Genomic DNA, 115,343 nt, shown 5'->3' with positions numbered 1-115,343 from the left:
GCGCAGTACCGCGTTGCGTTTTGCCGTTCCGGCACTGAGCAGCGGGATAAAAGACAGGCCATTATCAGAACCGGTTAACTGCGTGAGTTCCGGTTGCAGAAGTTCATCCAGCAGGGCTTCCTGTTCGCCGCAAAGCGCAGCACTGCGGGATACCACCTGCGCAAAATGCGGCCAGCGGGCATTCAGTTGCGGTAATACCTCATGACGCAGGAAATTGCGGTCATAGCGGATATCCTGATTGCTGTCATCTTCCACCCGGGAAAGGTGATGATACGCCGCATACTGCTCGAGCTGAGCACGGCTGAAGGTGAGTAACGGGCGGATCAGCAGATTACGGCCAAATGGCATCTGTTCCGGCATGGCGGACAGACCGGCAGGGCCGCTGCCGCGTTTTAAGGCGAGAAAAAAGGTTTCGCTCTGATCGTCCAGATGCTGGGCTGTCACCAGCACCTCATCCGGGGCGATCACATCACGGAATGCCTGATAACGGGCATCTCTGGCGGCGGCTTCAATCCCTTTTTTACGGGGATCCACCTGTACGCGGCACACCTGAAACGGAACAGACAGTGTCCCGCAGAATGTCCGGCAGTGCTCCGCCCAGCCATCCGCCAGCGGGTTTAATCCGTGATGAATGTGGACTGCCCGCAACCGCAGCGCAGGACGTTCAGCAGCCTGCCACTGCCGCAGAGCATGCAGCAGGACAACAGAATCAAGCCCGCCGCTCAGCCCCGCCAGTATTGCCTGCTGGGAGGCAAACACCCGGCGGAACACGGCAGACAGTGACTCACAAAAGGCAGTATCCACAACCGGTTATCAGCAGTAGCCGTAGCTCATCAGGCGCTCATAGCGGCGATTCACCAGCGACTCGCTGTCCAGTTTATCCAGCTCTGCCAGATCAGACAGGATCTGCGCTTTCAGGGATGCGGCAACCGCTTCATAATCACGGTGCGCGCCGCCCAGCGGCTCAGGGATCACATTGTCGATCAGTTTCAGTTCTTTCAGACGCGGAGCGGTGATCCCCATTGCTTCTGCCGCGATTGGCGCTTTATCCGCGCTTTTCCACAGAATAGAGGCACAGCCTTCCGGTGAAATCACAGAATATGTGCTGTATTGCAGCATATTCACTTTGTCACCGACAGCAATTGCCAGCGCGCCGCCGGAACCGCCTTCCCCGACCACAGTACAGACAGCCGGTACTTTCAGACGGGACATTTCACGCAGGTTGCGGGCGATCGCTTCAGACTGACCGCGCTCTTCCGCACCCACGCCCGGATAGGCTCCCGGGGTGTCGATAAAGGTGATCACCGGCAGATTAAAGCGTTCGGCCAGTTCCATCAGGCGCAGCGCCTTGCGGTAACCTTCCGGTGCCGGCATGCCGAAGTTACGACGGATTTTCTCTTTGGTTTCACGGCCTTTCTGATGGCCGATAATCATCACCGGACGACCGTCGAGACGGGCAATCCCGCCGACAATCGCTTTGTCATCCGCATATGCGCGGTCGCCTGCCAGTTCCTGAAAATCGGTAAAGATCAGTTTGACGTAATCCAGGGTATACGGGCGACGCGGATGGCGTGCCAGCTGAGCTATCTGCCATGCACCCAGGTCAGCGAAAATCTTACGTGTCAGTTCCAGACTCTTCGCCCGTAAGCGTTCAACTTCTTCGTCAAGATTGATATCGAGTGATTCATCCTGGCGGCTGACCGCGGTCAGCGAATCAATTTTCGCCTCTAACTCGGCAATCGGCTGTTCAAAATCCAGAAAATTAAGACTCATAATGTTCCTATTTTAGTCAAATTCTAATTCTACCTGCTCATTACCCAGCAGAGTCCGCAGATCTGTCAGAAGGGTATCGGTCGGAGTAACCCGCCAGGTGGCACCGAAACGCATCCGCGCTCTGGCATCGTCCTTCTGGTAATAAAGGTGAACCGGTATTGTCCCGGAGCGGTGCGGTTCAAGTGCACCGCGCAACCGGTGCAGCAGTTGTTCGTCAATTTGCCTGTCCGTAAGCGAGATAGCAAGCCCGCGTGCATATTTTTCGCGTGCTTCGCTGATATCCAGCAGTTCCCTGACCACCATTTTAAGCCCGCCGCTGAAATCATCAAAGCTGACCTGCCCGGAGGCAATCAGAATGCGATCCTGTTCAAGCAGGTGCTGATAACGTTCCAGTGCATCGGAAAATAGCATAATTTCCAGCCGGCCGGAACGATCATCGAGGGTACAGACACCAATCCGGTTTCCCCGTTTGGTGGTAATCACCTTAGAAGCCAGCACCAGACCAACCACCGTGGTCATCTGACCGCGGGGCGTCGGGTTAACATCTTTCAGGCGCAAGCCATGAGTATAGCGCTCAATTTCTTTCAGATAACGGTTTATCGGGTGTCCGGTAAGATACAACCCGAGCGTTTCCCGCTCTCCTTCGAGGATAATTTCTTCCTGCCATTTCGGAATATTGGCATAGGAACGTTCCACCTGTTCCGGCGCCTCCGCCAGTACCCCGAACATATCCGCCTGACCGGTGGCTTCCGCTTTGGCGTGCTGATCCGCTGCTTTCAGCGCATCCTCCAGCGAGGACATCAGCGCAGCACGATGCGGACCCAACCGGTCAAACGCGCCGGACATAATGAGTTTTTCCATTACGCGGCGGTTCAGTTTTTTGATATCAGTGCGGGCACACAAATCAAAGATATCCTTGAAATGTCCGTCTTTACGGGCTTCCAGAATCGCTTCAATCGGCCCTTCACCGACACCTTTAATCGCGCCGATACCATAGACTATCTCACCTTCATCATTGACATGGAAGTGATACAGCCCGCTGTTGATATCCGGCGGCAATACTTTCAGCCCCATCCGCCAGCATTCGTCCACCAGCCCGACAACTTTTTCCGTATTATCCATATCCGCTGTCATTACAGCGGCCATAAATTCAGCCGGATAGTGCGCCTTAAGCCACAGTGTCTGATAGGAAACCAGCGCGTAAGCGGCGGAGTGAGATTTGTTAAACCCGTAACCGGCGAATTTTTCCACCAGGTCAAAGATCTTCATGGACAGTTCGGCATCCACGCCGTTTTTCACTGCGCCCTCTTCAAATACCGAGCGCTGTTTTGCCATCTCTTCCGGCTTTTTCTTACCCATCGCACGACGCAGCATATCCGCGCCGCCCAGCGTATAGCCCGCCAGCACCTGGGCAATCTGCATCACCTGTTCCTGATACAGAATAATACCGTACGTCGGTTCCAGTACCGGTTGCAGTGACTCATGCTGCCATTCCACATCCGGGTAAGAGATAGCCTCGCGTCCGTGTTTACGGTCGATAAAGTTATCCACCATGCCCGATTGCAGCGGGCCGGGACGGAACAGTGCCACCAGGGCTATCATATCTTCAAAGCTGTCCGGACGCAGACGTTTGATCAGATCTTTCATGCCGCGGGATTCAAGCTGGAAAACCGCAGTGGTTTCCGAGCGTTGCAGCATATCAAAGCTTTTCTGGTCATCGAGCGGGATAGCCGCGATATCAACCGGCGGCTTACCTTTTTTCTCGTTGCGCGGGTTAATCATCCCCAGCGCCCAGTCGATAATCGTCAGCGTACGCAGGCCGAGGAAGTCGAATTTCACCAGACCGGCATATTCCACGTCGTTTTTATCAAACTGAGTGACCGGGTTATTCCCCTCCGGGTCGCAGTAAAGCGGCGCGAAATCCGTAATTTTTGTTGGTGCTATCACCACGCCACCGGCGTGTTTACCGGCGTTACGCGTTACCCCTTCCAGGATACGCGCCATGTCGATCAGCGCCCTGACTTCTTCATCAGCTTCATACACTTCGCCGAGCTGCGGCTCTGCCGCAAAGGCTTTTTCCAGTGTCATGCCCGGATCAGGCGGCACCAGTTTAGAGATCCTGTCGACAAACCCGTACGGATGCCCCAGTACACGACCGACATCGCGGATCACCGCTTTTGCGGCCATGGTACCGAAAGTAATGATCTGAGAAACCGCATCACGACCGTACATTTCTGCCACGTGATCAATCACGCGGTCACGTTTTTCCATACAGAAGTCGACGTCGAAGTCAGGCATGGAAACACGTTCCGGGTTCAGGAACCGTTCGAACAGGAGGTCGAACTCCAGCGGGTCCAGATCGGTGATTTTCAGGGAGTACGCCACCAGTGAACCGGCACCGGAACCACGTCCCGGACCTACCGGCACATTGTTATCCTTCGACCACTGGATAAACTCCATCACGATCAGGAAGTAGCCGGGGAAGCCCATCTGGTTGATCACTTTCAGTTCAATATCCAGACGCTCGTCATATTCCGGACGGCGCTGTGCACGCACTTCCGGGTCAGGGAACAGGAACGCCAGGCGCTCTTCCAGTCCCTCTTTCGAACGTTTGACCAGATAATCTTCCGTGCTCATATCTCCGGTCGGGAATTGCGGCAGGAAATACTCGCCGAGACGGATAGTGACGTTACAACGCTTAGCAATTTCGACGCTGTTCTGCAGTGCTTCCGGGATATCGGCGAATAACTCGCACATCTCGTCCTCACTGCGCAGATATTGCTGAGGGCTGTAGAGTTTCGGGCGTTTCGGGTCCGCTAATGTATAACCATCGTGAATAGCAACGCGGATTTCATGGGCGTCAAAATCTTCACTGCTGATAAAGCGGACATCATTGGTCGCCACCACCGGCAGGGATTTCTCTGTCGCCAGCTGTACAGCAGCATGCAGATAGCTTTCCTCATCCTGGCGGCCGGTCCGGATAAGCTCCAGATAGAAGCTGTCCGGGAAATGGGTCTGCCAGAATTCCAGCGCCTGATCCACCAGCACGCTGTTACCGCGCAGCAGAAATTTACCGACATCCCCTTTACGTCCGCCGGAGAGAATAATCAACCCGTCTTTGTGATTAACCAGCCAGTCGCGCTGAATGGTCGGCCCCTGCGCACCGTAGCCATTCTGGTAGGCTTCTGAGATAAGCAGGGTCAGGTTCTGATAACCGGTGTTATTGCGTGCCAGAATCGTGAGCGAAGCCAGTTCGTCACCCAGCAGTTCGCTTTCCATCAGGAAATCCGCGCCGACAATCGGTTTCACCCCGGCGCCGTGCGCACTGCCGTAAAATTTCACCAGCCCGCACAGGTTGGTAAAATCCGTAATCGCCATCGCCGGCATATTCATCGACGCCACTTTTTTGACCAGCGGCCCGGTTTTCGCCAGCCCGTCGATCATGGAATAGTCGCTGTGAATATTAAGATGAATAAAACGCGGTTCCGCCATTACGCCATCCTCACTGACTGATACCGGCCAGCGCACGGCGGACCGGGCCGAAACTGGTTCGGTGATGCTCTGTCACGCCATACTGCGCCAGCATCTCAAGATGCAGCGCCGTCGGGTAACCTTTGTGTTTTGCAAATCCGTACTGCGGAAATAGTTTATCCAGCTCCGCCATTTCACGATCCCGCGTGACTTTTGCCAGTATCGATGCCGCACTGATTTCCGGTACCAGTCCGTCACCTTTGATCACCGCCTGAGCGGGAACACCGAAATCCGGCGCTTTATTACCATCCACCAGCACAAATCCCGGACACACCGGTAATCCGGCCACCGCCCGCTGCATGGCCAGGAATGTGGCCTGCAGGATATTGATCTGATCAATTTCAGCGGCTTCCGCACGGCCGATACTCCAGTACAGTGCTTTTTCCTGAATTTCAGCAAACAGCCGCTCACGTTTCTTTTCGGTGAGTTTTTTGGAGTCCGCCAGACCTACAACCGGGTTTTGCGGATCAAGGATAACGGCGGCGGTCACCACCGCGCCGACCAGCGGCCCGCGGCCGACTTCATCGACACCGGCAATCAGTGCCGCGTCAGGATAAACAAAATCCATTAATTACTCGCTATATCTGATACGGCTTGTGCGGCCTGATTATCCGCATCAAGACGGATTTTCTGATGTAATTCCAGGAAGGTTTCTCTGAGTTTATCCACTGCCTCTCCGCCCTGCAACAGCGGCAGCAGTGCATTTGCCAGCAGATCGCTGCGGCACTCATCCTGTAAAAGTTCCGGTACAATTTCGCGTCCGGCCAGCAGGTTAGGCAGCGACACATACGGGGTTTTGACCAGCCGTTTTGCCAGCCAGAACGTAAACGGCTTCATACGGTAGCCCACCACCATCGGGCATTTTGCCAGCATGCACTCCAGTGCCGCCGTACCTGATGCCAGCAGTGCGGCATCCGAGGCAATCATCGCGTCACGGGCACGGCCGTCAAGCAGATGCACATCCAGTTCCGGTGCAATTTCCTGTTTGATAGCTTCAAATTCGGCACGGCGTTTCGCATTCACCAGCGGTACCACAATCTGTAAATCCGGCAGTGATTGCCGCAGCAGTTGCGCGGTTTTCAGGAAATCACCGCTGAGCATCGAGACTTCCGCATGGCGGCTGCCCGGCAGCATTGCCAGACACGGCGCGGACTGTTCCAGCCCCAGAGCATCACGCGCTGCGGCTTTATCCGGCTGTAACGGCAGTGCATCTGCCATGGTATGCCCGATAAAACGGCACGGCACATTGTATTTATCGTAAAACGCTTTTTCGAACGGCAGGAAAGCCAGCACCAGATTAGTCGCTTTGGCAATCTTAAAGACCCGGTTTTGCCGCCACGCCCAGACAGACGGGCTGACATAGTGGATCGTTTTGATCCCGGAAGATTTTAACCGCCCTTCCAGGGTGATATTAAAATCCGGTGCATCAATGCCGACAAAGACATCCGGTTTGAGTTCACGGAAACGCCGGGTGAGATCACGGCGGATGGAGAGCAGGCGCGGCAGGCGGCCAAGCACCTCCACAATGCCCATCACCGCCAGTTCTTCCATTTCATACCAGGTTTCACAGCCTTCCGCCTGCATCAGCGGACCGGCAACCCCCATGAAACGAACATCCGGATATTTTTCTTTCAGTGCACGCATTAACCCTGCACCGAGAATGTCACCGGAGGTTTCTCCGGCGACAATACCTATCGTGAGCGGACGAGGTGATACCGACATGGCAGCCCCCGCAATTACGGACGGATGATCCCGCGTTCAGCGGTATCCAGGAAGTCAGCGAACGCTTTTACGTGGACGTTTTCTTTCGCCAGTTCAGCTAACTGTACTTTGGCTTCTGCCAGCGTCAGATTACTGCGGTACAGAACCTTATACGCATTCTGTAACGCACTGATATCATCTTTATCAAAACCACGGCGTTTAAGGCCGATAGCATTGAGTCCGAAAGCGGTCACATGGTTACCCTGCGCGATTAAGAACGGCGGGATATCCTGTGCCACACCGGAACAGCCGCCGACCATTACGTGGGCACCGATACGGCAGAACTGATGAACAGCCGATAAACCACCCAGGATAACATAGTCATCCAGAGTGACATGACCCGCCAGGGTTCCGTTGTTGGCAATGATACAGTGGTTGCCGATCACACAGTCGTGAGCAACATGCGCATTGATCATCAGCAGGTTGTCGTTACCGATACGGGTAACGCCGGTGTCCTGCGCGGTGCCGCGATGAATAGTCACACTTTCGCGGATACGGTTACGATCACCGATTTCGACGCGGGTCGGTTCACCATTGTATTTCAGATCCTGGTTTATCTCACCAATGGAGGCAAACTGGAAAATCTGGTTATCGCGACCAATTTTGGTATGACCATTAATCACAACATGGGACTTAATTTCAGTCCCTTCACCGATCTCAACATCCGCACCAATACAGCAGAAAGGACCGATGGTGACATTGGCACCAATAACGGCACCGTCTTCGATAATGGAAGACGGGTGAATCCGGGCGGTTTTATCGATCATTTATTACCCCTCACGGCGGCGTGCACACATCATGGTAGCTTCGCAGGCAACTTCTCCGTCAACTTTCGCAACACCCGTGAAACGGGCAACGCCGCGGCGTTCCTTATGGAAAGTCACTTCGAGGATCATCTGGTCTCCCGGCAGTACCGGGCGTTTAAAGCGACAGTCATCAATGGCGGCAAAATAATACAGTTCACCCGGCTCTAATTTACCCAGGCTTTTGAACGCCAGAATGCCGGTGGCCTGAGCCATCGCTTCCAGAATAAGAACGCCCGGAAAAATCGGTTTGCCCGGGAAGTGCCCCTGGAAAAACGGCTCATTAAACGATACGTTTTTCACGGCACGTAAAAATTTACCTTCTTCAAAATCCAGCACGCGATCCACTAATAAAAACGGATACCGGTGCGGAAGAAGCTCTAAAATTTCATCAATTTTGAGAGTATGGTTGTCACTCATCAGAATACTCTTCCTGTCTCTTTGTCATATGTCTTATTAATAACACGGCCTGCTATACCCGTCACGCGGTTAGCAGGCCGCAAAAATACCGCAAAATGCGCTGTTATTTATCGTCGTTATCCAGCTGCCGTTCGACCGCCTTGAGGCGTTTATTCATTTCGCTGATATTCATCACCAGCGCGGCAGTTTTACGCCATGTTTTGTTTGGCTGTAACGGAATACCGGAGGAGTATACACCCGGTTCGGTGATAGGCCGCATTACCATGCCCATGCCTGTCACAACGACGCGATCGCAGATTTCCATATGACCATTAATGACGCTTGCTCCGCCAATCATACAGTTGCGGCCGATTTTCAGGCTCCCGGCCATAATCACGCCACCGGCTACTGCGGTGTTGTCGCCGATTATGACGTTATGGGCAATCTGGCACTGGTTATCAATGATAACACCATTGCCGATCACCGTGTTTTCTAATGCACCACGGTCGATAGTGGTACAGGAGCCGATTTCAACCCGGTCGCCGATAATGACGGAACCCAGCTGAGGGATTTTTACCCACTGACCGCGATCGTTGGCATATCCGAATCCGTCCGCACCGATAACGGTGTTGGAGTGAACCAGGCAGCCTTCACCCATCACAATCCCGTGGTATACAGTGACATTTGCCCAGATACGGGTTTTGGCACCGATTTTGGTATTCTTGCCGACAAACGAACCTGCGCCGATGATGACATCGTCACCCAGGACAACGCCGGACTCAATCACAGCATTCGCACCGACTGACACATTCGCCCCGAGTGAGGCTGACGGATCAATCACCGCAGACGGATGAATACTGTCAGCCGGAGCCGGTGTGGTATCCATAATCTGCGCCATGTGCGCATACGCCAGGTACGGATCTTTGACCACAAGGGCCGCAACCTGACAAAACGGTAAATCGTCTTCACGCAATACCACAGCACCCGCCTGACAACCGGCCAGTTTTTCCCGGTAACGGGCATCAGACAGAAAGGTAATTTGCCCGCTGTTTGCTGAATGCATAGGCGCGATACCGGTGATGACGAGACCGCCATCACCGTGTAACGTTGCATTCAACTGCTGAGCGAGATCAGCTAATCGAATGGAAGACATTAATTATTTAACCTGTTTCAGAACATCAGCAGTGATATCAATGCCGGAAACGGAATATGCAACCGCGTTAGCATCGATCACAACATCATATCCGCCTTTTGAAGCAACAGATTTCACTGCATCTTCAACACGTTTCATGACTTTGTTACGCTCTTCCATCTGACGGCGCTGGAAGTCCTGATCAAATGACTGGGCTTTTTTCGCGAAGTCAGCACGTTTGGTATCGAATTCACCGGCCAGTTTCTGACGCTCGCTGTCTTTCATGGACGCGCCGTCTTTCTGGAGTTTCTGAGCACGGGTCTGCAGATCTTTTTCTAAGCTCTGCAGTTCAGTACCACGGCTTTTGAATTCGTTTTCCAGTTGTTTTGCTGCCGCTTCACGGCCCGGCATTTTCTGGACAACTTCACCGATATTGACAACCGCGATCTTGTCAGCAGCCTGAGCAGCACCGGCAGACATCGCTAATACCATACCTACGCTGGCAGCAGTTAATAACTTTTTCACAATAAAACCCCTTAAACACCATTTACTGGTTGGATATTAAACCCAATGGTAAAGATTCCCTTTGCACACTGAGCGTACTGGTTATTACGTATGGTAACCCTGTACCGCAATTACCAGGTCTTACCGATATTAAACTGGAACTGTTCTGTCCGGTCACCCTGGTAGTCTTTGATTGGCTTCGCATACGAGAAGACCAATGGTCCGAGCGGAGAAATCCACTGGAACGCGACACCGGCGGAGACACGGATGTTCCCTGCTTTACTGTAATCAGGAATACCATACTTCTGCATGAGCTCAGTATTGTCCCAGTTGGTATCCCACACTGTACCGGCATCCATAAAGAGTGATGTGCGGACAGAATTCGTGTATTTTTCGTCGATAAACGGTGTCGGTGTGATCAGTTCCATACTGGCCACCGCCATTGCGTTACCCCCGATAGCATCACGGGACGGGCTGTCATTGCGTAACTTATCGGATGCTCCGTCATAATAGACCGCTTTCGGACCGATAGTATTGGAACGGAAACCGCGGACAGTACCGGAACCACCTGCATAGAAGTTCTCATAGAACGGCAGTTCTTTGCCGCCGAGACCATCACCGAAGCCTAAACGACCGCGGCCCATCACAACCCAGCTGCCGTTTTCGTCAATCGGGTAGTAACCGGTGGTATCTGCGATCAGTTTATAGTATTCGTTATCAGAGCCCGGAATCGTGACTTTCGCACTCACGGTGGATTTCACACCGGAGGTCGGGAAGTAGCCGCGGTCAAGGTTGTTATAAACCCAGGCGGTTGTAAACGTGAAGTCATCGGCACGGAATTCTGCACGATCTTTATAGTTCGGATCTTCACCCATTGAGTGCAGATAACGCCACATATTAACCTGCGGTTCCATACGTGACAGGGTGTTATGCACATAACCCAGACCTAAACGGAAAGAGTTATTTTCGTTGATCGGGAAGCCGAGCGTACCATCCACACCATAGGTTTTGTTGGTGTAACCGGACAAGTCCGCATCATCAGCACGGAAGTCGTTATAGAAGATACGACCACCGAGACTCACACCATCTACGGTGAAGAACGGGTCAGTCAGTGACAGTTCCGCGTAAGTGGAGTAATCGTTTTTACTGGCGTTAGCACCGACCTGATAACCGGTACCTAACCAGTTATCCTGGGTGACACCCACCTGGAAGCTGACGCCGCTTTCAGTACCAAAGCCCACACCAAAGTTCAGGGAACCGGTGTTACGCTCTTTGACTTTATAGACAACGTCGACCTGATCCGGCACACCCGGCACACGCTGGGTTTCCACCTCAACGGTTTCAAAGTAACCGGTACGGTTCAGACGCTCTTTACCGGCCTCGACCAGATCGTTACCTAACCATGCCCCTTCCATCTGACGCATTTCACGGCGCAGAACGGAGTCTTTACTCACGTCGTTACCGGCGAAACGGATCTGGCGGACATAGAAACGGTTACCGGCATCCACATTTACATGCAGAACCACGGTTTTGTCGGCTTCATTAATTTCCGGCTGGGTCATGACGCGCGGATATGCATAGCCATAGCGGCCGAGCATATTTTTGACATCATTCTCCATTTTGGTGACCTGCGCACCGTTATAGAGTGAACCCGGCTCAATCGCAGTCAGCTCAGTAATTTCAGCGGAGTGACCTGCGGTTTCACCCGCAACCTGAACACCGGCAATCTGATACTGATCGCCTTCGGTCACGTTGATGGTGATATAGATACCTTTTTTATCCGGCGTCAGGCTGACCTGAGTCGAATCGATATTGAATTTCGCGTAACCGCGATCCAGATAGAAGCTGCGCAGGGTTTCGAGATCACCGGCCAGTTTCTGTTTCTGGTATTTCTGGTCAGCCGCCAGGTTCCACCACGGCACATCATCGCGCAGCTGGAAACGGTTAACCAGTTCAGCGGTGGTAAACTGTGTGTTACCAACGATATTGATCTGCTGAATAGTTGCGGAAACCCCTTCCGCAAAGACGAATTTCACGTCAATACGGTTGCGCGGCAGTGGTGTGACAACAGCTTTTACTGTTGCGTTGTATTTACCGACGCTGTGATAGAAGTCTTCCAGTCCCTTTTCAATGTTTGACAGCATCGTCCGGTCAAGGGCTTCCCCGACGCGGATACGGGATGCTTCCAGGTTCTGTTTGAGCATGTCGTCCTTCACGGATTTGTTACCCGAGAAGGTGATATTTGCAATGGTCGGACGTTCCTTCACCTGAACCAGCAGTACATTACCATCACGCAGGACGCGGACATCCTCAAAGTTACCGGTCGCGAACAGTGCGCGAATGGTACGTCCGATATCCTCATCGCTTGCCGTGTCACCGACACGGACAGGCATGTTCAGTAATGCAGCACCAACGGCGACGCGCTGAAGACCTTCAAACTGAATGTCCTGAACCACGAATCCGTCTGAACCGTATGCAGTGAAGCTGCCAAGCAGCAGCGACGCTATGAGCAACTTTTTCATCGCCATCGTTGTTATGCGTTTTCCTTACCGGTCCCGGTCTTCCTTAATCAGAAGCGGGAGAAATCATTGAAAAGTGCAAGCCCCATCAACAGTACCAGTGCCATTACACCAATACGATAACTGAAGTCTTGTACACGCTCGGACACCGGCCCGCCTTTTATCTTCTCGATAAGCAGGAATAACAGGTGTCCACCATCTAAAACTGGCAGCGGGAACAGATTAATGATCCCTAAATTGACGCTGATGAGCGCCAGAAACATCAGATAATACACTAAGCCGGAATCGGCGGAAATACCGGCACCTTTCGCAATCGATACCGGACCGCTGAGATTATTCAGTTTTACATCACCGGTCACCAGCTTACCGATCATCTTCACGGTCAGATTCATTAACTGCCAGGTTTTCCCGGTTGCCTCGGCAACCGCTTCCACCGGCCCGTACTGATGCTCAGTAATATATTGCGGGTCGAGCGGAATCACCTTTAATTCGACACCGGCAAAACCAATTTGTTTACTGCCGCCGCTGTTTTTTATCTCTGTCGTGAGAGGAACATGAATATGTTCTCCGCCCCGCTCTATCAGTAAATCGAGTGTTTTTCCGGGACTATTACGTACAAAAAGCGTAAACGGCTGCCAGACGGTCAGCGGTTCCCCGCCTACTTTAACGATCCTGTCCCCCGGTTGTAAACCGGCTTTTTCGGCAGGCCCTCCCGGCGTCAGGACATTAATCTCATTACTGACCTGTGCAGATACCGGCATGATACCCAGAGACAGAACAGCGTCCTGTTTTTCCGGATCAAATTTCCAGCGGGTGAGGTCCAGACGTTTTTCCGCAGGCGCTGAGCCCGGTTCCGGAATCACATTCAGAACCGTGAAATCGTCGCCGATTTTACTGATCATCGCCAGACGCACACTGCTCCAGTCAGGCGTTTCGATACCGTCAACGGCATTTAGTTCCATCCCGGGCAAAATATTTGCCTGTTCTGCGACCGATCCCGCGCGGATATCCGCCACCACCGGGCGAACGGCCGGAACCCCGATCATAAAGACAATCCAGTACGCCACGATGGCTAACAGGAAGTTAGCAATCGGCCCTGCACTGACCACTGCCGCCCGCTGGCCGACCGTTTTGTTATTAAACGCCTGATGACGACGCTCCGGTGCAACCGGCTCCACGCGCTCATCCAGCATTTTGACATAACCGCCGAGCGGAATTACCGCGATGACAAATTCTGTTCCGTGTCTGTCTGTGCGGCGCCAGAGTGCTTTGCCGAAACCGACGGAAAACCGTTCGACAAAAATACCGCAGCGCCGGGCCACCCAAAAGTGCCCGAACTCATGTACGGTAACCAAAATTCCCAGCGCAATAATAAAAGCGGCTGAGTTCCAGATAAAAGTCATCATGCGTTTTCTGTCTGCTCCCGGTGTGCTTAAAAGCCGGAGAATACTAACAGGATCAGACCGGCAAATACCGGTACTGCCGCGGTCAGGCTGTCAATGCGATCCATTACGCCGCCATGCCCCGGGATCAGCTGACTGCTGTCCTTCACGCCGGACTGACGTTTAAACATACTTTCGGTCAGATCACCGAATACAGAAATCAGCACCACAATCACTGACACAATAATCAGATTTTCCGGCAGTGTCTGTAACGGCGAATAGTGACTGAATAACCAGGAAACCAGCCCGGCCGTGATCAGACCGCCTGCCAGACCTTCCAGGGTTTTGCCCGGTGAGACGCGCGGTGCCATTTTGTGTTTGCCCAGCAGACGACCGAAAGCATACGCACCGGAGTCAGCCGCCCAGACCAGCAGCATGACATACAGCAGCCACCAGGCGCCCTGATACACATCACCGCCCGCATAGCCCTGAGTGCGCAGCACCATCATACCGCTGTAAAACGGCACAATCGTTACCACACCGAAGATAAGGCGGATAATCACGGAATCTTTCCACAACGCGGCTGATTTCGGGAAACTGATCACCAGAAGCACTGCGCATACCCACCAGACCAGTGACGCCCACAGACTGCCCTGCACCGCAGCATCGGCCATCAGGTTAGTCATATCCAGTGTCAGTTGCCAGGCCGTCAGACCGGCTGCAAACACCACACCGGTGATAATACGCTGTCCGGCACCTTTCAGACCCGCAAATTGCGCCCATTCCCAGCCGGCCAGCCCGCATACGGCGATCACCACCCAGCCGAAATGTGCCGGCGCGAGCATAAACATCGCCAGCAGTACCAGCGGAATTAAAATAATGGCAGTAATAAGACGGTACTTAAGCAACATTTCCTCCCGGAGCCTGCTCAGACTGATCATCAGGTGTGGTTCCGCCGAAACGGCGCTCACGCTGTGTAAACGATGTTATTGCATTACTGAAAGCGTTTTCATCAAAGTCAGGCCACAGCACTTCTGTAAAATAAAATTCGGCATACGCAACCTGCCAGAGCAGGAAATTGCTGATGCGATGCTCGCCGCCGGTCCGGATCACGAGATCAATCGGCGGCTGATCATGAAGAGAGATATGACGGCTGATATCCTGTTCGCTGACATCTTCAGCGGATAATTCACCGCGCTGTACTTGTGCAATCACCTGTTTAACACTGTGGGTGATATCCCAGCGTCCGCCGTAGTTGGCGGCGATATTCAGTTGTAAACCGGTATTATTGGCAGTCAGCACCTGACCACGGCGGATACGCTCCTGCAGACGCGGGCTGAACCGGCTCACATCACCGATAACGGATAATCTGACATTATGTTTGTGCAGACTTTTGACTTCGTTATCCAGCGCAAAGACAAACAACTCCATCAGTGAGTGAACTTCCTGTTCAGGACGGTTCCAGTTCTCACTGCTGAAGGCATAAAGTGTCAGAGATTTTATCTGGTTTTTGATGGCAAAACTGACCGAACTGCGGACCGATTTGATCCCTGCGCGATGGCCGGAAACCCGCAATTTTCCGCGTTTTTTTGCCCAGCGGCCGTTGCCGTCCATAATAATGGCGACATGCTGAGGTCCCGGCTTTTCTGAGGCATTTTCACTGGATACTGTCACGCAAGTTAATCCTTTGAGGTATCGGTTAATACATGGCGTCAGACACAAAAACACCGTGCAGGTTCACGGTGTTGTCTCTGTTTGTCAGTGATAACGTCATAGTGTCGTTAACCGGTCATTAAAAGTCTGATTTACAGAAATCGTAACGCTGAACTATATCACTTGCGCTATTCACCGACAAACGCAACCCGTTAATATAAATTAATTACTTCGCGATTTTTCCGATTGATTTACGGGTCAGTTCCCGCGTTTGTTTATCAATAATAAGGACATCGTCAATCGACTGAGGTTCCGTAAACCGGTGATTTTCCACTACCATCCGGTTTATTTGCGCGATATCTGTGAAACGGATTTTATTTTGCAGAAATGCCTGTACAGTTTCTTCATTGGCCGCGTTCATCGCGGTTGTGGCCGCCTGCCCGTCATCACAGGCTTCAATCGCCAGTTTCAGGCACGGGTAACGGTTATAATCCGGCTCTTCAAAGGTCAGTCCGCCCATACGGGTAAAATCAAGGCGTTCAGCTCCGGCGGTGATACGTCCGGGATAACTCATTGAATAGCTTATCGGTGTGCGCATATCCGGCGTCCCCAGCTGTGCAATAATGCTGCCGTCAGTATAGCGGACCATCGAATGAATCACCGACTGCGGGTGCACAATAACTTCCATTTGTTTTGCTGATGCATTAAAGAAATAACGTGCCTCAATATATTCAAGGCCCTTATTCATCATCGTGGCGGAATCCACGGAAATTTTGCGTCCCATTGACCAGTTCGGGTGTGCACAGGCCTGATCCGGTGTCATATTCACCAGTTCAGATAAAGGCGTTTCACGGAACGGGCCGCCGGAGCCGGTCAGGATAACGGAATCAACACCTGCGGCATTCAGGTCAGCATGTCCCAGCGATAGCTGCACGGCAGACGGCAGGGACTGAAAAATCGCGTTATGTTCGCTGTCGATAGGAAACAGTTCGGCACGGCTTGTGCTCATGGCAGCAAAAAACAGGCGTCCGCTGGTGATCAGGGCTTCTTTGTTTGCCAGCAGAATACGTTTGTCCGCGCGGATCGCCGCAAGAGTCGGCAGCAGACCGGCCACACCGGTAATTGCCGCCATAACCTGATCCACCTCATCCAGCTGAACCAGTTCGCAAATAGCGGCACTGCCGCTGAGCACTTCTGTTGCGCTGCCGTGGAGTTTCAGCTGAATTCGCAATTCACCGGCGGCCACTTCATCGGATAACACCGCATAGCGGGGTTTAAATTCCAGACACTGTTCAAACATCGTCTGAACATTTTTTCCGGCTGCCAGAACCACGGCACGGAATAAATCCGGATGCTGACGAATGACGGAAAGTGTATTTTTACCGATAGATCCCGTGGAACCGAGAATTGCCAAACCTTTCATGATAAATACTCAATATTACTTTATCGTTATTTCGAATCGCAAAAGTATAGCACTTTGGTGAACGGAGAGTGAGAAGTCATTTCCGCGACTGATAAGTAAAAAAATAGTGCCCTCAGGCACTATTTCAGGCCGTTGACAACCCCGCAGGGATTGGCGACGACCGACAGAGGTTGTAAAAATAAACCAGGAAAATCAATTTATTGATTTTCGGCTGATAACACTTTCGACTGATAACACAAAGCAGGAAAAACCGCGTTTTATCCTGCTTTGTCAGCAATCTCATAGTGCCGTCAGGCACTATTTCTGTATGTTCTGTTCAGCACAGCATCCGGATCAGAATTCCATCAGCTCTTTTTCTTTTGCTGCCAGTGCATCGTCGATTTTTTTGATAAACAGGTCAGTCATTTTCTGAACGTCGTCCTGGGAACGATGGTCATCATCTTCACTGATTTCTTTATCTTTCAGCAGTGCTTTGACTTTATCGTTCGCATCACGGCGGACGTTACGTACCGCAATACGACCCTGCTCTGCATCACCACGGACCACTTTGATCAGGTCTTTACGACGCTCTTCGGTCAGCGCAGGAAGCGGAACACGGATAACTGTACCGGCAGATGACGGGTTTAAACCAAGGTCAGAGGCCATAATCGCTTTTTCGATAGCCGGTGACATTGAACGGTCAAATACGGTGATAGCCAGGGTGCGTGAATCCTCCACAACCACGTTAGCTAACTGGCGCAGCGGAGTCGGTGTACCGTAATATTCAACAACGATACCGTCCAGCAGGCTCGGAGAAGCACGGCCTGTGCGCACTTTACTGATTTGGGATTTCAGCGACTCGACGCATTTTTCCATGCGTTCCTGCGCGTCTTTCTGGATTTCATTAATCACGTTATGAGTCCTTGGAAACGGGTAATTTTTCAGACCGTGCCTGTCGCGCGGCCCGCATATAATTTTGGCGAATCGATGTTTAAATGATACCGTCAAATTCCGCCGGTGTCCCGGCGTTTAGTCACGCGAAATCAAGGTACCTTCGTTCTCGCCCATCACGACGCGGCGTAATGCGCCGGGCTTATTCATGTTGAAAACACGGATTGGCAGGTTATGGTCACGGGCCAGGGTAAAGGCCGCCAGATCCATCACTTTCAGTTCGCGTTCCAGCACATCCTGATAGTTGAGTTTTTCATACAGCACTGCATCCGGGTCTTTTGCCGGATCGGCTGAGTAAACGCCATCCACTTTTGTGGCTTTCAGAACCACATCCGCTTCAATTTCGATCCCGCGCAGACAGGCCGCAGAATCCGTGGTAAAGAATGGGTTGCCTGTTCCGGCAGAGAAAATAACCACCCGGCCGTGACGTAACAGACTGATCCCTTCAGCCCAGCTGTAGTTATCACAAACGCCGTTGAGCGGAATTGCAGACATCAGCCGTGCATTCACATAGGCGCGGTGAAGTGCATCACGCATTGCCAGGCCGTTCATCACGGTTGCCAGCATACCCATATGGTCACCGACAACACGGTTCATACCGGCTTCGGCCAGCCCTGCGCCGCGAAACAGATTGCCCCCGCCAATAACGACACCGACCTGAATCTGCAGTTCAACCAGTTCCTTAATTTCCTGCGCCATACGGTCAAGTACAGTCGCATCAATTCCGAAACCTTCATTCCCTTGTAAAGCCTCGCCACTGAGCTTCAGCAGAATACGTTGATAAACAGGTTTTGCATTGGTAGCCATGGTGTTCTGTCCTAAACAGATGAATTTATTGCCAGAGATACCCGGACGAAAGCCCGGATGATAAACAGGGGTACAACAGATAAAACAGAACCGCCTTCCGGCGGCTCTGATATGCAATGATTATTTGCTCATTGCCGCGACTTCTGCAGCGAAGTCAGCTTCAGCTTTCTCGATACCTTCACCCACTTCGAAACGGATGAATGCAGTCACGTCTGCTTTGTTTTCTTTCAGCAGGTCGCCGACAGATTTGCTTGGGTCCATAACGAACGGCTGACCGGTCAGAGAGATTTCGCCGGTGAATTTGTTCATACGGCCGGTAACCATTTTCTCTGCGATTTCCTGAGGTTTACCAGACTGCATTGCGATATCCAGCTGGATTTGTTTCTCGTGAGCAACAACATCAGCAGGAACATCTTCAGGTTTGGTATATTCAGGTTTGCTTGCAGCAACGTGCATAGCAATGTGTTTGATCAGTTCTTCGTTTGCACCGGTAGCAGCAACCAGAACACCGATACGTGCGCCGTGCATGTAAGAACCAACCATGTCGCCTTCTAAGATAGCAGCACGACGGAAGCTGATGTTTTCACCGATTTTAGCAACCAGAGTAACACGCTGTTCTTCGAATTTGGCAACGATAGCTTCTGCATCCGCAGTTTTCTCAGCCATAACGAAGTTCAGGATATCCTGTGCGAATGCCAGGAAACCGGTATCTTTTGCAACGAAGTCTGTTTCACAGTTAACTTCGATCAGTGCACCGAATTTAGCATCTGCGCTGATCGCAGATAAGATAACGCCTTCAGCAGCAACACGGCCTGCTTTTTTCGCTGCTTTTGCCTGGCCGGATTTACGCATGTTATCGATAGCTAATTCGATATCACCGTTTGCTTCAACCAGTGCTTTTTTACATTCCATCATACCTGCGCCGGTACGTTCACGCAGTTCTTTTACCAATGCAGCGGTAATTCCAGACATGTTATTTCCTCGATGAGCTCGCAGAAACTGTTTCTGCGGGGAGTTGTTCATATATCAGATGCGTATAGGGAGCCATGACGGCTCCCTAACCATTTGCAGCAATACCTGGTTAATAAGAGCGCTCAGAGAGCAGACTCAGATTATTCAGCGGCTAATTCTTCAGCCTGAACAGCCAGATCCTGTGAACGGCCTTCGCGGACAGAAGTCGCGACTGCGCCCAGGTACAGCTTGATTGCACGGATTGCATCGTCGTTACCGGGGATGATGAAATCAACACCGTCCGGATCAGAGTTAGTATCAACGATAGCAAATACAGGGATACCCAGGTTGTTTGCTTCTTTGATTGCAATGTGTTCGTGCTCAGCATCGATAACAAACAGAGCGTCAGGTAAACCGCCCATGTCTTTGATACCACCCAGGCTATTTTCTAACTTACCAAGTTCACGGGTACGCATCAGCGCTTCTTTCTTGGTCAGTTTGTCAAAAGTACCGTCCTGAGACTGTGCTTCCAAATCTTTCAGGCGTTTGATTGACTGACGAACTGTTTTCCAGTTAGTCAGCATACCGCCTAACCAGCGGTGGTTCACGAAGAACTGGTCACAGCTGATTGCAGCTTCCTGTACCGCTTCGCTTGCAGCACGTTTAGTACCTACGAACAGGATTTTACCTTTACGTGAAGCGATTTTGTTCAGTTCAGCTAACGCGTCGTTGAACATCGGAACAGTTTTTTCCAGGTTGATGATATGCACTTTGTTACGGGCACCAAAGATGAATGGTTTCATTTTCGGGTTCCAGTAACGAGTCTGGTGACCGAAGTGAACGCCCGCCTGGAGCATATCGCGCATGGAAACAGTAGCCATTTTAAACCTCTGTAAATAATAAGTTGGGGTTATGCCTCCACGAATCCCATGCTTCCGACTCCCTGTCAGCGTAAAGCTTCGGAGCACCCCGGCGCATGTGCCGATTCGTGTGTGTTATAACAGTTGAGTTAATTTAAGTTTCCGGCAACCGGGCAAAATACACGGAATGCCGGCGCGCTTTATACCATAAAAGCAACAGCGATACCACATTTTCTTCAGTTTTCATGCCGGCGGCGGCCTGCCGTCCGCCGGGTTTCCGCGCAATGATTGGCATCTTTTTCTCCGGCTGATAACATACCGCGACTCAGTACCAGTTTCCTAAGTAAAGCAACGGGGTATTCCCGGTTCGGATATCAATAATTATGGCAATCACAATCAAAACAGAAGACGACATCGCGAAGATGCGTGTCGCCGGTCGTCTTGCGGCCGAAGTGCTCGAAATTATCGCCCCGCATGTTGTGCCGGGTGTCAGTACCGGTGAACTCGACCGCATCTGCCACGAGCATATTACCGAAAAACAGCAGGCCATTTCCGCCTGTCTCGGTTATCACGGCTTCCCGAAATCTGTCTGTATCTCCGTCAATGATGTGGTCTGCCACGGCATTCCGAGCGAAGATAAAATCTTAAAAAACGGCGATATTGTGAATATCGATGTCACCGTTATCAAAGACGGTTTCCACGGTGACACCTCCGCTATGTTTATCGCCGGGAAACCGACGATTCAGGGCGAACGTCTGTGCCGCGTAACGCAGGAAAGCCTCTATCTGGCCCTGCGTATGGTAAAACCGGGTATCCGTCTGCGGACTCTCGGTGCCGCCATCCAGAAATTTGCGGAAGGCCATGATTACTCTGTCGTCCGTGATTACTGCGGCCACGGTATCGGTGAAGGTTTCCATGAAGAACCTCAGGTGCTGCACTATGACGGCGACGACGGCGGTGTGGTGCTGAAAAAAGGCATGGCATTTACCATCGAACCGATGCTGAATACCGGGGATTACCGGATCCGTACCATGAAAGACGGCTGGACCGTCAAAACCAAAGATCGCGGTTTATCCGCACAATATGAGCACACGCTGGTTGTCACCGATGACGGCTGTGAGATTATGACACTGCGCAAGGATGAAGAAGGCGCACTTTCCCGCATTCTCGTTGCACAGTAACAGCCCTGTTTCATGTCCGGCACACAGGCCGGGCATGATACCTCCCCGCCCGCCGGGACGCTGAGGAACGAACGGAATGACAACATCCCCCCGGAAATCTGCCGGTATCATTATCGCTGTTACCGCACTGATTCTGCTTATCATGCTGCTGCCGCTCTATTTTCTGACCAAATCATCCGGCTGGTGGCAGAAAGAATTTGTCGCGCGCGGGTATGCTGTCGGTGTGCTGATCCATCAGAATGTTTATGAACTGAATCTGTTTGATCTGGCCTTTACCAAACCGGCGTTTGATCACCAGTCCGTGTATGTTCCGGCCGGCAGTCTCAGTTCCTACTTCACACTGATTACCTTGTCTCAGCAGGTATTTCCGAACGCGAAAGACATTCTGCTGCCGACAGAAAATCCTTATTTCAGCGGACGGATCAGCATCTCAGCCCTGAATATTGATACTGCCGCACTGGCGACCGGGAGCAGACAATACCTGAATGCCGGAGAAAGCTACCGCATCACCCGTCTTACCGCACCGCCTGACCGGTCACTGTTCAGCTTCAGTACCGACGATAACGCACCGGAAATATTGCACTCCTCCCCGTATCTGAAAGATATCGTCAATCAGGGCATGTGCCGCACGGACGGACAGAGTAACGGCTGCGGGATTGCCGAAGATACTTATATTAATCTGAGTGATGTCCTGCATAATTACTTCCGCAGTAATCTGATCTACCGCGTGGATGACGAAAACAAACGCATTATTTTACAGTTTGTTCCGATCCCCGGCCCGGTACTGATATAACCCCGCCCGCCCGGCAAAAAACTGGTTATTTCCCCGCTGACGAAGTACCCTTGCAGCAGAACGCCTCTGCCACAAGGACTCCGTATGGACAATGCCCGGAATACCGCATCAGCCCTGAAACCCGCCTCACCGTTATCCTTTACCGATGATGATTTGCAGCTGCCGGTGCTGCGGGAACACCTGGAGCATTACCGCCGCTGGCAGGCCGGCGCCTTCCGTGAAGGTCATCCGGTTCATACCCTGCTGCTGACCCGCAGTGATTATATCGATCAGCTGCTGATCCGCCTGTGGCAGTTTTTCAGTTTTGATGATGTTCCGGATTTTGCCCTCGTCGCCGTCGGTGGTTACGGGCGCCGTGAACTGCATCCGCTGTCAGATATCGATATTCTGCTGCTGAGCAGAACACCGCTGCCGGAGGCACTTACACCGAAAATCGGTGAGTTTATTGCCGTGCTGTGGGATCTGAAACTGACCGTCGGGCACAGTGTCCGCACCCTGGATGACTGTATCCGTGAAGGGCTGGGTGATCTGACCGTCGCAACCAATCTGATTGAATCCCGCCTTATCTGCGGCACATTACCCCTGTTTCTGCAATTACAGCGGCAGATCTTTGATGACAGCTTCTGGCCGTCACCGCGCTTTTTTGCCGCCAAACTGGCGGAACAGAAGGAGCGCCACGACCGCTATCACAGCACCAGTTATAATCTGGAGCCGGACATCAAAAGCAGTCCGGGCGGGCTGCGCGATATTCACACGCTGCTCTGGGTGGCACGCCGCCATTTCGGCGCGACCTCCCTGTATGAGATGGCCGGTTCCGGTTTCCTGACTGATGCCGAACGGGAAGAACTGAATGAGTGTCTGGATATGCTCTGGCGTATCCGTTTTGCCCTGCATCTGTCCCTGAGCCGTTATGATAACCGCCTGCTGTTTGACCGTCAGCTCAGTGTGGCGGAACAGCTCGGCTATGACGGTGAACGCAATCAGCCGGTCGAACGGATGATGAAAGCATATTATCGTGTTACCCGCCGGGTGTCTGAGCTCAATGAGATGCTGCTGCAACTGTTCGACGAAGCGATTCTGCATGCCGGACACCACGACACACCCAAGCCCCTTGATACCGATTTTCAGCTATACGGCCACCGCATCGGGCTTATCCGCGATTCGCTGTTCAGTGAGGATCCCGCCGCCATTATGCGGATGTTTTACCGGATGGCCTGTGATGACACCATCACCGGTATTCATTCCGGCACATTGCGCCGGCTGCGCCTCGCCCGCCGTCACCTCAGCCGCCCGCTGATGGAGTACCCGGAAGCCCGGGAGCTGTTTATTGCGATTCTCCGCCATCCGCGCGGTGTGAGTGCTGCTTTTGTCCCGATGCACCGCCATGGCGTGCTGGGGGCGTATATGCCGCTGTGGGGTAATATCGTCGGGCAGATGCAGTTTGATCTGTTCCATGCCTATACCGTGGATGAGCATACGCTGCGGGTACTGGGAAAAATCGATACATTCGGGCGGGAATCCGAACGGGTGAATCATCCGGTGTGTGTGGATGTTTATCCGGAACTTCCGCAGCCGGAACTGCTGCGCCTGGCGGCACTGTTCCACGATATTGCCAAGGGCAGACAGGGCGATCATGCCGTTCTTGGTGCCGCAGATGCGCGGGAGTTTTGTGAATATCACGGCCTGAATGAAAAAGATACGGATTTGGTCAGCTGGCTGGTGGAAAAACATCTGCTGATGTCTGTGACCGCGCAGCGCCGCGATATTCAGGACCCGGAAGTTATCCGTACATTTGCCGCTGAAGTGCAGAGTACAGAGCGGCTCCGTTACCTTATCTGCCTGACCGTTGCCGATATATGGGCAACCAATGCCTCTTTGTGGAACGGCTGGCGGCGCAGTCTGCTGCGGGAACTGTTTATCAGTACAGAGAACCAGTTACTGCGCGGTGTGCACAATAAACCCAATCTGCGCCAGCGTATCCGCCACCACCGCGACCGCGCGCTTGCCCTGCTGCGCCAGGACGGGGCTGATGAGCAAAAACTGAATCAGTTCTGGTCGCGCTGTCATGCGGACTATTTTTTACGCCATACCCCGGAACAACTCGCCTGGCATGCCGGCGCACTGCTGAAAAATGATATGGCGTCCCCGCTGATCCTGATCAGTAATCAGCGCAGTCACGGCGGCAGTGAAATTTTTATCTGGTGTGACGACCGCCCGTCCCTGTTTGCCTCTGTGGTCAGCGAGCTGGATCGCCGCAATCTCAGTGTGCAGAATGCGCAGATTTTTACCAACCGCGACAATATGGCGATGGATTCCTTTGTGGTGCTGGAACCGGACGGCAAACCGCTCGCTGCTGACCGCCATAATACTATCCGTAAATCGCTGGCCGGGGCGGTCACCACCGATTATGTGCCGAATCACCGTACCCGGACAGCACCGGCCAAACTGCGCCATTTTGATGTGCCGACACGGGTAAAATTTATCCACAATAAACGCGGCCTGCGCAGTTACATGGAATTATATGCTTTGGATAAACCCGGACTGCTGGCGCAGGTCGGTCAGATTTTTGCCGGACTCGGGCTTCAGCTGCACGGTGCACGCATCACCACAACCGGCGAAAAAGTCGAAGATATTTTTATTCTGACGGATAAGGATAATAAAGCGCTGGATAAAAATATTCAGGAAGAACTGACTGAACGGTTGACAAAAGCCCTCAATTCAAAGGATAAAACAGAGTAAATTCATCAAAGCACCAGATAAAAGGAAACAAACACCGATGCAGCAATTACAGGCCATTATTGAATCCGCCTTTGAAGATCGCGCCGCCGTTACACCAGCCACCGCCACGCCGGCACTGCGTGATGCAGTTAATCAGGTGATTGAGTTACTGGACAGCGGAAAACTGCGGGTCGCTGAAAAAATCGGCGGCACCTGGGTGACACATCAGTGGCTGAAAAAAGCGGTGCTGCTCTCTTTCCGTATCAGTGACAATCAGGTGATGGACGGGGCTGAATCCCGTTACTTTGATAAAGTCCCGATGAAATTCGCGGATTACGATCAGGCGCGTTTTGAGCGCGAAGGGTTTCGTGTGGTACCGCCTGCGGCAGCCCGCCGGGGTGCATTTATCGCCCGCAATACCGTGCTGATGCCGTCTTATGTCAACATCGGTGCCTATGTGGATGAGGGCACGATGGTCGATACCTGGGCAACAGTCGGCTCCTGCGCGCAGATCGGGAAAAATGTGCATCTCTCCGGCGGTGTCGGCATCGGCGGGGTGTTAGAGCCGTTACAGGCCAATCCGACCATTATTGAGGATAACTGCTTTATCGGCGCACGCTCCGAAGTGGTGGAAGGGGTGATTGTGGAAACCGGCTCCGTGATTTCCATGGGCGTGTATATCGGTCAAAGCACCAAAATCTATGATCGCGAAACCGGCGAAATTCATTACGGCCGCGTCCCGGCAGGCTCCGTTGTTGTCTCCGGCAATCTGCCGTCAAAAGATGGCCGTTACAGCCTCTATTGTGCGGTGATCGTCAAGAAAGTGGATGAAAAAACGCGCGGCAAGGTCGGAATTAATGAATTGTTACGCACCATAGACTAATCTCAGAAATAGCGGATAATAACTCCGCTATTTTTTTATCCGTGCATCTTATCTTCCGTCATTTCCGGCGGAAACAGGACAGAATAACAATCAATAGGTGGCGCACATGTATGACAATTTAAAAAGTCTGGGAATTACGCATCCTGAAGATATTGATCGCTACACACTTCGTCAGGAAGCGAACAATGACATTCTGAAAATCTATTTCCGCAAGGATAAAGGTGAATTTTTTGCCAAAAGCGTGAAGTTCAAGTATCCGCGTCAGCGTAAAACGATTCAGGATGCACAGGGTTTCAAAGAGATTAACGAGATCAACAGCAACCTGCGTTATGTCATCGAAGAGCTGGATACCATTTGCCAGCAGACAGAAAGCGCAATGCCGGAAATCGATCTGAAGCGTAAGATCCTGGACGATCTCCGCCATCTGGAGCACGTGGTGTCCAATAAGATCGCTGAAATTGAAAGTGATCTGGAAAAACTGACCCGCAAGTAACCGGATGAAACAATGCCGCAGTGCTGTCAGGCTGCTGCGGCGTTATTTTCCGTCATCAGCTGACCAGCGCCGCCCAGGCCGTCAGCCACGGCTGAGCGAACTCTTCCGGTGCGTCAACCTCCGTGCCGTCAATTACCAGCATCTCCCCGATGCGCTGTGCCTGCTGCTCCTGCAATAACTCATCGAACTGACGGCCGCCGCCGGCAAAATGATCATAACTGCTGTCGCCCAGTGCGATAATGCCGTAGCGCAGTGACGGCTGATAACCGATGTCATCCCGCAGACCGGCAAACAGTTCGCGGATATTATCCGGCAGATCGCCCTGCCCGGTGGTGGAGGTGATCACCAGCGCCACATCCGTGAGATAATCTTTCCACTGTGACAGTTCCGGTTCATCAAATAACACCACTTCATGACCGGCCTGCTCCAGAATAGCCTGTGCTTCTTCACCCACAGCCAGCGAGTTGCCGTAAACTGTGCCGATAAAAATACCGATACGTGCCATTATCCGTCCTTTTTAATCAGTAAAATCAAATTATTAGCAAATCAGGGTAATGTCCAGCCCAGCTGTTTTGCCACCTGCTGCCAGGCGTCATCAAATCCCGCACGCAGCACCAGTGGTTCTCCGCTGACCGGATGTGTCAGCGCCAGCTCCGATGCGTGCAGCATCAGCCTGCGGCTGCCGAAATGTTCTGTGAACCCCCGGTTCTGACGCAGATCGCCGTGGGCGGTATCACCGATAATCGGATGCCGCAAATGCCGCATATGTCGGCGCAGCTGATGTTTACGTCCGGTTTCCGGTTTCAGTTCCGTCAGGGTAAAACGGGATGTGGGATAACGCCCGATAGCCACCGGACACTCCACTTTCGCCAGCGGGCGGTAGTGTGTCACCGCCGGTTGCGCCGGTTTTTCCGCCGCAAACTTATCAGCAATTTTATCCAGCTCCTCCACCAGCGGGTAATCCAGCGTGGCCGCTTCTTCGATCCAGCCGCGTACCACCGCATGGTAAGTTTTCTGCATTTCATGCCGCTCAAGCTGTTGTGACAGCAGCCGTGCCACATCAGACGACAGCCCCATCAGCAGGACGCCGGAAGTCGGCCTGTCCAGACGGTGAACCGGAAAAACATGCTGGCCGATCTGATCACGCAGAGTCTGCATCACAAACACCGTTTCATGGCGGTCAAGCCAGCTGCGGTGCACCAGCCATCCGGCAGGTTTATTTACCGCTATGATATGTTCATCCTGATAACAGATTTCCAGTAATGGTTTTTCCGGTAATAGCTTTTCCGGTAGTGACTTTTCCGGTAATGACGTGTCCTGCAATGATCGTGTCACGCGAAAATCCCGTCCAGTGCCCGTAAATGGTTAAGCAGCACCAGATAGCGTGCAGCCTGTTCATCCCCGCTGTAATGCTCTTCAAAATACGGGGCTATCTGAAAGGCAGACGGCAGTGCAGCGCCCTGCTCAATCATGGCGTACAGACGCGGGATAAGGATCCACTGTAACCACTCGTGGGCGTTCATGGTATCCACTGCAAACGGCAGTTCACTCTCAAATGCTTCTGCTGCCGGAGACTGCCCCTGCCACAGATCGACGGCGCGCATCTCGTTCTCTATATCCGCCAGGATCGCAGTAATCTGCTGATGTTTTGTCATAACCGAAACCTGTTTACGCTGTAAAATTTATTTTTCCGCAGCCGGTGCCGCTGATATCTGTAGCGTAACATTGAGGTCAGATAAGTAAAAATCAATTCCTGTCCGGAAGACATAAAAAGGCATAACGGGGATTTGCGGGGGGATTAAAAACGAGGGGGAAAAAATCCCCCTCGTTTCTAATAAAATAACATCCTGTCTCTGCTGAAAATACTTCCGTGTATTTTCGTCCGCTTCCTTACGAACGCAGACAGCATGCCGCAGACGGCAGTGACAGGCAATAATACCGGCGGTAAATCACGATGATAACGCAGAGTTAATTATCTGAATTTACTTATCATTTTCAGTAATCCGGGAATTTCCGGCAAACCGTATTACAGTCATTGCCGGTAAAATCCCACACCGCTGTCAGTGATATTTATGCCGGGCATACCGCTGTCAGCTGTGACAGAAACGATGCGGTATCTGCTGCCAGCACCCGCCGCTTTGTGGTACCAAACGTTTCGAGGATCACTTCACCACTCAGATTACAGACAGAAATCATATCGAATTCCGATTCCAGCGTGGCGATAAACTGTGTCGGCGGCAGTTTCAGACGGCGCTGCGTGACCAGATGGCCAATCAGATTTTCCTGTAAGCGGATAAAATCGTCCTCACTCCAGACCTGTACCAGACTGAGCTGAATATCCTCAAAAACGGCCTGCATATCCCCGGCAAACTGCTGCGTGTAAAATTCACTGATATCCGGGTGCAGCTGAATATCCAGCGCTTTTTCAACCGGCCGCAACTGTTTGTCTGCGGTGAATTCCGCCGGTTCCCAATATACACACTCATCACCGGTGCGGATAATACACGGGGAAGGAATACCATAAAGATCGTGACTGATCGGCGGTAAACCTGTTTTTTCCTGCCATAAACCGACATAATGCCGGGTAAACTGATGTAACGCCTGAGAAACTGTGCGGGTCATATCGCAAAACCTGTTAAACATAAAAGTATCATGCCGCTATAGTAACGTATGACAGACTGTATTGGCGACAGGCGGTACTATTTTTCACCTGATGTAAAAGGGTTATTTATGTCTCTGTATGAAGGAAAGGCGGAACTGGCGTCACTGACGCTCGGTAAAAAAACCGGTTATGAGCAGCATTACAATCCCGCCCTGTTACAGGGTGTGCCGCGCAGCCTCAACCGGGATGCACTGCATCTGCATGCGGATAATCTGCCTTTTCGCGGTGCGGATCTGTGGACACTCTATGAGCTCTCCTGGTTACAGCCGAACGGCGTGCCCTGCATTGCGCTCGGCTATGTCTCCCTGGATGCCGCCGGTCTGAATCTGATCGAATCCAAGAGCTTCAAACTCTATCTCAACAGCTTTAACCAGACTGTTTTTGCTTCTGCGGATGATGTCCGCCGTACCCTGGAACAGGATTTAAGCGCCTGTGCACAGGGAAACGTCACGGTGCAGCTGCTGCGTCCTGATCAGTTCGCGGAACAAAAAATCATTGATTTTACCGGTGAGTGTATCGATTATCAGGATATTACGATTACGGATTATCAGTTCAGCAGTGATTATCTTATTGATGCCGTCAATGAAAATGACGATGTCGTTGAGGAAACGTTAGTCAGCCACCTGCTAAAATCAAACTGCCTGATTACACAGCAGCCTGACTGGGGCTCGGTTGCCATACAGTATCGCGGCCCCAAAATTGATCGCGAAAAATTGCTGCGGTATCTGGTGTCATTCCGCAATCATAACGAGTTTCATGAGCAGTGCGTTGAACGGATCTTTACCGATCTGAACACACATTGCCGCCCGGTTGCCCTGACTGTCTATGCCCGTTATACACGGCGCGGCGGACTGGATATCAATCCGTGGCGCACCAATACGGACTTTACTCCGTCTGCGGATCGTCTCGCCCGCCAGTAAGGCAAACAGCGCGCAACCTGTACGACTACAATTTATCCACGGGATAACAAGGAGTTTTACTTGATCACACATATCAGCCCGTTAGGCTCTATGGATCTGCTTTCCCAGCTTGAAGTTGATGTTCTGAAACGGACAGCAAGCAGTCACCTGTATCGTCTGTACCGCAACTGTTCACTGGCGGTACTGAATTCCGGCAGTAAGATGGATAACAGTCATGAGTTACTGTCCCGTTTTCCGGATTTTGACATTAACGTGCTGCGCCGTGAGCGCGGAGTAAAACTCGAACTGGTAAACCCGCCGCAGAATGCATTTGTTGACGGTAAAATTATCCGCTCACTCCAGGCCAACCTGTTTGCTGTGCTGCGCGATATCCTGTTCGTACAGACCCAGATCACCGATGCGGAACGCTGCCGCGGCCTGAATCTGGATAACAGCGCGCATATCACCAACCTGATCTTCTTTATCCTGCGTAATGCCCGCGCCCTGCATATTGATGAAGATCCGAATATGATCGTCTGCTGGGGCGGCCACTCCATCAATGAAACCGAATACCTCTACGGACGTAAAGTCGGTAACGAGCTGGGGCTGCGTGAACTGAATATCTGTACCGGCTGCGGGCCGGGTGCGATGGAAGCGCCGATGAAAGGCGCTGCTGTCGGCCATGCCCAGCAGGGGTACAAAAACAGCCGTTTTATCGGTCTGACTGAACCGTCTATTATTGCTGCCGAGCCGCCTAACCCGCTGGTGAACGAGCTTATCATCATGCCGGATATCGAAAAACGGCTGGAGAGCTTTGTCCGCCTGGCACACGGGATCATCATCTTCCCGGGCGGGGTCGGCACAGCCGAAGAGCTGCTCTATCTGCTGGGGATTCTGATGCATCCGGATAACAAGGACCAGGTACTGCCGCTGGTGCTGACCGGGCCGAAAGAGAGCGCCGATTATTTCCGCGTGCTTAATGATTTCGTGATCAACACCCTGGGTGAAGAAGCCACCCGCCACTATCAGATCATTATTGATGATCCGGTAGAAGTTGCCCGCGTGATGAAGCGCGCCATGCCTGAAGTGAAAGATAACCGCCGCAGCACCGGGGATGCCTACAGCTTCAACTGGTCAATTAAAATCGCCGGTGATTTGCAGCATCCGTTTGAGCCGAGCCATGAAAATATGGCCGCGCTGAACCTGTACCGCAATCAGGAGCCGGAAAAACTGGCGGCAGATCTGCGCCGCGCCTTCTCCGGCATCGTCGCCGGTAACGTGAAAGAAAACGGCATGCAGGCCATCGCACAGCACGGGCCGTTTAAAATCCACGGCGAAGAAGCCATTATGCAGCGGATGGATGTGATGCTGCGCGGCTTTGTTGAGCAGCACCGGATGAAATTACCGGGTGGCACGGCTTACGAGCCATGCTACGAAATCATCCGCTGATACTTTTTCTCTGAACTGTTTCCCCGCCGCCGGCGGGGAAATTATATATAGCGACTATGATCCATTTACTGATTATCGATGCAATGAATCTGATCCGCCGGATCTACGCCGTGCAGAGCCAGTCCGGTCTGCTGGTCTGTGAACAGGCGCTGATGCAGATCCTGGGTCATGCACAACCCACACATGCCGTCACGGTCTTTGATGAAGACGACCGCAGCCACAGCTGGCGTCATCAGCTGCTGCCGGGTTACAAAGCCGGACGCAGTGAAATGCCGGAGGTTGTCCGGCAGGAATTGCCGCTGCTGCGGGAGATGTTTGCCCGTCACGGTATCCGGGCATGGCATTCCGAGGGGGATGAAGCGGATGATCTCGCAGCCACACTGGCGCACAAAGTCGGTCAGGCGGGACACAGGGTAACCATTGTCTCCACCGATAAAGGCTACTGCCAGCTGCTCTCCCCGCAGATTCAGATCCGCGACTATTTCCAGAAACGCTGGCTCGACATGCCGTTTATTGCAGCGGAATTTGGCGTTACCGCACAGCAATTGCCGGATTTCTGGGGCTTAAGCGGTATCAGCAGCAGCAAAATTCCGGGGATAACCGGTATCGGTCCGAAAACTGCGGCCACACTGCTCGGCACCTTTGCTGATCTGGACTCACTCTACCGCAATATTGACCAGGTGCCGGAAAAATGGCGTCAGAAACTGATCGGCGGAAAAGCAATGGCTTACAGCTGCCGTGATGTCGCCACCCTGAAACGGGACTTGCACTTACAGGGTAATCTCAGCCAGTTACGGCTGCCGGCGGGTAATATCTCTTAAACCAGACAAACGGAGTGCCTGTGTTTACGAAAGTGCGCATTATTTTCGGGATTTTTGCTGTTACCGGGCTGCTGTTGCTGACGGGCGGCAGTTACTTATACCTTTCCGGTTATTCGCAGGAAAAAAACGGAATCGTAACCACCGGAGAAATCATCGACCTGTCGGTGCACCGTTCAGATAACGGCATCTCATACTGCCCGGTGGTGAAATACACAGACGGACAGGAAGCGTATGTTATGGAGTCCTCCTATTGCAGCAGCGGCTACCGCAATGCATCGGGTGACAACATTGAGGTTATTTATCCGCCCGGCATCCCGGCTGACGCGGTTATCCGTTCCTTCGGCGGCCTGTACGGCGGTGCCGTGATCCTTCTCGGGATGGGAGTGATATTTGCACTGGTTGGCACGCTGCCGCTGATTATCATGTATCGGCGGGGGAAATCGGCTCAGCGCCTGCTGCGCGAAGGCATACCGGTTAAAGCCGGAATCACCGGCACAGACATGAACACGATGATCAGTATCAACGGCCGCTGCCCGTACCGGATTGTGGCGCAGGTGCACAACAGTGCCGAAAACACCGTAAAACGGTATTACAGCCGCAATATTGAGTTTGATCCTGCACCGTTTATTCATCAGGAATTTGTCATGGTCTATGTGGACACGAAAAATCCTGATAACTATTTCATGGATATCTCGTTCCTGCCGGCAGTAAAGTGATAAAAAAATCCCGGCAATCTGAACCGCCGGGATTTTAACGATATTTACCGCTGACAGACGTAAATCAGAATACCCGATCCGGGTTATACGCTCCCCACACGCGCTGAACATGTACCGTAATTTCCTCACGGTCATGATACAGATGCTTCGCATGGATCAGCGCATTTACGCCCTGCTCTTTCATTTCAGCTGCCATTTTTTCGAGGATATGCGATACCTCTTCATAGCGTTTTTTCATCGGCAGTTTGAGGTTGAAAATCATCTCACGGCACCAGCCGTTAACCATCCAGGTGGTCATCAGCGCAGCCACTTTTGCCGGTTTTTCCACCATATCGCAGACCAGCCAGGTAATATTTTTGGAGGTCGGCACAAACCTGAAACCATCCTCGCGGAGATGACGTACCTGCCCGGTATCCATCAGACTTTCTGCCATCGGGCCGTTATCGACCGCCTGAACACGCATACTGTGCTTCACCAGCTGATACGTCCAGCCGCCCGGGCATGCACCCAGATCCACCGCCTGTAATCCGCCTTCCAGACGCTCTTCCCACTCGTCATACGGAATAAACATGTGGAACGCTTCTTCCAGCTTAAGCGTGGAGCGGCTCGGTGCATCTGACGGGAATTTCAGACGCGGGATACCCATGTAGAACATCGAGTTATTATTTGAATACGAATAACCGACATAGCAACAACCCGGAGCGATAAAGAAGACATGGATAACCGGACGCCCCCGGTTCTCTTTCGCCAGCAGCAGTTTTTCCTGACGCAGTGCCGAACGCAGCGGTACCGTGAATTTACGGCAGAACTTCATCAGCTCTTTGGCTTCGTTGGTATCAGGCACTTCGACGCGCAAATCACCGGCACGCTCAACCACACCGGTCAGCATCCCCATGATCGGTGTGATCCGGTCGTTTTCAGGTAAATTTTTCAGCAGTTCGCCGATAACGATCATCTGGCGGGCAAAAATCAGTTCTTTAAACGGGATCTCTTTTGCAATGCGATCGGCATCATCCGGCTGATAACATTCAAAAATGACATAACCGCTGTTCTCTTTAACCCGCGGGAAACCAAAAATCTCAAGACGACCGGCTTTATCCGTAATCTCTGCCGCACACTCTTTTTCAAAACCCGGGCGGCAATATAATGCTATTTTATTCATGGCCGGAAGCCACTTTCCTTAGACGCAATGCGCCAATTAATACACAAAACCAGCCTAACAGGAAACTTACCCCGCCAACCGGCGTAAAATAGGCAAAATATTTCATCTGTAACAGCGCCATACAATACAGGCTGCCGGAGAACAGCAAAATGCCGATCCCGAAAAACAGTCCGCTCCAGTAAAACCACAAGACCACTTTGCGCATCAGCACAGCGGCAAGACCGATCAAAGCGAGTGTGTGTGAGATCTGGTACTGGAGACCCAGATTAATCCAGTCCATCTGGTGCTTTGCCAGTAACGGCGTTAAAAGGTGCGATCCGATCGCGCCGAATGCAACATAAAAAAAGCCGCTGAAACCGGCAAAAATTAACATCAACCGACTATTCATTTGCCATACCTTATGTGATGTTCAGGTTAATCCTGCTCACTTGTCATCCAACCTAGTTTTTCCTGTTCACTCGCCGCCTGCGCCATAATCCACTGACGGAATGCTGCGATTTTACCGGAATCAGCCTGACTGTCCTGACACACCAGATAAAACGCATTTTTACTGACCAGAATATCTTTAAACGGGCACACCAGGCGACCGGCATCCAGTTCATTTTTTGCCATAACATTATTGACCAGTGCCACGCCTTGTCCGTGTACTGCGGCCTGAATCACCATCGCACTGTGGCTGAAAATCGGCCCGTGCTGCACATTGACCTGCTGCTGTAAATCCGCCTGGCGGATATACGCCTGCCAGTCACGGCGGGATGAATCATGCAGAAGTGTATGATACGACAAATCGGTCAGCGTTTTGAGCGGTCGTTCACCGGTCATCAGTGACGGCGCGCACACCGGTATAAGATACTCTGCATACAGCCGGTCTGTCCGCAGACCCGGCCAGTTACCTTTGCCGTAAAAAATCGCCACATCCACATCATCGGCCAGTTTATCTTCTTCGCGGTCGACCGCCTGGATACGCACATCAATCCCCGGATAGGCCTGATGGAAACCGGAAAGACGCGGCACCAGCCACTGGATAGCGAAACTCGGTGACAGGCTGACGGTCAGCGCTCCTTTGGCACTGCGTGCCTGAAGTTTGCGCGTGGCATCATTTATCGCTGAGAAGATCTCCTTAATATCGAGATAATAACTCTGCCCCTCTTCCGTCAGCAACAACGAACGGTTCCGGCGGCGGAATAATTTCAGCCCGAGGAAATCTTCCAGGCTTTTCATCTGATGGCTCACGGCGGCCTGAGTCACAAAAAGTTCTTCCGCCGCCTTAGTAAAACTTAAATGGCGGGCGGCAGCATCGAAGACACGCAAAGCATTGAGCGGAGGCAATCGTTTGGACATTTTCTGGTTTTTCTGTCTGATCCGGATACCGGTAACGTAAGTTTAGTCTGGATTAGTTTTTGTAATCCGAAGCATTATAAATTGTCCCTTGATGATACACCAGCAAATACCTATAGTATGCCCACTTCCTAAGCCGGAACGAAAAGTTGAACGGTAGCGATACTGCAAAACTTTTGGCTATGTGGTTGTGATGTTGTGTTTGCAAGTTGTCCGGGAGTTCCGGACATAGTAGCTTAAGCTACTGTTTTTTTCACTTCCTGTACATTTACCCTGTCTGTCCATAGTGATTTTTTGAATGCACCGCCGATTGCGGTGCTTTTTTTTTTGCCTTCCGCCCGCAGATACCTTTTCCCCGTCTGGAAAGCTGCCACGATGTTGATTATAGTAAACCGTCGCTGACGGTGCTACCGCTGCGATCCGGCCGGTCACCGGCAGGCTGCCGCCTCTGATGTACCGGATACCGCACTTTTTGCATAAGTTCTGTTTATCTCAGACAGCTGTTGGTTACACTGATGAAAACCTTCTCTCCCGATACATTCCGCCGCGCCTTTCCCGTGACTTCCGGTGACACTGTCTTTCTCGACAGCGCAGCCACTGCGCTTAAACCGGATGTGATGATACAGGCAACCGCCCGCTATTATCAGAATAACAGCGGCGCGACTGTTCACCGCAGCCATCACCGGCAGGCCAGAGTCGTCACTGAGCAGTTTGAGCAGGCACGCGAAGCCGTACGGCAACTGATTCAGGCGGAGGATGCCCGCAGCTGTATCTGGACAAAAGGCACGACCGAATCCCTTAATCTCGCAGCTCAGGGCTTTTTCCGCCCGCGTCTGCAACCGGGGGATGAAATCATTGTCAGTGAATTTGAGCACCACTCCAACCTGATCCCGTGGATCATGCTGGCACAGCAGACCGGGGCAAAACTGGTGAAATGGCCGCTGACGGCGGTCAGAACTCTTTGCTGCGATCAGCTGGCAGCCCTGCTGTCACCGCGCACCCGGCTGGTGGCTATCACGCAGATGTCTAATGTTACCGGATACCGGCCGGATATCGCCCGCGCGGCACAACTGGCGCATCAGCACGGTGCGCTGATTGTCGCTGACGGTGCTCAGGGCGTGGTTCATCATCCGCTGAATGTCACGCTCTGTGATGTCGATTTCTATGCATTTTCAGCCCATAAGCTCTATGGCCCGAACGGGCTGGGTGTTCTGTACGGCCGCCCGGAACTGCTCAGTGATATGCAGCCGTGGCAGGGCGGCGGCAAGATGCTGACAGACACCGATTTTTTCAGCTTTACCCCCGCGCCGGTTCCCGCCCGTTTTGAAGCCGGTACACCAAACGTTGCCGGTGTCACTGCATTCGGGGAAACGCTGCGCTGGCTGGATACAATCGATCTCACCGCCGCCCATGATTACACCATTGCGCTGTGTGACAGTGCGGAGCAGCAGCTCGCGTCACTGCCCGGTTTCCGCAGTTACCGCAGCCCCGGCAGCCCGCTGCTGGCCTTTAATATCGATGGTATTCATCACAGTGATATCGCCACACTGCTGGCGGAGAAAAATATCGCCCTGCGCCACGGACAGCATTGTGCACAGCCGCTGTGTCAGGCACTTGAGACGGAAGGCTGCCTGCGGGCCTCCTTTATGCCGTATAATCAGCCGGATGATATCCGCCTGCTGGTTCAGGCCGTGCAATTTGCCCTTGAAATCCTGGCTGACGACTGAGAGAAAAAAATGACACACACATTTCCGGCACATCCGTTCGGCTACACTATCCGCCGTGAGCAGCTTGCGGAAACCTTTTCCGCCTGCCGCTCGTGGGAAGAAAAATACCGTCAGCTGGTGATGCTGGCACGTCAGTTACCGGCGCTGCCGCCGGAAAATAAACGTGAAGAGACGGAAATTAAAGGCTGTGAAAACCGTGTCTGGCTGGATGGTGCACTCAGCAGCAACGGCACGCTGCATTTTTGGGGTGACAGCGACGGGCGGATTGTCAAAGGTCTTCTGGCGGTATTACTGACTGAAGCAGAAGGGCTGACACCGGAGGCGCTGCTGTCCGCCGATTTATCCGCAGCGTATGAGCAATACGGACTGAGCGCGCAGCTCAGCCAGTCCAGACAGAACGGAATTCAGGCACTGATTGATGCCGCACGTGCTGTCGCGCAGCGTTTCAGCGCCTGACCGGCTTATTCCGCGGCGGCACGCTCTGCTTTTGCCACCAGTTTTTTCAGTGCGTGAGAAACCGCCACAAAACCAAAGGATGCCGTCACCACGGTCGCAGCACCAAACCCGGCGGCACAATCCATCCGCATACTGCCTTCCGCGCTGTTTTTCATCCCGCAGGCCGCGCTGCCGTCCGCCTGCGGATACCGCAGCGGCTCTGTCGAAAAGACACAATCGATCCCGAGACGTCCTTTACCATTTTTGCGCACACCGTAGTCTGATTTCAGACGCTCACGCAGTTTTGCCGCCAGCGGGTCCTGCAAGGTTTTGGCCAGATCCGCGACCTGAATCTGTGTCGGATCAATCTGCCCGCCCGCACCGCCGGTGGTCACCAGCGGAATTTTGCTGCGCCGGCAATAGGCCAGCAGAGCTGCTTTCGGGCGGACGCTGTCGATAGCATCAATCACATAATCAAATCCGGGGCTCATCATTTCCGCGACATTCTCCGGGGTGACGAAATCATCCGTGCAATGCACCTCACACTCCGGATTAATCGCCAGAATCCGCTCCCGCATCACCTCAATTTTCGGCTGCCCGACGGTGCCCTGCATCGCATGGATCTGCCGGTTGGTATTGGTCACACACACATCATCCATATCAATCAGTGTAATAGCACCGATTCCGGTTCTCGCCAGCGCTTCCGCTGCCCACGAGCCGACACCGCCGATGCCGACAACACAAAAATGAGAGCGGGCAAATAAACGGAGTGCCTGCTGACCATAAAGACGCCCGATACCGGCAAAACGCTGCAGATAAGCATCAGATAAAAGGGTTTGCATAATACAGAAACCTGCGGTGAAAAATGACAGAAATGACGGAGAAATAATGCGGGTGCATACTTCGTCGCAAAGTATACACCCCGGGAATAAAAGACTACAGTGCCGGGTTCAGGATCGGCGGGATACCTTTTTTCAGTACCCAGACCCGGCCGTAATGGTTGTAGAATCCGGCCATCAGCCCGGCATCGTGGCCGATACCGTGATAAATATCGAAGTGATGTCCTTTGATAGCCCCGCCGACATCCAGCGCGATCATCAGGCGCATATCATAACGGCCGGTAAAATTACCCTGATTATCCAGCACCGGAACTTCTGCCAGCAGCGTTGTGCCCGGCGGGATCAGTGTTTTATCCGACGCCACCGACGCTTTGGCAATCAGCGGTACCGCACTCGCCCCTTTCACCGGCGCGTACTGTTTCGGTGTGAAAAAGACAAAAGAGGCGTTTTGCTCCAGTAATTCCTGCACTTCCTGCGGCGAGTGATTGTCAGCCCACTGACGGATTGCCAGCATCGACATATCTTTCTTCTCTACTTCTCCGCGCTCGATCAGAACACGGCCGATACTGGTATAGCCGTGCCCGTTCTTCCCGGAATACGCAAAAAAGTTCAGCTCCGAACCATCACCAAAATCGATATAGGCACTGCCCTGAACATCCATCAGGAAGTTATCCATCAGTGAATTGCTGTAGGCGAGAACATAGTTATCACTCAGCGCACCGCGATAGATCTGAGCACGGCTCGGCAGGCGGCTGCCTTTTTTCGGCGGCATCCGGTAGATGGGGTACTGAAATTCGCCCTGACGGGTATGACGGGCCTGAACAACCGGAGTGTAATAACCGGTGAACTGCACGTTTCCGTAGTTATCTTTGCCTTCCATCTGATATGTGTGCAGATTGAACTGCCGCAGTTGTGCGGTATCCGCACCGGAGCGCAGCCAGTTTTCAACCGCACGGAAATTTTCGCTGTACTGATTGTACAGACGCGGTGAGGTTGTCCGGATGGCATCCACCTGCTTCAGAAAGTCCGGGCCGTTGACCGGCACGCCGGGACTGTTGACGTTCGCCACTTCCTGTAAATTCTGCGTCAGGTGCCCGTCTTTATACTGCTGACCTTTGTCCGTCGGGCGTGATTCACAGCCAACCAATAACGAAAACAATACACCGCACAACAAATACCTGCCGGTTTTGCTCATACCCATCCGCCAACCAATAATTTGAATTAATACAATATGTATGCGAACGATATCAAATCGCTTTCATTATGCAACCGGTTTCATTTTTTCCTCTGAACAATCATCCGGCTGAATGAACAAAAAAACGGCGATAAGCCGGATAATTAACCAAATCAGGGGGCAGGATAGCTTTTTATCGAGAAAAAACTTGCATCAGCTCTCATCCTGAGTATAGTGGGCGCCTCACAGACGCGGGATGGAGCAGCCTGGTAGCTCGTCGGGCTCATAACCCGAAGGTCGTCGGTTCAAATCCGGCTCCCGCAACCAATCTTTTATGATGTGCGACGTTTGTGAAATATGATGTTTGTGAAGTATCGTATTTGTGAAGTATCGTATTTGTGAAGTGCTCAGTTAATGATATTCGGACGCGGGATGGAGCAGTCTGGTAGCTCGTCGGGCTCATAACCCGAAGGTCGTCGGTTCAAATCCGGCTCCCGCAACCAACCTTCTTATCATTAACAAAATCGGACGCGGGGTGGAGCAGCCTGGTAGCTCGTCGGGCTCATAACCCGAAGGTCGTCGGTTCAAATCCGGCCCCCGCAACCATTCTTCTGACAGACTCTCCTGTCACTTTTCCTGAAAAAACACAAAAATTTATCCCTGAAATACGATTATTTCAGTGCATAACTATGTCTGTGCTATATCTGCGCTGTATCTGCCCGTTTCACACCACATCCTTGTGATGTCTGTCTTTGCCATATTCTCAGTTGCGCCGTGCGACAGCACCACCGTTGGCAAAATAGGCCTTAATCCCCTGAAAAATAGAATTTGCCATTCCCTGCTGGAATTTGGCCGTTTTCAGGAGACGCTCTTCCTCAAGGTTACTGATAAAGGCGGTTTCCACCAGAATTGACGGAATATCCGGTGCTTTCAGTACCGCAAACCCGGCCTGATCAACCGTGCGTTTATGCAGTTTGTTCACATTCCCCATCCGTTTCAGCACTTCTGAACCGAATTTGAGGCTGTCTTTGATACTCGCGCTCTGCACCATATCAAACATGGTCTGGTCGAGGTATTTGTCGCCGCTTTTGCTGACGCCCCCGATTTTATCCGCATCGTTCTGGGTCTGTGCCAGGAATTTTGCAGTATTACTGGTCGCGCCCCGTGTCGACAGCGCAAAAACAGACGAACCTCTGGCAGATCGGTTGGTGAACGCATCCGCATGGATCGAGACAAACAGATCCGCCCGCATTTTACGGGCTTTGGCCACACGCACCGACAGCGGGATAAACACATCCTCATTACGCGTCATATAAGCGCGCATACCCGGCTCACGATCGATCAGCGATTTCAGACGGCGGGCAATTTGCAGCACCACATCTTTTTCGCGTGTTTTGTATTTCCCGATAGCCCCCGGGTCTTCCCCGCCATGGCCCGGGTCAATCATAATAACAACCGGCCTGTCCTGACCGGCTTTACCCGGTTTCGGCGTTTCACGCGGCAGACTCTCTTCCAGGTCACCGCGGTTGTAATCTTCCAGCAGCGCCAGCAGCGGATCATCTTCCGTTGCCGCACCATTTTTCGGATAAAAATCCAGTACCAGACGGTTTTTAAATTCGGCAACCGGCGTCAGCTCCAGTACCTGCGGGCTCATCGCCTGTTTCACTTCAAATACCAGACGGACAGTCTGCGGGTCGTTCTGACCGACACGGATCAGCTTCAGATGCGGATCGCGATCCTGCACCTGTTTATCCATTCCTTTCAGCACACTGTTGAGATGCACATTTTTCAGATCAACAACAATACGTTCCGGGTTTTGCAGTGAAAACTGCTTATATTTCAGCGGATGGTCTGACTCGATAGTCACACGGGTATAACTGGATGCCGGCCAGATACGCACCGCCACAATCTGTGGCGACGCCGCAAAGCCGAACGGGCTGATACTCAGCAGACAAAACGCCGCAGCTCCTTTCAGTAACAGACGGCGTGACGCATCATGTTCAGAATGACTCATGAAAAAATATCCATAGCGTAAATCAAATCAACAATAACCGGCGCAGGTGGTGAAAACCGGAAAATTAAAGAAACAGAACAATTTATTCCGTAAATAATTTAAACGGCACTTTATCTAATCATTTGCGCCCTGTCATTATGCATTTTTGGCTTATATGGCGATAACACCACATAAAACCCGGCGAAATCCTGACCGGCGACTAAAATTTGCGCTTGCTATTCCCGCCCAAAAAGAATAAAAATACATAAATTACGAATAATAATTCACTTGCGAGGGTGTTATGAAAGAGCGCAGTATCGAACTGGTGGACGGATTCCGTCAGTCAGTTCCTTATATTAATGCTCACCATGGCAAAACATTTGTGGTGATGCTGGGCGGCGAAGCTATCGAGCATGAAAATTTTCCCGGTATTGTCAATGATATCGGTTTGCTGCACAGCCTGGGTATACGTCTGATTGTCGTGTACGGCGCCCGTCCGCAAATTGAAAAAAATCTGCTGGCCCATCAGTGTGAACCGGTTTATCACAAAAACACCCGTGTGACGGACGCCCGTACCCTTGAACTGGTCAAACAGGCAGCCGGTCAGTTACAACTGGATATCACCGCCCGTCTGTCGATGTGTCTGAGTAACACACCGTTGCAGGGCGCACATATCAATGTGGTCAGCGGAAACTTTGTGATAGCCCAGCCGCTGGGAATCGATGATGGTATTGATTACTGCCACAGCGGGCGTATCCGCCGTATCGATGAGGATGCTATCAACCGTCAGCTTAATAACGGTGGTATTGTACTGATAGGCCCGGTCGCTGTTTCAGTTACCGGGGAAAGCTTTAACCTGACGTCTGAGGAAATTGCCACACAGATTGCGATCAAACTGAAAGCGGAAAAACTGATTGGTTTCTGCTCTGCACAAGGTGTGGTGGCAGACGACGGCGGAATTATCTCCGAGATGCACCCGAATGATGCGGAACATTATGTGCACGCGATGGAAGGCAGTGGTGATTACTATTCCGGAACCGTCCGTTTCCTGCGCGGTGCCGTTAAAGCCTGCCGCCGGGGCGTAAAACGCAGCCATCTGCTCAGTTACCAGGAAGACGGGGCGCTCATCCAGGAACTCTTCTCCCGTGATGGTATCGGAACACAGATTGTGATGGAAAGTTCAGAGCAGACACGCCGCGCCAATATCAACGATATCGGCGGGATACTCGAACTTATCCGCCCGCTGGAACAGCAGGGCATTCTGGTGCGCCGCTCCCGCGAACAACTGGAAATGGAGATAGACAAATTCACCATTATTGAACGCGATAACACCACCATCGCCTGTGCCGCACTCTATCCTTATCCGGAAGAGAAAATCGGTGAGATGGCCTGTGTGGCAGTGCATCCCGATTACCGCAGCTCGGCACGCGGTGAGGAACTGCTGCACCGGGTCACACAGCAGGCAAAACAGATCGGACTGGAAAAACTGTTTGTACTCACTACCCGCAGTATTCACTGGTTTCAGGAACGCGGCTTTGTACCGGCAGAAATTGAAAATCTGCCGGTCAAAAAACAGGCGCTGTATAACTACCAGCGGCGCTCCAAAATCCTGATCCTCGGCTTTCAGTAGTTCTCCGGCTAACGTAAACGCTCACTCAGCCCGCTGTACCGCTGAGTGGGGGTTTTCACGGCCCGCTTAACACACTCTTCCCGGCTGTAAATTGTCAGAAACTTTTTCGCCCGCGTCAGTGCCGTATACAGCAACTCACGGCTGACCAGCGGCGAAGGCTGCACCGGCAATACCAGTGCGGTATGGGCAAACTCAGAACCCTGCGACTTGTGTACCGTCATCACATAAGCGGTTTCGTGTGCCGGAAGACGGTTCGGGCGGATGCTCTTTATGGTACCGTCCGGCAGCCGGAAAAAGACCCGCAGCTCATGATTTTCATCCGTCAGCATAATCCCGATATCACCGTTAAACAGCCCCAGTGGACTGTCATTACGGCTTATCATCACCGGTTTACCGTGATACGCGCGGTGCCGGTGTATCAGCGGACGGCGGATATGCCCCTGCTGATGCAGCAGCCGCTCAATACGCTCATTCAGTCCTTCCACACCGAACGGCCCCTCACGCAGGGCGCACAGCAGCCGGAACTGACTGAAAGCCTCAAGTATTGCAGCCGGGTCGGCATGCTGTTTTACCAGTGATAAAAACGGCTGATAGGCATTCATGGTATCCGTCAGTACCTGCGCATACCCGTCTTCATCTTCCAGCGGCACATAACGCACATCCGGCCGCTGTCCGCTGAGAACCGCCATCGTTTCCCGGACATTACCATGGTTAACGGCAGTAGCCAGTTGTCCGATGCCGGAAGCCGCATCAAAGCGGAAACTTTTGCGCAGCAGACAGAGATGATCCTGCACACTGACCGGGTTTTCCGGACATTTATCCGGCAGCACGCAGCCGGTCATTGCCTCCAGCATTTCCCTCCGCTGCGGTGTATAACCGGCTTCGGCAAAGCGACAGATATCCCCCAGCACCGCTCCCGCTTCCACTGACGCCAGCTGGTCTTTATCCCCCAGCAGGATCAGTATTGCTTTCTCCGGCAGTGCCTCAATAAGAGCCGCCATCATCGGTAAATCGACCATGGATGCTTCATCCACAATCAGCACGTCTGACATCAGCGGATTTTTCCGGTGATGACGTAACCGGCGGCTGTCCGGCTGAGCGCCCAGCAGACGATGCAGTGTTTTGGCCTGATCCGGCATCATTGCCCGCTGAACATCTGTCAGGTCGAGCTGTGCAATTGCGTCTCCCAGTGATTCTGTCAGGCGGGCTGCCGCTTTACCGGTCGGTGCCGCAAGTTCAATCAGCAGCGGCTCCGCCGCGGATTGCACCAGAGCCGCCAGAATACGGGCAACGGTTGTGGTTTTACCGGTACCCGGCCCGCCGGAAATAACGGCAGTCCGGCTGCTGACCGCCACGGCGGCGGCAATTTTCTGCCAGTCTTCCTGCTCTTCCGTACCGAACAGTGCATCCAGAACCGGGCGCAGCCTCTCCGCGTCTGCCGCAACAACCTGCGGCCGGGAGAAAAATTCCGCCACACGGCATTCATACTGCCACATCCGGTGCAGATACAAATTCGCATCTGACAGCACGATCGGTGCCGGAAGTGAGCCATCACTAACCGCATCCGACGCAGACAGCGCTGCTTTTATCTCAGGCAGTCCCGGCTCACCCAGTGACTGCCAGACTGACTGCATGATCTCAGCATGCCGTCCGCCTTGTTCCGGCTGAGGAAGAATCCGCGACAGCGGCAGACAGACATGTCCGCCGCCGGTTTGTGCACTGAGCAGAGCAAACACGAGTTGCAGCAGCGGATCAGTGTCCGGTGCCAGCATCGCCGCAAACTGACAGTCCAGGGGGCGCAGGATCTGCTCTGCGCACAAGGTTTGTAAGTGAGTATTCATTAACCCTCCTCCCCGTTAAACAGGGCATCCAGCTGCTCAGTGAATGCCTGCTCCGGACGATAAAACCAGATCCCCTGACCGGGGTATTCCGGTGTCATGCCGCGCAGGAAAAGGTAATACACGCCGCCGAAGTGCGTCTGATAGTCATAATCCGGCAGCCGGTGACGCAGATAGCGGTGCAGCGCCAGCGTATACAGCTGATACTGTAAATCATAGCGGTGTTCCAGCATAGCCTGAGCCAGAGCCTCCGGCTGATAATCTGCCGGACTGTCTCCCAGGTAGTTTGATTTATAGTCAGCGATGTAATATTTACCCTCGTGATAAAACACAAGGTCGATAAAGCCTTTCAGCATGCCCGTCACCGCAGCAAAATCCAGCGGTGCGGCCTGCGCTGACAGCGGATCATATTGCCGCGTCAGTGCATCCAGTTTTTGCGCAGTCAGGTCGCCGTCTATCGGCAGGAAAAACTGCATTTCATCCTGTTTGTAACGCACCGGGATCGCACTGAGCACCGGCCCTTCTGCTGACAGTGGTGTATTCACCAGATCCGTAAACCAGGTTTGCAGAAACGGCGCCCACTCCGCTGAAAATCCGTATGACAACAACTGTTCAGTGAGCCACTCAAGTGAGGGCTCACTATCAAATTCAAGCTCTTCAAATAAACTGTGCAGGAATGTCCCCGCCAGTGCACCACGCGGGAAGGTATAAGCCGTCTGCTGCGTTACCGTTTCGTCCTGTACTTCTCCGAGGGTATCGGTGTCCAGTGACGGGCTGAGAGAGCGGATCATCGCCATCATCTCTTCCTGCCTGTCCTGTGTATATACGCTGCCGCCGGATGATGCACCGTAGCTCAGGCCGCTGTAACTGGTTACCCGCCAGCGGCTGCTGACAGTCCGGGTAAACGGCTTGACCGCCAGGGACGGCGGCTGTGAAACGCCGGGCTGCCACAGTTGCAGCTGCGGTTCTGTTATCCGGGTAACGGCAGCCGCGCTGTCGCTCCGGCAAAAGGCATCCAGCCGCTCCGCCAGTGCAGTGCTGTCACACGCCTGTCCGTTCTGAAGCAGATACCCCAGCCCGTTAAGATGCAAATCGGTATTGCCCGTTTTTTTACGGTTCCCTTTGATAATGGGCGCAACCCCGAGACTGCAATGATAAACCGCCCGCGTCACCGCCACATACAGCAGGCGCAAATCCTCTGCCAGACGTTCTTTATCCGCCAGCGCAACCTGAGTTTCATCCGGTGACAGTGTCAGACAGGGCTCAAAGGTGGTTTCGTCATGGTAAAGACGCTGGCCGCCTGCCTGAAAATTACAGATAAACGGCAGCCACACCAGCGGGTATTCCAGCCCTTTGGATTTGTGGATCGTGCAGATCTGAACCAGATGCTGATCGCTTTCCAGCCGCATCTGCTGGCTTTCCGACTGCGTATCCGGCCGTAATACCTGCTGCGCGAGCCAGCGTACCAGCGCATGTTCATTTTCCAGCGTCAGCGATGTTTCCTGAAGTAACTCGCTGATATGCATAATATCGGTTAAGCGCCGTTCGCCGTCCGGCCCCGCCAGCAGGTTTTCAGCTATTTTGCGCTGGCTGAGTACCCGGCGCAGCATCGGCAGAACGCCCTGCTGCTGCCAGATCTGCCCGTAACCGGCGAATTCATCCACCAGCCTGTCGCGGGCGGCTTCATCCTGATTGAGCGCATCAATCTCCGCCGCGTTCAGGCCAAACAGCCCGGAAGCCAGCGCACTGCGCAGCAGCCGTTCTTTTTCCGGATTCAGCACCGCCTGGAGCAGCCACAACAGTTCACGGGCTTCCGGCGTTTCAAATACACTATCGCGGTTTGAAAGAAAAACGGACGGGATCGCCCGCTGATTGAGCGCATCTTTTATCAGTTGAGCTTCCCGGCGGCTGCGCACCAGTACGGTGATATCCGCCGCACTGACCGGACGTTGTTTCCCGGGGGGGCCAATCAGGGCTGTACCGTTTTGTCCGGCATCCAGCCAGTCACGGATCTGTCCGGCGCACACGCCGGCCATTGTCCGTTCATAATCACCGCTGCTGACGCCCTCTGCGGCCTGCCACCAGAACTGCACTGCCGGTTGTGTTTTTCCGGCAATAATAAAAGCGGCATCATCATTTGCAGGTGCGGAACTGACCGGCTGAAACGGGATCTGTTTAAAGCAGAAAGGTTCATCCGCCTGTAAAAACAGTTTGTTAACGCTGTCGACCATCGTCTTTGCGGAACGGAAGTTAGTCCCGAGGGTATAATGCGCACTGACATCCCGGCGCGCTTTGATATAAGTGAAAATATCCGCCCCCCGGAAAGCATAAATCGCCTGTTTCGGGTCACCGATAAACAACAGTCCGTACGGCTCTGCCGGAGTGCCGTTATCACCGGCCATCTCCTGATACGCCGTTTCCTGATAAATAGTGCGGAAGATCCGGTATTGCTGGGGGTCGGTATCCTGGAATTCATCAATCATCGCCACCGGAAAACGTCTGCGCAGTGTCTGTGCCAGCAGTGCCCCGTTTTCCTGACGCAGCGCATTATCCAGCCGGGTCAGCAGGTCATCAAACCCCATTTCACCCCGGATCTGTTTTTCCTCTGTAATGGTCTGACGGATCTCGTACACCGCACGGGTAAACAGGACATCTTCCAGCGTCAGTGCCTGCTCCGTCAGTGCTTCAATTGCAGAAAATACCGGATGTGACGGCGGCGTGCCGCCCTTTTTGGTTTTTTCATCCAGCACCGCCTGACTGAAACGCTCCAGATTTTTCGGCAGTGCGTAATGTGTGGTTTCCTCTTCCTCCGCCCAGTCATTAATCCCGGCAATCCATCCGGGCACCAGATTGGCGCGGTAACTGCTTTTATTCAGATCAGAGTTCTGAATAAGGCTGACAAAATCAACATCACTTTTCCGCCAGCACTGCTTAACCTCATCAATCGCGGCAATAATCTGCTCATGGCGGGAAAGCAATGTTTCATCGGATTCCGGTGCATCGGTAATTCCGGGTAATTCGCCCTGTAACCAGGGGTAAATATCCCGCAGCAGCGCCTCAGGATCAGACCAGAGCTGTTTAATGGCTCTGGCCAGCTCTACGGGCAGCGGATAACAATGACGCCGCCAGAAGTCCTCACAGGCCTGTTTACGGACAGGGTGCTCATCCTGAATCAGTGTCTGTTCAAAAAGCACGCCGGATTCAAAGGCGTTATGAGTCAGCATTCGCTGACAAAAACCGTGGATGGTAAAAATGGCGGCTTCATCCATCTGCCGTTCAGCCAGCAGCAGGCGATGAGCCGCACTCTGTTTATCTTCAATCAGATCCAGAAGCGGACCAAACCCGTCATCATCCGCCGGTTCCCCGCCTTCCTCATGACGCAGGCAGGCAATCCGCAGCTTATGAATATTCTCGCGGATACGCCCGCGCAGCTCATTCGTTGCCGCTTCGGTAAAGGTCACCACCAGGATCTCTTCCGCCGATAACGGCCGGACAAAGGCCCCGTCACCGATTCCGAGCAGCAGACGCAGATAGAGCCGTGCCAGCGTATAGGTTTTTCCTGTACCGGCAGATGCCTCAATTAACCGCTGCCCCTGCAGCGGTATTGTCATCGGGTTTAAAGATTCAGCCGCCATTGCCTTACCGTATTTCTTCTTTGACAGGTAACAGCGACTGGAACGCCGTTACGGACGGATATGTGGTCCATCCGGCCGGTTTTGCGTAATCATCCGCTTTGCCGCCGGTTCCGGTCACCTGAGAGTAAAGCGCCAGACCATTTTTCGACATCACCGAGTTCTCATAGAAGGTCACCACATCCTGTTTGGTCATTTTTTTCACCGCAGCGATAGTTTGCTCGCGGGTATTGAAATCAAAGTAATTATTTTTGAAATCAAATGAATAACGGGAGGCCTCTTCCTCAAAGGTTTCCGGCGGCTGTGTCATTTCAGTCAGGAGCGCATTACGGTATTTATCGAATTCCGCATTATCCAGTGCTTTCAGGCGTTTCTCCGCATTAATATAAAAATCATCAAAGCGCTGTGACAGATACGCCGGGTTCTTTTCATTGCTTTGCAGCAGGAAACCGATCCCCCACTGGCGGCCGAAATTCGGGTTAAATGCAAACAGGGCATAGCCCAGCTGCTCCTGTGTCCGCAACTGATCATAGAACCACGGATGCAGAATTTTCGACAGCACAGACGAGAATGCCGCGCCTTCCGTCCGTGAATACCCGGTCGGAATAAAGATATTGGCCAGCGCGTTATCGGTACTGTTGGCTTTTTCGTCGAAGTTTGGTTTCAGGGCTTTATCAATCACATAGTAATCCCCCACCCACCATTCCGTCCCCTGAGAGCCAAGTTGCGCCTGAGCTTTCGATGCAATCTGCTCTGCCTGAGGTGCCGTCAGGTTACCGAACACAAACATCTGAAGCGCCCCTTCACGGATAAGACGGTCACGGAACTGTGTGATGTCGCTTTCCGTAATGGTATCCAGTGCGGCGAGGCGCTCTTTATCTTCAAAATACGGTACCGCTTTCAGGCGGCTGAACGGACGCATTGCCATCTCATACGCTTTGCCGTTATCCGATACCGCGACCTGCTCACGATACCAGGATTTCGCCTGTGCCAGCTCAGATGCGGTCGGGGTAAAGGACTGATATTCAGTCACCGCCGTGGTCAGTAATTCCGGCAGATGCTGGGAATAGCCGCTGACGCTGATATTCAGTCCGTCATCCTCACTGATGCTGATCCCCATTCCTGCCACACCGGCCTGATAGCTGAGCTGATTCAGTCTCAGCTCACTGACATAACTGAGCAGCGAACTGGTCACAAAATCTTTGGCTGTTCTGCCGGTATTCCGGTTGCGCAGTTCCAGCGCAATAATGGCTTTTGGTTCATCAGCAAAATAACGGCTCGGCATATAGAACAGACGCAGTTTTGCCGAATCGGTCAGTTGTACCGGTTTAGTCTGTTCCTGCTGTTTAATCAGATCAAAATTATCCGGAATAAACGGGTTCAGTGCCGGCAGAGAGAAACGGAAATCACCTTCAGATTTGCGCCATTTATCCAGCTGCGCAGCTGTCACCTCATCCACCTGATAAGGGGCATCAACAAAATAGGCTTTTTTGTTGCTTGGTTCCTGCGGGCTGGTATACCAGACGCGGGCTTTTTCCGGTGTTAAATCCGCAAGACGGGCTTTGATCGCAGCCGGGTCCCAGTCATCGGCCAGATAACCGGCATTCAGGATATTTTTTACCGGATAATCCATCATAGTGTTTGCCAGTGATTCAACATAGTTCATATCACGGACAACCGAGTTGTAACGAAACGCCAGCATATTTACACGGGCAATTTCATCAAAGTAATCTTTATTAATCCCTTTTTCTTTAATCAGATTCAGGTACGCAAAAACAGCAGCAGTAATCTCATCCCGTTTTGCCATACCCTCATCTGTCAGCGACACAGAGATAATAAACACGCCCTGGTTACGCGCCAGTGAAGAAGATGCCGATGCACTGACATTCTCCGCCAGCCCGTTTGAGATCAGCCAGTTCGCCAGAGTACCTTCACTGCGGCTTCCCAGAAGATACGCAATGTAGGTATCTGTCTGCTTGCGGAAATCTTTGCTGTTGTTGTCGATAACAAACTCAAAATCCAGTGATTTCTGCGGTTGTGCCGGGACATAGTGAATAATTTTCTGCTGTTCGGCTGCCGTGATCAGCGGTACGGTGATCGCCGGAATTGCCGCATGACGATCCGGAATCGTACCGAACGTATCATTTGCCAGCTGAGCCAGCTCTTCCGCAGACTCCGGTCCGTAGATCACGGCTTTCATCAGGTTGGATGAGTAGTATGTATTGTAAAATTTCAGCAGCTCTTCATGCAGGATACTGCCGGGTTTATCCCTCAGCGTTTCCAGGTTTCCGCCGGAAAAACGGGAGATCGGATGTGCCGGGTTCCAGGTTTCCGCCCGTACCTGATACATGCGGTGCCCGTCGCGGGAACGCGCCATGGTCAGTTCAGCGTTGACCGCGTTACGTTCTTTATCGGCATTCACCGGGTCCAGCAGCGGCTCTGCCAGCGCATCCGCCAGCCGTTCTGTTGCACCTTTCAGGGCATTATTTTCAACTTCAAAATAGAAATCGGTATAGTTGGAGCCGGTGCTGGCGTTATGGCTTCCGCCGTGCTTCGCCAGATAGTCACTGAAGTTCCCGGGTTCCGGGAAGCGTTTCGAGCCCATCAGCACCATATGCTCCAGATAGTGCGCAAGACCCGCCTGGCTCTTCGGCTCATCCATACTGCCGATAGCCAGACTGACCGCTGCCGCTGATTTACGGGCGGTTTTATCTGAAATCAGCAGAACCGTCATATTATTTTTCAGGGTGATTGCCTGATACTGACGCGGATCGTTGGCGCTTTTCTCAATCTCTCCGGGCAGAACCTGCCAGTTGTTCTGAGCAAGTGCATTGGCACCGGTAAAAAAGAAAAGCAGCGTAAAAATAAACTGCACTAGTTGTTTAGGCATCAGCCTCATTCTCCCTGTTTTTCTGATGTTGAAACATCGGCAAAAAGAGTTGTTGTGAAAATTGCTTTATTGCATCCATAAGTGTTTCATCAAAATGGCGGAATGCACGGACAACATAATCGTCCTCCGCCTCGCCGGTAAACTGGTATCCCCCCTGCAATGTCTGCAGCAGCAGTAAACCGGCTTTATGTTGGAGTCCCTCATCATCAGAGAGTTCACCGGTGTTTTCATCCGCCAGTGTGGTCAGCCATGCCCAGCCGCTTTTGACAAAGATTGGCATCGGCTCATTCAGCCCGCGGACAAACACATCCAGCAGCGGGCGCAGATAATCCCGGGCCTGCTCCGCCGTCAGCGGTTCAAAGATCCACACCGTATCTCCCCGCCCGAACATCCGGCTGTATTGCTGCCGTCCGCTCAGGCTGTAAGTCAGGTGTTCAATCCACAAACGCAGGCCGTCCGCCGCGGTCAGTGCTGCCGGGCGCCAGCGGAGTAACCCGTTTTCCTGAACACCCGCCAGTTGCCCGCTGTAAGTATAAGGCCCGATAACATCATGAAATGACTCAGTATCAGACGCCATCCGTGCATTGCGGATTTTCTCTGCCAGAACATCCATTTCCTGTAATTGTTCTTCCCAGTAAACCTGTGCAAACGCCCCGGCCGGCAGTTCCCCCGCCGCCTTCAGCAGCCGGAAGACCTTCTCTTCCGGCTCACCGTCCACCAGCGTATCAAGCAGCCTGGTGTTAAATCCGTAACGCTGTAAATTATCGACACTGAACGGCTCTTCCTCCGGTAATGCCACATCTTCAATCTCAAAATGCACATTCAGACGCTGCTGAAAAAATGCCCTGACCGGATGCCGGTAAAAGCGCAGTAACTGGTCAACCGTGATATCGATCACCACTTCTGACTGAACAGGGACATTAAACGCGCCCTGCGCTTCCCCCTGCCGCAATGCGGCCGGTAACCACTGGGGTGCAAAACTCTGAAACTCAGCACCTTCTCTGTAGTTGTCTGCTGCAAACGGTACGCGGGTATGCCGGACAATCAGATGATTTTCCAGTGATTTCCGGCTGGTATCCAGATCGGCAAAGCGATCTTTCTCCAGACAGAAGCTGAGCCCTGCATATTCCAGCAGCTCACTGACCAGTACTGACGGGTTCCGCTCTTCGTTGTCTCTGATAGATCGGCCGATATAGCTGATATATAAATATTCTTTTGCTGACCCCAGCGCTTCGAGGAAAAGATAGCGATCATCATCGCGGCGTTTACGATCACCCCGGCGGCTTTTTTCTGCCATCAGGTCAAATCCCAGCGGCGGAATTGTTCTCGGATAGACACCGTCATTCATACCCAGCAGACAAATCACCTTAAACGGAACAGAACGCATCGGCATCAGTGTACAGAAATTGACAGCGCCGGATAAAAAACGCTGGCTGATTTTTTCGTCATCCAGCCGCAGAGAGAGTTCATCACGGATCAGTGAAAGCGGGACATCCCCGTCATAACAGGCTTTAACGCCTTGTTCCAGCACCTGCTGCCACTGCTGAAGTACCATACTGAGTACCGGTTCGGTATCCGGTGTCGTCATAAAAAATGCGGACAACAACTCAGAACCGGTTTCACGCCACTGTGCCGGTGTACGCTGTTCACTCAGTTTTTTCTGCCACTGCCGCAAAGTATCAATAAATGCAGCCAGCTGCCCGACCCGGTCCGCAGACATGCCGGAAACTTCATCATAAGGCAGGATCCCGCGCCAGGTGCCTTCATCCTCTGCCATTGCATAGCCCAGCAGCATGCGCTCCAGTCCGAATTTCCAGGTATTCTGGCCAAAAACCGGCAGTGAGAAAGATTCGATATTTTGATCATCCAGCCCCCAGCGAACACCCGATCCGCTGACCCAGCGGCGCAGAAGCGGCAGGTCGCTCTCATCCAGCCCGAACTGCTGTGCCACTGCCGGGACTTCCAGCAAACTGAGAACATGTTCTGAAGTGAAACGGCTCTGCGGTAATTCCAGTAAAGTCAGTACCGCCTGTAATACCGGATGTGCCTGCCGGGCTTTACGGTCTGAAATCGCAAACGGAAGATAACGGTTTTCGTTCCCCTGCCCGAAAACCGCCTGAATATAGGGGGAATAACTGTCGATATCCGCCACCATGACAATAATATCGCGGGGAGTCAGTGACGGGTCGTTTTCCAGCAGATTCAGTAAATAGTCCTGCAGAATCTCCACTTCCCGTTGCGGGCTGTGGCAGGAGTGAAATGTCAGAGAACGGTCATTATCCGCAATCACCCGCCGCCCTTCGCTGGTGGCAAATTCCTCTTTGTTTTTTCCCACCACGCTGCCGTCTTCCAGGTTCAGGATATCCTGCTGAACAGCGGACAGCAGTGTATCTGCCGGGCGATCGACAAAGGCTTTAATCGCATGGATTTCTTCAATATCTTCCAGAAAAAACAGGTTATCCCGGCCGGGACGTCCCCATGAAGCCAGCAGCGGGTTACCGGTATTCTGCTCTCCGTCAGCCTCAAAATCGAACAGCGATGGCGCATCTTCATCCGATTTAAACCAGCTGACGGCTTTTTTATCCCAATAGCTTTGCGGCTTGCGTGCCAGCATACGCCGGAGTGCTGACGGGCTCTGTAAATCGCCCCAGTAATACTGGCAGGGATTGGTAAACATCAGATGGATATGGGTATGCTGTCCGAGCGCCCGCAACGCCTGAAGATAGACAGGCGGTAATGCAGAGATACCGCAGATAAACAGGCGTGGCGGCAGATTGGCAACCACCGCCGGATCACCTTCATTGAGTACGTCAATAAAACGCTGATAAAGATTGGCACGGTGCCATTCCGGCTGACCCAGGCTTCGGGTCAGAGTCTGGAGATCCCGCCACAGGCATTTCTGCCAGGACTGATTCTGACTCAGCCCGTCAATCAGCTCATTATTTTCCCACGCGGTCAGCCAGTCCGGCCTGTAGACAAGATACTGGTCAAATAAATCCGCAATACGGCCGGACAACTGATGCAGCTTACGTTTATCGCCATCATCATCAAGGTAATGGCGCAGCGGGGCAAAATCCGGGTCATCAAGACGCTGCGGAAGCAGTGACATCAGTTTCCAGGTCATCGCCCCTTTACTGAAAGCACTTTCTTTCGGGATACCCGGCAAGACGCGGGTAAACATATCCCAGATAAACGTTGCGGGCAGCGGAAACGTAATATTTGCGGCAATCCCCAGTTTTTCCGCCAGACTGATTTGCAGCCACTGAGACATGCCGGGACTTTGCACCAGCACGGTTTCAGGGCAAAAAGGATCATTGATTTTATCATTATCAATAATATGGCATATCAGGTCTTTCAGCAGATCCAGATCATTGGAGTGATAAACCGTAAACATTGTCCTGTCCTTACATACATTGCCATCTTCCGGCGGTTAACCGGCGCTCTCCCGGGGAGACCAGCCCGATAGTAACGGAAATACAGCCCGGTGACACATTTTCCTGTTCACTTTCCCATTTCTGCCGGGCAGACAAATGTACCTGCATCATCTGCCGTAATGCCCCGGGATCGGTGGTAAAGCGCATCATCTGATGCAGATGACGTACCGTACTGACATCCGTGTACTGCCTGTGTTTTCCGCTGTGCAGCAGCTGATAATAGCGTAATAATCCGGTAATCAGAATCGCAAAGATAAAGGCACAAAGCATCACTTCCGGTAACGACATTCCGCGCTCATTCATTATTTTCTCCTGTATCCCTGTGCCGGTGACAACCGGGTTTTAAATCCGGCGGGCAAAAATCACTCCAGCCCTGCGGCAGAGCCGTTAATATCATCCTGTCGCCCTCTTCCCCGGCGCTGACCAACTGATAATGCGTGATATTTTGTGCAAACCGGGAAGAAAACCGGCTGCCCTGCAATAACAGCTTATTAGCCCTCAGCCGCCGCAAACAACTTTTCAGTTCCGGGTCCGGTGCCGTCCGGCAGTAAAACGGCGTTTCATTCAATGTTTTCCGCGACCAGTCCTGCGTCAGTCCCCACTCCAGAGCAGACGCCGCACCGGCATCCGCACGGTAAAATTCAATTTCATCCTGACTGTTACGCCACTCTGTCTGATAAAAGCGATGCAGAACCGATAACATCATCAGTGAGATCCCCAGCAGCAGCATTATCATCAGCAGCAACGTATTTCCCGCTGAGCGATCCGCTTTTTCCCTGCGGGGATTACAGGTGGTAATTCGGCATAACAATCAGGCTTTCTCCGGTTCGCTGTATTAAGGGCATATCCAGCCCGGTAAGTGTCAGGGTTAAGCGCAGACCATTTTTTCCGTACAATTTCACCGGTGTGACCAAAAACCGGGAAACAGCCACATAGCGGTTATCGGTGACTTTTTCCCAGCCGGATTCCCGGCAACTGAGGGCATTACGTGTCCATTCAATTGCCTGTTTATTCAGACGGTAGCCAAAATGCTCTCCGGTTTTCCGGACATTACGTTCCCAGCGGCCATTATGATTGAGATCATAAGCCACTATAATGCAGCTGCTCCTGGTCTCGCCCGGCTTCGCCGCAATCTGCAGCGGATTGCCCTGACAATGTCCCCGGCAGAAAGCTGTCCGCCGGAGATCTTTTTCCAGCCTCAGAAGCGTTTCCCGCATAATGGTATCCAGCTTATATTGCCGGTATGTATTCAGTACATCCTGCCCCAGAGCCGGAAAAAACCGGGCTGCCGTGACCAGGATAATCGTACTGACAGCCATCGCCGCCAGCATTTCAAATAACAGGAATCCCTGCTCCCGTATTTTATTCAGCATGACGGCACACCGGATAGCCGCCCCGGCGTACACAACCGGATACGGCCGGGAGCCGAGATAATCAGTTTTATCTGTCCCTGCGGATTTTCCAGTACAAAACCGGCGGCAGAGGCGGTATGCCGGGTTCCCCAGAACTGCACCGTATCCGTGGTGCCGGAAACAATACGGACGCCCTGTGCAGGAATGAACGCTTCTGTATCACTATCGCACTGCGCTGCGGATACCTGATGACAGGCCCGGCTTTTTTCACCGAAAATAACGGCTATTTTCCGGGTTTCATTCAGATACGTTGCTTTCAGTTTATGGCTGCTGAGATACTGATGAAACAATGCCGCTGTTTCTGTCAGATAACGCCGTTCTCTGTAGCTTTCCCATGACATATGAACAAATGAAACTGGTAATGCCATAATAAATAAAACAATAATGACTTCCATCAGCGATATCCCCCGCTCTTTTCGCATGTATTTCTGCATGTGGTCATCCGTTTCCTTTCCCTGCTGAAAAAATAACGCGTTTACCACTTCCGCAAAGGCAGAACCTGAAAATATGCGATACAACAGGAAAAAATATCTGCATGGCACTGCAAATACACATCCGTTCTTCCTGTTATGCAGAAAAAAATCATCTTCCTGAAAAAAAGTCTGGTGTGAAAAAAACGAAGACGCTAAAAAGAGCAGATATCGCTGCTCTTTAACAATCCGGATATTACCCAATATAAAAACCGATCACCGGCACTGTATTTAAGACAGCTCACCCTCAGTGCCGGTGACCCGGATATTATTGTTACCCCGTATCTTTTAATATAAATAATCACTTATTATAAAATAAAGTTAATACATATTTATCATTAATTAAATTAATAAAAATAATAAAAATCATTTTAATAAAACCAAAGAAATATTATTTTATATGAAATGAATAAAAACAGTGCTATAATATTGAGATCATATACTGCGTCAACAGGAAAACAAAAGTGGAACAATATTTAGACATTGCAAAGCGGATTCTGGAGGAAGGGAAATGGATTGAAAATAAGCGGACAGGTAAAAGATGTCTGACAATTATTAATGCCGATTTCACTTACCACGTTGACAAAAATGAGTTCCCGCTGGTAACCACCCGCAAAGCATTCTGGAAAGCTGCTATTGCGGAAATGCTGGGTTACTTACGCGGATATGACAATGCCTCACAGTTCAGAGACATCGGCTGTAATACCTGGAACGCCAACGCAAATGAAAACGCCGACTGGCTGGCAAACCCGAACCGTAAAGGTGAGGATGATATGGGCCGTGTTTATGGTGTTCAGGGACGTCAGCTGAAAATATCCCCGACAGACGCACAATATGATTTATTATTATCATTAAGTGATGCCGGAGACAAAGAAGGCGTTAATAACCTGATTAATGAACTGAGAAAAAATACCTTCGATCAACTCCGTAAAGTATATGATAATTTAAAAAAAGGAATTGATGACCGCGGTGAAATTATCTCTTTCTGGAATCCGGGTGAATTTGATCAGGGTTGCCTGAGACCATGTATGTTTATGCATCATTTCTCTGTTCTTGACGGAACATTATATTTAAACAGTTATCAGAGAAGTTGTGATTATGCGCTGGGCTATGTTTTCAATGCACCTCAGTGTTATTTCCTGCTGGCAGTTATGGCACAAATAACCGGGCTGAATGCAGGTAAAGTGTATCACAAAGTCGTTAATCTGCATTTATATGAAGACCAGTCAGAATTAATGCGTGATGTCCAAATGACACGTAAACCGTTTGCATCACCGAAACTTCATATTAATCCTGAGATTAAAACACTGGATGATCTGATGACATGGGTTACCACCGATGACTTTACGGTGACAGATTACCAGCACCACGATCCGATTAAATATCCGTTCTCTGTCTGATAAGACAGTTAAACGACTCCGGATACAAAAACTGCATCAGTTACGATGCAGTTTTTTTGTCACTCACTAAAGTCAGATCTATTCCGGCGCGTTCTGTTTTCCGCTGTCACTCCGTGTTTTATTACCCGGGCATTTGTATGCCCATACCATCATCAGCACACCCACAATAATCATCGGTACAGACAGAATCTGCCCCATACTGATCCCGCTGAATAAACCGAGCTGGGCATCCGGCTGACGGAAGAATTCCACAATAATACGGAACAGACCGTAACCGATCAGGAACAGTCCGGACACGCTGCCCATCGGCCGGGATTTGCGGACAAACACATTCAGAATGATAAAGAGGACAATCCCCTCAAGCAGCATTTCATACAATTGCGACGGGTGTCTCGGCAACACACCATACTGCTCGAGTACCGGCATCAGAGAAGGGTCAGCCGCAGCCAGTTTCACATCTTCGCTGTAAGAGGTCGGGAACAGAATGGCCCACGGTGTATCGAGTGTCACACGTCCCCACAATTCGCCGTTAATAAAGTTACCGATACGCCCCATGCCAAGGCCAAACGGAATAAGCGGAGCCACAAAGTCAGCTACCTGTAAGAAATGGCGCTTCGTGCGGCGGGCAAACCACCACATTGCAATAATAACGCCCATCAGGCCGCCGTGGAATGACATACCGCCGTCCCAGACTTTCAGCAGATACAGCGGGTTTTCCGCAAACAGCGGGAAGTTATAAAACAGAACATAACCGATACGGCCGCCCAGGAAAACCCCGACAAATCCGGCATATAACAGTGTTTCAACTTCACTGCGTTTCCAGCCGCTGCCCGGTTTATCTGCCCGCCGGTTGGCCAGCCACATGGCAAACACAAACCCGACAAGATACATCAGCCCGTACCAGCGTAACGCCACCGGCCCCACAGAAAAAATAACAGGATCAAAATCCGGAAATGCCAGATAAGTGTTACTCATCGTACCTCACACTGTGTGTTGTATCCGGCCGCAGGCGTTGCTCTGCCCGCCGCAGACCGGGATATATGACTATAAGGACGGAACCGCCTTATTACGCGGGATGTGCGGTTAAGCACTGCCGCGGATAAGCTGTTCCAGTCCCTTGCTCTCAATAAACAGTTCCGATTTTTCACGGATCTCAGCCGCTGTCTGTGCATCCAGCAATGATGCCATCAGCGGCTCCAGCGCTGCGGCATCCAGATGCCGCAACAGATACTTAATACGCGGGATACTCCGCCCGTTCATACTCAGCCGGCGATATCCTAAACCAATAAGGATCATTGCACCTAACGGATTTGCTGCCATTTCCCCGCAGACAGAGACCGGAATTCCCAGCCGTGTGGTTTCTGTCCGGACAAAATGCAGCATACGCAATACCGCCGGATGGAGCGAGTCATAGAGTGGCGCAACATGCGTATTATTCCGGTCAACCGCCAGCAGATACTGCGTTAAATCATTCGTACCGACAGAAATAAAATCAATATACTGTTTCAGCTCCGGCAGCATAAATAACAATGACGGTACTTCCAGCATCACGCCCACCGGCGGACGTTTCACCGTTTCCCCGGTCAGTGCAGAGACTTCCTCACAGGCGCGGTCAAGCAGGCGGATAGCCTCTTCAACCTCGGCGAGCCCGGAAATCATCGGGAATAATATCTTCAGATTATTCAGCCCGATATTAGCCCGCAGCATAGCACGCAGCTGGATAAGAAAAAATCTCCGGCTGATCCAGCATCACACGGATGCCGCGCCAGCCCAGACACGGATTTTCCTCACTGATAGGCATGTACGGCAGTTGTTTATCCGCACCGATATCCAGTGTCCGCAATACAACCGGCTTCCCGGCAAAGAGTTGCAGCATATCCTGATAACGGATTTTCTGCTCTTCTTCTGACGGAAAACCATTATGCACGAGAAAGGGTATTTCCGTGCGGTACAGGCCAATACCGTCAATACTTTTGACGATTTTCTGCTCATATTTCAGACTGAGCCCGGCATTCAGCTGAACAGAGATCCGTTCACCGCTTTTCAGTGCGGCGGAACGGCTGAGTTCATCTTCAGCCAGTTGGCTGATAACCTGCTCCTGTTCAATAATCTGACGGAATTCCTGCGCTATCAGCGGCTCCGGTTCGATATACACCACGCCCCGGTAACCATCGAGGATTAACAGGCGGTTGTGCAGCAGTTCCGGCTGAATATCTGCGCCCATGATTACCGGAATTCCCATTGCCCTGACCAGAATAGCGGAATGAGAATGTGTTGCCCCGTCACGTACCACCACACCGGCAAGCTGTTCCTGCGGCAGTTCCGCCAGCAGGCTGGCACTCAGTTCATCGGCCACCAGCACAAAACGTTCCGGCCACTGGTTGCTGCCGGTAAAATTATCATCCAGATGGAACAACAGCCGCTGACCGAGCGCACGCAAATCCGCGGCCCGCTCCCGCATATAGCTGTCCTGGAGCCCGGCAAACCGGGCCGCAAATTGTTCAATAACCGTTTTAACGGCCCATTCCGCCACAAAGCCCTGCTCCACCATACTGTACAACCCCTTTTTCAGTTGCAGGTCGTTCAGCAGATGGGAGTAGAGGTCGAAAATCGCCGCACTCTCTTTTTGTGATGCAGCATTAAAACGCTTGCTGATACGACGGCACTCCGCCGTGGCATCCTCCAGCGCTTTATTCAGGCGGGCACGTTCCTGTACGCGATCCAGCGCCGATGCCTCCGAAACATGTTCCAGCACAGGCTGCGAGCGATCTTCCCAGCCATAGGCCATCACAATCCCGGAGGAAACCGGGATTGCCTGTATCCGTGTCTGACGGAACTGCCCGAACAGTCCTTTGGTCTGAGCCTGCGCCAGCAGTACCGCCAGCTGCATCGCCAGGGTGACAATAAAGGATTCTTCCGTTTCACTGAACAGACGCTTTTCTCTCTGCTGGACCACCAGCACCCCCAGTAACTGACGGCGGTAAACCACCGGCACACCGAGAAACGCGCGCAGATTGTCTTCTTTTACCTGAGGGAGATATTTAAAACCGGGGTGTTCGCGGACATCCGCAATATTGATAAGCTCGGCGCGGCGGCCGACATGACCGACGACGCCTTCGCCGAAAGCAAGACTGACAGCACGGCCGCGGGGCTTTTTCAGCCCCTGCGTTGCCATCAGATAAAAACATTGATGCTGGTTATCTGCCAGGTAGATAGAACAGACATCTGTTCCCATCGCCTGACAGGTTTCTTTAACCAGAAGCTCCAGCGCTTCCGCGAGATCAGCGGCGGCAGCCACTTTTTCAATCACTTCACGTAAACGCGTCAGCATCCGTTCCCCCTAATTCTGGCGCCGGCGACGATAGGGAAACGGTGCCCGGACAGCCGTCGCTTCGCTGTTGGCAGGCATCACAACGGAAGAAAACTCTTTCATGACGCGGCGGTACACATCGCGTTTGAAAGAGACCACCTGACGAACAGGATACCAGTAGGTGACCCAGCGCCAGCCGTCAAATTCCGGCGACTTGCTGCGGGTCACATTGACCTCTTTGTCCTCGCAGAGCAGCTGCAGTAAAAACCAGCGCTGCTTCTGGCCGATACAAACCGGTTTGGTATCCCAACGCACCAAACGTTTGGGTAATTTGTAGCGCAGCCAGTTGCGGGTTACCGCCAGGATACGCACATCTTTACGCGTTAAACCAACTTCCTCATACAACTCACGGTACATGGCCTGTTCCGGTGACTCGCCGGGATTAATACCTCCCTGAGGAAACTGCCACGAGTGCTGTCCGTAGCGGCGGGCCCATAAAACCTGGCCTTCCTTATTACAAATTACAATCCCGACATTCGGGCGGTAGCCATCATCATCAATCACTCGACTACCTCAGAAAAAAACTGAAAGATAGCCAATTGTTTCACACTCCCATCATGGGGTAAACCTCTGCACTCAAAATCCTTCAGCCCGCCGCATTTCCGGCTCTGACGGATGAAAAGCAACATACGGTATTAACGGTTGCGGGCGGTGGCAAATTCCTGGGAAAAACACTACACTATTCCTCTCTCAACGGGGTGCAGCAACGGCTTTCCGGCCGGTGTTGCTGAGATAACACCCGAGGAACCTGATCCGGTTAATACCGGCGTAGGGATTTGAGCCGCCACTGCTGACAGCACAGTCTGTTACCATCACGCTGCACTCAGATCCTTTGCCAATCCTTCTCTTACAGGAGCGCAAAGTGTTACATAAACTGACCAGACACATTATTGCAGGCGGTCTTACCGCACTGTTCTCTTTCCAGGCGGCGGCAGATAACAGCAAGCCGGTTCTGACTGTCTATACCTATGACTCATTTGTGGCTGAGTGGGGGCCGGGGCCGGAAATTAAGAAAAACTTTGAGGCACAATGCGACTGTGAATTAAAACTCGTCGGTCTGAGTGACGGCGTGACACTGCTGAACCGTCTGCGGATGGAAGGTAAAAAATCACAGGCAGATATCATCTTAGGGCTGGATAACAACCTGATGCAGGCCGCACTGGATACCGGTCTGTTTAAAGAAAGCAATGTTGATCAGTCAAAACTGGTGCTGCCGGTCAAATGGGACAGCAAAACCTTTATTCCTTATGATTACGGCTGGTTTGCTTTTATCTACAACAAAGACACACTGCCTAACCCGCCGAAAAGCATGAAAGAGCTGCTTAACAGCGATCAGAAGCTGACCATTATTTATCAGGACCCGCGCACCAGCACACCGGGGCTGGGATTACTGCTGTGGATGGAAAATCTCTACGGAGATGATGTGGCAGCGCAGTGGGCTAAAATGGCGAAAAAAACCCTGACGGTCACCAAAGGCTGGAGTGAATCCTACGGTCTGTTCCTGAAGGGGGAAGCGGATTTGGTACTGAGTTACACCTCGTCGCCGGGTTATCACATGCTGGCGGATAACAAAGACAATTATGCCGCGGCACTGTTTGAGGAAGGGCATTACCTTCAGGTGGAAATGGCCGGTGTACTGGCCTCCTCAAAACACCCGGCACTGGCGGAGCAGTTTATGCAGTTTATGCTGACCCCGGATTTCCAGAAAACCCTGCCGACCACCAACTGGATGTATCCTGTGATTGATATGCCGCTGCCGCCGGTTTACGACAAAATGCCGAAACCGGTCAAAACGCTGGAATTTGACGCCAAAGAAGTGGCGAAAGAGCGCAATCAGTGGATACGGATATGGCAAAACGCAGTCAGTCGCTGATTGGCGCATATCTGATACCGGGCGCACTGGCGTCCGGTCTCCTGCTGGTTGTTGCGGTCAGTGCCTTCGGGGCGCTGTGGTTTAACACACCGGATACAGACTGGCAGCAGATTTGGGATGACAGCTACCTGTGGCATGTTGTCCGCTTTACCTTTTGGCAGGCTTTCTTATCCGCACTCTTTTCCGTTATCCCGGCTGTTTTTCTGGCCCGTGCACTCTGGCGGCGGCGTTTCCCGGGACGGACTATTTTTCTGCGGTTGTGCGCAATGACCCTGGTGCTGCCTGTGCTGGTGGCTGTATTCGGTATTTTATCGGTTTACGGACGCAACGGCTGGCTGGCACATATTTCCGGTTTTCTGGATCTGGATTATTCCTTCTCCCCGTACGGGTTACAGGGCATTCTGCTGGCGCATATCTTCTTTAATATGCCGCTTGCCACCCGGATGCTGTATCAGCAGCTCGATAATATAGCCACGGAGCAGAGACAGCTCGCCGCTCAGCTCAATATGAATGAATGGCAGCATTTCCGGATTGTGGAATGGCCGTATCTGCGGCGTCAGTTACTGCCGACCGCCGCGCTGATTTTTATGCTCTGTTTTGCCAGTTTTGCCACAGTGCTTGCACTCGGCGGCGGCCCTGCGGCCACCACTATTGAACTGGCCATTTATCAGGCACTGAATTATGACTTTGATATCGGCCGTGCTGCGCTGCTGGCACTGATTCAGCTGGTATGCTGCATCGGGCTGGTACTGCTGAGCCAGCGTCTTTCCGGCCACTTTTCTGTCGGCTTTACCCAATCACTGCAATGGCGCAATCCGCAGGACACGCTGCCGCGCAGACTGGCTGATGGCCTGATTATCCTCTGTGCCCTGCTGTTTCTGCTGCCGCCGTTTTTTGCCATTGTCGCTGACGGCCTGAACCCGGGATTATTGCCGGTATTGCAGCAACCGGCGCTGTGGCGGGCATTTTTCACCTCACTCGGTATTGCGCTGGCCTCGGGGTTTATCTGTGTGCTGCTCACCATGATGCTGCTGTGGAGCAGCCGTGAATTACGGCTGCGGCAGGCAGTCAGAGCGGGACAAGCTATGGAGCTCTCCGGGCTGGTGATCCTCGCGATGCCGGGAATTGTGCTGGCCACCGGCTTTTTCCTGCTGCTCAACAGTACGACCGGCACCACAGATTTGGGGGCTCTCCCTTACGGGCTGGTCATTCTGACCAATGCGCTGATGGCTGTTCCTTATGCACTGAAAGTACTGGATAATCCGATGCGCGACCTGGCTGAGCGCTATAACCCGCTTTGTCTCTCTCTGAATATCACAGGATTTAACCGGCTGAAACTGATTGAACTGCGGGCGCTGCGTAACCCGCTGGCACAGGCGGTTGCCTTTGCCAGCGTGCTGTCTGTCGGAGATTTTGGTGTGATAGCCCTGTTCGGTAATGAAGATTTCCGCACACTGCCGTTCTATCTTTATCAGCAGATCGGTGCTTACCGCAATGCGGATGCCGCAGTCACCGCACTGATACTGTTTTTACTCTGTTTCGGGCTGTTTACCATTCTGGAACGTCTGCCGGGGAAACGCCCATGATTTATTTTGATCATATTCATTACCGCTATCAGCAACAGACAATGAATTTTGATTTCTCAGTTACTGCCGGAGAGAAAATTGCCATCCTCGGCCCGAGCGGGGCAGGTAAAAGTACACTGCTGTCACTGATTGCCGGCTTTCAGTTTGCCGAAAGCGGCACTATCCGGCTCAATGGCGAAGATCACACCCGGACACCGCCCGCCCGGCGTCCGGTATCTATGCTGTTTCAGGAAAATAATCTGTTTGCTCACCTGACCGCAGAGCAGAATATCGCTCTCGGTTTTCATCCCGGAATGAAACTGAATGCAGCGCAGAAAGTACAGCTGGAACACATCGCTGAACAGGTTTCACTGACACCACTGCTCCGGCGTCTGCCGTCACAGCTTTCCGGCGGCCAGCGTCAGCGGGTGGCGCTGGCACGGTGCCTGGTGCGCTCCCAACCGGTTTTACTGCTGGATGAGCCCTTTTCCGCACTGGACCCGGCGCTGCGCAATGAAATGCTGGCACTGCTGGAAACCATCTGTGAAGAACGGCAGCTGACACTGATGATGGTATCCCACAATACCGATGACGCGGCCAGAATTGCCCCCCGTGCAATGGTCGTGGATAACGGCACCATTGCGTTTGACGGCAGTACCGCCGCACTGGTCAGCGGTAACGTTCCGCAGGCACAAATCCTCGGTATCCGCCCGCAAACCGCACCTTAAATACTGTATATATCCACACCACTCTGCTATAGTTATTTTTTCTCAGCGGAACGGACAACAATGATGGCAGGGCACAACAGTTTCCCCTCCCGTCAGGTGGCAGCACCGGCGGAAGCCGGTTTTATTCTGACCCGTCACTGGTCTGATACCCCGCGCGGTATTGCGGTCAGTTACTGGCTGGCGACGGATAACGGGCCACGGCATGTCTCTGTTCCGCTGCAACAGGCTGTCGGGTTTGTCCCGCACCGGGAACTGGCGGAAAGCCGTCCGCTGATTAATAACATCCCCGGCGCCACACTGGCAGCGCGTCCGCTGCGTGATTTTCATCAGGATGATGTCAGCGCCGTTTACTGTCGTCAGTACCGCCAGTTACAACAGCTGGAAAAACAACTCGGCGAACAGCATCTCCGCCTTTATGAAGCGGATATCCGCCCCTGTGAGCGCTACCTGATGGAGCGGTTTATCACCGCTGCTGTCTGGGTACAGCCGCAGGCGGATGGCCATGTTCTGATGAAGCCGCATCCGGATTACCGCCCGCCGCTGAAAATCGTGTCTCTGGATATTGAAACCACTGAATTCGGTGATCTTTACTCGATCGGGCTCTCCGGTTGCGGAGCTGACACTGTTTTTATGCTCGGCCCGGAAAACGGCACACCGCTGACCAATCCGGATTTCACGCTGGAATATGTCCCGCGCCGCCCGGATCTGCTTCACCGCCTGAATCAGTGGCTGGCAGAGCATGATCCGGACATGATAATCGGCTGGAGCCTGATCCAGTTTGATCTGCGCATTTTACAGCGTCATGCAGAGAAGTATCAGATCCCGCTGATTTTCGGCCGTAACAACGCTCCGCTCTCCTGGCGGGAGCATGGTTTCAAACCCGGACAATTTTTTGCCGGAGCGCCCGGCCGGCTGATTATTGATGGCATCGATGCGCTGAAAGCGGCCACCTGGCAGTTTCCGTCCTTCAGTCTGGAAGCGGTATCTCAGGCACTGCTCGGTGAGGGCAAAGACAGTGATTCTCCGTATGACCGCATGGATGAGATCAACCGCCGTTTCCGCGAAGATAAACCGGCACTGGCGCGCTATAACCTGCAGGACTGCCGTCTGGTCACCAGGATTTTTGAGCACACCCATCTGACAGAATTCCTGCTGGCACGGGCTGCGGTAACCGGCCTGGCGCCGGATCGCATGGGAGGATCTGTCGCGGCCTTCACTCATCTTTATCTGCCGCCGATGCACCGTAAAGGCTATGTCGCACCTGATCCCGGCGAAAAACCCGGAGAACCGATTCCGGGCGGTTTTGTAATGGATTCAGCCCCGGGACTATATGACTCCGTAGTGGTACTGGATTTCAAAAGCCTGTATCCCTCCATTATCCGCACCTTTCTGATTGACCCGGTTGGTATGATCGAAGGTCTTTCCGCGCCGGAACAGGCGGTTCCGGGATTTAAAGGCGCGTATTTTTCGCGGGAAATAAATTGTCTGCCGGATATCGTCAACCGCATCTGGCATGAACGGGATATGGCGAAACTGGCCGGGGATAAACCGCTGTCACAGGCACTGAAAATTATTATGAATGCCTTTTGCGGTGTACTGGGGGCTGCGGGGTGCCGTTTCTATGATCCGCGCCTGACGTCCTCCGTCACCATGCGCGGGCACGATATCATGCGCAAAACCCGCACCATTATTGAATCCCTGGGTTATCAGGTCATTTACGGCGATACGGATTCCACCTTTGTCTGGCTGAAAAGCGCTCACACTGAAGCGGATGCGCAACGTATCGGGCGCTGGCTGGTAGAAGAGATCAATCAGTGGTGGCAGACGCATTTACAGGATGAATACGGGCTGGCCTCTGCTCTGGAAATCGAGTACGAAACCCACTACCGCCGTTTTCTGATGCCGACGATCCGCGGAACAGACCTCGGCAGCAAAAAACGGTATGCAGGGCTTTCCGGGGATAAAATGGTCTTTCGCGGGCTGGAAACGGTCCGCAGTGACTGGACACCACTGGCACAGCATTTCCAGCAAACCCTGTACCGGCTGATTTTCGATAAAATGCCGTATCAGCAGTTTATCCGCGATTATGTCCGTGACACACTCGCCGGCCGCTACGACGACCGGCTGGTTTACCGCAAACGCCTGCGCCGCCCGCTGGCGGATTATCAGCGTAATGTGCCGCCTCATGTCAAAGCAGCCAGGATGGCGGACGAGTATAATGTCCGCATGAACCGTCCTCCGCAGTATCAGCGCGGGGCCGGGATAAGCTATATCATTACCCGCGCCGGACCGCAGCCGCTGGAGATTCTGACAGCACCACCGGACTATGAGCATTACATTAATAAACAGCTGATGCCGATTGCCGATGCCATTCTGCCCTTCCTGGAGGATGACTTCACCACATTGCTGACCGGGCAATTATTGATGCCGTTTTAATTTTGCCATTTTACAGGTGACGATGCGGATCTTATGGATTAACATAGCGCCCCTTTACTGCTTTTAACACCGGAGCAGGATGATGCAGCTGACGCTGCTGTTCTGACTGGCGGTGTTTTTTTCCGGTGAATGCAACGCCGTTTTTGTATCACCGGTAATGATATCCACAGCATTTGTCTAATTAGCCCTGAATAACAGAATCGAGCCAAAAATATGCCGTTTACTCTTGGTCAACGCTGGATAAGCGATACTGAAAGCGAGCTGGGATTAGGTACAGTTGTATCTGTCGACGCCCGGATGATCACCCTTCTTTTCCCTGCTACCGGTGAAAACCGTCTCTATGCCGCAGCCGATGCTCCTATCACCCGCGTGATGTTTAACGAAGGAGATACCGTCACCAGTCACGAAGGCTGGCAGCTCAGTGTGACCGCCGTTGAAGAGAGCGACGGATTATTAACCTATACCGGACAACGTACTGATACCGGTGAAGATAATGTCCGCCTGCGCGAAGTGTTTCTCGACAGCAAACTGACTTTCAATAAACCTCAGGATCGTCTGTTTGCCGGTCAGATTGACCGCATGGATCGTTTTGCGCTGCGCTATCGTGCCCGCAAATTTCTGAGCGAAGAATACCGCCGTGCCACCAGCGGCCTGCGCGGCATCCGCGCCAGCCTGATCCCGCATCAGCTATTTATTGCCAATGAAGTCGGCAAACGCCACGCGCCGCGTGTTCTGCTGGCGGACGAAGTCGGTCTGGGTAAAACCATTGAAGCCGGGATGATTATCCATCAGCAGTTAATGGCCGGACGTGCCGAGCGTGTCCTGGTTGTCGTACCGGAAAGCCTCCAGTACCAGTGGCTGGTGGAAATGCTGCGCCGCTTCAATCTGCGTTTTTCGCTGTTCGATGACAGCCGTTATACCGAAGCACAGCATGAGAGTGACAATCCGTTTGAAACCGAACAGCTGGTATTGTGCTCACTGGATTTTGTCCGCAAAAGCAAGCCGCGTTTTGAGCACCTTGCTGAAGCCGGATGGGATATGCTGGTAGTGGATGAAGCACACCATCTGGTCTGGAGTGAAGACGCACCAAGCCGCGAATATCAGGTGATTGAAACCCTGGCGGAAATCATTCCGTCTGTACTGCTGCTGACCGCCACCCCGGAACAGCTGGGCATGGAGAGTCACTTTGCACGCCTGCGTCTGCTGGACCCGAACCGTTTCCATGACTTTGAAACCTTTGTTGATGAACAACAGAAATATCAGCCGGTTGCCGATGCTGTCACGCTGCTGCTCGACCGCGCACCGCTGACCAAAGACCAGCAGAATGCTGTTCACGATCTGATCGCCGAACAGGATATTGAGCCGCTGCTGAAAGCCGCCAATACAGATACTGAAGACGGTGAAAATGCCCGCCGTGAGCTTATCAGCATGCTGATGGACAGACACGGCACCAGCCGCCTGCTGTTCCGTAACACCCGTAATGGTGTGAAAGGCTTCCCGCGCCGCGAACTGAAAGCGATTAAAATGCCGCTGCCGGCACAGTACCAGACCGCAATTAAAGTGGCCGGGATCATGGGCAGCAAGAAAACCACCGAAGTCAAAGCCCGTGAGATGCTCTATCCGGAGCAGATTTATCAGGAATTTGAAGGCGAAAATGCCACCTGGTGGAACTTCGACCCGCGTGTCGAATGGCTGCTCGGCTTCCTGCTGGCAAACCGCAATGAAAAAGTACTGGTGATTTGCGCTCAGGCGGCAACCGCCCTGCAACTGGAACAGGTGTTACGTGAGCGTGAAGGTATTCATGCTGCTGTTTTCCATGAAAATATGTCTTTGCTGGAACGCGACCGGGCAGCGGCCTACTTTGCCTCCGAAGAGGAAGGCGCGCAGGTACTGCTCTGTTCCGAGATCGGCTCTGAAGGCCGTAACTTCCAATTTGCCAACCAGCTGGTGATGTTCGACCTGCCGTTTAACCCGGATCTGCTGGAGCAGCGTATCGGGCGTCTCGACCGTATCGGTCAGAAACGTGATATTCAGATCAGTATTCCGTATCTGGAAAATACCGCACAGGCTGTGCTGCTGCGCTGGTTCCATGAAGGTCTGGAAGCCTTTGAGTATACCTGCCCGACCGGCCGCACCATCTATGACCGCTATTACGACAAACTGATTAACCTGATGGCAAATCCGGCTGATCTCAGTGGTTTTGATGAGTTTATCGCCGAATGCCGTAAAACCCATGATGCCCTGAAACAGGAACTGGAACAGGGTCGTGACCGCCTGCTGGAAATGCATTCCAACGGCGGCGAAGCCGGTAATGAGCTGGCCGCTGAAATCGCGGATCAGGATGAAGATACCGAGCTGGTGACCTTTGCCCTGAATCTGTTTGATATTGTCGGTATCAATCAGGATGACCGCAGCGATAACATGATTGCCCTGACACCGTCTGATCATATGCTGGTACCGGACTTTCCGGGTCTGCCGGAAGACGGCTGCACCATCACCTTTAAACGTGAGCAGGCGCTGTCCCGCGAAGACACTCAGTTTATCAGCTGGGAACACCCGATTATCCGCAACGGTCTGGATCTGATTCTGTCCGGCGATACCGGCAGTTGCGCGGTCTCCGTGCTGAAAAATAAAGCCCTGCCGGTCGGCACGCTGCTGACAGAGCTGATTTATGTGGTGGAAGCCCAGGCGCCGAAAAACCTGCAGCTGACCCGCTTCCTGCCGCCGACACCGGTGCGCCTGCTGATGGACGTAAAAGGCAATAACCTGGCATCGCAGGTGGAATTTGAGAGCTTTAACCGTCAGCTGAATGCCGTGAACCGCCATACCGGCAGTAAGTTTGTCAATGCGGTACAAAACGAGGTGCATCAGGTTCTGCGTCTGTCCGAAGATGTCGTTGCCGGTGAAGCCCGTGAGCGGATTACCGCAGCGAAAGCGATGGCAGATCAGCATCTTACTCAGGAGCACAACCGCCTGCTGGCACTGAAATCGGTTAACCCGAACATCCGTGATGATGAGCTTGATGCCATTGAAGAAGAACGTCAGCAGATCCTGTCACATCTGGATGATGCTAACTGGCGCCTTGATGCTATCCGCCTGATTGTCGTTTCGCATCAGTAACCTGTATCCCGGCAGATACCGTCTGCCGGGTCTCTGATTTGGTGATCCCCATGTTAATGGAACCCTACAACCCTCCCGCCGATCCCTGGCTGAATATCCTCTGGCAGGATGAAAGTATCATTGTGGTGAATAAACCAAGCGGACTGCTTTCCGTTCCCGGCCGGGCACCGGAACACAAAGACAGTGTGATGACACGCATTCAGCGTGACTATCCTTCTGCCGAATCTGTTCATCGCCTTGATATGGCCACCAGCGGTATTATTGTGGTCGCACTGACCAAAGCGGCTGAGCGGGAGCTTAAACGGCAGTTCCGTGAACGGGAGCCGAAAAAAACCTATGTTGCCCGTGTATGGGGGCGGCTGGAGCCGGAAACCGGCATGGTGGATTTACCGCTGATTTGTGACTGGCCGAACCGGCCGAAGCAGAAAGTATGTTTTGAAACCGGCAAACCGGCACAGACAGGTTATGAAGTACTGGAATATGAGGAAAATGCCACTCGGGTAAGGCTGTTTCCGGTCACCGGACGCTCTCATCAGTTGCGGGTGCATATGCTGGCGCTGGAACATCCGATTCTTGGCGACCGTTTTTATGCCCATGATGAGGCAAGAGCCGCAGCGCCCCGGCTGCAGCTTCATGCAGAGGCGCTGTCTGTCACACATCCGGCAAACGGCAGGCCGATGCATTTTACTTGTAAATCAGATTTTTAGTGGATTAACACGGTCACCGAATTCATTGAGGCAAGAATCAGGCAAAGTGCTAATCCCGCTACTCCGATAAGAACACGGGTATTGGCCATGGATCATATCCTTAACATATTTAATAAAATATTTACGTAATTTTTCAACTGCATTTATATTTTATAGCAATTATATGAAAAGAATATGATCCGCTCTGCACTTTCCCGGCAACACGTTTTACACCTTAAAAACCGTTTTATACCGGATTATTTAAAGCCTTTCTCTTTTTTAATGAGATCATATGCTGCCTGAATAGACTGCGCTTTCTCTTTCGCCAGTTCCATCATTTCAGGTGGTAATCCTTTCGCCACCAGTTTATCCGGGTGATGTTCACTCATCATCTTGCGGTAGGCGCGTTTAATGACGGTACTGTCATCGCTTTCATTCACGCCCAGCACCCGGTAAGCGGCGGCGAGATCGGCGGTCTGATCACGGTAATAGCCCTGCTGAGACTGCTGCTGCCAATTGCCGCTTTGTGCCCCGCCGTGCATCTGCGCCTGCATCATTGCCAGCACATTTTCAAACTGATGACGCGGAATACCCAGCTCTTCGGCGATCACCAGGAGTACCTGCCGCTCGTTCGGATGCAGTTCGCCGTCACCGAATGCCGCCTGGATCTGGATTTCCAGAAACATACGCAGCAAATCCGCCCGCCCGTAGCAGGCACGGCGTAACTGACGTAATGCATCACGCAGCGGGAAACCGGCCGCTTTACCTTCACGGAACGCATTCTGAGCCTGCGTCCGCGCACTGCCGTGCAACTGCATGCGATCCATCAGCGCGGTAGCCAGATAGATATCAGATTCTGTCACACGACCTTTTGACTTGGTCAGATGCCCGAGGATCTGAAAAGTGGTAGTGAAAAAGAGTGCCTGTCTGGACTGATTGTTGCTGAATGAGCCACCCAATTGCTGACTGCGGACTTTATCAATCGCATGACCAATAAGAAAACCGAGAAAAATGCCCCAAAAACCGGCCCCGGATGCCATACCTAATAAAATTCCGATGATTTTTCCCAAATAGTGCATATACTCCTCAATTCAACAATGCCCCTGGCGCAATTTTGCATTATCATACTACCCATTCTGTACGATGCCTAACGCCATTTGGATACGTGAACGTGTTTCACGCACGCTCTTTTTTCGTGTAAATTAGGCTTTTGGCGTTCGGGCAATGTGCTACCGAGGACGGAATTGCAGACATACTTATGAAGAAGAGTTATCCAACCCTGCTGGCCACCATTATCTGGGCAGCGCTATACAGTCAGGCTGCACAAGCCGCCACTCTTGCCGAGCAATGTATGCTGGGCGTTCCGGTGTATGACGAGCCGGTTGTTGACGGGGAAGCCGGTGATTTTCCTGTCAATATCACTGCAGAAGGTATGTCAGGCGAATATCCGCGTGCGGTAAAATATACCGGTGGTGTCGATATCCGCTCAGGTAACCAGAATCTGAAAGCGAACGAAGTGGAAGTCACTCAGAGCGGCGAAGAAACTGATCCTGTGCGCATTGCGACAGCGACCGGTGATGTCCGCTATTCTGATCCGCAAATTCGTCTGAAAGGCCCTGAAGCCCGGATGAATCTCAACAATAACGATGCTGATGTTGAGAAAGGCGATTATCAGATGGTCGGCCGCCAGGGTCGCGGTGATGCCGACAAAATGAAACTCCGCGGCGACAACCGTTATACCATCCTCGAAAACGGGGTCTTTACCTCCTGTCTGCCGGGCAATGACAGCTGGAGCGTCAAAGGCTCTGAAGTCATTATTGACCGGGAAGAGCAGGTTGCGGAAATCTGGAATGCCCGCTTCCGCGTCGCCAATATTCCGGTATTTTACAGCCCGTATCTCCAGTTACCGATCGGTGATAAACGCCGCTCCGGTTTTCTGATCCCGAACGGCAGCTATTCCAAATCATCCGGCCTGGAATTTACCCTGCCGTATTACTGGAATATTGCCCCGAATTATGACGCCACTTTCACACCGCATTACTTCAGTAAACGTGGTCTGAAAATGGATAACGAATTCCGTTACCTCACTCAGTTCGGTGCAGGCACACTGGCATTCGATTTCCTGCTGGATGATGAACAGTACAAGAAAGATAAAAACGCCGGTGGTAATGCAGAATGGGCGAAACGTGATTCGAATGACCGCTGGTTATTCTACTGGGGTCACAACGGCTCATTCGCACAGGACTGGTGGTTCTCTTCTGACTACACCAAGGTCAGCGATTCGCGCTATTTTACTGACTTTACATCCGCTTACGGTAACTCCACTGACGGCTATGCCACACAGAAACTGGCAGTAGGTATCCGCAAGTCAAACTGGAATGCCACCGTTACGGCCAAACAATTCCAGATCCTGACCAATAATGATAACGCGACATCCTACCGTGCCGAACCGCAGCTGGATCTCAACTATTATAAAAACAACCTCGGTGTGTTTGATTTCCGCGCCTATGGTCAGGTCGCCCGCTTTACCAGCGTGGGTAAAAATAATCCGGATGCCACCCGTCTGCATGCGGAACCAACCCTCAACCTGCCGTTGTCTAACGGCTGGGCCAGCTTCAATACTGAAGCGAAGCTGATGGCGACCCATTATGATCAGGACATTCCTGATACACCGAATAACGCCGGGCTGGAAAAAAATGTTACCCGTGTGCTGCCGCAGTTTAAAGCTGATGCGAAGATGATCTTCGAGCGGCCGATGTTCTTTAATGAAAGCTTCACCCAGACATTAGAGCCACGTGCGCAGTACCTGTATGTCCCGTATAAAAACCAGGATAACATCAATAACTTCGACTCCACCCTGATGCAGTCCAGCTACAGCGGCCTGTTCCGTGACCGTATGTACAGTGGTCTGGATCGTATTGCCTCTGCCAACCAGGTGACCACAGGGGTAACCAGCCGGATTTATGATGATGAATTAGTTGAACGATTTAATGTTTCTGTGGGTCAAATCTACTACTTTGAACGTCCGCGTACCGGTGATTCTCAAAAAACGGTTGTGGATGAAAAAGATGAAACCGGCTCGATGGTCTGGGCAGGTGATGCCATGTGGCGTTATAACGACAACTGGGGTCTGAAAGGCGGTATCCAGTATGACCGCCGTCTGGGCAGTGTCTCCATGTCGAATGCCACGATGGAGTACCGCCAGGATGCAGAGCGTCTGATTCAGCTGAACTACCGCTATGTGGACCGTGACTATATTCAGGCAATGCGCCAGCATACTCAGTACGGCGGAGGTTATGTTACGCGCCCGAACCAGAAAGGTATCTCTCAGGTCGGTATCGTCGCCAGCTGGCCGGTTGCCGAGCAGTGGGCCTTTGTCGGTCAGTATTACTATGACACCAAAGAGAGCCAGCCGGCCAGCCAGTTAGTCGGTCTGCAATATAATACCTGCTGCTGGGCGGCAAACGTCGGTTACGAACGTAAGATTATCGACTGGAAAAATGATGCCAGTGAATACGACAATAAAATCACGTTTAATATCGAATTACGCGGTATGAGCAGCAATTACAGTCTGGGCAGTCAGAAAATGCTTGAACGTGGTATTCTGCCGTATGTCCCGGCATTTTAACCGCCTGAGCTGACACAATTTTCACATGCCGTACCGGTGGTACGGCGATACGAAACATGATGGGATACTTATGAAAAACTGGAGAACACTCATTCTCAGCCTGATGTTCACGGCAAGCACAGCATCATTTGCAGCACCGCAGCAGCTTGATAAAGTCGCGGCAGTGGTCAATAACGGTGTGGTTCTGGAGAGTGATGTCAACAATATGCTTCAGACTGTCACGATGAATGCCCGCAATGCCGGTCAGCAGATTCCTGATCAGGCAACATTACGTCAGCAGATTCTTGAACGTCTTATCATGGACAACATCGTGATGCAGATGGCCGGACAGATGCAAATCACTATCCCTGACCAGGCTGTTGATGGTGCTATCGAAGATATCGCCCGTCAGAACAATATGACGACGGCCCAGATGAAAGAGCGTCTGCAGCGCGACGGTATGAGCTACGACAAATACCGCAGCGATATCCGTAAAGAAATGATGATGGCGGAAGTCCGTAATAATGAAGTCCGCCGTCGTGTGGTAATTCTGCCTCAGGAAGTTGAGTCCCTGGCAAACCTGATCAGTACCCAGAATGCTGCGGATACTGAGCTGAACATCAGCCACATCCTGATCCCGCTGCCGGAAAATCCGACAGAAGCGCAGATGAATACCGCGAAAGAAAAAGTCACCACCATTATGAATGAACTTCAGCGTGGCGCGGACTTCGGTAAACTGGCGATTACCTATTCTGCCGATCCGCAGGCGCTGAAAGGCGGTAACATGGGCTGGAGCCGTTTACAGGAACTGCCGGGTCTGTTTGCTGAACGTCTTCAGTCTGCCAAAAGCGGTGAAATTGTCGGGCCGGTACGTTCCGGTGTCGGTTTCCATATTCTGCGTGTGAATGAAGTCCGCGGAAACAATCAGCCGATTTCTGTGACTGAAGTAAAAGCCCGCCATATTCTGATCAAAGCGTCACCGATAGTGACCGATGAGCAGGCACGCAGCAAACTGCAGCAGATTGCTTCTGATGTGAAAAGCGGTAAAACCACCTTTGACGCTGCGGCAAAACAATTCTCAGAAGATCCGGGTTCTGCCCTGCGCGGTGGTGAATTAGGCTGGTCAATGCCTGATATCTACGACCCTGCTTTCCGTGATGCACTGATGAAACTGAAAAAAGGCGAACTGAGTCAGCCTGTCCGTTCATCTTTCGGCTGGCATCTGATCCAGCTTGAAGATACCCGCAACGTGGATAAGACCGAAGCGGCTCAGAAAGATCGCGCCTACCGTATGCTGTTTAACCGTAAATTCAGTGAAGAATTACAAAGCTGGATGCAGGAACAGCGCGCCGGCGCTTACGTGGAAATTTCAGATGGCAGTAACAAATAAGCTGAAACCTGTCGTTATTACCCCCGGCGAACCTGCCGGGGTTGGTCCTGACCTGACAGTCGCGCTGGCACAGCGCGACTGGCCGGTAAAACTGGTAGTTTGTGCCGACCCGCAACTGATGCAGCAACGCGCACACGCCCTATCACTGCCGCTCACCCTTGAACCTTATTCACCGGATACCGCCTGTCAGCCGCAGCGCGCCGGGACACTGACCATTCTGCCTGCTGAACTGAAAGCCCCGGCGGTTGCCGGTGAGCTGAATGTGGCAAATGCGGCTTATGTAACAGAAACTCTGGCACGCGCCTGTGACGGCTGTCTGCAGGGTGAATTTGGTGCACTGATCACCGGACCGGTACACAAAGGCATTATTAACGATGCCGGGATCCCGTTTATCGGTCACACTGAATTTTTTGCCGACCGCAGCCACTGCAAGCGTGTGGTGATGATGCTGGCCACGGAAGAAATGCGGGTGGCACTGGCCACCACACATCTGCCAATCCTGCAGGTTCCGGCGGCGGTTGACCGCACCTGCCTGCATGAAGTGATCACCATTCTCAATCATGACCTGCGCACCAAATTCGGTATTGCGCAGCCGCATATCATCGTCTGTGGTCTGAACCCGCATGCGGGGGAAGGCGGCCATATGGGGCATGAAGAGATCGACACCATTATCCCGGCACTGGATGAGCTGCGGGCACAGGGTATTTCCCTGGAAGGTCCGCTGCCGGCAGACACCCTGTTCCAGCCGAAATACCTGGAGCGCGCGGATGCCGTGCTCGCCATGTATCACGATCAGGGCCTTCCTGTGCTAAAATATCAGGGATTCGGCCGTGCCGTGAATATCACGCTGGGACTGCCGTTTATCCGGACCTCTGTCGACCACGGCACAGCCCTGGAACTGGCAGGTACCGGCAAAGCAGATGCGGGTAGTTTTATCACCGCATTAAATTTAGCGATTACAATGATTAAAAACAGTCAATGAATACACGAGTCCATCAGGGGCATTTTGCCCGTAAACGTTTCGGGCAGAACTTCTTAACCGATCAATTTATTATCGACAGCATTGTCGCGTCGATTAACCCGCAACCCGGCCAGGCGATTGTTGAAATCGGGCCGGGACTGGCTGCACTGACTGAGCCGGTCGCCGATCGCATGGACAAAATGACGGTCATTGAAATTGACCGTGATCTGGCCGCCCGTCTGGCCAGCCATCCGTTTTTGCAAAGCAAACTGACCATTATTCAGCAGGATGCCATGACCGTGGATTTCACGGCGCTGGCACAGGAGCGCGGTCAGCCGCTTCGTGTGTTCGGTAACCTGCCGTACAATATTTCCACGCCGCTGATGTTTCATCTGTTCACTTTCACTAACGCAATCAGTGATATGAACTTTATGCTGCAAAAAGAAGTGGTTAACCGTCTGGTTGCCGGTCCGGGCAGCAAAACATACGGCCGTCTGAGTGTTATGGCGCAGTACTACTGCCAGGTCGTACCGGTTCTGGATGTGCCGCCGACGGCATTCCGCCCGGCACCGAAAGTGGATTCAGCGGTTGTCCGCCTGATCCCGCACCGCGAAAATCCGTATGTACTGAAAGATGTCGCACTGCTCAGCCGGGTGACCACTCAGGCCTTTAACCAGCGCCGTAAAACGATCCGCAACAGCTTAGGTGATCTGTTCAGTCCGGAAACCCTGACTGAACTGGGTATTGATCCGGCCACCCGTGCAGAGAATATCAGTGTTGCGCAATACTGTCTGATGGCCAATTACCTGGCGGAACATCCCGCCTCATAGGGGATTCATCATGAATAACGACCCGAGAATTTGTATTCAGGTTCAGAGTGTCTATATCGAAAGTCAGTCTGAACCGGATGCGGAACGCTATGTTTTTGCGTATACCGTTTCTATCCGCAACCTGGGTCGTGATCCTGTGCAGCTTATCAGCCGCTACTGGCGTATCACCAACAGTGAAGGCCGCCAGACAGAAGTTCAGGGGGAAGGTGTCATCGGTGAACAACCGGTGATCCGGCCCGGTGAAGAGTATCGTTATACCAGCGGCACAGTCCTGGAAACACCGCTGGGCACCATGGAAGGTTACTACACTATGGTGGATCACGAGGGTGCGGATTTCATCAGCGAAATCCCTGTTTTCCGGCTCGCAATACCAACCTTTATTCACTGATTCTCTATGGCAACCTATCTTATCGGCGATGTTCACGGCTGTTACCGTGAACTTCGCGCATTACTGGCTCAGGCTGATTTTGATCCGCAGGCTGACACTCTGTGGCTGACCGGTGATCTGGTCGCCCGCGGCCCGGATTCACTGGATGTTCTCCGTTATGTCAAAAGCCTGGGAGACTGTGTCAGGCTGGTGCTCGGCAATCATGATCTTCACCTGCTGGGGATCTACGCAGGGATCAGCCGTAACAAACCGCGCGATCATCTGAATAAACTGCTCAGCGCACCGGATCTGGATGAACTGATCAACTGGCTGCGCCGCCAGCCGATGTTACAGGTCGATCATGAGAAAAAACTGATCATGGCTCACGCCGGGATCACCCCGCAGTGGGATCTGGAAACCGCCGTTACCTGTGCGCGTGAAGTGGAAGCCGTTCTCAGCAGTGATACCTACCCGCTGTTTATTAACGCCATGTATGGTGATTTGCCGAATGACTGGTCACCTTCCCTGACGGGCCTGCCGCGTCTGCGTTTTTCCACCAATGCGCTGACCCGGATGCGCTACTGCTTCCCCGGCGGACAACTGGATATGGTCTGCAAGGATAAACCGGATCAGGTTTCCGCACCGCTGAAACCGTGGTTTGCCCTGCCGTCAAAACTGCCGGAAGGCTACAGTGTGGCCTTTGGTCACTGGGCGTCACTGGAAGGGAAAGGCGCGCCACGCGGTATTTATGCGCTGGATACCGGTTGTTGCTGGGGCGGACAGCTGACTATGCTGCGCTGGGAAGATCGCTGCTATTTCTGGCAGGAATCTTTTGCCGTGCGGGATGAAGATGATGACTGACCGGGTATCCGGCACAGACAAGAAAAAAGCAGAGCCGGTGGCTCTGCTTTTTTGTATTAATATTATTTATGAAATAATACGAATCAACTGATTAATCAGCTCTTGCGGCGCTCTAAGATTTCAAAGCAGAAACCGTGAGAGTTTGCTTCATCCGCATCATGATATTCCATAAACACGGAGTCCCACTCATCCGGCTCATAGTCCGGGAAGTAAGTATCTCCGCTGACTTCCGCATCAACATGTGTCAGGTATAAACGGTCTGCCAGCGGCAGGAATTGTCCGTAAACTTTACCGCCACCCATCACCATGATTTCGCCGTCAGTTTCTTTCTGTGCAATTGCCAGTGCTTCTTCCACAGACTTAGCCCAGACCACGCGATCATCGTCGCCCGGCGTACGGCTGAGCACGATATTGAGGCGATCCGGCAAAGGACGGCCGATAGATTCATAAGTCACACGACCCATGATCACCGGTTTATTGACCGTATTACGTTTAAACCATGCCAGGTCTTCCGGCAGTGTCCATGGCATCGCATTTTCCATGCCAATAACCCGATCCATAGCTAAAGCAGCGATCAAGCTAATGTTCATTCATTTCACCTTAGGGCTGAGAGAAATTTTGTCGTCACTATACGTAAACTACTCAATTCCGTCGACTGAATTCAGTGTTTCATCAATACAAATAATTTATTTGTCTTCACTCTTGAATGTGGGTCATACTTTTACTCTGCTTTCGGGTCTTTTTCGGCAAGGATATAGCACATGTATGACGCCACACTGATGGTTACCACCATCGCCGCGCTCGGTATGATCTCACCGGGCCCTGACTTCTTTCTGATTGTGAAAAACGCAGCCCGCTATCAGCGCGCTGCCGCCATGATGACCGCACTGGGTGTGCTGTCCGCGATCGCCGTTCACATGACCTACTGCGTGGCGGGGCTTGCGGTGATCATTACCACAACGCCGTGGCTGTTCATGATCCTCAAATATGCCGGCGCGGCTTATCTTATCTGGATAGGGATCAACAGCCTTCTGGCCCGGGCCGGACATACCCTTGATACCGGAGACGGCTCACATCAGCACGTCTCCTTTAAGAAAGCCTTTATGCAGGGATTTCTCTGTAATTTGCTGAACCCGAAAGCGACGCTGTTTTTCCTTGCTATTTTTACTCAGGTACTGGATATCCATTCCGGATTTGGTGAAAAACTCTGGTATGCTGCTATTGTAATGGGACTGGCAGTGGTTTACTGGCCATCTCTGGTGCTGCTGATTCAGAGTGCCCCGTTACGCCGCGGATTGGCGAGGATTCAGAAATATATCGATAAAGTACTTGGCGTCGTCCTGATTGGCTTTGGCGTCCGGGTTGCAATGAGCTGATGATAATGATAATGAAAACAGATAAATACACTTTTCAGCCGGAATTTCAGGACGTCATACAGGATGCAATACACTCCCTGTGCACCGCTCTGCCGGGCGTGCTGCACAGTATCTATGTTTACGGCAGTGTGGCGGAAGGCCGCGCTGTTCCGGGCCGTTCTGATCTGGATTTGACTCTGGTTCTGCACCGGCCACTCAGTGCGGCTGAAAAAACCATTCTCCGTTGTCTTGATAAAGCGCTGACCAGCCGCCACAGCAGTGTATCAAAAATAGGATTTGATACCGGCCTGCTGTCAGAAGCCACGTCCGCGGAAGAGCAACCGGTCTGGTCTTACTGGCTGGCGCATTTTTGTCTGCCGGTCTGGGGTGATGACCTGACTCTGAAACTGCCGGTCGTGACACTTAATCGTGAGATTATTCATGGTATTAACGGGGATTTTCCGGTACTGGTCCGCACCAATCTGATGCAGTTACAGAAAAGCCCGCCGCTGGCTGAAATCCGCCGGATCAAACGTGAAACAGCGCGGCGTCTGCTGCGTGCCACGGCACTGGTGTGGAATGATTATGAAACCTGCACTTACCCGCTGCCGCTGCCGCAGATGGCCGGAAAAGCCATTGCGCTGTATCCGGGAAAACGCCACGCGATCACCTTCCTGCTGGGGCAGACCGAAGAACCGGATACCGGAATTATTCAGTTTATCGCCGTTGCCGGCACCTTCTCCCGCTGGCTGCGGGATGAAGAAAAACGGCTGCTGAGCCGCTGAAAAACCAAATAAAAAAGGCTGAATAAATATTCAGCCTTTTTTATTTATCGTCATTTAATACTGAGAGGATTGCTCAATTTCCAGTTGCCCGACAACCCCTCTGTCAGCCTGTTCCAGGAACTGGCTGTAATAGAAGAACGGGAAGTGGGAATAAGACGGCTGCATCATCTGCACCAGTAATTCACTTCGCCCGTCAACCCAGACCGTGTCTTTCCAGCCGTAATCCTGCGGCTGCGGAGACTGGCCGTTATGGTTGATCACCTTAAAGCGGACACCACTGATATGGAACGGCTGCGGTGTATCGGTTGTGACAACCCAGCGCTCCCAGTTACCCTGCTGCGTACGGATATCGGTGCGGCTCATATCCCACATCGCACCGTTAATGCCCGGCGGTGACAAACTGAGTGCCACATCGCGGTTACGGACACCGGTTGTGATTTGTGTCGGGTCCTGAATCAGCGTGGCCGGTAAATTATCTGTCACCAGCGAAATCAGGCCGGTGGCACGAATCGTCAGGACATTGGTATTCACCAGCGTGTCTGATGTCTCAAACAGGCTTTTAAAGCGCTCTGTCAGGGTGGCGGATTCCCCGGCTGTGATTGTCAGCGTTTCTGTTTTTGACATATCGATCAGTACTTCGCGCCGTTCACCCGGCGACAGGGACAATACTTCAACCGCCACCGGTGACGGCAGCAGGCCCTGATCAGAAGCGATCATATAGAACGGGCGGCCGTCACTGAGTTTCAGTTCAAAGCGGCGCGCGTTGGCAGCATTAACCATGCGCAGCCGGATCCAGCCTTTTGACACTTCCAGATACGGATCTTCCGCTCCGTTAACGATCAGCCGGTCACCGGTAAACATACCACCATCTTCTGTGCGGTACTCCGGAGAACCAAAGGAATCCAGACGCTTATCCTGAATGATCAGCGGGAAATCATTAACACCATACTCTTTCGGCAACGGCAGACTGCGGCTTTCCTCATCATCCACAATCCACATCCCGGCAAGCCCGTTATAGACATGCGGAGCCATCCGGTTCGGGGTATTCGCGTGATACCAGCAGGTTGCTGCCGGCTGGCGTACCGGGATCACCGGTGACCATTCGGTATTCGGTGAAATCAGACGTGCGGCGCCTCCGGCGACGGTTCCCGGCACCAGCAGTCCGCTGACATTGACCGATACCGGTTCAGACAGGCGGTTGCTGTATATCATTTTGATATCATCGCCATTGCGGACACGCACGGTCGGCCCGAGATAACGGCCGTTAAACCCCCAGACACTGACCTGGTTTTTACCGTTAAATGACCAGTGTGTACGCTGCATCGTCAGAAACAGCGGCTGCCCGTTGCGGCTTTCCAGCAACGGCGGAACAGGCAACGGCTGGCTGCCGCCCTCGTCTTCCGAACGGACAGACAGAGGCAGTGAACCTAAACACACAGCTAAGCCGGATGCTTGAATAAACCGGCGCCGACTCAGTGTCATAGCATCTCCGAAAAAAACGTTTTCATGATTTTTATGATTTGTGCCGAACACCCGTATGCCGGGGAGCAGACAGAGACATCCGTGTTATCTTTAATGAAAGGCATACGCTTAACAACGGAGTGTTAAGCGTATGATATAGCGGATGAAGAGCAATTCCTAAACTTATCTATGATAAGTTGCAAAATAATAAGGCCAGTATTGTATGTATAACGTAATAATCACGGGGATTAAGCGTCTTTACGGCCTTTTTGTTTTTCCATTTCAATCACTTCCTTATCCAGCTCTGCGATACGTTTGATCATCATCTGGCGGCAGTCCTCTGCCAGTTCACGCACCTGTTCCCGGGTGTATTTTGACGTATCGACCGGCGGCAGCATTTCCACAATCACCACACCGTTATTCCGGCGGTTCAGCTTAATGCGCCCCTCAGTGGTGGATACACACACCGGCACTACCGGCACACCGGCTGCCATCGCCGCATGGAAAGCACCGGTTTTGAACGGCAGCATTCCGCGCCCGCGGCTGCGTGTGCCTTCCGGGAACATCCAGACAGAGATATTACGCTTTTTAATCTGATCCGCCACCTGGGTAATCGTGTTATGTGCTTTGCTGCGGTTACCCCGGTCAATCAGGATATTTCCCGAAATCCAGTACAGCTGACCAAAGAACGGTATCCAGATCAGGCTGCGTTTACCGACAGTCACCGTGCGCGGCTGTACCGCATTGGACATGGTGATCATGTCATAGTTGTTCTGGTGATTACCCACATATACACAGGAGCCGTAATGCTTCGCTTCTTCCGGAATGCGGTACACCATTTTAATACCGAAAACATGGGAAAGCTTGCCGTACATGCGGCCGAAAGTCATCACATGCTTCGGGTTACGCGGGCTGGTCAGACAGATAAGAATGCCGGCCAGACTGCCGAAAATACAATAAAAAATAACGATGATAATACGTAAAATGGCTAACATGCGTCCCCCGCAAAATGGCCTTTTAAGAAAAGCGGGGCAATCATTGCCCCGTGAATAGTATCGCTGTTAATGCCGGAGATTACACCTTCGGCTCCGGCTCAGAAATATCAATCCGTTCGATCTTTTTCTGCATACCGCGCGGCAGTGCTGTACCGCGGCGTCCGCGCTCAGCACGGAATTTCTGCAGATCTTCCGGACGCAGCGTCAGTTTACGCTTGCCGAAATGCAGTGTCACACTGGCATCCGGCCGGATCACAAACAGATGCGCCAGACCATCTTCACCGGCGGCGGCCGCAGCAGAGGTAATGGAGATAATCTTGTTCCCCTTCCCTTTTGACAACTGAGGCAGATCACCGACAGGGAACAGCAGCATCCGTCCTTCCTGCGATACCGCCAGCAGAAGATCGTTTTCCTCGTCATTCACCTCAATCGGCGTCATCGCTTTCGCATTATCCGGCAGCGTGATCAGCAGTTTCCCGGCTTTATTTTTCGCCACCAGGTCACTGAAGGTACAAATAAACCCGTAACCGGCATCCGAAGCCATGAGGTACTTCTGATTTTCATCATTCATCAGCACCTGTTCAAAAACAGCTCCCGGCGGCGGTGTCAGTTTACCGGTCAGCGGTTCACCCTGACCACGGGCTCCCGGCAGTTCCAGCGGATCGAGCGAGTAACTGCGCCCTGTGGAATCCAGGAACACCACCGGCTGATTACTTTTACCCCGTGCCGCGCCGAGGAAGCTGTCACCCGCTTTGTAGTTCATACCGGCGGGGTCGATATCATGACCTTTGGCGCTCCGCACCCAGCCCATCTGCGACAGCACAACCGTCACCGGCTCAGACGGCAGAATGTCATGTTCGCTCATGGCTTTCGCCTCTTCGCGCTCATTGAGCGGGGAGCGGCGATCATCACCGAACTGTTTCGCGTCTTCTTCGAGTTCTTTTTTCAGCAGCGTATTCATACGACGCTCAGAGCCGAGGATTGCCTGTAATTTATCGCGCTCTTTGGCCAGTTCATCCTGCTCGCCGCGGATTTTCATCTCTTCGAGTTTGGCCAAATGACGTAATTTCAGCTCCAGGATCGCTTCCGCCTGAGTATCACTCAGCCCGAAGCGGTCCATCAGCACCGGTTTCGGTTCATCTTCTGAACGGATAATATCAATCACTTCATCAATATTGAGATACGCAAGCAGTAAACCGTCGAGGATATGCAGACGGCGCAGCACTTTTTCCAGCCGGTGGTTCAGGCGGCGGCGCACCGTTTCGCGGCGGTAAACCAGCCACTCATTGAGGATCTCAATCAGCCCTTTGACCGCCGGACGTCCGTCCAGACCGATCATATTCAGGTTGATACGGTAGCTTCTTTCCAGATCCGTGGTGGCAAACAGATGTGTCATCACCTGCTCAAGATCGATCCGGTTACTGCGCGGCACAACCACCAGCCGTGTCGGGTTTTCATGATCTGATTCATCGCGCAGATCTTCCACCATCGGCAGTTTTTTTGCCAGCATCTGTGCGGCTATCTGTTCCAGCACTTTCGCCCCGGACACCTGATGCGGTAATGCGGTGATCACCGCATTACCGTCTTCCGTTGTCCATACCGCACGCATACGAACAGAGCCGCGGCCGGATTTATAGATCTTACGGATATCTTCCTGTCCGGTGATGATTTCCGCTTCTGTCGGATAATCCGGGCCCGGGATAAACGTCATCGCCTCCTCAAGAGACAGTGATGGTTTGTCGATCAGTGCCAGCAGTGCACCCGTGACTTCGCGGGCATTATGCGGCGGAATATCGGTTGCCATACCGACCGCAATCCCGGTAGTACCGTTGAGCAGGATATTCGGCAGGCGTGCCGGTAACATTTTCGGCTCCTGCATCGTACCGTCAAAGTTCGGCACCCAGTCTGCGGTGCCGTGTCCCAGTTCACTGAGCAGCACTTCCGCATATTTCGACAGGCGTGATTCGGTATAACGCATGGCAGCGAAGGATTTCGGATCATCCGGCGCCCCCCAGTTCCCCTGTCCGTCCACCAGCGGGTAACGGTAAGAGAAAGGCTGTGCCATCAGCACCATGGCCTCATAACAGGCACTGTCACCGTGCGGATGGTATTTACCCAGCACGTCACCGACGGTACGGGCAGATTTTTTGTATTTGGCGGAGTTGCTTAACCCCAGTTCAGACATGGCATATACAATACGCCGCTGAACCGGTTTTAAGCCATCGCCGATAAAAGGGAGTGCCCTGTCCATGATGACGTACATGGAATAATTGAGGTAGGCATTCTCTGTAAAATTATGAAGCGGCTGGCGCTCCACACCGTCATGAGTAATTTCACTCATTTACTCTGTTCCTCTGACCTTTTGTGCCGTCACGGGTGACATCACACATCCAATTCCACCCGATCGCCTTTTTCCTGCAACCAGTTCCGGCGATCTTCCGCACGTTTCTTCCCGAGGAGCATATCCATCACCGACATCGTTTCCTGATAGTTTTCCTCATTAATAGTGAGCTGTACCAGACGACGCGTATTCGGATTCAGGGTCGTTTCACGCAACTGACCCGGGTTCATTTCCCCCAGCCCTTTAAAACGCTGCACATTCGGTTTACCGCGTTTGCGGCTTAATTTATCCAGAATCGCATTTTTTTCGCTCTCATCAAGGGCATAATGCACTTCCTTGCCAAGATCAATACGATAGAGAGGCGGCATTGCCATGTAAACATGGCCGGCTTTTACCAGCGCCGGGAAGTGACGCACAAACAGCGCGCACAGCAGCGTGGCAATATGCAGTCCGTCCGAGTCCGCATCCGCGAGGATACAGATTTTACCGTAACGCAGAGTGCTTAAATCGTCGCTGTCCGGGTCGATACCAATAGCCACAGAAATATTATGCACTTCCTGAGAGGCCAGTACTTCATCCGACGACACTTCCCAGGTATTCAGTATTTTACCGCGCAGCGGCATAATCGCCTGGAATTCCCGGTCTCGCGCCTGTTTGGCTGAGCCGCCTGCCGAGTCCCCTTCCACCAGAAACAGTTCGGTCTGATTCAGATCCTGAGATGAGCAGTCCGCCAGTTTGCCGGGCAGTGCCGGGCCTGATGTCAGTTTTTTGCGCACCACTTTTTTCGCGGCACGCAGACGGCGCTGGGCGCTGGCAATCGCCAGTTCCGCCAGCTGTTCCGCAGCCTGCACGTTCTGGTTGAGCCACAGGCTGAAAGCATCTTTCACCACACCGCTGACAAACGCCGCGCACTGACGTGATGACAGGCGTTCTTTAGTCTGCCCTGCGAACTGCGGATCCTGCATTTTCACGGAGAGCACATAGGCACAGCGCTCCCAGATATCGTCAGCGGATAACTTCACGCCGCGCGGCAGGATATTGCGGAATTCGCAGAACTCGCGGATGCCGTCGAGCAGCCCCTGGCGCAGACCATTGGCATGGGTTCCGCCCAGCGGGGTCGGGATCAGGTTGACGTAGCTTTCGGTCAGCAGTTCACCGCCTTCCGGCAGCCACAGCAGTGCCCAGTCCACCTGTTCATTATCCCCGGCATGTTTACCGGTAAACGGTGCTTCCGGCAGGGTCACCAGACCGTTGACGTTCTCCATCAGGTAATCGGTCAGACCATCCTGATAGCACCAGCGCTGTTCGGTGTCGTTCACATTATCTTTGAAAAGGATCTCAACACCCGGGCACAGCACGGCTTTGGCTTTCAGCAGGTGTGTCAGCCGGGAGACAGAGAAGCGCGGACTGTCAAAAAACTGCTCATCCGGCCAGAAATGTACACTGGTGCCGGTATTGCGTTTGCCGCACTGCCCGATGACAGCCAGTTCACTGACTTTGTCACCATTTTCAAAGGCAATCTGATAAACCTGTCCGTCACGGCGGACAGTCACTTCAGTGCGTTTTGACAACGCATTGACCACGGAAATACCTACCCCGTGAAGACCACCGGAAAACTGATAGTTTTTATTGGAAAACTTCCCCCCCGCATGCAGGCGGGTCATGATCAGTTCGACCGCAGACACTTTCTCTTCCGGGTGGATATCCACCGGCATGCCGCGCCCGTTGTCAATGACTTCAACAGACTGATCTTTATGTAAAATAACTTCGACAGATTTAGCGTGACCGGCTAAAGCCTCATCGACGCTGTTGTCGATAACTTCCTGAGCAAGGTGATTCGGGCGCGTCGTGTCCGTGTACATACCCGGACGGCGGCGGACAGGCTCCAAACCACTGAGGACTTCAATATCCTCTGCGTTATATGATGATTGCGTCATGTTGGATTATCGGTTTTTCGCTAAAAAATAAACAAAATACGTGAATGATACTGGCGATAATACCAGTCCCTGATAAATTTAAATACGATTTTTCATTGGCGGGTAAGGCCGAGGAACTCAACTATCTGCGGAAAAAAACGCTGAAATCCGGTAAATGCGTGGTTTCCGCCGGATTCAATCGTCTGTTTACATGCCACCAGACGGGTGACAGCCTGACGGTAATCCAGCACTTCATCGCCGGTCTGCTGTAACAACCAGATCAAATCCGGTGATTCAACAGGATCGGCAAAAATCGCCCGTAAATCCTGCATATGATGCGGTTCGAGCGTATAACGCTCACCGGTATAGGGGTTTTCATTTTCCCCGAGATAGTCCTGAAGCAAATCAAACGGATACACCGCCGGATTAACCACCACCGCGGGAACATCAAACGCCTGCGACAGCCAGATGGCAAAATACCCGCCCAGCGACGACCCGACAATACCGGTATTCTCACCGGCCAGCGAGTTCATCAGATCCTCCAGAAACAGTGCGGCTTCATCCGGATAGCAGGGAATTTGCGGCTGTAACATCCGGATCTCCGGATAGTGTTCCGCCAGCCACGTTTTCAGCATTGTCCCTTTCTCTGACAACGGAGAACTGTTGAAGCCGTGCAGATAAAGGAGCGTCGCCATCAGTAACCGTCCGAACCCAGATCGGGGCTGAATTCGTCTGTTTCCAGCCGGAACAGATGTGTGCTCAGGGACGGATTGTCACCGGTGGTCAGTTCCAGATAACGCCAGCCCGGAGCGGCGGTATCCAGCGTGAAATTAGTGCAGTGCGGTTTAAACTGGACACAGGTTGACGGCGTGGCCAGTATGCGGATGCCGTTCCACATAACATCCATATCCTGGTGAATATGCCCGCACAGGATAGCATCAATATTCTGATAGCGGGTCAGAACCTCTGCCAGCATATGTGAGTTGCGCAGACTGTGCTGATCAAGCCAGGTACAGCCGGAGGCCAGAGGATGGTGATGCAGCATCACAACAGTATGACGGCCGGGCTGCTGTGCCAGGCAGTTATCCAGCCAGATAAGCTGGTCATCGCTCAGTTCGCCGTGCGGTACGCCCTGAACCTGACTGTCGAGCAGCAGGATCTGCCACTGTTCACCGAGCAGCACCTGTTTGGAGGAAGAGATCCCCGCGGCGGCCAGTTCCTTTGCCATGGACGGCTGATAATCGTGATTCCCCGGCAGCCAGACACACGGCGCCGGTAAACGGGCGATACCGTCCGTAAACCGCTGATAGGCCCGGGTGGTCTGATCCTGAACCAGATCACCGGTGGCTGCAATCAGGTCAGCCGGTAACTGCTGTTTTGCGATAGCATCCAGTACGGCGTGGTAACTGTTCAGGGTATTAATTCCCAGCAGCGTGTCTGTTTCGCCGGCAAAAAGGTGCGTATCGGTAATCTGTAAAATTCTGACCGCAGCGCCGTCAGCTACGGGCAAGTGCAACGGGATTTCCAATCGATATCCTTGTGATTTTAACAACTAACATATAATGATAAGTGTTTCGGCGAAGAAGATCTGCAATCCCGCACACAATTCCCCGGTTGCACATAAAAAAATCCGGATTATTTGTCCCGCCACGTTGTGCGTATGCGTTCATAATGCAATGTAAGCCACTGAATTGCAATGACAGTTGCTGCGTTATCGATCACACCTTCTTCAACCCACTGATACGCCTGTTCACGGCTGACCACATGAACACGGATGTCCTCGTTCTCCTGTGCCAGCCCGTGTACCCCGCCCGCTGAGGTAGTATCCGCCTCACCGATATACACATACATCCGTTCGGATGTGCCCCCCGGACTTGAAAGATAACTCAGCGCAAAGGTACAGCGGCCGATTTTCAGCCCGGCTTCTTCTTCCGCCTCACGACGCACCACATCTTCGGCGGATTCCCCGCTTTTATCGATCATCCCGGCGACCGCCTCCAGCAGCCACGGAGTCTGACTGCTTTCGATTGCCGGTAAACGGATTTGTTCAATCAGTACGATTTCATCACGGATCGGGTCATACGGCAAAATCACACCGGCATTTCCCCGCTCAAACACCTCACGGCGGATTTCCGGGCTCCAGCCGCCCTCAAACAACCGGTGCCGGAAGCGATATTCATTAATCTTAAAAAATCCGGAAAACAGAGTTTTCTGACTGATTATCTCCACGTCATCACAACTGAACGTAAAAGGAAATCCGGATGTGTGTTTCATACTATTTTCTCCGCCGGTAAATCAATTCTGTATGATAAAGGCATTTTTCATCATTTGAGATAAAGAAATTTTCTGCCCGTTGAGGTAAAGTTAAGCTAATTTAACGCAGAAGGCACAAACGGCTACCTTTATTAGCGAGCGGACTCTGCTAGAATTAGAGCCATTTGGTGCTTCCCGTGAGGCAACTGACAGATTAGCGCTGTGCAAAAAGGAATCCTAATGAAGAAACTGCTTTCTCTTCTCATTGCTGTGAGTGTGGCAGGTTTCAGCTCTGTCACCCAGGCTGAAGACCTCCTGCAGGTTTATCAAAAAGCGAAAGAGACCAACCCGACCCTCCGTCAGATTCAGGCGGAACGTAACCAGGCTTTTGAAAAAATTAACGAAGCCCGCAGTCCGTTACTGCCGCAGTTAGGTTTAGGCGGAGGTTATGACTATACCAGCGGTTATCGCGACAACAATAACCAGGACAGTAATGCACTAAATGCACAGCTGAAACTGACCCAGACAATTTTTGACATGAGTAAATGGCGTCAGCTGAATCTGCAGGAGCAAACTGCCGGGATCAGCGACATCACATTTCAGAGTGCCCAGCAACAACTGATTCTGGATACTTCCGTTGCCTATTTTAACGTGCTGCGTGCGCTGGATACCCTGTCATACGTACAGGCACAGAAAGAAGCCGTCTACCGCCAGCTGGATCAGACCACTCAGCGTTTCAACGTCGGTCTGGTAGCCATTACTGACGTGCAGAACGCCCGTGCCAACTACGACAGCGTTCTGGCGCAGGAAGTGGCCGGCCGTAACGATGTCGAAAACGCCATCGAAGCGCTGCGTCAGGTGAGCGGTATTTATTACAGCGAATTATCGTCCCTGGATGTGAACCGCTTTAAAACCAATGCCCCGGATGCTATCGAAGCCCTGCTGAAAGAAGCACAGGAACGTAACCTGAACCTGCTGAGTGCCACACTGAACCGTAACCTCGCAAAAGAGCAGATCAGTCTGGCAGAATCCGGTCACTATCCGACCGTGGGTCTGACAGCCAGTACCGGAGTCACCAACACAGACTACAGCGGCAACGGCTATCCTAACGGCCGTCCGAATAACAGCTATGCAGGCCAGAGCTCCATCGGTGTGAACGTCAGTATTCCGCTGTACACCGGCGGCGGTGTCTCATCACAGGTTGATCAGGCACAGTACGGTTACACTGCTGCGAGTGAAAAACTGGAAGCCACACTGCGTCAGGTTATTCAGACTACCCGTTCTTCGTACAACAACATCAACGCCTCAATCAGCAGCGTGAACGCCTATAAACAGGTCGTAACCTCTGCGGAAAGCTCACTGGATGCAACCGAAGCCGGTTATCAGGTGGGTACGCGTACGATTGTGGATGTGCTGAATGCCACCACCACGTTGTATGATGCGAAGAAAAGCCTGTCTAACGCCCGTTATGACTATCTGATTAACCAGCTTTATATCAGCCAGGCACGCGGTACACTGAACGAAGACGATATCCTGCGCCTTAACCAGGTGCTGGGCAAAGCGATTTCCACATCGCCGGCGTCAGTGACAAACACTGCCCGCTGATCTTCATACGATATGACGATAAACCCGCTCCGGCGGGTTTTTTTATGCTTTTACTGTGTATAAGGACAATATTTCTGCCGGGCAGTGAAATATCAGGTTATATCGCGTAATCCGCAATATAATTACGCCTGACGGACACATTTTGTCGGTAAAAATACCGCGATACCGGTATCTTTTTTTTCTGTTAAACCGATTTAATTCACATCAGATGCAAAAAGCAGATTATTGCTTTAATTTCACACAGTTTTCCCCTATCCTAGACAGTTATTACCTCTCCATGAAACCGTTTCCGGATATTACAACGATGACAATGAAACGCACCAAGAATATTAACCGCGACGCTTTCCGCAAAACCTGGCGTCAATACCGCCTGGCACCTGTTGCGGCTGCTGTCGGCGCTGTTCTGATGTTAACCGCCTGCGATGAAGCCGATGAAACCGTTGCGCTCTACACCACCGCAGAGCAGTGCTCCGCCGCGAACCCGTCACAGGCCGGTGAATGCACCACTGCTTATAACAACGCACTGGAAGAAGCGGCAAAAACCGCCCCGAAATATGCCACCCGTGAAGACTGTGTGGCAGAATTCGGTGAAGCCCAGTGTACTCAGGCACCCACTGAGCTGGCAAACAACAGCCAGCAGCAACAGCCTGCCCAGGCTTCCGGCAGCTTCTGGATGCCGCTGATGGCCGGTTATATGATGGGCCGTATGATGGGCGGTGGTGCAGCAGCCTCACAGCCGCTGTTTACCTCCCGTAACCCGGCAAGCCCGGCTAACGGTAAATTTGTTGATGCCACCGGCAAGAACTACGGTTCCGCCACCGGCGGGCGCAGCATGACCGTGCCGAAAACTGCCATGGCACCAAAACCGGCCACCACAACCACCACCACGCGTGGCGGGTTCGGTGACAGCGTGGCAAAACAAAACACAATGCAGCGCTCATCCGGCAGCAGTTCATCTTCCCGTTCAATGGGCGGCTGATTTGCATGAAACGCGTACCGATTAGCGAGCGCCCTGACTGGCGCGGGAAAGCCGAGGAATTCGGCTTTCATTTTCATACCATGTACGGCGAACCGTACTGGTCAGAAGATGCCTGTTACCAGTTCACGCTGGCACAAATCGATGAAATCGAGGAAGTGACTAACGAACTGCATCAGATGTGTCTTCAGGTGGTGGATAAAGTCACTCAAAGTGACGAGCTGATGGCCCGTTTTCAAATCCCGAAACATTGTTGGGATTTCGTGCGTGAGTCATGGGCAACCCGTCAGCCGTCGCTCTATTCCCGCCTGGATCTGGCTTATGACGGCGTTAACCCGCCGAAGTTACTGGAAAACAATGCGGATACACCAACGTCGCTGTACGAATCCGCTTTTTTCCAGTGGATCTGGCTGGAAGACCAGATCGCCGCCGGAAACCTGCCGGAAAACGCCGATCAGTTTAACGGTATCCAGGAAAAGCTGATTGAGCGCTTCGGTGTACTGGCGGAAGAGTACGGGTTCCGTTATCTGCATATGGCCTGCTGTCAGGATTCTGTGGAAGATCGCGGCACCATCCAGTATTTACAGGATTGTGCGCAGGAAGCCGGTGTCACCACTGATTTTCTGTTTATTGAAGATATCGGGCTGGGCGATCGCGGTGAGTTTACTGATCTTCAGGATCAGATTATCAGCAATATGTTTAAACTCTATCCGTGGGAATTTATGATGCGGGAGATTTTCTCCACCAAGCTGACGGATGCCGGTGTACGCTGGCTGGAACCGGCCTGGAAGAGCATTATCTCCAACAAAGCCCTGCTGCCGATGCTGTGGGAAATGTTCCCGGATCACCCGAACCTGCTGCCTGCTTATTTTGCGGATAAGCCGTATCCGGAAATGGAAAGCTACGTTATCAAGCCGTTGTTCTCCCGCGAAGGTGCCAACATCCGTATTATCGAAAACGGCAAAGAAATTGCCGCCGCGGACGGCCCTTACGGCGAAGAAGGCATGATTGTCCAGCAGTTCCATCCCCTGCCGAAATTCGGCGACAGCTATACCCTCGTGGGCAGCTGGCTGGTGAATGATGAATCTGCCGGGATCTGTATCCGTGAAGATAAAGAGCTTATCACCCAGGATCTCTCCCGTTTCTATCCGCATGTCATTATTGACTGACGAATAGTCTCTGGCTGATACAAAAATCCCCGCGATATCCGGTATCGCGGGGATTTTTTATAACGAAAAGAAATCGTCAGCCGACTTTGACTGTCAGCATACTCAGTGAGCCTGATTCAATACCATCCACCGGTACAGTAACCGGTTCACTGCCCTGCCGCAGACCCAGGATATAGAGCAGCGGCAGATAATGTTCCGGCGAAGGATTCGACCGTTTGCCGTCTTCGCGCTCAAGGGCATTCACCAGCGGATGTGGCCGGGTGTCGCTCTCCAGGTTATCACGCACGAAATTATTAAAACTCACTGCCCACGGATACGGTTCGGCCTGCGCATTCTGCCAGTCCATCTCACGCAGATTATGCACCACATTACCGCTGCCGAGCACCAGTATCCCTTCATCACGCAGCGCAGCCAGCTTACGGCCGGAATCGTAATGCCATTGCGCCGGTTTGCTGCCGTCGAGGCTGAGCTGTACCACCGGGATATCCGCTTCCGGATACATTTTAACTAAGATCCCCCAGCTGCCGTGATCTAACCCCCACTCACCGTGATCTTCCCCGATATTGTCATCATTCAGCAGATCTTTCACCCGCGCTACCAGCGCCGCTGAGCCGGGAGCCGGATATTCCGTTTCATGCAGTGCCTGCGGGAAACCGCGAAAATCATGGATAGTGCGCGGATGCGCAGCCGATGTCAGCCATGCCCCCTGCGTATACCAGTGCGCGGAAATCACCAGAATGGCGGACGGACGCGGCATCTGTTCGCCCAGTTGCCGCCAGGTTTCAGTATAACGGTTGGTTTCCAGGACATTCATCGGGCTGCCGTGACCTGCAAACAGAGCCGGTAATCGTTTCATTGCTGACCTCACACAAAAAATTGTTCACTGAGATCAGTGTATGCCATTCCGGGATTTATCACGCAGGGTAATCATGATGAAGTTGTTCAAAAAATATGACGGGTACGCAGATACAAAAATGCCGCTGTGTCAGCAGCGGCATTCTCAGGATTTCAGTCTGTTCAGTTACTGACCCTGTCAGTGATTTCAGCCCGCTTTCGCCATTAACTGTTCGCGGTACTGAACCAGGTCATCAATCGTCACGACCGGCATATCATGTTGTTTTGCAAACACGATAACTTCCGGTGCACGGGCCATTGAGCCGTCGTCGTTGGTCAGTTCACACAGCACACCGTACGGCTTCAGACCGGCGAGGGTCGCCAGGTCAACAGACGCTTCGGTATGACCGCGGCGGGTTAATACTCCGCCATTCTGCGCACGCAGCGGGAACACATGCCCCGGACGGTTCAGATCCGCCGGTACAGCGCCATCCGCGACTGCGGCACGGATTGTGGTGATGCGGTCTGCCGCAGAAACCCCGGTGGTCACACCGTGAGCGGCTTCAATCGTCACCGTAAAGCCGGTTTTGAACTGGCTGGAGTTGTTCTCCACCATCATCGGCAGGTCAAGCTGCTGACGGCGTTCGTCAGTCAGGCACAGGCACACAATACCGCTGCCGTGACGGATGGTCAGTGCCATCTGCTCAACGGTCATGGTTTCGGCGGCGAACACCATGTCGCCTTCGTTTTCGCGGTTTTCATCATCGAGTACCATAACGCCCCGTCCCTGACGGATAGCTGCAATGGCACGTTCTGCACGTTCAATCGGATTGCCGTAATCTGATAACAGCGTCTGATTCATGGTAAATAAACCTCATCGTAATTAAAAATGATTACCAGAACCAGGGCATCTTAGGAGTTGCATACATATCATAAAGCCATGTCATAAAACCATGCCGCAGCAGGTTTTTACCAGCACAGATAATTGATGATATGCGATCGGACGGGCGGATTTCGCCCGGCTGATGCTGACTCTCTCCCATCCGGACTATAACCGTCGGCCCCGGAATTACACCGGATCTGCTGACCTTCACCTGGGTGAAGCGCTCGCGGGCTTCATTCGCACTGGAATGTTTACCGCCGGTGGGGACTTTCACCCCGCCCTGAGATAGCGTGATCACTATACCCCCGATAAATCATCCCGGCCAGTAGTTATTTTTACCGGGGGCTCAAAATGAGAACTCAGACTGGTTCAGAATCCCGTAACAGGTTACTATTTGCGGCATAACGATCCTCCGGCTCAGAAAGGAAAAATCATGATTGACCCGAAAAAAATTGAACAGATTGCCACACAGCTGCAAAGCGCACTGCCGAAAGGTGTGCGGGAGATCGGAGCGGATATCGATAAAAAGATGCGGGCTGTTTTACAATCACAGCTTGGTAAGCTGGATTTAGTTAACCGCGAAGAGTTTGATGTGCAGACACAGGTGCTGCTGCGTACCCGTGAAAAGCTGTCGCAGATGGAAAAACGTCTGGCGGAGCTGGAAGCACGCCTGGCAGAAAAAGGCGGCGAGTAACACCAACAGGAGATACGCAATGCGTATCTCCTGAATAATCAGTCTGTTACTTTGATTTATTGATAGTGTTGATGATATTGGTGGTGGAAATGCCATCCTCAAAATTGAGGACTTTCACTTCGCCGCCTGCGGCCCACACTTCCTCACTGCCGGCAATCTCTTCCGGACGGTAATCCCCGCCCTTCACCAGCACATCCGGCAGGACAGAGGCAATCAGACGCTGCGGTGTATCTTCCTCAAACGGCACCACCCAATCCACAGCACCCAGTGCGCCGAGCACAATCATGCGCTGATCCAGCGGGTTAACCGGACGGCTTTCGCCTTTCAGGCGTTTGGTGGAAGCATCACTGTTCACCGCCACAATCAGGCGATCTCCCAGTTTGCGGGCATTAGCAAGATAAGAAACATGTCCGGCGTGCAAAATATCAAAGCAGCCGTTGGTCATCACCACTTTCTCGCCGCGCTGGCGGGCATCCGCCACGGCCTGATGCAGCTCTTCTTCGGTCATCACACCAAAGCCGTTATCACTGCGGCCGCGTACGGCATTTTCCAGCTCAACCGGTGAAACCGTGGACGTCCCCAGCTTACCGACCACGACACCCGCCGCCGCATTCGCCAGCGCACAGGATTCATCCAGGGTTTTCCCGGCCGCCAGCGACGTTGCCAGCACACCGATTACCGTATCCCCGGCACCGGTCACATCAAAGACTTCCTGAGCCAGTGTCGGCAGATGCAGAGCCGGTTGTCCCGGGCGCAGCAGGCTCATGCCCTGCTCGGAGCGGGTCACCAGCAGTGCCTGTAAATCAAAATCACGGATAACTTTCAGGCCTTTTTCTTCGATATCGGCATTATCGGTACATTTTCCGGCCACGGCTTCAAACTCTGACATATTCGGTGTCAGCAGGGTTGCACCGCGATAACGGGCAAAATCCGTACCTTTCGGGTCGATCAGGATCGGGACCCCGGATTTGCGGGCCAGCGCGATCATCTCTTCCACATGTGCCAGCGCGCCTTTGGCATAATCAGACAGTACCAGCGCACCGATGTGCGGCAGCGCCTGTGCAATACGTTCGAGTATCGGCTGCGGATCGACATCCGAAAAACCTTCTTCAAAATCCAGGCGGATCAGCTGCTGGCTGCGGGATAACACGCGCAGTTTGGTGATCGTCGGGTGTGTCGGCAGGCCGACAAAATCACAGCGGACTTTGACATCATTCAGACGCTCGGTCAGTGCGCGGGCGGCGTCATCAATACCGGTCAGACCCACGAGGCGGGAATTCGCTCCCAGAGAGGCGATGTTCATAGCCACGTTTGCCGCGCCGCCGGGACGCTCTTCAATTTCAGTGACTTTAACCACCGGCACCGGGGCTTCCGGGGAGATCCGGCTGGTCGGCCCGTGCCAGTAACGATCTAACATCACATCACCGACAACTAAAACTGCGGCATTCTGAAAATCCGGGAGTGTTACTTTCATTCCCTGCTCCACCTTATGAATAACGAAATTATTGCTGATAATATCACAAACCGGCCACCGGACAGAAAATCCGCGTACGGCCGCCGGTATTTATTCCCCGAGCCAGTGCAGCCAGCGGGCACGGACAAATTCGCGCTCTGCGGCAAATTCGGTCAGCGGTACCACACCGGACTTATCCTGCAACGAGAGATGATGCAGCCTGTCGCGCATCATAATATAAGCTGCGGTCAGCCGCAGAGATTCCTCTTCCGGCATCACATCATAGTTTGCCATCAGTTCAAAAATCCGGACATTATCAGACCAGCGGATCAGCGCCTTATTTTCCGGCGCAAAACGCAGAACCAGATACTGGGCAATAAATTCAATATCCGTGATCCCGCCCGGATCAGTTTTGATGTTAAATACACTGTCGTCACGGCTGCCGAGATGCTGATACATTTTTTCGCGCATCTCACGGACATCCTGTTTCAGTTGCGCGTTATCACGCTGACGGCACAGAATATCACGGCGGATGCCGTCAAAACGGGCGGCAATCGCCTCATCGCCATACACCTGGCGGGCGCGGATCAGAGCCTGATGTTCCCATGTCCAGGCGCTGTTCTGCTGGTAATCCGCGAATGCCTCCAAAGTGCTGACCAGCATCCCGGCCTCCCCGGACGGACGCAGACGGGCATCCACCTCATACAGAACACCGGATGAGGTCCGGGTGCTGAACAGATGCATAATGCGCTGCGCCAGACGCAGATAGAACTGCCGCGCGTCGATTTCACGCGGGCCGGTGGTTTGTGTGCCTTCCGGACAATCCAGCAGGAACACCAGGTCGAGATCCGAACTGTAACCCAGTTCCCAGCCGCCCAGCTTGCCATAGCCGATCACCGCAAAACCTTTATCCCCGCCGCGGGTCAGATGTGCGGGTTCTCCGTAGCGTCTGACCATCTGCCCCCACGCCTGCTGCACCACTGCGGCGATCATCGCTTCCGCCAGCCAGGTCAGGTGATCACTCACTTTCATCACCGGCAGTACGCCGGTGATATCTTCCGCCGCGATCCGCAGCAGCTGCGCCTGTTTAAACTGGCGGAGTGCCTCAAGCTGCTGTTCCTCATCCTCCTCCGGAACCCGCATCAGATACTGACGCAGCTCATCACGGTACGCATTCAGCGGTAACGGCTGATAGAGCGATGCCGGGTCCAGCAGTTCATCAAGCAGCAGCGGATGGCGTGCCAGTTGCACAGCTATCATCGGGGATGCGGCACACAACCGCACCACGTGCGTCAGCACCACATCAGATTCCAGCAGCAGCTCCAGATAGGTTGTCCGGCTGACAATACTGAGCAGCAGCGGCGTCAGACGCTGTAACACCCGTTGCGCATCCGGTTGTGATACCAGTTTCGCCAGCAGTTTGGGCAGCAGCTGATCGAGCACATCCCGCCCGCGCGGCCCGATGGTCCGCTTACCGAGATCCTGACGGAACCCCTGTAAACCGGTCAGAAACTGTGCGGCATCATCCTCGTTCAGCTGAAACAGTGAGGTGATATCACTCAGTTCCGGCTCACTTTCCCACAACGAGATAAAGGGCTGTAACGCAGTTTCATCCTCACTTTCCTCATCATCCTCGCCGATAAGATCAGTAAAAATCTGATGTACTGCCGCCATTTTGCTGTTCAGCACCGTATCCAGATCCGCCCACGAAGCGGCATCCATTCCCTGAGCCAGCCGCGCCTGATCAACAGGCGAGTCCGGCAGCGTCTGTGTCTGGCTGTCATTAATGGCCTGCAACAGGTTTTCCAGCCGCCGCAGATAAGCATAGGCATCCAGCAACTGCGCGACCTGTTCCTCACCAAGCAGCCCCAGCCGGGCAATTTCTGCCAGCGCCGCATGCAGGGATTGTGTCTGTAACCCCGGTTCACGTCCGCCGCGGATCAGCTGAAAGACCTGGGTGATAAACTCTATTTCCCTGATCCCCCCGGCACCGAGCTTGATATTGTTTGTCAGCCCGCGCCGCCGGACTTCGCGGCCAATCATGCCTTTCATATTACGCAGAGACTGGATCACACTGAAATCGATATAACGGCGGTAGACAAACGGACGCAGCATCCGGCGCAGCGTTTCACTGTAAGCAGAGTCATCACGACCGAGAATACGCGCTTTGACCATCGCATAGCGCTCCCAGTCGCGCCCCTGTTCCTGATAGTAATCTTCGAGAGCAGAAAAACTGAATACCAGCGGCCCGCTGTCGCCGAACGGCCGCAGACGCATATCCACGCGGTAGACGAAACCGTCCGCCGTGGCGTGATCCAGCATTCTGATAATTTTTTGTCCCAGACGGGTAAAGAACTGTGCATTTTCCAGTTCACGGCGGCCACCCTGCGTGACACCGTTTTCCGGATAAGCAAAAATGAGGTCAATATCGGAGGAGAAATTCAGCTCACCGCCGCCCAGTTTTCCCATTCCGAGGATCAGCAGCGGCATTGCACTGCCGTCCGGCGAACAGGGCGTGCCCCAGTCCGCACAACAACGCTGATAAAGCCAGTCGCGGGCGGCGATAATCAGAACTTCCGCCAGCTCGCTGATCTGGCGCAGCGTCTCTTCTGTCGTACTCCGGCGCAGGAGCTGCATCACGGCAATACGCATCAGCATCTGATAACGAAACAGACGCAGCACCCGCATCACATCCTCTTCCTGCGCAACATCCGTCATCATCTCCGCCAGCCGGGCGGCATAATTGCGCCATTCATCCGGTTGCGGCGGGGTGTTGCGCAAAGCAGATAACCAGTCCGGATGGCGGATACACTGCTCCGCCACAAAATCACTGCCGGCAAAAATTATCTCTTCCTGTTCAGAGTACGGCGCCGTGCCGGTATCAAGCCGGGCGGTTACCCGTTCAGCAATCTGGCGGAGTATCGGGGTCAGCGGCAGCATCAATGTTCCTTTTGTTATCAGATTCACATTGCAGTTCAAAACCTGGTTATGGCATGGCAGGAGCTGCCATCCACAGTGCAAAAACCCATTGCGTGAAAGCCAGTTTACACTGCAACCATACCGGACTGAAACAGACATCCTCAGGTTTTGCATCCGCTGATGCCAGTGCGGCGGCGACGTCAGGCAGCGGGCAGTCACGGACAAAATCAGGCACCGCGCCGGGATACCGGTCAGCCATTGTCAGCAGCAGGGAAATCGTCTGCCGCAGCGCCGGTAACGCACCGTCCGCATTCAGCAGCCAGGCTTCTTCAAGGCTCTGCCACTGTTTGATCAGGCGGACGACCACATCCGTCAGGGGAGTCTGCGGCTCCAGTTCCGTAAACAATTCCGGCAATTCCGGTACCGGGGCGCCCTGTGCCAGCCAGTAACCGCGTGCGGCTTTGCTGCGTCCTGCAAGGCGCAGTCCCGGTAATTCCGCCAGCGCTTTTGCCGCCGTCAGTAGATCAGCAGCAGAGCCCGCCTTCAGCTCCATCTCAAATTCACAAATCGGGCATTCCGCCTCTCCGGCAACCACACTGCCCTGATCCAGCACGGCTTCCACCACACTGTTATTCACCGTCAGCAGCCACTTTTCACGGGCAAAATCCGTGGTAAAGCGGGCACGCAGTGATGATTGCAGCGCCGCAACATCCGTTTCCGGCGGCCAGACTTCCGCAGGCAGTGCGGCTAAATCCAGTTCCGGCCGGGACAGCGGAATATTATATTCAGGACGCTGATGTAACCCGCCGATATCATTACCGGCTGTTTTCAGGGTCATTTCATATTCAGTATCACATCCCCGGATACGCAGGCCCATATCCCACTTCCGCAACGTATCATCCGCTGTTTCAAAATAGCTGTTAGTCAGGCGGACAGCACGGAAATGCTGATGAGGAAAGGCTGTCAGTCCGGTGATAACGGCGGCAATCGCCTCCGGTTTTACTGCAAATTTCAGTTCTGTTTCGTAATCGCTCATAGACATTCCCGCCATCCTGTACTGTTATTTATCATCAGCCCGGCCTTGCTTTCGTCATAAAAATGACCCTGATTTGTTATCACCAGCCGGATTTTTCGCTGTTTATCCACTTTATCCCGTCATTTATTCCGCGGTTAAGAGTAATCCCATGGCTGTTTAACGTTTGCACCCGCACACTTAACTCATTAGTATGATATTCATAACCAACGATTGATAAAGCTGATGACGATGAAAAAACTCGCCTTACTCCCTTTGCTGTTTGCAGCAACTGTCAGCATTACCGCACATGCTGAAGAAACCCGTTACGTCTCCGACGATCTCTCCACCTATGTTCACAGCGGCCCGAGCAACCGCTACCGCATCGCCGGCTCACTCAATTCCGGTGAAAAAGTCACGATGCTTGATGTCAATAATGAAACCGGCTTTGTCCGGGTCCGTGACAGCAAAAACCGCGATGTCTGGTTACCGAAAGAGCTGCTGAGCACCACACCCAGCCTGAAAGAGCGCGTTCCTGCCATGGAAGAAGAGATTCAGACACTGCGCGGCAAACTCGCCAATATCGACGGCACCTGGAACGACAAAACGGCAGATATGCAAAACCGCGTGGCTGCCAGTGATGATATCATCAATAACCTGAAAAAAGAGAATGACAGCCTGCGTAATCAGGTTGTGGTCGCAAAGAAAAAACTGGATGCCATCAGTGTGCAGTTAGATGATAAACAGCGCGATATTATTCTGCAGTGGTTTATGTACGGCGGCGGTGTGGCCGGTGCCGGTCTGTTGCTGGGTCTGCTGCTGCCGCATATGATTCCGCGCCGGAAGAAAAAAGATCGCTGGATGAACTGAGACTCACAGTAAGCGCAGTACGGAGAAAAATGTGGATATCTATCTGGTCGGCGGCGCAGTCCGCGATGCACTGCTGGGTCTGCCTGTCTCGGACAGAGACTGGGTGGTTGTCGGCGCGACTCCTGACATCATGCTGGAACGCGGCTATCAGCAGGTAGGGCGCGATTTTCCTGTTTTTCTCCATCCCGGTACCCGTGAGGAGTATGCCCTTGCACGGACAGAGCGGAAAACCGGCGCCGGATACACCGGTTTTGCCTGTTACAGTGCGCCGGATGTCACGCTGGAAGATGATTTGCAGCGCCGTGATCTGACCATCAATGCCATGGCGCAATCGGCTGACGGTACACTGTATGACCCGTATCACGGGGCGGATGATCTGAAAAACCGTATTCTCCGCCATGTTTCTGAGGCGTTCACGGAAGATCCGCTGCGTGTCCTGCGGGTAGCGCGCTTTGCTGCCCGTTTTGCACCGCAGGGATTTGTGATTGCACCGGAAACCCTTGAGCTGATGTCTGCCATCACACAACAGGGAGAGCTTGCACACCTGACGGCAGAACGGGTCTGGAAAGAGACCGAAAAAGCCCTCAGCAGCGCGTGTCCGGATATCTACTTTTCTGTACTGCGCCGTTGCGGTGCACTGACTGTACTGTTTCCGGAACTGGAAACCCTGTTCTGTGCCACTGACGGCCAGACCGGTTATGACATCCTGACCGCCGGACTTCTGCGCCGGACAGTGTTTTTGACAAACAGCACCGATATCCGCTTTGCCGCATTGTGTCTTTATCTGAGCTGCCACAGTACCGGAGAGGGAACGTCTGCCATTCAGCAACTGTCAGAGCGCCTGCGGGTGCCGAACCCGGCACGGGATCTGGCTCTGCTTGCCACCTGTCATTACCGGACGGTTCATGATATCGGTCAGCTGACCGCAGACGATATTATTGCTTTGTTTGATTCCCTGGATGCCTGGCGTAAACCGGAACGCATCACACAGCTGGCTGTCCTTTGTGAAGCGGATTACCTCAGCCGGATAGCACCGGAAGCAACAGATTACCCGCAGGGGCATATACTGGCGGAGGCTTTCATTCTTGCACAGAACGTTGCCGTCAAACCGGTTATTGAGGCCGGTTTTAAAGGAGCGGATATCAAAGCGGAGCTCACCCGCCGCCGTGCTGAAGCCGTCAGAGAGTGGCAACAAAAAAGCCGTTCATGATGAACGGCTTTTTTATTTCAGGCTGATCAGTCTGCGGTTATTTCTCCGCAGACTCCATACCCACTAACCCGACTTTCAGATATCCCGCTTTACGCAGAGCATCCATAATGCCCATCAGCGTTTCATAATCGACCGTTTTATCTGCCTGGAAGAAGATCGTGGTTTCCTTGTTGGATTCCGTGGTCTGATCCAGGATCTGAGCCAGTGTTTCTTTTGTGACTTCCTGTTCGCCCACCAGCAGCTGGTTATCCGCTTTCACCGTCAGGAAGACCGGTTTTTCCGGACGCGGCTGTGGTTTTGCCGTTGAGGCCGGCAGGTTCACTTTGATATCAACGGTCGCCAGCGGTGCTGCCACCATAAAGATGATCAGCAGAACCAACATCACATCAATAAAGGGTGTGACGTTAATTTCATGCAATTCGCCGCTGTCATCCAACTCTTCGTTAAGACGCATTGCCATCAGATATTACCCTGCTTTGCTGTCTGCCAGGTCGAGATCACGGCCCAGCCATAAAATAGTGTGTGCTGCGGTATCCCCCAGATCCCCGCGGTAAGCAGAAATCATACGGGCAAAGATGTTGTAGATCACCACAGCCGGAATTGCCGCAACCAGGCCTAATGCCGTTGCCAGCAGTGCTTCTGCGATCCCCGGGGCCACTACCGCGAGGTTGGTGGTCTGCGAGTGGGCGATACCGATGAAGCTGTTCATGATACCCCATACGGTACCAAACAGACCGACAAATGGTGAGATAGCTCCGATAGTCGCCAGATAGCCGTTACCGCGCCCCATATGACGGGCAACACCTGCCACGATGCGCTCCTGACGGAACGTCACACGGTCTTTGATACCGCTCAGGTCACGGCTTTTTTCTGATGCAGTCCGCTCATTCACAGCATCAAGTATCAGCATCCGGGTAACACTCTTTTTCCCGAACGTATCGGCAATAGCCGCGGCTTCATCCAGCGAACGTGCGCCGCTTATTGCGTCGGCTTCACGGCGGATACGGCGGCGGGAAACGATAAGGTCAGCCCCCTTGGCAAAGAAAATAGCCCAGGTAATCACTGAAGCGATAATAAGGCCGATCATAACCGATTTAACGATCATATCCGCGCCCTGATACATGGAAATCACGGACAGTTCTGCCGCAAAACCACGGTTACCGTCTGCCGGAGCTGAACTGATTTCCTGAACAGGAACTTCTGCCGCAGTTGCAGGTACCGCCGGTTGTTCAGGTGTCTGAGCAGGCTGACCGGCTGTTGCTGCCGGCGCGGTGACAGGTGTTGTTGTCGCTGGTGTGACAGCAGCAGTGTTATCTGCAAATGCACTGCCGGTTAAACATAATGCCAATAGCACAGAAACGGTCAAATTACGCATCAGTTGGCCTTCAACTCTCTTTTGTTATGAACTTTTTCTCAGCAAAAAATAAATCGTGTTATTCATCGCTACCCAAAAACGAAACCCGCTGATCATATCAAACCCTGAGCAATTTGATAGTAATTATCATTAAGGTTTACCAAAAAAATGCCGTCCCGGAGGGAAATTCCACACAGATCGCTAAGTGTTTACCGTAAACCAACCGGCAAGATTACCGATAAAACGCATAAAAAACACACAGGCCGGTTTGATAATCCGCCCACCTTTATACCTTTCGTTAATCAGAAGAAAAACCCGATCAAATCAAACGGGTGAACAATTTTTGCGATACACTGTCTGTATCGTTGTTCCGGATCTCGTTTTACAGGAAATCTAATGTCTAGTTTATCAGAGATTGTGAGTGCACTCTGGTCTCACGATTTTACCACTCTCTCTAATCCCGAAGTCCTCTGGCTGGTTTACGCTATCCTCTTCACGGTTATTGTGCTGGAGAACGGCATTCTGCCCACCGCGTTTCTGCCCGGGGATACCCTGCTGATTTTATCAGGCGCACTGATTGCAAAGGGAGTGATGGATTTCCTGCCGACACTGGTGATTCTGACCGCCGCCGCCGGTATCGGCAGCTGGCTCGGTTTTATTCAGGGGCGCTGGCTGAGTGATACCAAAACCGTCAGGCGCTGGATGACTCAGATCCCGAAAAATTATCATCAGAAAGCCGAAGTGCTGTTTAACCGCCACGGCCTGTATGCGCTGCTGATCGGCCGCTTCCTCGGTTTCGTCCGTACTCTGCTGCCGATGCTGGCCGGACTCTCCACACTGCCGAACCGCCGTTTTCAGTTTTTTAACTGGCTGAGCGGTTTTCTCTGGGTGGCGATTATTACCACCTTCGGCTATGTGCTCAATCAGATTCCGTTTGTCAAAGCACACGAAAAAACGGTGATGACAGCCCTGCTGCTGATCCCGGTCTTTTTCCTGATTATCGGTATTATTGCGTCACTGTATCTGCTGTTCCGTCACTACCGCAGACGCCGGGCTCTGCTGAACCGCAGACGTCACCGCACTCATAAAAAATAAGATGATGGCTCCTTCGGGAGCTTTTTTCTGCCTGCCTGCCTGCCGGAAAGCACGATCCGGTTCGCTACCACACCCGCCCTGATTTACACTACACTTAATAGTTATCCGCTAATAGTTACCAGCTAAATGGTTATCAGCTAAATGGTTATCAGCCGATTAGTTATCCGCTTCATTTTTCCTAATCTTAACCGGAGAAATAATGAACAACTTCACGCTTTTCACCCCGACCAAAATTCATTTCGGTAAAGGCCAAATCGCCAGACTGAGCAGTGAAATTCCGAAAGATGCCAAAGTATTAATATTGTACGGCGGCGGCAGTATCAAGCGTAACGGTGTTTACGATCAGGTACTGGCCGCTCTGGATGGCTATGAGGTTCATGAGTTTTCAGGAATCGAGCCGAACCCGGCCTATGAAACACTGGTAAAAGCTATCGCGTATATCCGTGAGCACGACATCAGTTACCTGCTGGCAGTCGGCGGCGGCTCCGTTATCGACGGCACCAAATTTATCGCCGCCGCGGTGGATTATCCGGGTGAGCCGTGGGATATCATCACCACCGGAGGCCGCAATATCCGGAGTGCACTGCCGATTGCCTGTGTACTGACACTCCCTGCCACCGGTTCTGAAACCAACTGTTTTTCTGTTGTCAGCCGCCGTGAAACCGGGGATAAACAATCCTTCGGTCACCCGCTGGTGCATCCGAAGTGCGCCATTCTTGATCCGCAGACCACTTACACACTGCCGCCGCGCCAGACCGCCAATGGTGTGGTCGATGCCTTTATTCACACCCTTGAGCAATACCTGACTTATCCGGTGAACGCCAAAATTCAGGACCGGTTTGCCGAAGGTATTCTGCTGACTCTGATTGAGGAAGGCCCGAAAGTACTGGCCAATCCTGAAGATTATGACAGCCGCGCCAATGTGATGTGGGCAGCGACCCAGGCACTGAGCGGGCTGATTGGTGCCGGTGTGCCGCAGGACTGGGCAACGCATGCACTGGGACATGAAATTACCGCACTGTACGGATTAGACCACGCACAAACCCTGGCTATTGTGTTACCGGCACTGCTGCGGGAAAAACGCAAAACCAAGCGGGAAAAATTATTGCAGTACGCTGAGCGTATCTGGCATCTGACAGACGGTTCGGAAGAGAGCCGGATTGAATGCGCTATTGAAGCGACCCGCATTTTCTTTGAAGAACTGGGTGTTAAAACCCGCTTCTCTGATTATCAGATTGATGACAGCCGTATTCCTGAGCTGGTTGCCAAACTCAGCGAACACGGCCAGACCGCTCTGGGCGAACAGAAGGACATAACGCCGGAAGTCAGCGAACGGATCTACCGGGCTGCCGTCTGATACCCCATGAATACTAACCGGAGGCCATATGAATAAACCCGCATTAGTTACCTTATCTGACGGACACTTAATGCCGCAACTGGGGCTGGGTGTCTGGAAAGCCGGGAACGACGTCGTCGGCTCTGCGGTGCAGAGTGCACTGGAAACCGGTTACCGGCTGATCGATACTGCTGCGATTTATCAGAACGAGGAAGGTGTCGGTGAGGCGCTGAAAGCCACCACCGTTCCCCGTGAAGAGTTGTTTATCACCACTAAACTGTGGAACAGTGATCAGCAGCACGCCGGTAAAGCACTGGAAGAGAGCCTGAAAAAGTTACAGCTCGATTATGTGGATCTCTATCTGATCCACTGGCCTGCACCGGCAGACGATCACTATGTTTCCGCCTGGGAGCAACTTATTGAATTACAGAAAACCGGGCTGACCCGCAGTATCGGTGTCTGTAATTTTGATATCGGGCATTTGCAGCGCATTATCCACAAAACCGGCGTGAAACCGGTTCTCAATCAGATTGAGTTACATCCGCTGCTGCAACAGCGTGAATTACAGGCCTGGAATGCCACTCATTCCATCCACACCGAGTCCTGGAGCCCGCTGGCACAAGGTGGTGAAGGTGTTTTTGATACCGATATTATTCAGGCGTTAGCCGCGAAATACCGGAAAACCCCGGCGCAGATAGTGATTCGCTGGCATCTGGATCGCGGGTTAATTGTGATCCCCAAATCTGTCACGCCTTCACGGATTCAGGAAAACTTTGATGTCTTTGATTTCCGTCTGGAGAAAGAAGAGCTTTCACAAATTCAGTTACTGGATTCCGGTACCCGTTTAGGGCCTGAGCCGAAAGAATTTAATTAATTTATTTTATTACCTGAAAGTCATCAGTATAAATCATACTGATGGCTTTTATTTATCTAACAGATTATTTCTTAAATAAATATATTTTGAATAAGTGCGCTATAAATAAACACTCTGTGAATAAATAAAAAAGGGGAAATACACGAACGCAATATGTATTCCCCAAAGTATGGCAAATATAGCAGGATTAATTATCTGAATTTCAGTGACTCTGTCATTCACATAATTAATTAACTACTCATTAAAATTAAAACGCCAATATGAAAGGAGGAGTATATGAAACATGACCTTTCAGTCACAATGACATGACATTACCACTCAAGGTTAACTGCCATGTTGTACATCACATCGTTCGAACCGGTGTATGCCATACCGGTCTTCACAGCGATGTTCTCGTTGAACCGGTAACCGGTTCCCACTGCCACAGCCTGAGTGGACTGATATCCGCCCACAGCCGCAGTGATATTCAGTTTGCCGACACCGTACGGCTGGAATAAACCATTCAGTGCCGCGCTGGCCGCCAGACCGTTATCAAGGCGCTCGTTGGTTTCACGTAAATCGTTTTCCAGTGAACGCAGATCCTGGCGGTTTTTCAGGATATCGAGTGTATTTTTCTCAACTTTCACTTTCTGCTGAGCAATATCCCGTGTGTTTTGATTGGCAATATTTGTGGTGGTATTTATTTTTTTTGATGCATTGCTGATACGGGTATCCAGTTTCCCGCCTACAGTCGCAATTTCTGCCTTATTTTCAGCCGATTTTTTACTGTTGTCTGCTGAACGCTTATCTATTTGCTCAAGATCAGATTTCACATTGCCAACGTCTTCTTGCCCGTCATAAATCCGCTTCAGATTTGCCAGATGATTCGCTTTAAGTGAATCAGTCTGTATTGATAAGGTTTTTAAGCTTTTTTCATGTTGTTCGTCTCTATCAAAGAACGCCTGAAAAGCATCACTGTGATTTTCCAGACTCTCTTCAATTTTCAGCATAGCACCTGCGGTATATGACTGTTTTTGCTGAATCTGAACCAGCCCGTTGCTGATCTCTTCTAATGCTGAGCTATGCTGAATATTCTGATCCGAAACACGTTTCATCTCCGTTTCATATGAAGACAGGCGCTTATTATTCTTTTTCTGAATGGTATCTAATCCTTCAATTTTTTTTGTATGGTCTGATGATACGGACTCTGTGCCACCTACTCTTCCGCCAAGGCTGGTCAGGCTATCTGACTGATTTTTATTTTCTTTTTTGATATTTTTTAATTCAATGCTGACCTTTTTAAAAGATGCATACGCATCTGCATTAAACGCATTTCTTTCTTCTGCTTCTTTTTTTGCTTCAACCCGGTTTACTTTTTCTTTAGCTGCACCTGCCAATACATTGAACCAGTTTGCTGAAGCGATTGATGGCGTTAATAATAACGGAATTAGTAATGCAATAATTTTTTTATTCATAGTTACAGTCTCAAATAGATTGAAATAAAGTTTGATAAACTATAACAGCCAAGTAACCACATAAAAATAAACGCATCCTAAACACAAAAAAAAGCAAAAACAATAATTGCATCGCCAATTTTTATTAAAAATACATCTTTTAATTTAATTATTTTTAGTGATATAAAAAAATCCGCCGCAGCGGATTTTTTTATATTAATTAATTACCTTATTTATTAGTAATCAGGCTATGCATTTCCTGTACTGAAATAACCCTTTCTGTCGGGTCCATATTCAGAGACAGCGTGGTGGCAAAGCCGCCGTTCATCGTGGTGTCGTAATGCACTTTATATTGCAGGGCACTGCGGCGGATAACTTTGGAATCCTCAATCGCCTGACGTCCGGCGGTGGTATTCACAATGTAATCGTATTCGCCATTTTTAATTCTGTCCTGAATGTGCGGACGACCTTCGTGTACCTTATTCACCAGACGCGGGTTAATGCCTGCTTCACCCAGCACAATCGCAGTGCCGTGTGTGGCATCCAGTTCAAAACCCTGTTTCAGCAGTTTTGCTGCCAGATCCACCACCCGGGCTTTGTCTCCTTCACGGACAGAGAGCAGCGCACGGCCTTTTTTCTTCAGTGAGGAAGAGCTGCCGAGCATCGCTTTGGCAAAGGCTTCCGCAAAAGTGCGTCCCACGCCCATCACTTCCCCGGTAGAGCGCATTTCCGGCCCTAAAATCGGGTCAACGCCCGGGAATTTGTTGAATGGCAGCACCACTTCTTTCACCGAGTAGTACGGCGGGATAACTTCTTTTGTCACACCCTGCTGCGCCAGAGTCTGTCCGGCCATCACGCGGGCAGCCACTTTCGCCAGCGGCACCCCGGTCGCTTTGGAGACAAACGGAACCGTACGCGCCGCACGCGGGTTGACTTCAATCAGATACACTTCGTTGTCTTTGACCGCAAACTGGGTGTTCATCAGGCCGCGTACACGCAGTTCCATCGCCAGTTTTCTCACCTGGTCGCGCATCACGTCCTGGATTTCCTGACTCAGCGTGTAAGCCGGTAACGAGCAGGCAGAATCACCGGAGTGAACCCCCGCCTGTTCGATATGCTCCATAATGCCGCCAATCAGTACCTGCTCACCGTCGCAGATAGCATCGACATCCACTTCAATCGCATCGTCAAGGAAGCGGTCAAGCAGCACCGGAGCGTCATTGGAGACACTGACCGCATTCTGGAAGTAACGGCGCAGGTCGGTTTCGTCGTAGACGATTTCCATCGCACGACCGCCCAGCACATAAGAAGGACGTACCACCAGCGGATAACCGATTTCTTTTGCCCGCTCAACCGCCTGCTCGATATTGGATACTGTGGCGTTTGCTGGTTGTTTCAGACCGAGGCGGACGACCGCCTGCTGGAAACGTTCGCGATCTTCCGCGCGGTCAATCGCGTCCGGGCTGGTTCCGATAACCGGCACACCGGCCGCTTCCAGGCTGCGCGCCAGTTTCAGCGGCGTCTGCCCGCCGTACTGGACAATTACACCCGCCGGTTTTTCGACACGCACGATTTCCAGCACATCTTCCAGTGTGACAGGCTCGAAGTAGAGGCGGTCAGAGGTGTCATAGTCAGTGGAAACCGTTTCCGGGTTGCAGTTGACCATGATGGTTTCATAGCCGTCTTCACGCAGCGCCATCGCCGCATGCACACAGCAGTAGTCAAACTCAATGCCCTGACCGATACGGTTTGGTCCGCCGCCGAGTACCATAATTTTGGGTTTATCGTTGTTCGGCTGCGCTTCGCACTCTTCTTCATAGGTGGAGTAGAGATACGCGGTGTCTGTCGCAAATTCTGCGGCACAGGTATCCACGCGCTTGTAAACCGGCCACAGCTGATAGCTGTCACGCAGTTTGCGGATTTCAGCTTCCGCCACGCCAACCAGTTTTGCCAGCCGCGCATCCGCGAAGCCTTTGCGTTTCAGCTGACGCAGGAATTCCGGGGTCAGGCCGTTGATACCGACATCTGCCACCTGCTCTTCCAGGCGTACCAGCTCTTCAATCTGCACCAGGAACCAGCGGTCAACGTTGGTCAGGTTAAATACGCCGTCAACAGACAGACCGGCACGGAATGCATCCGCGATATACCAGATCCGCTCGCCGCCGGCTTCTTTCAGCTCACGGCGGATACGGGTCAGTGCATCCGGGTCATCCAAATTGACTTTCGGGTCAAAACCGGTTGCACCGACTTCCAGACCACGCAGAGCTTTTTGCAGGGATTCCTGCTGAGTGCGGCCGATGGCCATCACTTCACCGACAGATTTCATCTGTGTGGTCAGACGGTCATTGGTACCGGCAAATTTTTCGAAGTTAAAGCGCGGGATTTTTGTCACGACATAGTCGATAGACGGTTCAAAGGAGGCCGGTGTCAGGCCGCCGGTGATGTCGTTTGACAGTTCATCGAGGGTGTAACCGACCGCCAGTTTAGCGGCGATTTTGGCAATCGGGAACCCTGTCGCTTTGGAGGCCAGTGCGGAAGAGCGTGATACACGCGGGTTCATCTCGATAACAATCAGACGGCCGGTTTTCGGATTGACCGAGAACTGTACGTTGGAGCCGCCGGTTTCCACGCCGATTTCACGCAGCACCGCCATAGAGGCGTTACGCATGATTTGGTATTCTTTGTCCGTCAGGGTCTGCGCCGGGGCAACGGTGATAGAGTCACCGGTGTGGATACCCATAGCGTCGAAGTTTTCGATGGAGCAGACAATGATGCAGTTATCATTCTTGTCGCGCACCACTTCCATTTCGTACTCTTTCCAGCCAATCAGCGATTCATCAATCAGCAGTTCATTGGTCGGGGAGAGATCTAGGCCGCGGGTACAGATTTCCTCAAACTCTTCACGGTTATACGCGATACCACCGCCGGTGCCGCCCATAGTGAATGACGGGCGGATAATGCACGGGAAACCGACATCATCAGCGACCGCAAAGGCTTCTTCCATGGTATGTGCGATACCGGAACGCGCTGTATCCAGACCGATTTTTTTCATTGCGATATCAAAACGGCGGCGATCTTCTGCTTTATCAATCGCATCCGCTGTCGCACCAATCATTTCAACACCGAACTCGGCCAGCACGCCGTGACGCTCCAGGTCGAGCGCACAGTTCAGTGCGGTTTGTCCGCCCATCGTCGGCAGAACCGCATCAGGGCGCTCTTTTTCGATGATCTTGCGCACCACTTCCCAGTGAATAGGCTCGATGTAAGTCGCATCCGCCATTTCCGGGTCCGTCATAATGGTCGCCGGGTTGGAGTTAACGAGGATGACGCGGTAACCCTCTTCGCGCAGTGCTTTACACGCCTGGGCGCCTGAGTAGTCAAATTCACAGGCCTGGCCGATAACAATCGGACCGGCGCCTAAAATCAGGATGCTGCTGATATCTGTACGTTTTGCCATTTTCTTTGCTCCTGATTAGTGACGGGCGTTTTTCATCAGTTCAATAAAGTGGTCGAACAGCGGGGCGGCGTCGTGCGGGCCCGGGCTGGCTTCGGGGTGACCCTGGAAGCTGAATGCGGGTTTATCATTGCGGTGAATCCCCTGCAATGTGCCGTCAAACAGTGATTTATGCGTGACGCGCAGTGTGGCCGGCAGCGTCGCCTCATCCACCGCAAAACCGTGGTTCTGTGCGGTGATCATCACCACATTATTTTCAATATCTTTGACCGGATGGTTGCCGCCGTGGTGACCAAATTTCATTTTGATGGTCTTTGCACCGCTGGCAAGCGCCAGTAACTGGTGTCCCAGGCAGATACCGAACAGCGGGATATCGGTTTCCAGGAAGCGTGTGATTGCGTCAATCGCATAATCACACGGTGCCGGGTCCCCGGGGCCGTTGGAGAGGAAAATACCGTCCGGGGCCATTTTCAGTACGTCTTCTGCCGGGGTCTGCGCCGGTACAACGGTCAGGCGGCAGCCGCGATCAACCAGCATGCGCAGGATATTGCGCTTGGCACCGAAGTCATACGCCACCACATGAAACGGCAGTTCTTCCGCGGTTTTATCCGCCGGTAAGCCGCCGTCCAGTGTCCATGAACCCTGTGTCCAGCTGTATGGCTGCGCGGTCGTCACTTCTTTCGCCAAATCCAGCCCGTTCAGCCCGCTGAAGCTCTGTGCATTTTTCAGCGCCAGTGCCGCGTCCGGATGTTCACCGGCGATGATACAGCCGTTCTGAGCGCCTTTCTCACGCAGTAAGCGGGTCAGTTTGCGGGTATCAATATCGGCGATTGCCACGACGTTGCGGCGTTTCAG

The 115,343-nt window shown here is 52.5% G+C and carries 94 protein-coding genes, 3 tRNA genes, 1 pseudogene and 2 riboswitches (2 of these 100 only partly in view); of the genes and pseudogenes, 39 read left to right on the top strand and 59 right to left on the bottom strand.

The window, feature by feature from the left end:
* The 19 genes from tilS to JC793_RS02710 all read right to left on the bottom strand — a co-directional run.
* A protein-coding gene (tilS, locus tag JC793_RS02800) for a tRNA lysidine(34) synthetase TilS (protein ID WP_218427430.1) crosses the window boundary here: on the bottom strand, positions 1 to 804 show its 5' portion. 579 nt of this gene lie to the left of the window's left edge; 804 of the gene's 1,383 nt are visible here — the first part of the coding sequence; it begins with the start codon at positions 802 to 804; its stop codon lies beyond the left edge, outside the window.
* A gap of 9 nt (positions 805 to 813) precedes the next feature.
* Positions 814 to 1,773 carry an acetyl-CoA carboxylase carboxyl transferase subunit alpha gene (gene accA, locus JC793_RS02795; RefSeq protein ID WP_166707006.1) on the bottom strand — a complete coding sequence of 320 codons (960 nt, stop codon included), beginning with the start codon at positions 1,771 to 1,773 and terminating at the stop codon, positions 814 to 816.
* Positions 1,774 to 1,785: 12 nt separating this feature from the next.
* Complete coding sequence (gene dnaE, locus JC793_RS02790; RefSeq protein WP_166707005.1) at positions 1,786 to 5,265, bottom strand: DNA polymerase III subunit alpha; 3,480 nt, start codon at positions 5,263 to 5,265, stop codon at positions 1,786 to 1,788.
* Positions 5,266 to 5,275: 10 nt separating this feature from the next.
* Positions 5,276 to 5,872: a ribonuclease HII gene (rnhB, locus tag JC793_RS02785; RefSeq protein ID WP_218427428.1), complete on the bottom strand. Its 597-nt coding sequence runs from the start codon at positions 5,870 to 5,872 to the stop codon at positions 5,276 to 5,278.
* A complete protein-coding gene (lpxB, locus tag JC793_RS02780) occupies positions 5,872 to 7,026 on the bottom strand; it encodes a lipid-A-disaccharide synthase (protein ID WP_218427427.1) in 1,155 nt (384 codons plus the stop codon). The genes rnhB and lpxB overlap by 1 nt, the downstream gene beginning before the upstream one ends.
* Positions 7,027 to 7,040: 14 nt before the next feature.
* Positions 7,041 to 7,832 carry an acyl-ACP--UDP-N-acetylglucosamine O-acyltransferase gene (gene lpxA, locus JC793_RS02775; RefSeq protein ID WP_046892790.1) on the bottom strand — a complete coding sequence of 264 codons (792 nt, stop codon included), beginning with the start codon at positions 7,830 to 7,832 and terminating at the stop codon, positions 7,041 to 7,043.
* Positions 7,833 to 7,835: 3 nt separating this feature from the next.
* Positions 7,836 to 8,288: a 3-hydroxyacyl-ACP dehydratase FabZ gene (gene fabZ / locus JC793_RS02770; protein WP_004237234.1), complete on the bottom strand. Its 453-nt coding sequence runs from the start codon at positions 8,286 to 8,288 to the stop codon at positions 7,836 to 7,838.
* A 103-nt stretch (positions 8,289 to 8,391) separates the two neighbouring features.
* A complete protein-coding gene (gene lpxD / locus JC793_RS02765; RefSeq protein WP_218427425.1) occupies positions 8,392 to 9,420 on the bottom strand; it encodes a UDP-3-O-(3-hydroxymyristoyl)glucosamine N-acyltransferase in 1,029 nt (342 codons plus the stop codon).
* Between the two features lie 3 nt (positions 9,421 to 9,423).
* Positions 9,424 to 9,924 (bottom strand): OmpH family outer membrane protein, encoded by a 501-nt coding sequence (locus JC793_RS02760; RefSeq protein WP_107680631.1) that lies wholly within the window; start codon positions 9,922 to 9,924, stop codon positions 9,424 to 9,426.
* 110 nt (positions 9,925 to 10,034) lie between these two features.
* A complete protein-coding gene (gene bamA / locus JC793_RS02755) occupies positions 10,035 to 12,431 on the bottom strand; it encodes an outer membrane protein assembly factor BamA (RefSeq protein ID WP_052926356.1) in 2,397 nt (798 codons plus the stop codon).
* Between the two features lie 41 nt (positions 12,432 to 12,472).
* Positions 12,473 to 13,828, bottom strand: coding sequence for a sigma E protease regulator RseP (rseP, locus tag JC793_RS02750; RefSeq protein ID WP_080947971.1), 1,356 nt, complete (start codon positions 13,826 to 13,828; stop codon positions 12,473 to 12,475).
* 26 nt (positions 13,829 to 13,854) lie between these two features.
* Positions 13,855 to 14,712 carry a phosphatidate cytidylyltransferase gene (gene cdsA, locus JC793_RS02745; protein ID WP_166708907.1) on the bottom strand — a complete coding sequence of 286 codons (858 nt, stop codon included), beginning with the start codon at positions 14,710 to 14,712 and terminating at the stop codon, positions 13,855 to 13,857.
* On the bottom strand, positions 14,705 to 15,418 hold the full coding sequence (gene uppS / locus JC793_RS02740) for a polyprenyl diphosphate synthase (RefSeq protein WP_230061373.1): 714 nt from the start codon (positions 15,416 to 15,418) through the stop codon (positions 14,705 to 14,707). Before uppS ends, cdsA begins: the two co-directional genes overlap by 8 nt.
* 265 nt (positions 15,419 to 15,683) lie before the next feature.
* Positions 15,684 to 16,880 carry a 1-deoxy-D-xylulose-5-phosphate reductoisomerase gene (ispC, locus tag JC793_RS02735; protein WP_046892786.1) on the bottom strand — a complete coding sequence of 399 codons (1,197 nt, stop codon included), beginning with the start codon at positions 16,878 to 16,880 and terminating at the stop codon, positions 15,684 to 15,686.
* Positions 16,881 to 17,213: 333 nt separating this feature from the next.
* Positions 17,214 to 17,771, bottom strand: coding sequence for a ribosome recycling factor (frr, locus tag JC793_RS02730; protein ID WP_107680636.1), 558 nt, complete (start codon positions 17,769 to 17,771; stop codon positions 17,214 to 17,216).
* A 117-nt stretch (positions 17,772 to 17,888) separates the two neighbouring features.
* Positions 17,889 to 18,617 carry a UMP kinase gene (gene pyrH, locus JC793_RS02725; RefSeq protein WP_107680637.1) on the bottom strand — a complete coding sequence of 243 codons (729 nt, stop codon included), beginning with the start codon at positions 18,615 to 18,617 and terminating at the stop codon, positions 17,889 to 17,891.
* A 120-nt stretch (positions 18,618 to 18,737) separates the two neighbouring features.
* Entirely contained in the window at positions 18,738 to 19,589 is an 852-nt protein-coding gene (gene tsf, locus JC793_RS02720) for a translation elongation factor Ts (protein WP_046892783.1), read from the bottom strand.
* A gap of 140 nt (positions 19,590 to 19,729) precedes the next feature.
* Positions 19,730 to 20,449, bottom strand: a complete 720-nt coding sequence (rpsB, locus tag JC793_RS02715; RefSeq protein ID WP_004242214.1) for a 30S ribosomal protein S2 — start codon at positions 20,447 to 20,449, stop codon at positions 19,730 to 19,732.
* 133 nt (positions 20,450 to 20,582) lie between these two features.
* Positions 20,583 to 20,723 (bottom strand): hypothetical protein, encoded by a 141-nt coding sequence (locus tag JC793_RS02710; RefSeq protein ID WP_166707002.1) that lies wholly within the window; start codon positions 20,721 to 20,723, stop codon positions 20,583 to 20,585.
* An 88-nt stretch (positions 20,724 to 20,811) separates the two neighbouring features.
* On the opposite strand from JC793_RS02710, the gene map reads away from it, so the two are divergent.
* The 5 genes from map (at position 20,812) to JC793_RS02685 (ending at position 26,496) form a co-directional block, all read left to right on the top strand.
* The gene (gene map, locus JC793_RS02705) at positions 20,812 to 21,609 is read left to right on the top strand and encodes a type I methionyl aminopeptidase (protein ID WP_054425207.1); all 798 of its coding nucleotides are present in this window, start codon (positions 20,812 to 20,814) and stop codon (positions 21,607 to 21,609) included.
* Positions 21,610 to 21,685: 76 nt separating this feature from the next.
* Positions 21,686 to 22,402 carry a hypothetical protein gene (locus tag JC793_RS02700; RefSeq protein WP_218427423.1) on the top strand — a complete coding sequence of 239 codons (717 nt, stop codon included), beginning with the start codon at positions 21,686 to 21,688 and terminating at the stop codon, positions 22,400 to 22,402.
* 84 nt (positions 22,403 to 22,486) lie between these two features.
* Positions 22,487 to 25,141 carry a bifunctional uridylyltransferase/uridylyl-removing protein GlnD gene (glnD, locus tag JC793_RS02695; protein ID WP_166707000.1) on the top strand — a complete coding sequence of 885 codons (2,655 nt, stop codon included), beginning with the start codon at positions 22,487 to 22,489 and terminating at the stop codon, positions 25,139 to 25,141.
* A gap of 37 nt (positions 25,142 to 25,178) precedes the next feature.
* On the top strand, positions 25,179 to 26,003 hold the full coding sequence (gene dapD / locus JC793_RS02690) for a 2,3,4,5-tetrahydropyridine-2,6-dicarboxylate N-succinyltransferase (RefSeq protein WP_004242209.1): 825 nt from the start codon (positions 25,179 to 25,181) through the stop codon (positions 26,001 to 26,003).
* Positions 26,004 to 26,109: 106 nt separating this feature from the next.
* Positions 26,110 to 26,496 carry a DUF3461 family protein gene (locus JC793_RS02685; RefSeq protein ID WP_004237217.1) on the top strand — a complete coding sequence of 129 codons (387 nt, stop codon included), beginning with the start codon at positions 26,110 to 26,112 and terminating at the stop codon, positions 26,494 to 26,496.
* Positions 26,497 to 26,551: 55 nt separating this feature from the next.
* Here JC793_RS02685 and JC793_RS02680 read toward each other — a convergent pair whose 3' ends face one another.
* The 4 genes from JC793_RS02680 to syd all read right to left on the bottom strand — a co-directional run bounded on the left by JC793_RS02680 (position 26,552) and on the right by syd (position 29,118).
* Entirely contained in the window at positions 26,552 to 27,001 is a 450-nt protein-coding gene (locus JC793_RS02680) for a flavodoxin (protein ID WP_046892779.1), read from the bottom strand.
* A 41-nt stretch (positions 27,002 to 27,042) separates the two neighbouring features.
* The gene (truC, locus tag JC793_RS02675) at positions 27,043 to 27,819 is read right to left on the bottom strand and encodes a tRNA pseudouridine(65) synthase TruC (protein ID WP_247717356.1); all 777 of its coding nucleotides are present in this window, start codon (positions 27,817 to 27,819) and stop codon (positions 27,043 to 27,045) included.
* Positions 27,820 to 27,827: 8 nt separating this feature from the next.
* A complete protein-coding gene (locus JC793_RS02670) occupies positions 27,828 to 28,151 on the bottom strand; it encodes a YqcC family protein (RefSeq protein ID WP_218427421.1) in 324 nt (107 codons plus the stop codon).
* Positions 28,152 to 28,566: 415 nt separating this feature from the next.
* Positions 28,567 to 29,118 carry a SecY-interacting protein gene (gene syd / locus JC793_RS02665; RefSeq protein WP_218427419.1) on the bottom strand — a complete coding sequence of 184 codons (552 nt, stop codon included), beginning with the start codon at positions 29,116 to 29,118 and terminating at the stop codon, positions 28,567 to 28,569.
* A 108-nt stretch (positions 29,119 to 29,226) separates the two neighbouring features.
* Here syd and queF point away from each other — a divergent pair, with 108 nt between their 5' ends.
* Genes queF through JC793_RS02645 form a run of 4 tightly spaced genes read left to right on the top strand, consistent with a single transcriptional unit; the run spans position 29,227 to position 33,043 of the window.
* Positions 29,227 to 30,078, top strand: coding sequence for an NADPH-dependent 7-cyano-7-deazaguanine reductase QueF (gene queF, locus JC793_RS02660; RefSeq protein WP_052926350.1), 852 nt, complete (start codon positions 29,227 to 29,229; stop codon positions 30,076 to 30,078).
* Between the two features lie 60 nt (positions 30,079 to 30,138).
* Positions 30,139 to 31,506, top strand: a complete 1,368-nt coding sequence (ppnN, locus tag JC793_RS02655) for a nucleotide 5'-monophosphate nucleosidase PpnN (RefSeq protein ID WP_112550047.1) — start codon at positions 30,139 to 30,141, stop codon at positions 31,504 to 31,506.
* 56 nt (positions 31,507 to 31,562) lie between these two features.
* A complete protein-coding gene (xni, locus tag JC793_RS02650) occupies positions 31,563 to 32,327 on the top strand; it encodes a flap endonuclease Xni (RefSeq protein WP_218427417.1) in 765 nt (254 codons plus the stop codon).
* A gap of 20 nt (positions 32,328 to 32,347) precedes the next feature.
* On the top strand, positions 32,348 to 33,043 hold the full coding sequence (locus tag JC793_RS02645; RefSeq protein WP_218427415.1) for a DUF3592 domain-containing protein: 696 nt from the start codon (positions 32,348 to 32,350) through the stop codon (positions 33,041 to 33,043).
* 64 nt (positions 33,044 to 33,107) lie between these two features.
* Here JC793_RS02645 and rlmM read toward each other — a convergent pair whose 3' ends face one another.
* From rlmM to JC793_RS02630, 3 genes are read right to left on the bottom strand one after another with little or no spacing between them, the layout of a single operon-like run.
* Positions 33,108 to 34,205 (bottom strand): 23S rRNA (cytidine(2498)-2'-O)-methyltransferase RlmM, encoded by a 1,098-nt coding sequence (gene rlmM, locus JC793_RS02640; RefSeq protein ID WP_107680647.1) that lies wholly within the window; start codon positions 34,203 to 34,205, stop codon positions 33,108 to 33,110.
* Entirely contained in the window at positions 34,198 to 34,593 is a 396-nt protein-coding gene (locus JC793_RS02635) for a DUF423 domain-containing protein (protein WP_107680648.1), read from the bottom strand. The genes rlmM and JC793_RS02635 overlap by 8 nt, the downstream gene beginning before the upstream one ends.
* 26 nt (positions 34,594 to 34,619) lie before the next feature.
* A complete protein-coding gene (locus JC793_RS02630; protein WP_046894173.1) occupies positions 34,620 to 35,546 on the bottom strand; it encodes a transcriptional regulator GcvA in 927 nt (308 codons plus the stop codon).
* 512 nt (positions 35,547 to 36,058) lie between these two features.
* Here JC793_RS02630 and csdA point away from each other — a divergent pair.
* Complete coding sequence (gene csdA, locus JC793_RS02625) at positions 36,059 to 37,270, top strand: cysteine desulfurase CsdA (RefSeq protein WP_218427413.1); 1,212 nt, start codon at positions 36,059 to 36,061, stop codon at positions 37,268 to 37,270.
* 9 nt (positions 37,271 to 37,279) lie between these two features.
* The gene (gene csdE / locus JC793_RS02620; RefSeq protein WP_218427411.1) at positions 37,280 to 37,726 is read left to right on the top strand and encodes a cysteine desulfurase sulfur acceptor subunit CsdE; all 447 of its coding nucleotides are present in this window, start codon (positions 37,280 to 37,282) and stop codon (positions 37,724 to 37,726) included.
* Between the two features lie 5 nt (positions 37,727 to 37,731).
* On the opposite strand, the gene tcdA is transcribed toward csdE, so the two are convergent.
* The gene (gene tcdA / locus JC793_RS02615; protein ID WP_218427409.1) at positions 37,732 to 38,547 is read right to left on the bottom strand and encodes a tRNA cyclic N6-threonylcarbamoyladenosine(37) synthase TcdA; all 816 of its coding nucleotides are present in this window, start codon (positions 38,545 to 38,547) and stop codon (positions 37,732 to 37,734) included.
* A 94-nt stretch (positions 38,548 to 38,641) separates the two neighbouring features.
* Positions 38,642 to 39,739: a murein transglycosylase A gene (gene mltA / locus JC793_RS02610; RefSeq protein WP_046894169.1), complete on the bottom strand. Its 1,098-nt coding sequence runs from the start codon at positions 39,737 to 39,739 to the stop codon at positions 38,642 to 38,644.
* A 229-nt stretch (positions 39,740 to 39,968) separates the two neighbouring features.
* On the opposite strand from mltA, the gene JC793_RS02605 reads away from it, so the two are divergent.
* From JC793_RS02605 to JC793_RS02595, 3 genes are all read left to right on the top strand, one after another.
* Positions 39,969 to 40,045, top strand: a tRNA-Met gene (locus tag JC793_RS02605).
* 99 nt (positions 40,046 to 40,144) lie between these two features.
* Positions 40,145 to 40,221: transfer RNA gene (locus tag JC793_RS02600), tRNA-Met, on the top strand.
* A gap of 26 nt (positions 40,222 to 40,247) precedes the next feature.
* A tRNA-Met gene (locus JC793_RS02595) sits at positions 40,248 to 40,324 on the top strand.
* Positions 40,325 to 40,481: 157 nt separating this feature from the next.
* Here JC793_RS02595 and amiC read toward each other — a convergent pair.
* Entirely contained in the window at positions 40,482 to 41,732 is a 1,251-nt protein-coding gene (gene amiC / locus JC793_RS02590) for an N-acetylmuramoyl-L-alanine amidase AmiC (protein WP_046894168.1), read from the bottom strand.
* Positions 41,733 to 42,012: 280 nt separating this feature from the next.
* Here amiC and argA point away from each other — a divergent pair, with 280 nt between their 5' ends.
* Positions 42,013 to 43,341 (top strand): amino-acid N-acetyltransferase, encoded by a 1,329-nt coding sequence (gene argA, locus JC793_RS02585; protein WP_046894167.1) that lies wholly within the window; start codon positions 42,013 to 42,015, stop codon positions 43,339 to 43,341.
* 8 nt (positions 43,342 to 43,349) lie between these two features.
* Here argA and recD read toward each other — a convergent pair whose 3' ends face one another.
* Genes recD through JC793_RS02545 form a run of 8 tightly spaced genes read right to left on the bottom strand, consistent with a single transcriptional unit; the run spans position 43,350 to position 56,981 of the window.
* Positions 43,350 to 45,182, bottom strand: coding sequence for an exodeoxyribonuclease V subunit alpha (recD, locus tag JC793_RS02580; RefSeq protein WP_218427407.1), 1,833 nt, complete (start codon positions 45,180 to 45,182; stop codon positions 43,350 to 43,352).
* Entirely contained in the window at positions 45,182 to 48,814 is a 3,633-nt protein-coding gene (gene recB / locus JC793_RS02575; RefSeq protein ID WP_218427405.1) for an exodeoxyribonuclease V subunit beta, read from the bottom strand. The genes recD and recB overlap by 1 nt, the downstream gene beginning before the upstream one ends.
* A gap of 4 nt (positions 48,815 to 48,818) precedes the next feature.
* Entirely contained in the window at positions 48,819 to 51,710 is a 2,892-nt protein-coding gene (ptrA, locus tag JC793_RS02570) for a pitrilysin (protein ID WP_218427403.1), read from the bottom strand.
* On the bottom strand, positions 51,694 to 55,095 hold the full coding sequence (gene recC, locus JC793_RS02565) for an exodeoxyribonuclease V subunit gamma (protein ID WP_218427401.1): 3,402 nt from the start codon (positions 55,093 to 55,095) through the stop codon (positions 51,694 to 51,696). The genes ptrA and recC overlap by 17 nt, the downstream gene beginning before the upstream one ends.
* 10 nt (positions 55,096 to 55,105) lie before the next feature.
* A complete protein-coding gene (locus JC793_RS02560) occupies positions 55,106 to 55,438 on the bottom strand; it encodes a prepilin-type N-terminal cleavage/methylation domain-containing protein (protein WP_218427399.1) in 333 nt (110 codons plus the stop codon).
* On the bottom strand, positions 55,431 to 55,946 hold the full coding sequence (locus JC793_RS02555) for a YgdB family protein (RefSeq protein WP_247717308.1): 516 nt from the start codon (positions 55,944 to 55,946) through the stop codon (positions 55,431 to 55,433). The genes JC793_RS02560 and JC793_RS02555 overlap by 8 nt, the downstream gene beginning before the upstream one ends.
* Positions 55,921 to 56,508, bottom strand: coding sequence for a prepilin peptidase-dependent protein (locus JC793_RS02550; protein ID WP_166706985.1), 588 nt, complete (start codon positions 56,506 to 56,508; stop codon positions 55,921 to 55,923). The genes JC793_RS02555 and JC793_RS02550 overlap by 26 nt, the downstream gene beginning before the upstream one ends.
* Positions 56,502 to 56,981: a prepilin-type N-terminal cleavage/methylation domain-containing protein gene (locus JC793_RS02545; RefSeq protein WP_243846689.1), complete on the bottom strand. Its 480-nt coding sequence runs from the start codon at positions 56,979 to 56,981 to the stop codon at positions 56,502 to 56,504. Before JC793_RS02545 ends, JC793_RS02550 begins: the two co-directional genes overlap by 7 nt.
* A 500-nt stretch (positions 56,982 to 57,481) precedes the next feature.
* Here JC793_RS02545 and thyA point away from each other — a divergent pair, with 500 nt between their 5' ends.
* On the top strand, positions 57,482 to 58,417 hold the full coding sequence (gene thyA, locus JC793_RS02540; protein ID WP_218427398.1) for a thymidylate synthase: 936 nt from the start codon (positions 57,482 to 57,484) through the stop codon (positions 58,415 to 58,417).
* Positions 58,418 to 58,495: 78 nt separating this feature from the next.
* Here thyA and lgt read toward each other — a convergent pair whose 3' ends face one another.
* The 3 genes and pseudogenes from lgt to rppH form a co-directional block, all read right to left on the bottom strand.
* Positions 58,496 to 59,392 (bottom strand): prolipoprotein diacylglyceryl transferase, encoded by an 897-nt coding sequence (gene lgt, locus JC793_RS02535; RefSeq protein WP_166706983.1) that lies wholly within the window; start codon positions 59,390 to 59,392, stop codon positions 58,496 to 58,498.
* Positions 59,393 to 59,500: 108 nt separating this feature from the next.
* Positions 59,501 to 61,748 (bottom strand): annotated as a pseudogene (gene ptsP / locus JC793_RS02530) (phosphoenolpyruvate--protein phosphotransferase).
* Between the two features lie 9 nt (positions 61,749 to 61,757).
* The gene (gene rppH, locus JC793_RS02525; protein ID WP_015422452.1) at positions 61,758 to 62,291 is read right to left on the bottom strand and encodes an RNA pyrophosphohydrolase; all 534 of its coding nucleotides are present in this window, start codon (positions 62,289 to 62,291) and stop codon (positions 61,758 to 61,760) included.
* A 180-nt stretch (positions 62,292 to 62,471) separates the two neighbouring features.
* Positions 62,472 to 62,580: riboswitch (TPP riboswitch) on the top strand.
* A gap of 81 nt (positions 62,581 to 62,661) precedes the next feature.
* Here rppH and thiB point away from each other — a divergent pair.
* The 6 genes from thiB (at position 62,662) to rluA (ending at position 72,216) form a co-directional block, all read left to right on the top strand.
* Positions 62,662 to 63,660: a thiamine ABC transporter substrate binding subunit gene (gene thiB / locus JC793_RS02520; protein WP_208323238.1), complete on the top strand. Its 999-nt coding sequence runs from the start codon at positions 62,662 to 62,664 to the stop codon at positions 63,658 to 63,660.
* Complete coding sequence (gene thiP / locus JC793_RS02515) at positions 63,636 to 65,246, top strand: thiamine/thiamine pyrophosphate ABC transporter permease ThiP (RefSeq protein WP_218427396.1); 1,611 nt, start codon at positions 63,636 to 63,638, stop codon at positions 65,244 to 65,246. The genes thiB and thiP overlap by 25 nt, the downstream gene beginning before the upstream one ends.
* Positions 65,243 to 65,953, top strand: coding sequence for a thiamine ABC transporter ATP-binding protein ThiQ (thiQ, locus tag JC793_RS02510; RefSeq protein WP_166706979.1), 711 nt, complete (start codon positions 65,243 to 65,245; stop codon positions 65,951 to 65,953). The genes thiP and thiQ overlap by 4 nt, the downstream gene beginning before the upstream one ends.
* Before the next feature lie 60 nt (positions 65,954 to 66,013).
* The gene (locus tag JC793_RS02505; protein WP_218427394.1) at positions 66,014 to 68,389 is read left to right on the top strand and encodes a DNA polymerase II; all 2,376 of its coding nucleotides are present in this window, start codon (positions 66,014 to 66,016) and stop codon (positions 68,387 to 68,389) included.
* 213 nt (positions 68,390 to 68,602) lie between these two features.
* Positions 68,603 to 71,509 (top strand): RNA polymerase-associated protein RapA, encoded by a 2,907-nt coding sequence (gene rapA, locus JC793_RS02500; protein WP_218427392.1) that lies wholly within the window; start codon positions 68,603 to 68,605, stop codon positions 71,507 to 71,509.
* Between the two features lie 56 nt (positions 71,510 to 71,565).
* The gene (gene rluA, locus JC793_RS02495) at positions 71,566 to 72,216 is read left to right on the top strand and encodes a bifunctional tRNA pseudouridine(32) synthase/23S rRNA pseudouridine(746) synthase RluA (protein ID WP_046894153.1); all 651 of its coding nucleotides are present in this window, start codon (positions 71,566 to 71,568) and stop codon (positions 72,214 to 72,216) included.
* Positions 72,217 to 72,452: 236 nt separating this feature from the next.
* Here the strand turns inward: rluA and djlA are convergent, their stop codons facing one another.
* On the bottom strand, positions 72,453 to 73,274 hold the full coding sequence (djlA, locus tag JC793_RS02490; RefSeq protein WP_046894152.1) for a co-chaperone DjlA: 822 nt from the start codon (positions 73,272 to 73,274) through the stop codon (positions 72,453 to 72,455).
* Between the two features lie 179 nt (positions 73,275 to 73,453).
* Here djlA and lptD point away from each other — a divergent pair, with 179 nt between their 5' ends.
* The 6 genes from lptD (at position 73,454) to apaH (ending at position 80,211) form a co-directional block, all read left to right on the top strand.
* Positions 73,454 to 75,823: an LPS assembly protein LptD gene (gene lptD, locus JC793_RS02485; protein WP_218427390.1), complete on the top strand. Its 2,370-nt coding sequence runs from the start codon at positions 73,454 to 73,456 to the stop codon at positions 75,821 to 75,823.
* A 70-nt stretch (positions 75,824 to 75,893) separates the two neighbouring features.
* Positions 75,894 to 77,192 (top strand): peptidylprolyl isomerase SurA, encoded by a 1,299-nt coding sequence (surA, locus tag JC793_RS02480; RefSeq protein WP_218427388.1) that lies wholly within the window; start codon positions 75,894 to 75,896, stop codon positions 77,190 to 77,192.
* Positions 77,176 to 78,174, top strand: coding sequence for a 4-hydroxythreonine-4-phosphate dehydrogenase PdxA (pdxA, locus tag JC793_RS02475; RefSeq protein ID WP_046894149.1), 999 nt, complete (start codon positions 77,176 to 77,178; stop codon positions 78,172 to 78,174). Before surA ends, pdxA begins: the two co-directional genes overlap by 17 nt.
* Positions 78,171 to 78,983 (top strand): 16S rRNA (adenine(1518)-N(6)/adenine(1519)-N(6))-dimethyltransferase RsmA, encoded by an 813-nt coding sequence (gene rsmA / locus JC793_RS02470; RefSeq protein ID WP_004237170.1) that lies wholly within the window; start codon positions 78,171 to 78,173, stop codon positions 78,981 to 78,983. The genes pdxA and rsmA overlap by 4 nt, the downstream gene beginning before the upstream one ends.
* A gap of 10 nt (positions 78,984 to 78,993) precedes the next feature.
* Positions 78,994 to 79,371 (top strand): Co2+/Mg2+ efflux protein ApaG, encoded by a 378-nt coding sequence (apaG, locus tag JC793_RS02465; RefSeq protein WP_004237169.1) that lies wholly within the window; start codon positions 78,994 to 78,996, stop codon positions 79,369 to 79,371.
* Positions 79,372 to 79,377: 6 nt separating this feature from the next.
* On the top strand, positions 79,378 to 80,211 hold the full coding sequence (apaH, locus tag JC793_RS02460) for a bis(5'-nucleosyl)-tetraphosphatase (symmetrical) ApaH (RefSeq protein WP_046894148.1): 834 nt from the start codon (positions 79,378 to 79,380) through the stop codon (positions 80,209 to 80,211).
* Between the two features lie 95 nt (positions 80,212 to 80,306).
* Here the strand turns inward: apaH and folA are convergent, their stop codons facing one another.
* Positions 80,307 to 80,801, bottom strand: coding sequence for a type 3 dihydrofolate reductase (gene folA / locus JC793_RS02455; protein WP_046894147.1), 495 nt, complete (start codon positions 80,799 to 80,801; stop codon positions 80,307 to 80,309).
* 171 nt (positions 80,802 to 80,972) lie between these two features.
* Here folA and JC793_RS02450 point away from each other — a divergent pair, with 171 nt between their 5' ends.
* Both JC793_RS02450 and JC793_RS02445 read left to right on the top strand, forming a co-directional pair.
* Positions 80,973 to 81,587 (top strand): LysE family transporter, encoded by a 615-nt coding sequence (locus JC793_RS02450; protein ID WP_218427386.1) that lies wholly within the window; start codon positions 80,973 to 80,975, stop codon positions 81,585 to 81,587.
* 5 nt (positions 81,588 to 81,592) lie between these two features.
* On the top strand, positions 81,593 to 82,351 hold the full coding sequence (locus JC793_RS02445; protein WP_247717307.1) for a nucleotidyltransferase domain-containing protein: 759 nt from the start codon (positions 81,593 to 81,595) through the stop codon (positions 82,349 to 82,351).
* Positions 82,352 to 82,405: 54 nt separating this feature from the next.
* Here JC793_RS02445 and ftsP read toward each other — a convergent pair whose 3' ends face one another.
* The 7 genes from ftsP to nudF all read right to left on the bottom strand — a co-directional run bounded on the left by ftsP (position 82,406) and on the right by nudF (position 91,338).
* Positions 82,406 to 83,833 carry a cell division protein FtsP gene (gene ftsP / locus JC793_RS02440; RefSeq protein WP_166706973.1) on the bottom strand — a complete coding sequence of 476 codons (1,428 nt, stop codon included), beginning with the start codon at positions 83,831 to 83,833 and terminating at the stop codon, positions 82,406 to 82,408.
* A gap of 227 nt (positions 83,834 to 84,060) precedes the next feature.
* Positions 84,061 to 84,807: a 1-acylglycerol-3-phosphate O-acyltransferase gene (locus JC793_RS02435; RefSeq protein WP_218427384.1), complete on the bottom strand. Its 747-nt coding sequence runs from the start codon at positions 84,805 to 84,807 to the stop codon at positions 84,061 to 84,063.
* 79 nt (positions 84,808 to 84,886) lie between these two features.
* Positions 84,887 to 87,148, bottom strand: a complete 2,262-nt coding sequence (parC, locus tag JC793_RS02430) for a DNA topoisomerase IV subunit A (protein ID WP_218427382.1) — start codon at positions 87,146 to 87,148, stop codon at positions 84,887 to 84,889.
* A gap of 41 nt (positions 87,149 to 87,189) precedes the next feature.
* Entirely contained in the window at positions 87,190 to 89,085 is a 1,896-nt protein-coding gene (gene parE / locus JC793_RS02425) for a DNA topoisomerase IV subunit B (protein ID WP_166706970.1), read from the bottom strand.
* A gap of 92 nt (positions 89,086 to 89,177) precedes the next feature.
* Complete coding sequence (yqiA, locus tag JC793_RS02420) at positions 89,178 to 89,759, bottom strand: esterase YqiA (protein ID WP_046894141.1); 582 nt, start codon at positions 89,757 to 89,759, stop codon at positions 89,178 to 89,180.
* Positions 89,759 to 90,592, bottom strand: a complete 834-nt coding sequence (cpdA, locus tag JC793_RS02415; RefSeq protein ID WP_218427381.1) for a 3',5'-cyclic-AMP phosphodiesterase — start codon at positions 90,590 to 90,592, stop codon at positions 89,759 to 89,761. Before cpdA ends, yqiA begins: the two co-directional genes overlap by 1 nt.
* A gap of 107 nt (positions 90,593 to 90,699) precedes the next feature.
* Positions 90,700 to 91,338 carry an ADP-ribose diphosphatase gene (nudF, locus tag JC793_RS02410; protein ID WP_052926330.1) on the bottom strand — a complete coding sequence of 213 codons (639 nt, stop codon included), beginning with the start codon at positions 91,336 to 91,338 and terminating at the stop codon, positions 90,700 to 90,702.
* 219 nt (positions 91,339 to 91,557) lie between these two features.
* On the opposite strand from nudF, the gene tolC reads away from it, so the two are divergent.
* The 3 genes from tolC to JC793_RS02395 all read left to right on the top strand — a co-directional run bounded on the left by tolC (position 91,558) and on the right by JC793_RS02395 (position 95,067).
* Positions 91,558 to 92,922 (top strand): outer membrane channel protein TolC, encoded by a 1,365-nt coding sequence (gene tolC / locus JC793_RS02405; protein WP_218427379.1) that lies wholly within the window; start codon positions 91,558 to 91,560, stop codon positions 92,920 to 92,922.
* Positions 92,923 to 93,226: 304 nt separating this feature from the next.
* Positions 93,227 to 93,901 carry a DUF1190 family protein gene (locus JC793_RS02400; protein WP_107680186.1) on the top strand — a complete coding sequence of 225 codons (675 nt, stop codon included), beginning with the start codon at positions 93,227 to 93,229 and terminating at the stop codon, positions 93,899 to 93,901.
* A 5-nt stretch (positions 93,902 to 93,906) separates the two neighbouring features.
* Complete coding sequence (locus tag JC793_RS02395) at positions 93,907 to 95,067, top strand: glutathionylspermidine synthase family protein (RefSeq protein WP_046894136.1); 1,161 nt, start codon at positions 93,907 to 93,909, stop codon at positions 95,065 to 95,067.
* Between the two features lie 76 nt (positions 95,068 to 95,143).
* Here the strand turns inward: JC793_RS02395 and ygiD are convergent, their stop codons facing one another.
* Together ygiD and ribB are read right to left on the bottom strand one after the other, a co-directional pair.
* Entirely contained in the window at positions 95,144 to 95,923 is a 780-nt protein-coding gene (ygiD, locus tag JC793_RS02390) for a 4,5-DOPA-extradiol-dioxygenase (RefSeq protein ID WP_218427377.1), read from the bottom strand.
* 186 nt (positions 95,924 to 96,109) lie between these two features.
* Positions 96,110 to 96,763, bottom strand: a complete 654-nt coding sequence (gene ribB, locus JC793_RS02385; RefSeq protein WP_046894134.1) for a 3,4-dihydroxy-2-butanone-4-phosphate synthase — start codon at positions 96,761 to 96,763, stop codon at positions 96,110 to 96,112.
* Between the two features lie 167 nt (positions 96,764 to 96,930).
* Positions 96,931 to 97,076: riboswitch (FMN riboswitch) on the bottom strand.
* 141 nt (positions 97,077 to 97,217) lie between these two features.
* Between ribB and ubiK the strand changes: the two genes are divergently transcribed.
* Positions 97,218 to 97,478 carry a ubiquinone biosynthesis accessory factor UbiK gene (gene ubiK, locus JC793_RS02380; protein ID WP_046894132.1) on the top strand — a complete coding sequence of 87 codons (261 nt, stop codon included), beginning with the start codon at positions 97,218 to 97,220 and terminating at the stop codon, positions 97,476 to 97,478.
* Positions 97,479 to 97,524: 46 nt separating this feature from the next.
* Here ubiK and hldE read toward each other — a convergent pair whose 3' ends face one another.
* From hldE to JC793_RS02365, 3 genes are all read right to left on the bottom strand, one after another.
* Positions 97,525 to 98,952 (bottom strand): bifunctional D-glycero-beta-D-manno-heptose-7-phosphate kinase/D-glycero-beta-D-manno-heptose 1-phosphate adenylyltransferase HldE, encoded by a 1,428-nt coding sequence (gene hldE / locus JC793_RS02375; RefSeq protein ID WP_052926326.1) that lies wholly within the window; start codon positions 98,950 to 98,952, stop codon positions 97,525 to 97,527.
* A gap of 90 nt (positions 98,953 to 99,042) precedes the next feature.
* A complete protein-coding gene (gene glnE, locus JC793_RS02370) occupies positions 99,043 to 101,871 on the bottom strand; it encodes a bifunctional [glutamate--ammonia ligase]-adenylyl-L-tyrosine phosphorylase/[glutamate--ammonia-ligase] adenylyltransferase (RefSeq protein WP_218427375.1) in 2,829 nt (942 codons plus the stop codon).
* A 46-nt stretch (positions 101,872 to 101,917) separates the two neighbouring features.
* Positions 101,918 to 102,886 (bottom strand): CYTH domain-containing protein, encoded by a 969-nt coding sequence (locus JC793_RS02365; RefSeq protein ID WP_247715739.1) that lies wholly within the window; start codon positions 102,884 to 102,886, stop codon positions 101,918 to 101,920.
* A gap of 228 nt (positions 102,887 to 103,114) precedes the next feature.
* Between JC793_RS02365 and JC793_RS02360 the strand changes: the two genes are divergently transcribed.
* Together JC793_RS02360 and JC793_RS02355 are read left to right on the top strand one after the other, a co-directional pair.
* Complete coding sequence (locus JC793_RS02360) at positions 103,115 to 103,732, top strand: TIGR04211 family SH3 domain-containing protein (protein ID WP_182106474.1); 618 nt, start codon at positions 103,115 to 103,117, stop codon at positions 103,730 to 103,732.
* A gap of 31 nt (positions 103,733 to 103,763) precedes the next feature.
* A complete protein-coding gene (locus JC793_RS02355) occupies positions 103,764 to 104,942 on the top strand; it encodes a multifunctional CCA addition/repair protein (protein WP_218427373.1) in 1,179 nt (392 codons plus the stop codon).
* Positions 104,943 to 104,979: 37 nt separating this feature from the next.
* Here the strand turns inward: JC793_RS02355 and exbD are convergent, their stop codons facing one another.
* Together exbD and exbB are read right to left on the bottom strand one after the other, a co-directional pair.
* Positions 104,980 to 105,402, bottom strand: a complete 423-nt coding sequence (exbD, locus tag JC793_RS02350) for a TonB system transport protein ExbD (protein ID WP_046894127.1) — start codon at positions 105,400 to 105,402, stop codon at positions 104,980 to 104,982.
* Positions 105,403 to 105,408: 6 nt separating this feature from the next.
* The gene (gene exbB, locus JC793_RS02345) at positions 105,409 to 106,317 is read right to left on the bottom strand and encodes a tonB-system energizer ExbB (RefSeq protein WP_166706962.1); all 909 of its coding nucleotides are present in this window, start codon (positions 106,315 to 106,317) and stop codon (positions 105,409 to 105,411) included.
* A gap of 375 nt (positions 106,318 to 106,692) precedes the next feature.
* Here exbB and JC793_RS02340 point away from each other — a divergent pair, with 375 nt between their 5' ends.
* From JC793_RS02340 to dkgA, 3 genes are all read left to right on the top strand, one after another.
* Complete coding sequence (locus tag JC793_RS02340; protein ID WP_107680194.1) at positions 106,693 to 107,391, top strand: DedA family protein; 699 nt, start codon at positions 106,693 to 106,695, stop codon at positions 107,389 to 107,391.
* Between the two features lie 199 nt (positions 107,392 to 107,590).
* Positions 107,591 to 108,748, top strand: a complete 1,158-nt coding sequence (yqhD, locus tag JC793_RS02335) for an alcohol dehydrogenase (RefSeq protein WP_046894124.1) — start codon at positions 107,591 to 107,593, stop codon at positions 108,746 to 108,748.
* Between the two features lie 28 nt (positions 108,749 to 108,776).
* Complete coding sequence (dkgA, locus tag JC793_RS02330; protein WP_218427371.1) at positions 108,777 to 109,601, top strand: 2,5-didehydrogluconate reductase DkgA; 825 nt, start codon at positions 108,777 to 108,779, stop codon at positions 109,599 to 109,601.
* Between the two features lie 311 nt (positions 109,602 to 109,912).
* On the opposite strand, the gene JC793_RS19490 is transcribed toward dkgA, so the two are convergent.
* The 3 genes from JC793_RS19490 to carA form a co-directional block, all read right to left on the bottom strand.
* Positions 109,913 to 111,055 (bottom strand): YadA-like family protein, encoded by a 1,143-nt coding sequence (locus JC793_RS19490; protein WP_247717306.1) that lies wholly within the window; start codon positions 111,053 to 111,055, stop codon positions 109,913 to 109,915.
* 208 nt (positions 111,056 to 111,263) lie between these two features.
* A complete protein-coding gene (gene carB / locus JC793_RS02320) occupies positions 111,264 to 114,491 on the bottom strand; it encodes a carbamoyl-phosphate synthase large subunit (RefSeq protein ID WP_218427370.1) in 3,228 nt (1,075 codons plus the stop codon).
* A 15-nt stretch (positions 114,492 to 114,506) separates the two neighbouring features.
* Positions 114,507 to 115,343 carry the 3' portion of a glutamine-hydrolyzing carbamoyl-phosphate synthase small subunit gene (carA, locus tag JC793_RS02315; RefSeq protein WP_218427368.1) on the bottom strand. Its footprint extends 303 nt past the window's final position, so only the last 837 of its 1,140 coding nucleotides appear in the window; its start codon lies off the right edge, out of view; its stop codon occupies positions 114,507 to 114,509.

Origin of the sequence: Morganella morganii, from assembly GCF_019242955.1 — a bacterium.
In the GTDB taxonomy this organism is placed as follows: Bacteria; Pseudomonadota; Gammaproteobacteria; order Enterobacterales; family Enterobacteriaceae; genus Morganella; species Morganella sibonii.
This window is presented reverse-complemented; position numbering and strand designations above follow the sequence as displayed.

Coding starts and splice junctions, on each gene's coding strand:
- JC793_RS02365 (WP_247715739.1), bottom strand. CDS start 102,886: ATGAGCGATTACGAAACAGAACTGAAATTTGCAGTAAAACCGGAGGCG.
- queF (WP_052926350.1), top strand. CDS start 29,227: ATGTCTCTGTATGAAGGAAAGGCGGAACTGGCGTCACTGACGCTCGGT.
- bamA (WP_052926356.1), bottom strand. CDS start 12,431: ATGGCGATGAAAAAGTTGCTCATAGCGTCGCTGCTGCTTGGCAGCTTC.
- rsmA (WP_004237170.1), top strand. CDS start 78,171: ATGAATACACGAGTCCATCAGGGGCATTTTGCCCGTAAACGTTTCGGG.
- syd (WP_218427419.1), bottom strand. CDS start 29,118: ATGACCCGCACAGTTTCTCAGGCGTTACATCAGTTTACCCGGCATTAT.
- rpsB (WP_004242214.1), bottom strand. CDS start 20,449: ATGGCTACTGTTTCCATGCGCGATATGCTCCAGGCGGGCGTTCACTTC.
- lgt (WP_166706983.1), bottom strand. CDS start 59,392: ATGAGTAACACTTATCTGGCATTTCCGGATTTTGATCCTGTTATTTTT.
- map (WP_054425207.1), top strand. CDS start 20,812: ATGGCAATCACAATCAAAACAGAAGACGACATCGCGAAGATGCGTGTC.
- accA (WP_166707006.1), bottom strand. CDS start 1,773: ATGAGTCTTAATTTTCTGGATTTTGAACAGCCGATTGCCGAGTTAGAG.
- amiC (WP_046894168.1), bottom strand. CDS start 41,732: ATGAGTCATTCTGAACATGATGCGTCACGCCGTCTGTTACTGAAAGGA.
- JC793_RS02670 (WP_218427421.1), bottom strand. CDS start 28,151: ATGACAAAACATCAGCAGATTACTGCGATCCTGGCGGATATAGAGAAC.
- glnE (WP_218427375.1), bottom strand. CDS start 101,871: ATGCTGCCGCTGACCCCGATACTCCGCCAGATTGCTGAACGGGTAACC.
- yqiA (WP_046894141.1), bottom strand. CDS start 89,759: ATGGCGACGCTCCTTTATCTGCACGGCTTCAACAGTTCTCCGTTGTCA.
- recC (WP_218427401.1), bottom strand. CDS start 55,095: ATGTTTACGGTTTATCACTCCAATGATCTGGATCTGCTGAAAGACCTG.
- mltA (WP_046894169.1), bottom strand. CDS start 39,739: ATGAGCAAAACCGGCAGGTATTTGTTGTGCGGTGTATTGTTTTCGTTA.
- pyrH (WP_107680637.1), bottom strand. CDS start 18,617: ATGGCTACCAATGCAAAACCTGTTTATCAACGTATTCTGCTGAAGCTC.
- thiQ (WP_166706979.1), top strand. CDS start 65,243: ATGATTTATTTTGATCATATTCATTACCGCTATCAGCAACAGACAATG.
- fabZ (WP_004237234.1), bottom strand. CDS start 8,288: ATGAGTGACAACCATACTCTCAAAATTGATGAAATTTTAGAGCTTCTT.
- carB (WP_218427370.1), bottom strand. CDS start 114,491: ATGGCAAAACGTACAGATATCAGCAGCATCCTGATTTTAGGCGCCGGT.
- JC793_RS02635 (WP_107680648.1), bottom strand. CDS start 34,593: ATGAATAGTCGGTTGATGTTAATTTTTGCCGGTTTCAGCGGCTTTTTT.
- csdA (WP_218427413.1), top strand. CDS start 36,059: ATGAAAACCTTCTCTCCCGATACATTCCGCCGCGCCTTTCCCGTGACT.
- rapA (WP_218427392.1), top strand. CDS start 68,603: ATGCCGTTTACTCTTGGTCAACGCTGGATAAGCGATACTGAAAGCGAG.
- djlA (WP_046894152.1), bottom strand. CDS start 73,274: ATGCACTATTTGGGAAAAATCATCGGAATTTTATTAGGTATGGCATCC.
- ftsP (WP_166706973.1), bottom strand. CDS start 83,833: ATGACACTGAGTCGGCGCCGGTTTATTCAAGCATCCGGCTTAGCTGTG.
- rluA (WP_046894153.1), top strand. CDS start 71,566: ATGGAACCCTACAACCCTCCCGCCGATCCCTGGCTGAATATCCTCTGG.
- JC793_RS02630 (WP_046894173.1), bottom strand. CDS start 35,546: ATGTCCAAACGATTGCCTCCGCTCAATGCTTTGCGTGTCTTCGATGCT.
- nudF (WP_052926330.1), bottom strand. CDS start 91,338: ATGAAACACACATCCGGATTTCCTTTTACGTTCAGTTGTGATGACGTG.
- apaG (WP_004237169.1), top strand. CDS start 78,994: ATGAATAACGACCCGAGAATTTGTATTCAGGTTCAGAGTGTCTATATC.
- ygiD (WP_218427377.1), bottom strand. CDS start 95,923: ATGAAACGATTACCGGCTCTGTTTGCAGGTCACGGCAGCCCGATGAAT.
- uppS (WP_230061373.1), bottom strand. CDS start 15,418: ATGGACGGCAACGGCCGCTGGGCAAAAAAACGCGGAAAATTGCGGGTT.
- recB (WP_218427405.1), bottom strand. CDS start 48,814: ATGGCGGCTGAATCTTTAAACCCGATGACAATACCGCTGCAGGGGCAG.
- lptD (WP_218427390.1), top strand. CDS start 73,454: ATGAAGAAGAGTTATCCAACCCTGCTGGCCACCATTATCTGGGCAGCG.
- apaH (WP_046894148.1), top strand. CDS start 79,378: ATGGCAACCTATCTTATCGGCGATGTTCACGGCTGTTACCGTGAACTT.
- JC793_RS02685 (WP_004237217.1), top strand. CDS start 26,110: ATGTATGACAATTTAAAAAGTCTGGGAATTACGCATCCTGAAGATATT.
- dapD (WP_004242209.1), top strand. CDS start 25,179: ATGCAGCAATTACAGGCCATTATTGAATCCGCCTTTGAAGATCGCGCC.
- JC793_RS02340 (WP_107680194.1), top strand. CDS start 106,693: ATGTCTAGTTTATCAGAGATTGTGAGTGCACTCTGGTCTCACGATTTT.
- recD (WP_218427407.1), bottom strand. CDS start 45,182: ATGAATACTCACTTACAAACCTTGTGCGCAGAGCAGATCCTGCGCCCC.
- lpxA (WP_046892790.1), bottom strand. CDS start 7,832: ATGATCGATAAAACCGCCCGGATTCACCCGTCTTCCATTATCGAAGAC.
- exbD (WP_046894127.1), bottom strand. CDS start 105,402: ATGGCAATGCGTCTTAACGAAGAGTTGGATGACAGCGGCGAATTGCAT.
- ubiK (WP_046894132.1), top strand. CDS start 97,218: ATGATTGACCCGAAAAAAATTGAACAGATTGCCACACAGCTGCAAAGC.
- parC (WP_218427382.1), bottom strand. CDS start 87,148: ATGAGTGAAATTACTCATGACGGTGTGGAGCGCCAGCCGCTTCATAAT.
- JC793_RS02545 (WP_243846689.1), bottom strand. CDS start 56,981: ATGCAGAAATACATGCGAAAAGAGCGGGGGATATCGCTGATGGAAGTC.
- lpxD (WP_218427425.1), bottom strand. CDS start 9,420: ATGTCTTCCATTCGATTAGCTGATCTCGCTCAGCAGTTGAATGCAACG.
- parE (WP_166706970.1), bottom strand. CDS start 89,085: ATGACGCAATCATCATATAACGCAGAGGATATTGAAGTCCTCAGTGGT.
- dnaE (WP_166707005.1), bottom strand. CDS start 5,265: ATGGCGGAACCGCGTTTTATTCATCTTAATATTCACAGCGACTATTCC.
- JC793_RS02505 (WP_218427394.1), top strand. CDS start 66,014: ATGATGGCAGGGCACAACAGTTTCCCCTCCCGTCAGGTGGCAGCACCG.
- tcdA (WP_218427409.1), bottom strand. CDS start 38,547: ATGCAAACCCTTTTATCTGATGCTTATCTGCAGCGTTTTGCCGGTATC.
- pdxA (WP_046894149.1), top strand. CDS start 77,176: ATGGCAGTAACAAATAAGCTGAAACCTGTCGTTATTACCCCCGGCGAA.
- JC793_RS02550 (WP_166706985.1), bottom strand. CDS start 56,508: ATGCTGAATAAAATACGGGAGCAGGGATTCCTGTTATTTGAAATGCTG.
- yqhD (WP_046894124.1), top strand. CDS start 107,591: ATGAACAACTTCACGCTTTTCACCCCGACCAAAATTCATTTCGGTAAA.
- dkgA (WP_218427371.1), top strand. CDS start 108,777: ATGAATAAACCCGCATTAGTTACCTTATCTGACGGACACTTAATGCCG.
- hldE (WP_052926326.1), bottom strand. CDS start 98,952: ATGAAAGTAACACTCCCGGATTTTCAGAATGCCGCAGTTTTAGTTGTC.
- exbB (WP_166706962.1), bottom strand. CDS start 106,317: ATGCGTAATTTGACCGTTTCTGTGCTATTGGCATTATGTTTAACCGGC.
- JC793_RS02360 (WP_182106474.1), top strand. CDS start 103,115: ATGAAAAAACTCGCCTTACTCCCTTTGCTGTTTGCAGCAACTGTCAGC.
- JC793_RS02450 (WP_218427386.1), top strand. CDS start 80,973: ATGTATGACGCCACACTGATGGTTACCACCATCGCCGCGCTCGGTATG.
- ispC (WP_046892786.1), bottom strand. CDS start 16,880: ATGAAAGGTTTGGCAATTCTCGGTTCCACGGGATCTATCGGTAAAAAT.
- tolC (WP_218427379.1), top strand. CDS start 91,558: ATGAAGAAACTGCTTTCTCTTCTCATTGCTGTGAGTGTGGCAGGTTTC.
- rnhB (WP_218427428.1), bottom strand. CDS start 5,872: ATGGATTTTGTTTATCCTGACGCGGCACTGATTGCCGGTGTCGATGAA.
- JC793_RS02680 (WP_046892779.1), bottom strand. CDS start 27,001: ATGGCACGTATCGGTATTTTTATCGGCACAGTTTACGGCAACTCGCTG.
- thiP (WP_218427396.1), top strand. CDS start 63,636: ATGGCAAAACGCAGTCAGTCGCTGATTGGCGCATATCTGATACCGGGC.
- JC793_RS19490 (WP_247717306.1), bottom strand. CDS start 111,055: ATGAATAAAAAAATTATTGCATTACTAATTCCGTTATTATTAACGCCA.
- glnD (WP_166707000.1), top strand. CDS start 22,487: ATGGACAATGCCCGGAATACCGCATCAGCCCTGAAACCCGCCTCACCG.
- argA (WP_046894167.1), top strand. CDS start 42,013: ATGAAAGAGCGCAGTATCGAACTGGTGGACGGATTCCGTCAGTCAGTT.
- tsf (WP_046892783.1), bottom strand. CDS start 19,589: ATGTCTGGAATTACCGCTGCATTGGTAAAAGAACTGCGTGAACGTACC.
- JC793_RS02710 (WP_166707002.1), bottom strand. CDS start 20,723: ATGCCAATCATTGCGCGGAAACCCGGCGGACGGCAGGCCGCCGCCGGC.
- ptrA (WP_218427403.1), bottom strand. CDS start 51,710: ATGAGGCTGATGCCTAAACAACTAGTGCAGTTTATTTTTACGCTGCTT.
- ribB (WP_046894134.1), bottom strand. CDS start 96,763: ATGAATCAGACGCTGTTATCAGATTACGGCAATCCGATTGAACGTGCA.
- JC793_RS02700 (WP_218427423.1), top strand. CDS start 21,686: ATGACAACATCCCCCCGGAAATCTGCCGGTATCATTATCGCTGTTACC.
- JC793_RS02395 (WP_046894136.1), top strand. CDS start 93,907: ATGAAACGCGTACCGATTAGCGAGCGCCCTGACTGGCGCGGGAAAGCC.
- surA (WP_218427388.1), top strand. CDS start 75,894: ATGAAAAACTGGAGAACACTCATTCTCAGCCTGATGTTCACGGCAAGC.
- JC793_RS02400 (WP_107680186.1), top strand. CDS start 93,227: ATGACAATGAAACGCACCAAGAATATTAACCGCGACGCTTTCCGCAAA.
- JC793_RS02560 (WP_218427399.1), bottom strand. CDS start 55,438: ATGAATGAGCGCGGAATGTCGTTACCGGAAGTGATGCTTTGTGCCTTT.
- JC793_RS02445 (WP_247717307.1), top strand. CDS start 81,593: ATGATAATGAAAACAGATAAATACACTTTTCAGCCGGAATTTCAGGAC.
- lpxB (WP_218427427.1), bottom strand. CDS start 7,026: ATGTCGGTATCACCTCGTCCGCTCACGATAGGTATTGTCGCCGGAGAA.
- folA (WP_046894147.1), bottom strand. CDS start 80,801: ATGAACATTAGCTTGATCGCTGCTTTAGCTATGGATCGGGTTATTGGC.
- rlmM (WP_107680647.1), bottom strand. CDS start 34,205: ATGAATAAAATAGCATTATATTGCCGCCCGGGTTTTGAAAAAGAGTGT.
- JC793_RS02435 (WP_218427384.1), bottom strand. CDS start 84,807: ATGTTAGCCATTTTACGTATTATCATCGTTATTTTTTATTGTATTTTC.
- xni (WP_218427417.1), top strand. CDS start 31,563: ATGATCCATTTACTGATTATCGATGCAATGAATCTGATCCGCCGGATC.
- csdE (WP_218427411.1), top strand. CDS start 37,280: ATGACACACACATTTCCGGCACATCCGTTCGGCTACACTATCCGCCGT.
- rseP (WP_080947971.1), bottom strand. CDS start 13,828: ATGATGACTTTTATCTGGAACTCAGCCGCTTTTATTATTGCGCTGGGA.